Source organism: Stenotrophomonas sp. 112478_Sma (assembly GCF_056479905.1).
Genome location: NZ_CM151072.1, coordinates 4,110,141 through 4,224,110, shown reverse-complemented (window position 1 = coordinate 4,224,110; position 113,970 = coordinate 4,110,141). Strand labels below are relative to the sequence as shown.

General features: G+C 67.9%; 99 protein-coding genes, 1 tRNA gene and 1 riboswitch (2 of these 101 running past the window's edge). Of the genes, 70 read left to right on the top strand and 30 right to left on the bottom strand.

The genetic code is table 11. The features are described 5' to 3' along the window. The 8 genes from glyQ to ACZK08_RS19170 all read left to right on the top strand — a co-directional run. A protein-coding gene (glyQ, locus tag ACZK08_RS19205; RefSeq protein WP_053517689.1) for a glycine--tRNA ligase subunit alpha crosses the window boundary here: on the top strand, positions 1 to 44 show its end. 868 nt of this gene lie to the left of the window's left edge; the window shows 44 of its 912 coding nt (coding positions 869-912); its start codon lies off the left edge, out of view; the stop codon is at positions 42 to 44. An 84-nt stretch (positions 45 to 128) separates the two neighbouring features. Next, positions 129 to 2,204, top strand: a complete 2,076-nt coding sequence (gene glyS, locus ACZK08_RS19200; protein ID WP_065181403.1) for a glycine--tRNA ligase subunit beta — start codon at positions 129 to 131, stop codon at positions 2,202 to 2,204. 176 nt (positions 2,205 to 2,380) lie between these two features. After that, positions 2,381 to 4,177 (top strand): autotransporter assembly complex protein TamA, encoded by a 1,797-nt coding sequence (locus ACZK08_RS19195; protein WP_065181616.1) that lies wholly within the window; start codon positions 2,381 to 2,383, stop codon positions 4,175 to 4,177. Beyond that, positions 4,174 to 8,031 (top strand): translocation/assembly module TamB domain-containing protein, encoded by a 3,858-nt coding sequence (locus tag ACZK08_RS19190; RefSeq protein WP_065181404.1) that lies wholly within the window; start codon positions 4,174 to 4,176, stop codon positions 8,029 to 8,031. The genes ACZK08_RS19195 and ACZK08_RS19190 overlap by 4 nt, the downstream gene beginning before the upstream one ends. A gap of 131 nt (positions 8,032 to 8,162) precedes the next feature. Continuing rightward, positions 8,163 to 10,310: a S46 family peptidase gene (locus tag ACZK08_RS19185; RefSeq protein WP_065181405.1), complete on the top strand. Its 2,148-nt coding sequence runs from the start codon at positions 8,163 to 8,165 to the stop codon at positions 10,308 to 10,310. Between the two features lie 136 nt (positions 10,311 to 10,446). Next, positions 10,447 to 13,905 carry a hybrid sensor histidine kinase/response regulator gene (locus tag ACZK08_RS19180; protein WP_053517694.1) on the top strand — a complete coding sequence of 1,153 codons (3,459 nt, stop codon included), beginning with the start codon at positions 10,447 to 10,449 and terminating at the stop codon, positions 13,903 to 13,905. 138 nt (positions 13,906 to 14,043) lie between these two features. After that, positions 14,044 to 14,133, top strand: a riboswitch (yybP-ykoY riboswitch). 88 nt (positions 14,134 to 14,221) lie between these two features. Then, a complete protein-coding gene (locus tag ACZK08_RS19175) occupies positions 14,222 to 14,797 on the top strand; it encodes a manganese efflux pump MntP (RefSeq protein WP_053517695.1) in 576 nt (191 codons plus the stop codon). Positions 14,798 to 14,945: 148 nt separating this feature from the next. Then, positions 14,946 to 15,401: an REP-associated tyrosine transposase gene (locus ACZK08_RS19170; protein WP_065181407.1), complete on the top strand. Its 456-nt coding sequence runs from the start codon at positions 14,946 to 14,948 to the stop codon at positions 15,399 to 15,401. An 89-nt stretch (positions 15,402 to 15,490) separates the two neighbouring features. On the opposite strand, the gene ACZK08_RS19165 is transcribed toward ACZK08_RS19170, so the two are convergent. Continuing rightward, positions 15,491 to 16,156, bottom strand: coding sequence for a response regulator transcription factor (locus tag ACZK08_RS19165; protein ID WP_005411662.1), 666 nt, complete (start codon positions 16,154 to 16,156; stop codon positions 15,491 to 15,493). Between the two features lie 96 nt (positions 16,157 to 16,252). Beyond that, the gene (gene acs / locus ACZK08_RS19160; protein ID WP_065181408.1) at positions 16,253 to 18,196 is read right to left on the bottom strand and encodes an acetate--CoA ligase; all 1,944 of its coding nucleotides are present in this window, start codon (positions 18,194 to 18,196) and stop codon (positions 16,253 to 16,255) included. A gap of 245 nt (positions 18,197 to 18,441) precedes the next feature. Here acs and ACZK08_RS19155 point away from each other — a divergent pair, with 245 nt between their 5' ends. The 4 genes from ACZK08_RS19155 to xth all read left to right on the top strand — a co-directional run bounded on the left by ACZK08_RS19155 (position 18,442) and on the right by xth (position 24,140). Then, a complete protein-coding gene (locus tag ACZK08_RS19155; RefSeq protein ID WP_053517699.1) occupies positions 18,442 to 19,863 on the top strand; it encodes a DcaP family trimeric outer membrane transporter in 1,422 nt (473 codons plus the stop codon). Positions 19,864 to 19,957: 94 nt separating this feature from the next. After that, positions 19,958 to 21,622, top strand: coding sequence for an MFS transporter (locus ACZK08_RS19150; RefSeq protein WP_053517700.1), 1,665 nt, complete (start codon positions 19,958 to 19,960; stop codon positions 21,620 to 21,622). A 260-nt stretch (positions 21,623 to 21,882) separates the two neighbouring features. Continuing rightward, positions 21,883 to 23,292 carry a coniferyl aldehyde dehydrogenase gene (locus tag ACZK08_RS19145; protein ID WP_065181409.1) on the top strand — a complete coding sequence of 470 codons (1,410 nt, stop codon included), beginning with the start codon at positions 21,883 to 21,885 and terminating at the stop codon, positions 23,290 to 23,292. 80 nt (positions 23,293 to 23,372) lie between these two features. Next, the gene (gene xth, locus ACZK08_RS19140; protein WP_065181410.1) at positions 23,373 to 24,140 is read left to right on the top strand and encodes an exodeoxyribonuclease III; all 768 of its coding nucleotides are present in this window, start codon (positions 23,373 to 23,375) and stop codon (positions 24,138 to 24,140) included. Positions 24,141 to 24,176: 36 nt separating this feature from the next. Here the strand turns inward: xth and ACZK08_RS19135 are convergent, their stop codons facing one another. Further along, complete coding sequence (locus tag ACZK08_RS19135) at positions 24,177 to 24,428, bottom strand: GlsB/YeaQ/YmgE family stress response membrane protein (protein ID WP_005411656.1); 252 nt, start codon at positions 24,426 to 24,428, stop codon at positions 24,177 to 24,179. Positions 24,429 to 24,512: 84 nt separating this feature from the next. On the opposite strand from ACZK08_RS19135, the gene ACZK08_RS19130 reads away from it, so the two are divergent. The 8 genes from ACZK08_RS19130 to ACZK08_RS19095 all read left to right on the top strand — a co-directional run bounded on the left by ACZK08_RS19130 (position 24,513) and on the right by ACZK08_RS19095 (position 31,786). Next, on the top strand, positions 24,513 to 25,112 hold the full coding sequence (locus ACZK08_RS19130; protein WP_065174253.1) for a 4'-phosphopantetheinyl transferase family protein: 600 nt from the start codon (positions 24,513 to 24,515) through the stop codon (positions 25,110 to 25,112). A 39-nt stretch (positions 25,113 to 25,151) separates the two neighbouring features. Then, positions 25,152 to 25,790 (top strand): 16S rRNA (guanine(527)-N(7))-methyltransferase RsmG, encoded by a 639-nt coding sequence (gene rsmG / locus ACZK08_RS19125; RefSeq protein WP_053517711.1) that lies wholly within the window; start codon positions 25,152 to 25,154, stop codon positions 25,788 to 25,790. 111 nt (positions 25,791 to 25,901) lie between these two features. Next, positions 25,902 to 26,699 carry a ParA family protein gene (locus ACZK08_RS19120; protein WP_053517712.1) on the top strand — a complete coding sequence of 266 codons (798 nt, stop codon included), beginning with the start codon at positions 25,902 to 25,904 and terminating at the stop codon, positions 26,697 to 26,699. Then, positions 26,699 to 27,622 (top strand): ParB/RepB/Spo0J family partition protein, encoded by a 924-nt coding sequence (locus tag ACZK08_RS19115; protein WP_053517713.1) that lies wholly within the window; start codon positions 26,699 to 26,701, stop codon positions 27,620 to 27,622. The genes ACZK08_RS19120 and ACZK08_RS19115 overlap by 1 nt, the downstream gene beginning before the upstream one ends. A gap of 29 nt (positions 27,623 to 27,651) precedes the next feature. Then, entirely contained in the window at positions 27,652 to 28,617 is a 966-nt protein-coding gene (locus tag ACZK08_RS19110; RefSeq protein WP_065181412.1) for an NAD-dependent epimerase/dehydratase family protein, read from the top strand. Positions 28,618 to 28,706: 89 nt separating this feature from the next. Next, positions 28,707 to 29,429 (top strand): glycosyltransferase family 2 protein, encoded by a 723-nt coding sequence (locus tag ACZK08_RS19105; RefSeq protein WP_065174256.1) that lies wholly within the window; start codon positions 28,707 to 28,709, stop codon positions 29,427 to 29,429. Beyond that, a complete protein-coding gene (locus tag ACZK08_RS19100) occupies positions 29,429 to 29,770 on the top strand; it encodes a lipid-A-disaccharide synthase N-terminal domain-containing protein (RefSeq protein ID WP_053517717.1) in 342 nt (113 codons plus the stop codon). Before ACZK08_RS19105 ends, ACZK08_RS19100 begins: the two co-directional genes overlap by 1 nt. Positions 29,771 to 30,013: 243 nt before the next feature. After that, entirely contained in the window at positions 30,014 to 31,786 is a 1,773-nt protein-coding gene (locus tag ACZK08_RS19095) for a DUF885 domain-containing protein (protein ID WP_065174509.1), read from the top strand. 123 nt (positions 31,787 to 31,909) lie between these two features. Here the strand turns inward: ACZK08_RS19095 and ACZK08_RS19090 are convergent, their stop codons facing one another. The 5 genes from ACZK08_RS19090 to ACZK08_RS19070 all read right to left on the bottom strand — a co-directional run bounded on the left by ACZK08_RS19090 (position 31,910) and on the right by ACZK08_RS19070 (position 38,645). Beyond that, a complete protein-coding gene (locus ACZK08_RS19090; protein ID WP_065181413.1) occupies positions 31,910 to 35,119 on the bottom strand; it encodes an efflux RND transporter permease subunit in 3,210 nt (1,069 codons plus the stop codon). 10 nt (positions 35,120 to 35,129) lie between these two features. After that, positions 35,130 to 36,335 (bottom strand): efflux RND transporter periplasmic adaptor subunit, encoded by a 1,206-nt coding sequence (locus tag ACZK08_RS19085; protein WP_065181414.1) that lies wholly within the window; start codon positions 36,333 to 36,335, stop codon positions 35,130 to 35,132. Next, positions 36,332 to 37,585, bottom strand: coding sequence for a TolC family protein (locus tag ACZK08_RS19080; protein ID WP_053517721.1), 1,254 nt, complete (start codon positions 37,583 to 37,585; stop codon positions 36,332 to 36,334). The genes ACZK08_RS19085 and ACZK08_RS19080 overlap by 4 nt, the downstream gene beginning before the upstream one ends. Before the next feature lie 56 nt (positions 37,586 to 37,641). Further along, a complete protein-coding gene (locus ACZK08_RS19075; protein ID WP_053517722.1) occupies positions 37,642 to 37,977 on the bottom strand; it encodes a hypothetical protein in 336 nt (111 codons plus the stop codon). Between the two features lie 278 nt (positions 37,978 to 38,255). Next, entirely contained in the window at positions 38,256 to 38,645 is a 390-nt protein-coding gene (locus tag ACZK08_RS19070; RefSeq protein WP_065181415.1) for a RidA family protein, read from the bottom strand. A gap of 107 nt (positions 38,646 to 38,752) precedes the next feature. Here ACZK08_RS19070 and ACZK08_RS19065 point away from each other — a divergent pair, with 107 nt between their 5' ends. From ACZK08_RS19065 to ACZK08_RS19030, 8 genes are all read left to right on the top strand, one after another. After that, on the top strand, positions 38,753 to 39,646 hold the full coding sequence (locus tag ACZK08_RS19065; RefSeq protein WP_065181416.1) for a LysR family transcriptional regulator: 894 nt from the start codon (positions 38,753 to 38,755) through the stop codon (positions 39,644 to 39,646). A gap of 242 nt (positions 39,647 to 39,888) precedes the next feature. After that, positions 39,889 to 40,125, top strand: a complete 237-nt coding sequence (gene rpmB / locus ACZK08_RS19060; protein ID WP_005411638.1) for a 50S ribosomal protein L28 — start codon at positions 39,889 to 39,891, stop codon at positions 40,123 to 40,125. A 10-nt stretch (positions 40,126 to 40,135) separates the two neighbouring features. Continuing rightward, complete coding sequence (gene rpmG, locus ACZK08_RS19055) at positions 40,136 to 40,303, top strand: 50S ribosomal protein L33 (RefSeq protein WP_169411268.1); 168 nt, start codon at positions 40,136 to 40,138, stop codon at positions 40,301 to 40,303. 477 nt (positions 40,304 to 40,780) lie between these two features. Then, positions 40,781 to 41,029: a hypothetical protein gene (locus ACZK08_RS19050; protein WP_053519934.1), complete on the top strand. Its 249-nt coding sequence runs from the start codon at positions 40,781 to 40,783 to the stop codon at positions 41,027 to 41,029. Positions 41,030 to 41,147: 118 nt separating this feature from the next. Beyond that, on the top strand, positions 41,148 to 42,566 hold the full coding sequence (gene cls, locus ACZK08_RS19045) for a cardiolipin synthase (protein WP_053519935.1): 1,419 nt from the start codon (positions 41,148 to 41,150) through the stop codon (positions 42,564 to 42,566). Positions 42,567 to 42,635: 69 nt separating this feature from the next. After that, on the top strand, positions 42,636 to 44,057 hold the full coding sequence (locus tag ACZK08_RS19040; protein ID WP_053519933.1) for an FAD/NAD(P)-binding protein: 1,422 nt from the start codon (positions 42,636 to 42,638) through the stop codon (positions 44,055 to 44,057). 9 nt (positions 44,058 to 44,066) lie between these two features. Beyond that, positions 44,067 to 46,259, top strand: coding sequence for a DNA helicase II (gene uvrD / locus ACZK08_RS19035; protein ID WP_053519932.1), 2,193 nt, complete (start codon positions 44,067 to 44,069; stop codon positions 46,257 to 46,259). A gap of 125 nt (positions 46,260 to 46,384) precedes the next feature. Beyond that, positions 46,385 to 46,939: a hypothetical protein gene (locus ACZK08_RS19030; protein ID WP_049433087.1), complete on the top strand. Its 555-nt coding sequence runs from the start codon at positions 46,385 to 46,387 to the stop codon at positions 46,937 to 46,939. Between the two features lie 46 nt (positions 46,940 to 46,985). Here the strand turns inward: ACZK08_RS19030 and ACZK08_RS19025 are convergent, their stop codons facing one another. Next, positions 46,986 to 47,132: a hypothetical protein gene (locus tag ACZK08_RS19025; RefSeq protein WP_196768728.1), complete on the bottom strand. Its 147-nt coding sequence runs from the start codon at positions 47,130 to 47,132 to the stop codon at positions 46,986 to 46,988. A gap of 148 nt (positions 47,133 to 47,280) precedes the next feature. Here ACZK08_RS19025 and ACZK08_RS19020 point away from each other — a divergent pair, with 148 nt between their 5' ends. Continuing rightward, entirely contained in the window at positions 47,281 to 47,727 is a 447-nt protein-coding gene (locus ACZK08_RS19020) for a universal stress protein (protein ID WP_065181417.1), read from the top strand. A gap of 90 nt (positions 47,728 to 47,817) precedes the next feature. Here ACZK08_RS19020 and ACZK08_RS19015 read toward each other — a convergent pair whose 3' ends face one another. Next, positions 47,818 to 48,102, bottom strand: coding sequence for a DUF2782 domain-containing protein (locus tag ACZK08_RS19015; RefSeq protein WP_053519930.1), 285 nt, complete (start codon positions 48,100 to 48,102; stop codon positions 47,818 to 47,820). A gap of 99 nt (positions 48,103 to 48,201) precedes the next feature. Here ACZK08_RS19015 and polA point away from each other — a divergent pair, with 99 nt between their 5' ends. Next, on the top strand, positions 48,202 to 50,976 hold the full coding sequence (gene polA / locus ACZK08_RS19010; RefSeq protein WP_478452359.1) for a DNA polymerase I: 2,775 nt from the start codon (positions 48,202 to 48,204) through the stop codon (positions 50,974 to 50,976). Between the two features lie 326 nt (positions 50,977 to 51,302). After that, positions 51,303 to 51,791 (top strand): DUF421 domain-containing protein, encoded by a 489-nt coding sequence (locus ACZK08_RS19005; RefSeq protein ID WP_065174264.1) that lies wholly within the window; start codon positions 51,303 to 51,305, stop codon positions 51,789 to 51,791. A gap of 48 nt (positions 51,792 to 51,839) precedes the next feature. Here the strand turns inward: ACZK08_RS19005 and hemF are convergent, their stop codons facing one another. Genes hemF through ACZK08_RS18985 form a run of 4 tightly spaced genes read right to left on the bottom strand, consistent with a single transcriptional unit; the run spans position 51,840 to position 56,156 of the window. Beyond that, entirely contained in the window at positions 51,840 to 52,736 is an 897-nt protein-coding gene (hemF, locus tag ACZK08_RS19000) for an oxygen-dependent coproporphyrinogen oxidase (RefSeq protein ID WP_053519927.1), read from the bottom strand. A 49-nt stretch (positions 52,737 to 52,785) separates the two neighbouring features. Then, positions 52,786 to 53,346 (bottom strand): hypothetical protein, encoded by a 561-nt coding sequence (locus ACZK08_RS18995; RefSeq protein WP_065181419.1) that lies wholly within the window; start codon positions 53,344 to 53,346, stop codon positions 52,786 to 52,788. 27 nt (positions 53,347 to 53,373) lie between these two features. Beyond that, positions 53,374 to 53,793 (bottom strand): NUDIX hydrolase, encoded by a 420-nt coding sequence (locus tag ACZK08_RS18990; protein WP_065181420.1) that lies wholly within the window; start codon positions 53,791 to 53,793, stop codon positions 53,374 to 53,376. Further along, positions 53,790 to 56,156 (bottom strand): S9 family peptidase, encoded by a 2,367-nt coding sequence (locus ACZK08_RS18985; RefSeq protein ID WP_065181421.1) that lies wholly within the window; start codon positions 56,154 to 56,156, stop codon positions 53,790 to 53,792. Before ACZK08_RS18985 ends, ACZK08_RS18990 begins: the two co-directional genes overlap by 4 nt. 167 nt (positions 56,157 to 56,323) lie before the next feature. Between ACZK08_RS18985 and ACZK08_RS18980 the strand changes: the two genes are divergently transcribed. The 26 genes from ACZK08_RS18980 (at position 56,324) to ACZK08_RS18855 (ending at position 81,017) form a co-directional block, all read left to right on the top strand. Beyond that, positions 56,324 to 56,653 (top strand): hypothetical protein, encoded by a 330-nt coding sequence (locus ACZK08_RS18980; protein ID WP_053519923.1) that lies wholly within the window; start codon positions 56,324 to 56,326, stop codon positions 56,651 to 56,653. A gap of 37 nt (positions 56,654 to 56,690) precedes the next feature. After that, positions 56,691 to 57,332, top strand: a complete 642-nt coding sequence (locus tag ACZK08_RS18975) for an RNA polymerase sigma factor (protein WP_053519922.1) — start codon at positions 56,691 to 56,693, stop codon at positions 57,330 to 57,332. Beyond that, a complete protein-coding gene (locus ACZK08_RS18970) occupies positions 57,329 to 57,544 on the top strand; it encodes a hypothetical protein (RefSeq protein ID WP_053519921.1) in 216 nt (71 codons plus the stop codon). The genes ACZK08_RS18975 and ACZK08_RS18970 overlap by 4 nt, the downstream gene beginning before the upstream one ends. Before the next feature lie 216 nt (positions 57,545 to 57,760). Further along, positions 57,761 to 59,158: a cytochrome ubiquinol oxidase subunit I gene (locus ACZK08_RS18965; RefSeq protein ID WP_053518068.1), complete on the top strand. Its 1,398-nt coding sequence runs from the start codon at positions 57,761 to 57,763 to the stop codon at positions 59,156 to 59,158. A gap of 1 nt (position 59,159) precedes the next feature. Then, positions 59,160 to 60,173, top strand: coding sequence for a cytochrome d ubiquinol oxidase subunit II (gene cydB, locus ACZK08_RS18960; RefSeq protein WP_065174269.1), 1,014 nt, complete (start codon positions 59,160 to 59,162; stop codon positions 60,171 to 60,173). Between the two features lie 213 nt (positions 60,174 to 60,386). Continuing rightward, entirely contained in the window at positions 60,387 to 61,130 is a 744-nt protein-coding gene (locus ACZK08_RS18955) for a beta-ketoacyl synthase chain length factor (protein WP_065181422.1), read from the top strand. Then, a complete protein-coding gene (locus ACZK08_RS18950; RefSeq protein WP_065181617.1) occupies positions 61,123 to 61,920 on the top strand; it encodes a lysophospholipid acyltransferase family protein in 798 nt (265 codons plus the stop codon). The genes ACZK08_RS18955 and ACZK08_RS18950 overlap by 8 nt, the downstream gene beginning before the upstream one ends. Continuing rightward, a complete protein-coding gene (locus ACZK08_RS18945) occupies positions 61,907 to 62,164 on the top strand; it encodes a phosphopantetheine-binding protein (protein ID WP_053518072.1) in 258 nt (85 codons plus the stop codon). Before ACZK08_RS18950 ends, ACZK08_RS18945 begins: the two co-directional genes overlap by 14 nt. Positions 62,165 to 62,181: 17 nt before the next feature. Continuing rightward, positions 62,182 to 62,439 (top strand): acyl carrier protein, encoded by a 258-nt coding sequence (locus ACZK08_RS18940; RefSeq protein WP_053518073.1) that lies wholly within the window; start codon positions 62,182 to 62,184, stop codon positions 62,437 to 62,439. A gap of 22 nt (positions 62,440 to 62,461) precedes the next feature. Beyond that, positions 62,462 to 63,013: a COG4648 family protein gene (locus tag ACZK08_RS18935; protein ID WP_053518075.1), complete on the top strand. Its 552-nt coding sequence runs from the start codon at positions 62,462 to 62,464 to the stop codon at positions 63,011 to 63,013. Beyond that, positions 63,006 to 64,691, top strand: coding sequence for an ApeI family dehydratase (locus ACZK08_RS18930; protein WP_065181423.1), 1,686 nt, complete (start codon positions 63,006 to 63,008; stop codon positions 64,689 to 64,691). Before ACZK08_RS18935 ends, ACZK08_RS18930 begins: the two co-directional genes overlap by 8 nt. Beyond that, positions 64,681 to 65,451 carry a glycosyltransferase family 2 protein gene (locus ACZK08_RS18925; protein ID WP_053518077.1) on the top strand — a complete coding sequence of 257 codons (771 nt, stop codon included), beginning with the start codon at positions 64,681 to 64,683 and terminating at the stop codon, positions 65,449 to 65,451. Before ACZK08_RS18930 ends, ACZK08_RS18925 begins: the two co-directional genes overlap by 11 nt. Position 65,452: 1 nt before the next feature. Further along, positions 65,453 to 66,394 carry an LpxL/LpxP family acyltransferase gene (locus ACZK08_RS18920; protein WP_065181424.1) on the top strand — a complete coding sequence of 314 codons (942 nt, stop codon included), beginning with the start codon at positions 65,453 to 65,455 and terminating at the stop codon, positions 66,392 to 66,394. After that, positions 66,384 to 67,934 carry an HAL/PAL/TAL family ammonia-lyase gene (locus ACZK08_RS18915; RefSeq protein WP_065181425.1) on the top strand — a complete coding sequence of 517 codons (1,551 nt, stop codon included), beginning with the start codon at positions 66,384 to 66,386 and terminating at the stop codon, positions 67,932 to 67,934. Before ACZK08_RS18920 ends, ACZK08_RS18915 begins: the two co-directional genes overlap by 11 nt. Next, positions 67,927 to 68,343, top strand: a complete 417-nt coding sequence (locus ACZK08_RS18910; protein WP_414488004.1) for an acyl-CoA thioesterase — start codon at positions 67,927 to 67,929, stop codon at positions 68,341 to 68,343. Before ACZK08_RS18915 ends, ACZK08_RS18910 begins: the two co-directional genes overlap by 8 nt. Next, the gene (locus ACZK08_RS18905; RefSeq protein WP_065181426.1) at positions 68,340 to 68,969 is read left to right on the top strand and encodes an outer membrane lipoprotein carrier protein LolA; all 630 of its coding nucleotides are present in this window, start codon (positions 68,340 to 68,342) and stop codon (positions 68,967 to 68,969) included. Before ACZK08_RS18910 ends, ACZK08_RS18905 begins: the two co-directional genes overlap by 4 nt. Beyond that, on the top strand, positions 68,962 to 71,316 hold the full coding sequence (locus ACZK08_RS18900; protein WP_065181427.1) for an MMPL family transporter: 2,355 nt from the start codon (positions 68,962 to 68,964) through the stop codon (positions 71,314 to 71,316). Before ACZK08_RS18905 ends, ACZK08_RS18900 begins: the two co-directional genes overlap by 8 nt. Positions 71,317 to 71,368: 52 nt before the next feature. Beyond that, positions 71,369 to 72,619: an NAD(P)/FAD-dependent oxidoreductase gene (locus ACZK08_RS18895; protein ID WP_065181428.1), complete on the top strand. Its 1,251-nt coding sequence runs from the start codon at positions 71,369 to 71,371 to the stop codon at positions 72,617 to 72,619. Continuing rightward, entirely contained in the window at positions 72,619 to 73,164 is a 546-nt protein-coding gene (locus tag ACZK08_RS18890; protein ID WP_227255475.1) for a DUF3261 domain-containing protein, read from the top strand. Before ACZK08_RS18895 ends, ACZK08_RS18890 begins: the two co-directional genes overlap by 1 nt. Further along, entirely contained in the window at positions 73,161 to 74,345 is a 1,185-nt protein-coding gene (locus tag ACZK08_RS18885) for a beta-ketoacyl-[acyl-carrier-protein] synthase family protein (protein ID WP_065181429.1), read from the top strand. Before ACZK08_RS18890 ends, ACZK08_RS18885 begins: the two co-directional genes overlap by 4 nt. Then, a complete protein-coding gene (locus ACZK08_RS18880; protein ID WP_065174277.1) occupies positions 74,342 to 74,797 on the top strand; it encodes a hotdog family protein in 456 nt (151 codons plus the stop codon). Before ACZK08_RS18885 ends, ACZK08_RS18880 begins: the two co-directional genes overlap by 4 nt. Beyond that, positions 74,794 to 75,525, top strand: a complete 732-nt coding sequence (locus ACZK08_RS18875) for a 3-ketoacyl-ACP reductase FabG2 (protein WP_065181430.1) — start codon at positions 74,794 to 74,796, stop codon at positions 75,523 to 75,525. Before ACZK08_RS18880 ends, ACZK08_RS18875 begins: the two co-directional genes overlap by 4 nt. Next, complete coding sequence (locus tag ACZK08_RS18870; protein ID WP_065181431.1) at positions 75,525 to 76,763, top strand: beta-ketoacyl-ACP synthase; 1,239 nt, start codon at positions 75,525 to 75,527, stop codon at positions 76,761 to 76,763. The genes ACZK08_RS18875 and ACZK08_RS18870 overlap by 1 nt, the downstream gene beginning before the upstream one ends. A gap of 55 nt (positions 76,764 to 76,818) precedes the next feature. Then, on the top strand, positions 76,819 to 77,259 hold the full coding sequence (locus ACZK08_RS18865; protein WP_053518098.1) for a hypothetical protein: 441 nt from the start codon (positions 76,819 to 76,821) through the stop codon (positions 77,257 to 77,259). Between the two features lie 160 nt (positions 77,260 to 77,419). Next, positions 77,420 to 77,680, top strand: a complete 261-nt coding sequence (locus ACZK08_RS18860) for a YcgL domain-containing protein (protein WP_053518100.1) — start codon at positions 77,420 to 77,422, stop codon at positions 77,678 to 77,680. Next, the gene (locus tag ACZK08_RS18855; RefSeq protein ID WP_478452352.1) at positions 77,673 to 81,017 is read left to right on the top strand and encodes an ankyrin repeat domain-containing protein; all 3,345 of its coding nucleotides are present in this window, start codon (positions 77,673 to 77,675) and stop codon (positions 81,015 to 81,017) included. The genes ACZK08_RS18860 and ACZK08_RS18855 overlap by 8 nt, the downstream gene beginning before the upstream one ends. A gap of 87 nt (positions 81,018 to 81,104) precedes the next feature. On the opposite strand, the gene ACZK08_RS18850 is transcribed toward ACZK08_RS18855, so the two are convergent. After that, a complete protein-coding gene (locus ACZK08_RS18850; protein ID WP_065181433.1) occupies positions 81,105 to 82,892 on the bottom strand; it encodes a monovalent cation:proton antiporter-2 (CPA2) family protein in 1,788 nt (595 codons plus the stop codon). Positions 82,893 to 83,209: 317 nt separating this feature from the next. Here ACZK08_RS18850 and mgtE point away from each other — a divergent pair, with 317 nt between their 5' ends. The 3 genes from mgtE (at position 83,210) to ACZK08_RS18835 (ending at position 88,183) form a co-directional block, all read left to right on the top strand. Continuing rightward, entirely contained in the window at positions 83,210 to 84,580 is a 1,371-nt protein-coding gene (gene mgtE, locus ACZK08_RS18845; protein ID WP_053518107.1) for a magnesium transporter, read from the top strand. Positions 84,581 to 84,678: 98 nt separating this feature from the next. After that, entirely contained in the window at positions 84,679 to 87,405 is a 2,727-nt protein-coding gene (locus ACZK08_RS18840) for a bifunctional acetate--CoA ligase family protein/GNAT family N-acetyltransferase (RefSeq protein ID WP_053518109.1), read from the top strand. A gap of 76 nt (positions 87,406 to 87,481) precedes the next feature. Beyond that, on the top strand, positions 87,482 to 88,183 hold the full coding sequence (locus ACZK08_RS18835) for an alpha/beta fold hydrolase (protein ID WP_053518111.1): 702 nt from the start codon (positions 87,482 to 87,484) through the stop codon (positions 88,181 to 88,183). 115 nt (positions 88,184 to 88,298) lie between these two features. Here the strand turns inward: ACZK08_RS18835 and dkgB are convergent, their stop codons facing one another. Both dkgB and ACZK08_RS18825 read right to left on the bottom strand, forming a co-directional pair. Next, the gene (dkgB, locus tag ACZK08_RS18830; RefSeq protein WP_065181434.1) at positions 88,299 to 89,108 is read right to left on the bottom strand and encodes a 2,5-didehydrogluconate reductase DkgB; all 810 of its coding nucleotides are present in this window, start codon (positions 89,106 to 89,108) and stop codon (positions 88,299 to 88,301) included. A gap of 128 nt (positions 89,109 to 89,236) precedes the next feature. Next, positions 89,237 to 90,451: an MFS transporter gene (locus ACZK08_RS18825; RefSeq protein WP_053518114.1), complete on the bottom strand. Its 1,215-nt coding sequence runs from the start codon at positions 90,449 to 90,451 to the stop codon at positions 89,237 to 89,239. 104 nt (positions 90,452 to 90,555) lie between these two features. On the opposite strand from ACZK08_RS18825, the gene ACZK08_RS18820 reads away from it, so the two are divergent. Then, positions 90,556 to 91,458 carry a LysR family transcriptional regulator gene (locus tag ACZK08_RS18820; protein WP_065181435.1) on the top strand — a complete coding sequence of 301 codons (903 nt, stop codon included), beginning with the start codon at positions 90,556 to 90,558 and terminating at the stop codon, positions 91,456 to 91,458. 91 nt (positions 91,459 to 91,549) lie between these two features. Here ACZK08_RS18820 and ACZK08_RS18815 read toward each other — a convergent pair whose 3' ends face one another. Further along, positions 91,550 to 93,670: a methyl-accepting chemotaxis protein gene (locus ACZK08_RS18815; RefSeq protein WP_065181436.1), complete on the bottom strand. Its 2,121-nt coding sequence runs from the start codon at positions 93,668 to 93,670 to the stop codon at positions 91,550 to 91,552. Between the two features lie 184 nt (positions 93,671 to 93,854). Here ACZK08_RS18815 and ACZK08_RS18810 point away from each other — a divergent pair, with 184 nt between their 5' ends. After that, the gene (locus ACZK08_RS18810; RefSeq protein WP_065181437.1) at positions 93,855 to 94,310 is read left to right on the top strand and encodes an Rrf2 family transcriptional regulator; all 456 of its coding nucleotides are present in this window, start codon (positions 93,855 to 93,857) and stop codon (positions 94,308 to 94,310) included. Next, positions 94,300 to 95,202: an NAD(P)/FAD-dependent oxidoreductase gene (locus tag ACZK08_RS18805; protein ID WP_065181438.1), complete on the top strand. Its 903-nt coding sequence runs from the start codon at positions 94,300 to 94,302 to the stop codon at positions 95,200 to 95,202. The genes ACZK08_RS18810 and ACZK08_RS18805 overlap by 11 nt, the downstream gene beginning before the upstream one ends. A gap of 48 nt (positions 95,203 to 95,250) precedes the next feature. Here ACZK08_RS18805 and ACZK08_RS18800 read toward each other — a convergent pair whose 3' ends face one another. The 4 genes from ACZK08_RS18800 to ACZK08_RS18785 all read right to left on the bottom strand — a co-directional run bounded on the left by ACZK08_RS18800 (position 95,251) and on the right by ACZK08_RS18785 (position 99,685). Then, positions 95,251 to 96,471 (bottom strand): RtcB family protein, encoded by a 1,221-nt coding sequence (locus ACZK08_RS18800; protein WP_065181439.1) that lies wholly within the window; start codon positions 96,469 to 96,471, stop codon positions 95,251 to 95,253. Positions 96,472 to 96,527: 56 nt separating this feature from the next. Next, entirely contained in the window at positions 96,528 to 97,652 is a 1,125-nt protein-coding gene (locus ACZK08_RS18795; RefSeq protein ID WP_065181440.1) for a slipin family protein, read from the bottom strand. A 355-nt stretch (positions 97,653 to 98,007) separates the two neighbouring features. Then, a tRNA-Gln gene (locus tag ACZK08_RS18790) sits at positions 98,008 to 98,081 on the bottom strand. A 647-nt stretch (positions 98,082 to 98,728) separates the two neighbouring features. Further along, positions 98,729 to 99,685: an aldo/keto reductase gene (locus tag ACZK08_RS18785; protein WP_053518125.1), complete on the bottom strand. Its 957-nt coding sequence runs from the start codon at positions 99,683 to 99,685 to the stop codon at positions 98,729 to 98,731. Between the two features lie 170 nt (positions 99,686 to 99,855). Here ACZK08_RS18785 and ACZK08_RS18780 point away from each other — a divergent pair, with 170 nt between their 5' ends. The 3 genes from ACZK08_RS18780 (at position 99,856) to ACZK08_RS18770 (ending at position 101,667) form a co-directional block, all read left to right on the top strand. Then, positions 99,856 to 100,713: a class I SAM-dependent methyltransferase gene (locus ACZK08_RS18780; RefSeq protein ID WP_065181441.1), complete on the top strand. Its 858-nt coding sequence runs from the start codon at positions 99,856 to 99,858 to the stop codon at positions 100,711 to 100,713. An 85-nt stretch (positions 100,714 to 100,798) separates the two neighbouring features. Then, positions 100,799 to 101,059 carry a hypothetical protein gene (locus tag ACZK08_RS18775; protein ID WP_065181442.1) on the top strand — a complete coding sequence of 87 codons (261 nt, stop codon included), beginning with the start codon at positions 100,799 to 100,801 and terminating at the stop codon, positions 101,057 to 101,059. Positions 101,060 to 101,127: 68 nt separating this feature from the next. Next, entirely contained in the window at positions 101,128 to 101,667 is a 540-nt protein-coding gene (locus ACZK08_RS18770) for a pseudouridine synthase (protein ID WP_065174511.1), read from the top strand. Positions 101,668 to 101,726: 59 nt separating this feature from the next. On the opposite strand, the gene ACZK08_RS18765 is transcribed toward ACZK08_RS18770, so the two are convergent. Both ACZK08_RS18765 and hrpB read right to left on the bottom strand, forming a co-directional pair. Then, entirely contained in the window at positions 101,727 to 102,116 is a 390-nt protein-coding gene (locus tag ACZK08_RS18765; protein WP_065174291.1) for a hypothetical protein, read from the bottom strand. Positions 102,117 to 102,234: 118 nt separating this feature from the next. Then, positions 102,235 to 104,739 carry an ATP-dependent helicase HrpB gene (hrpB, locus tag ACZK08_RS18760; RefSeq protein ID WP_065181618.1) on the bottom strand — a complete coding sequence of 835 codons (2,505 nt, stop codon included), beginning with the start codon at positions 104,737 to 104,739 and terminating at the stop codon, positions 102,235 to 102,237. A 67-nt stretch (positions 104,740 to 104,806) separates the two neighbouring features. On the opposite strand from hrpB, the gene ACZK08_RS18755 reads away from it, so the two are divergent. Continuing rightward, positions 104,807 to 105,619: a TatD family hydrolase gene (locus ACZK08_RS18755; RefSeq protein ID WP_065174512.1), complete on the top strand. Its 813-nt coding sequence runs from the start codon at positions 104,807 to 104,809 to the stop codon at positions 105,617 to 105,619. On the opposite strand, the gene ACZK08_RS18750 is transcribed toward ACZK08_RS18755, so the two are convergent. The 4 genes from ACZK08_RS18750 to ACZK08_RS18735 all read right to left on the bottom strand — a co-directional run bounded on the left by ACZK08_RS18750 (position 105,610) and on the right by ACZK08_RS18735 (position 109,305). After that, positions 105,610 to 106,542, bottom strand: coding sequence for a Rossmann-fold NAD(P)-binding domain-containing protein (locus ACZK08_RS18750; protein WP_065181443.1), 933 nt, complete (start codon positions 106,540 to 106,542; stop codon positions 105,610 to 105,612). The genes ACZK08_RS18755 and ACZK08_RS18750 overlap by 10 nt on opposite strands. Beyond that, the gene (gene panE, locus ACZK08_RS18745) at positions 106,539 to 107,477 is read right to left on the bottom strand and encodes a 2-dehydropantoate 2-reductase (RefSeq protein ID WP_053519584.1); all 939 of its coding nucleotides are present in this window, start codon (positions 107,475 to 107,477) and stop codon (positions 106,539 to 106,541) included. The genes ACZK08_RS18750 and panE overlap by 4 nt, the downstream gene beginning before the upstream one ends. 71 nt (positions 107,478 to 107,548) lie before the next feature. After that, positions 107,549 to 108,340, bottom strand: a complete 792-nt coding sequence (locus tag ACZK08_RS18740; protein ID WP_053519566.1) for an ABC transporter permease — start codon at positions 108,338 to 108,340, stop codon at positions 107,549 to 107,551. Next, positions 108,337 to 109,305, bottom strand: coding sequence for an ABC transporter ATP-binding protein (locus tag ACZK08_RS18735; RefSeq protein WP_164150561.1), 969 nt, complete (start codon positions 109,303 to 109,305; stop codon positions 108,337 to 108,339). The genes ACZK08_RS18740 and ACZK08_RS18735 overlap by 4 nt, the downstream gene beginning before the upstream one ends. 84 nt (positions 109,306 to 109,389) lie before the next feature. Here ACZK08_RS18735 and ACZK08_RS18730 point away from each other — a divergent pair, with 84 nt between their 5' ends. Then, positions 109,390 to 110,139, top strand: a complete 750-nt coding sequence (locus ACZK08_RS18730) for a ferredoxin--NADP reductase (protein ID WP_080375334.1) — start codon at positions 109,390 to 109,392, stop codon at positions 110,137 to 110,139. A 50-nt stretch (positions 110,140 to 110,189) separates the two neighbouring features. On the opposite strand, the gene ACZK08_RS18725 is transcribed toward ACZK08_RS18730, so the two are convergent. Together ACZK08_RS18725 and ACZK08_RS18720 are read right to left on the bottom strand one after the other, a co-directional pair. Further along, complete coding sequence (locus ACZK08_RS18725; RefSeq protein WP_065181445.1) at positions 110,190 to 111,359, bottom strand: lytic polysaccharide monooxygenase; 1,170 nt, start codon at positions 111,357 to 111,359, stop codon at positions 110,190 to 110,192. A gap of 213 nt (positions 111,360 to 111,572) precedes the next feature. After that, complete coding sequence (locus tag ACZK08_RS18720; protein ID WP_065181446.1) at positions 111,573 to 112,073, bottom strand: DUF1203 domain-containing protein; 501 nt, start codon at positions 112,071 to 112,073, stop codon at positions 111,573 to 111,575. 211 nt (positions 112,074 to 112,284) lie between these two features. Between ACZK08_RS18720 and ACZK08_RS18715 the strand changes: the two genes are divergently transcribed. Beyond that, a complete protein-coding gene (locus ACZK08_RS18715; RefSeq protein WP_065181447.1) occupies positions 112,285 to 113,811 on the top strand; it encodes an alpha/beta fold hydrolase in 1,527 nt (508 codons plus the stop codon). Then, a protein-coding gene (locus ACZK08_RS18710; RefSeq protein WP_053519572.1) for an ABC transporter ATP-binding protein crosses the window boundary here: on the top strand, positions 113,808 to 113,970 show its start. Its footprint extends 584 nt past the window's final position; the window shows 163 of its 747 coding nt (coding positions 1-163); its start codon is at positions 113,808 to 113,810; the stop codon falls past the right edge of the window. Before ACZK08_RS18715 ends, ACZK08_RS18710 begins: the two co-directional genes overlap by 4 nt.

The following is a 113,970-nucleotide window of genomic DNA, read 5'->3' as shown; positions in this document are numbered from 1 at the left end:
AGCAGCGCGAGAAGCTGGGCTTCCCGGGCGCGAAGAAAGCCTGACGGCCGCTCTCCCACCCTGCTTTTCATCACCCCCGGGGCGCCGGACGCGTTGCGCGCTGCGCCCCCCACCACAGGATCGAACCGATGAGCCAATTGTCCCCCCTGCTGATCGAACTGGGCACCGAGGAGTTGCCGGTCAAGGCGCTGCCGGGCCTGGCCCAGGCGTTTTTCGACGGTGTTGTCGAAGGCCTGCGCAAGCGCGGCATTGCACTGGACACGGGCGATGCACGCCCGCTGTCCACCCCGCGCCGGTTGGCCGTGCTGCTGCCGGGCGTCGGCCTCGAACAGCCGGAGCAGCACAGCGAAGTGCTGGGCCCGTACCTGAACATCGCGCTGGATGCAGAAGGCCAGCCGACCAAGGCGTTGCAGGGCTTCGCCGCCAAGGCCGGCATCGACTGGACCGCGCTGGAGAAGACCACCGACAACAAGGGTGAGCGTTTCGTGCATCGCGCGGTGACGCCGGGCGCGAGCACCGCCGATCTGCTGCCCGAGATCCTGCGCGAGGCCATCGCCGCCATGCCGATCCCCAAGCCGATGCGCTGGGGCGACCACCCGTGGGGCTTCGCGCGGCCGGTGCATTGGCTGGTGCTGCTGCACGGCAAGGACGTGGTCGCGGCCGAGTTGTTCGGCCTCAAGGCCGACCGCATGAGCCGTGGCCATCGCTTCCACCATGACAAGACCGTGTGGCTGACCCAGCCGCAGGACTACGTCGAATCGCTGCGCGCGGCCCATGTGCTGGTCGACCCGGCCGAGCGCCGCGCGCGCATCGTCGCCGAGGTCGAAGCCGCCGCCGGCAAGGCTGGCGGCAGTGCGCGCATCACCGAGGACAATCTTGAGCAGGTGGTGAACCTGGTCGAGTGGCCCTCGGCAGTGCTGTGCAGCTTCGAGCGCGCCTTCCTGGCCGTGCCGCAGGAAGCGTTGATCGAAACGATGGAGATCAACCAGAAGTTCTTCCCGGTGCTGGATGACGCGGGCACGCTGACCGAGAAGTTCATCGGCATCGCCAACATCGAGTCGAAGGATGTGGCCGAAGTGGCCAAGGGCTACGAACGCGTGATCCGCCCGCGCTTCGCCGATGCCAAGTTCTTCTTCGATGAAGACCTGAAGCAGGGGCTGGCCGCGATGGGCGAGGGCCTGAAGACCGTGACCTACCAGGCCAAGCTGGGCAGCGTGGCGGACAAGGTCGCGCGCGTGGCGGCGCTGGCCGAAGCGGTTGCCGTGCAGGTGGGTGCCGATCCGGTGCAGGCCCGCCGCAGCGCGGAGCTGGCCAAGAACGACCTGCAGTCGCGCATGGTCAACGAGTTCCCGGAACTGCAGGGCATCGCCGGCCGCCATTACGCGGTGGCGGGCGGAGAATCGCCGGACGTGGCGCTGGCCCTCGACGAGGCGTACCAGCCGCGCTTCGGTGGCGATGACATCGCGCTGTCGCCGTTGGGCAAGGTGCTGGCCATCGCCGAGCGTGTGGACACACTGGCCGGCGGGTTCGCGGCGGGCCTGAAGCCGACCGGCAACAAGGATCCCTTTGCCCTGCGCCGCAACGCACTGGGCCTGGCCCGTACGATCATCGAGAGTGGCTTCGAGCTGGACCTGCGCGCGCTGCTGGCCAGCGCCAACCAGGGCCTGGCTGCGCGTGGCGTGCAGGCCGATGTGGGTGAGCTGTACGACTTCATCCTGGATCGCCTGAAGGGCTATTACGCCGACAAGGGCGTGCCGGCCACCCACTTCAACGCGGTTGCCGAACTGAAGCCGGCGTCGCTGTACGACTTCGATCGCCGCCTCGACGCGATCGGCACGTTTGCAGCGCTGCCCGAGGCCGAGGCCCTGGCCGCCGCGAACAAGCGCATCCGCAACATCCTCCGTAAGGCTGAAGGCGACATTCCGGGCCAGATCGACCCGTCGCTGCTGCAGGAGGAGGCCGAGCGCGCGCTGGCCGAAGCCGTCACCGCCGCCATCGACGACACGGGCGCCAGCCTGCATCAGAAGGACTACGTGGCCGTGCTGGCCCGCCTGGCCCGCCTGCGCCCGCAGGTCGATGCATTCTTCGATGGTGTGATGGTCAATGCCGAAGACCCCGCACTGCGCGGCAATCGCCTGGCGCTGCTGACCCTGCTGGGCGAGCGACTGGGCAAGGTCGCCGCGATCGAGCATCTGTCGAGCTGAGTGGTCGCGCCGGGCCACGCCCGGCGAACGCGCGGTGTGGTGCTGGAAGAAGCCGCCGGGCATGGCCCGGCGTTACCGACATCATGCGGATGATGTCGGTAACGCGTATTTTGACCGCCACTTAACAACCGATGCCTGAAGGCGTGATGCATTTCGCATCGTCACGTTGGGTCGGTATGCTGTGCCGCATGCAGCCAAAGAAATACGCCCTGCCGCTGATGGTCCTGTCGCTGGTCGCCACCCCCGTGGCCCACGCGCGCGGCACCATCGACAAGGTGGACATCAAGGGATTGGACAAGGGCGACGACGCCGCGATCATCGAGAACATCCAGGAATCGCTCACGCTGTACGACACGATCGGCAAGGAGCAGGGTGAATCGCGGCTGGAGTACCTGCTGTCACAGGCCGAGCGGCAGACCCGGCAGGCGTTGGAGCCGTTCGGGTACTACAACCCGGTGATCACGGTGGAGGCGCCGCGCCAGGACGAGCATGTGCAGGTGCTGATCCACGTCGACAAGGGCACGCCGGTGACGGTGCGGCGCGAGCACATCGACATCACCGGCCCGGCCATGTACGACCAGTACCTGCAGGATGACCTGAGCGCCTTCAAGCCACGCAAGGGCCAGCGTTTCGAACATACCCAGTACGAAGCCAGCAAGATCACCATCACCCGCCGCCTGGCCGAGCGTGGCTACTTCGATGCCGATTACACCCAGCGCCAGGTACAGATCACCCGGGCCGACAACGCCGCGGACATCGACCTGACCTGGGACAGCGGCCGCCGCTACAACATGGGCCCGGTCCGGTTCGAGCAGGATTACTTCGTCGACAAGCTGTTCGATCCGCTGGTGTACTGGGAACAGGGCAGCTACTACCACGAAGGCAAGCTGGACCGGCTGCGCGAGTCGCTGACCAAGCTCGACTACTTCAGCGTGATCGACATCCAGCCGCGGCCGGACCAGGCCGACGACAATGGTGAGGTGCCGGTCGACGTCAAGCTGACCCGTGCCAAGCGCACGATCTACACCGCGGGCCTGAGCTACGGCAGCGAGAGTGGTCCCGGTGTACGCGGCGGTGTCGAGCGGCGGTTCCTCAACAACCGCGGCCACAAGATGAACACCCAGCTGGACTATGCGCAGAAGCGCAAGAGCCTGGTGACCAGCTACCGGATTCCCGCGTTCGCCTGGCTTGATGGCTGGTATACCTTCGCCGCCAGCGCCTACGACGAGCAGACCGACTACATCGACCTGCGCAACTTCAAGCTGATCGCCAGCCGCAGCGGCGAGATCAACGAATACTGGACCGCGATCGCGTCGGTCAACGCGCTGCGCGAGCGCTGGCGCTATGCATCGGGTACCGAGTTCACCGACGCGGTCTACAACACCTCCACGCTGGTCTATCCGCAGCTGGTGGCCGACTACGTCAATGTCGATGACGAGATGTTCCCGCGCAAAGGCATCAGCGGCACGGCCACCGTGCGCGCGGGCGTTGAAGGCGCCGGCTCCGATACCAGCTTCGTGCAGGCCAATGCCGTGCTTCGCTGGTACGTTCCGGTGGGCGAAAGCAACCGCCTGATCCTGCGTGGCGAGGGGGGCACCACCTGGACCAGCGATCTGGTGGCGATGCCACCCAGCCTGCGCTACTTCGCTGGCGGTGACCGCAGCATCCGTGGCTATGCCTACCGCGAGGTGGGCCCGCGCACGCCCGCGCCGGACAAGTACGCGCTGGGTGCCAAGAACCTGGTGATCGGCTCGGCCGAGTACGAGCACTACTTCAACGGTGGCCCCTGGGGTGCGGCGGTGTTCGTCGACACCGGCAGTGCCTTCGACAACACCATCGACCTGCATACCGGTGTGGGCTTCGGCGTGCGCTGGAAGTCGCCGGTGGGCCCGGTGCGCATCGACGTGGCCCACGGCCTGAACAACCCGGATTCGCAGTTCCAGCTGTATCTGAACATCGGAGCGGACCTGTGAGCACGCCCGCACAGACCCCGGGAACACCGCCGCCGCGCGTGCGCTTCTATCGCCGCCGCCGCTTCTGGGCATGGTCTGGCGTGGGCGTGCTGGGTCTGGTCCTGCTCGGCCTGCTGCTGCTGTACTGGCTGCTGCAGACCGTGGCCGGCCGTGACGTGCTGCTGGCGCAGGTGGTCGCGCGCCTGCCGGTGGGTGCCAGCTTCACCTGGGACAAGGTGGACGGACCGGTGGCCGGCCCGCTGACGCTCTACAACGTCGACTTCCGCTATGACGACATCCACTTCCATGCCGAGCGCGCGTACCTGGAGCCGGACCTGCGCCCGCTGCTGGGCCGCAAACTGCTGCTCGACAGGCTGGAACTGACCAATGCCTCGCTGAACCTGGCCAAGAGCGAGGAGCCGTTCAAGCTGCCGTCGTGGCCGGACTCGCTGCCGCAGATCGAGATGCCGCTGGCCATCCAGGCCGACGCCATCGCCATCGACGGTTTCCGGGTGACCCAGGCCGGTGAACCGGTGATCGACATCAGCCGCGTGCGCGGCGGGGTGGAAATCGCCAACGGCGAATTCCAGGCGCGCGCGCTGGTCGTGGACAGCGATATGGGCAACTTCACCGCCCAGGGCCGCTACATCCCGGCCAAGGACTACGACACCGACGTGACCGTCACCGCGGTGCTGCCGGCGCCGCGTGGGCGCACGGCCGCCACGCTCGGCCTGGTTGCACGGGGCAATCTGGCGCACATGGAAGTGGCCGTGGCCGGGCGCGCGCCCAAACCGCTGCATGCGATGCTGGTGTTTGACGGGCGGACCGATCCGAGCTGGAGCGCGACCGTGCGCAGCGACGAACTGGACCCGGCTCTGCTGTCGCCAGCGCTCGCGGGTTCGGCCATCGCGCCACTCGCGCTGGATTTCAGCGCCACCGGCAAGGGCGGCAACGCCCAGCTGCGCGGCACGGTGAAGCAGGGCGAGCAGGCGCTGGAGCTGGCGCCCTCGGTCATCTCGCTGCAGGACCAGGTGCTGAAGGTCTCGCCGCTGGTGGTGAAGGGACTGGGGGGCGAGGCACGCCTGGAAGGTACCGCTGATTTCAGCCAGGAAGACCAGCAGAAACTCGATTTCTCGGTCATCGCCCATGATCTGACCTGGGTGCCGGCGGAGGATCCGAACACCGCCGGTGGTCCGCCCGTACCGGTGACACTGAAGGAAGCCCGCTTCGGCCTGGCAGGGACGCTGAAGGCATGGGCTGCGATCGGTCGTGCCGACGTGGAGCGTGAGCAGCAGAAGGCGCAGCTGCGTTTCGACGTGCGCGGCAACGACCAGGCGGCCTCGATCCGCGAGCTGCAGGCGCAGACGCCCGGCGGGCAGTTGCAGGTGGAGGGCCAGGTGGCATGGGCACCGCAGCTGGACTGGGATGCCAAGGCCACATTGAAGGACTTCGACCCGGGCTATTTCGTGCCTGGATGGAATGGCCGGCTGTCGGGCAATTTGGCGTCCAAGGGCCGCCAGCTGCCGCCGCCGGCAAATGCCCCGCCGGGTACTGCCGGCACGCTGGAAGCCACGGTCGATCTGCCGTCGCTGAAGGGCGTGCTGCGTCAGCGCAACCTCGATGCGCAGGGCAAGTTCGCGCTGCAGGGCGAACAGGGCCAGGGCGAGCTGAAGCTGGCCGTCGGCAGCAGCCGGGTCACCGCCTCGGGCAAGGTGGGCGACCGCCTGGACATCGACGCACGTTTCGAACCGCTGCAGCTGAGCGACCTGCTGCCTGGCGCCGATGGCGGCCTGCGCGGGCAGGTACAGGTGACCGGCCCGCGTGACGCACCGGACATCACCGCGGACCTGGTCGGCAACAACCTCAACTGGGATGGCTATGGCGCCGAGAGCCTGAGCATCAAGGGGCGACTGCCGTGGCGTGGCGACAGCGGCACGCTGGCCGTGCAGGGACAGCAGGTCAACGCCGGCATGCTGCTGGAACGGTTGAACATCGATGCGCAGGGCAGCGTGTCGAACCTGCGCCTGGCGGCACAGACCCGCAACGAACTGGGCGCGATCGACCTGCAGGGCAGCGTGCGCCAGCAGGGCCAGCAATGGCGGGGCGAACTGGCTTCGCTGCGTATCGCACCGGTGAAGGGCGATGCCTGGGCGCTGCGCGCGCCGGCCGCCTTCGCCATCAACAATGGCAGCTACACGCTGGCCGAGGCCTGCCTGGCTGCCGCCAGCAGCGGGGCGCTCTGTGCGCAGGCGAACTGGCCGCGCGAGGGCCTGGTGGTGCGCGGCGATGCGTTGCCGCTGGCACTGGTGCAGCCGTGGCTGCCGCCGCAGTCCGGACGTCGCATCTACCTGCGCGGCGAGCTCGGTCTGGATGCGCAGATCCGGCCGCGCGGCAATGCGTGGGAAGGACACGTCGAAGTGCGTTCGCTGGAGGGCGGGGTGCGCCTGGGCGAGAACCGCAACGTCGGTGGCGACAGCACCCGGGGCGAACTGGTGCGTTATGACCAGTTCTCGCTGAAGCTGGACATGACCCCGGCCAGCATCAAGGGCTATCTGGGCATGGGCTTCCAGGGCAACGGCTTCGTCGATGCCAGGATGCAGACCGGCTGGGAAGCCAGCGCGCCGTTGAACGGTGAGCTCTACCTCAACATGTCACGGCTGTACTGGCTGGAGCTGTTCTCGCCGGACATCGTGCGCCCGACCGGCCTGATCGAGGGCCACGTGAGCCTGCGCGGTACCCGTGGCCAGCCATCGCTGGGCGGCGACGCGCAGCTGAGCAATTTCAAGGGCGAATTCCCCGCGCTGGGGCTGACGTTCGACCAGGGCAAGGGCAGCTTCGTCGCCCAGCCCGACGGCTCGGCCAAGATCACCGCGCAGGCCAACTCGGGCCAGGGCACGCTGTATGTCGATGGCGGCCTGTCCTGGTTCGGTGATGCGCAGCCGCTGCAGCTGAAGATCCACGGCGAGAACGTGCTGCTGTCCAATACCAGCGAACTGCGCATCGTCGCCAACCCCAATCTGGACTTCACCCTGGCCAAGGCCGCGATGGAGCTGCGTGGCACCGTGCATGTGCCGGAGGCGGACATCGATCTTGAGCGGCTGGATCGCGGGACGTCGGTTTCCGAGGACGTGGTGGTGCTGGACCCGGCCGATCCGGAGGAATCGCGCACTTCGCCGCTGGACATGGACCTGACCGTCAGCCTGGGCGACAAGGTGAAGATGACCGGCTTCGGCCTGAAGGGCGCGCTGACCGGCAAGATGCAGGTCTGGGCCAAGCCCGGTCGCGAGATGACCGCCAATGGCGGGCTGGAGGTCAGTGGCCGCTACAAGGCCTATGGCCAGGACCTGACCATCACCCGCGGCAACCTCAACTGGAACTACAACGCCGTATCCGACCCGCGCATCAACATCCGCGCCGAGCGCCGGATCGGTGATGTCACCGCTGGCATCGACGTGACCGGCCGTGCACAGCAGCCGCGTGCGGACGTGTGGTCCGACCCGGCGATGTCGCAGTCCGAAGCGCTGGCCTATCTGGTGCTGGGCCGCAGCCTCACCGGTGCCAGCAGCGACCAGGCCCAGCAGGTCAATGCAGCCTCGGCCGCACTGTCGGCCGGCAGCGGCCTGCTGGCGTCGCAGCTGGGGGCCAAGCTGGGCCTGGACGATGCGGGCGTAAGCCAGTCGCGCGCGCTGGGCGGATCGGTGATCGGCGTGGGCAAGTACATCTCGCCCAAGCTGTATGTGGGCTATGGCGTATCGCTGGTCGGCGCCGGTTCGGTGATCACCCTGAAGTATCTGCTGCGCCGCGGTTTCGACGTGGAAGTGGAGTCGAGCACGGTGGAAAACCGCGGCTCGATCAACTGGCGGCGGGAGAAGTAACCCGCCGCCATCGACCGGTAGCGCCGGGCCGCGCCCGGCGGGAGCCGCGCCCGGCCCCCAACCATCGGCCGTTGCCCCTGCCGGCCCCAGCGGCTATGGTCCCGGGCTGTTCTGTCGTACCGGATCGCCTCATGTCGCCACGCAAAACCCTTCCTGCCGCCCTGGCCCTGGGCCTCACCCTCGCTGCGGGCGCCCATGCCGATGAAGGCATGTGGATGCCGACCCAGCTGCCGGAGCTGGCCAAGCCGCTGCGCGCAGCGGGCTTCATGGGCGATCCGGCTGACCTGGCCAACGTCACCGCACCACCGCTGAGCGCTGTGGTGCGGGCCGGCGGCGGCACCGGTTCGTTCGTTTCCGCCGACGGACTGCTGTTGACCAACCACCATGTGGCGATGGGCGTGATCCAGTACAACAGTTCGCCCGAGCACAACCTGATCGACAACGGCTTCATCGCTCAGGGGCGCGCCGACGAGCGGCCGGCCAATCCGGACTTCCGTGTGCTGGTCACCGTCGGCTTCGACAAGGTGACCGATCAGGTGCTGGCCAATGCCCGTGGCAAGACCGGCCGTGCGTACTTCGATGCGGTCGATGCGGCCAGCAAGCGGATCGTGGCGGAGTGCGAGAAGAACGGCAGCGTGCGCTGCTCGGTGGCCAACATGTACTACGGCACCGATTTCTATCGCATTGCCCAGCTGGAACTGAGCGATGTGCGCCTGGTCTACGCGCCGCCGCGTGCGATCGGCAACTATGGCGACGAGATCGACAATTTCATGTGGCCGCGCCATACCGGCGATTTCACTCTGCTGCGTGCCTATGTCGGCAAGGATGGCAAGCCGGCCGCGTACAGCAAGGACAACGTGCCGTATCAGCCACCGGCGCACCTGAAGATGTCCGTTGAAGGTCCGAAGGAGGGCGATTACGCGATGCTGGCCGGTTACCCGGGCATCACCTACCGCCACCGCACCGCGGCCGAGTTCGCCAGCCAGGTCGATGCGGTGTTGCCGCGCCGGGTATCGGTGTTCCAGCAGATGATCGACACCATCGAGGTGGCAACTGCCAAGGACGCGCAGGCGCGTACCCGTTACGCTTCGCAGCTGCAGTCGCTGAAGAACAACCGCAAGCGCGCCGCCGGTGAGCTGGAAGGCCTGCTGCGCAGCGATGCCAAGGCGCAGCGCGCTGCCGACGAGTCGGCCATGCTGGCGGCCACCGACCGCCGGTACCGGAGTGACATCCAGGCGTTGCTGGCCAATCTCTCGCAGGGTGCGGCGGTGGGTGAGCGCGACCTGCTGCTGGAGCAGATGGCCAACCAGAGCCAGCTGCTGCGCTCGGCGCTGCTGCTGGAACGCCTGCGCATCGAGTCGGCCAAGCCGGATGCACAGCGCGAAAGCGGTTACCAGCAGCGCGACCAGGCGATGATCGAGGGCGTACTCAAGCAGGTGCAGCGTCGGTATGCAGCGGAGGTCGAAAAGGCGCTGCTGACCACCCTGCTTACGCGATACCAGCAGTTGCCGGACGCGCAGCGCGTGGCCGAGTTCGATGCCGCCTTCGGCCGCACCCCGGCGCAGCTGGCGCAGGCGCTGGACACGCTTTACGCCAGCACCCGGCTGGGCGACGAGGCGCAGCGTCTCTCGCGCTTCGCCGCTGCGCGCGATGGCAAGGCCCTGGCACCCGATCCGCTGATCGCAGTGGCCGCGCCGCTGGTGGCGGCGCAGCTGCGCATCGAGAACGAGAGCAAGACCCGCGAAGGCGAGCAGCTGCGCCTGCGCCCGGCCTACATGCAGGCGCTGTTCGCCTGGCGTGCCAAGCAGGGCCGCGCGGTGTACCCGGACGCCAACCGTACCCTGCGCATCAGCTACGGCAAGGTCGAGGCACTGCACCCGCGTGACGGTGTGACCTACTCGCCGGTGACCACGGTGGCCGGTATCGTCGAGAAGAACACCAACGCCTATCCCTTCGATGCGCCGGCTCCGCTGCTGGCCGCCATCGCCAAGGGTGATTTCGGCAGCACGGCCGATCCGGCCCTGAAGACACAGACCGTCAACTTCCTGACCAACCTCGATACCACCGGCGGCAACTCGGGATCGCCCGTGCTCAATGCCAAGGGTGAACTGATTGGCCTGAACTTCGACAGCAACTGGGAATCGGTCAGTGCCAGCTGGTGGTTCGATCCGCGCTACAAGCGCGCCGTGCACGTGGACATGCGCTATCTGCGCTGGCTGTTGGCCAAGGTCTACCCGGCGCCGGAACTGTTGAAGGAAATGGGCGTTCCGGCCCAGTAAGTCGCCGGCCACGACCCCGGTCGTGGCCCGCACCGCGTAGGCCCCCCACGCCGGTGGGGGGGTGTTGCCCCCAACGAGCCCGTACGTCTGGCCGCCTCTGGCCTACACTGCGGGTTCCTCTGACGGAAACGCGCGCGTGGTCTCCAGCTGGATCCTGCTGCTGGTCTCGGTTGCCTATGCCGCACTGCTGTTCGGCGTGGCATGGTGGGGCGACCGTCGGCCGATGTACCCGGACCGGCCTTGGCTGCGGCCGGTGGTCTACAGCCTGGCGCTGGCCGTGTACTGCTCGTCCTGGACCTTCTATGGCGCGGTGGGCACCGCCGTGCGCAACGGTATCGGCTACCTGCCGATCTACATCGGGCCGCTGCTGCTGCTGCTGTTCGGCTGGCGCATCATCGAGCGCCTGGCCCTGATCGCCCGCAGCCAGAACGTGGTGTCCATCGCCGATTTCATCTCCTCGCGCTTCGGCCGCTCGCGGCGCTTGGCTGCGCTGGTGGCGATCATCGCCCTGATCGGCATCGTTCCCTACCTGGCCCTGCAGTACAAAGCGGTGGCGATGAGCCTGCAGGTGCTGACCGGCAACACCGGCCCGACCGGCTTCTTCAGCGATCCCGCACTGTATGTCGCCCTGCTGATGGCCCTGTTCGCCACGCTGTTCGGCACGCGCCAGGTGGATGCCACCGAGCATCACCACGGCATGATGCTGGCGATCGCCCTGGAATCGGTGATCAAGCTGCTGGCGATGCTCGCCGTTGGCGTATTCGCCTATGTGTGGCTGACCGACCGCACCGATGCGGTGGTCGAGTCGGTGCATACGCTGTTCACCGGATTGCCGCCGGTGGGATTCATTTCGCAGACCCTGCTCAGTTTCCTCGCCATCGTCTGCCTGCCGCGCCAGTTCCATGTCGCGGTGGTGGAATGTGGCGATGTACGCGACGTGCGCCGTGCACGCTGGATGTTCGGTGGTTACCTGGTGCTGATCTCGGCGATGGTGCTGCCCATCGCCACCGCGGGCGTGACGTTGTTCGGCACCGGCGGCAGCGTCGCCGACGATGCGATGGTGCTGGCGCTGCCGCTGGCCGAGGGCCGCAATGCGCTGGCGCTGGTCGCCTATGTGGGTGGCTTCTCTGCCGCCACCGGCATGGTCATCGTCTCATCCATCGCGCTGGCCACCATGGTCAGCAATGATCTGGTGATGCCGGTGCTGCTGCGCCGCAGTGGCGATCACCAGGAAGCAGCCGACGTGGCTTCACGCGTGCTGTGGATCCGCCGCCTGGCGATCCTGCTGCTCGCGTTGATGGCGTACAGCTACTACCGCAGCAGCAGCAACGACAGCACCCTGGCGTCCTACGGCCTGATGGCGTTCGCCGCGGTAGCGCAGTTCGCACCGGGCCTGATCGGCGGCCTGTATTGGCGTGGCGCCAGCCGCCGCGGCGTGGAAACCGGCATGCTGCTCGGCTTCGCCACCTGGCTCTATACCCTGTTGCTGCCGGCGATGACCATGGCGGGATGGGTCGACGCCGGCTGGGTCCAGCAGGGCCCGTTCGGCATCGAATGGCTGCGCCCGCAGCAGCTGTTCGGCATGACCGGCTGGGATCCGCTGACCCACGGTACCTTCTGGTCGTTGCTGGTCAATGCAGCAACGATGATGCTGGTGTCCGCACGCTGGCGGCCGGGGGTGGACGAGCGACTGCGTGCTGCGCCCTTCCTCGATCCGTACGCCGAGCGCCCCTCGGTCGCCGGCGGTTGGCCGGGCCACGTGCATGTGGGCGACCTGCTGGCGCTGGCCTCGCGCGTGGTGGGCGAGCGCCATGCGCGGCGTTCGTTCTTCGAGCAGGCGCAGTCGCTGGGCCGCGAACTGCAGTCTTCCGCGCCGGCCGACCGGCCTTGGGTGCAGTTCACCGAGCGCCTGCTGGCCGCGTCGATCGGTGCCGCCTCCGCGCGCCTGCTGCTGACCAGCCTGCTGCGCGGTTCCGGCATGGACCTGGGTGAGGTGGTGGCGGTGCTGGACGAAGCCGGGCAGGAACTGCGCTTCAACCGCGAGATCCTGTCCACCACGCTGGAGAACATCAGTGCAGGTGTCAGCGTGGTCGATCCGGACATGCGCCTGACGGCGTGGAACCGCCGCTACCAGGACATGTTCGGCTACCCCGACGGCATGCTGTACGTGGGCCGCCCGGTGGCCGACCTGATCCGCTACAACGCCGAACGGGGCGAGCTGGGCGAGGGCGACATCGAGGTGCAGATCAACCGCCGCATCGGCTACATGCGCGCCGGCTCACCGCATGTGTTCGAGCGCACGCGCAGCGATGGCAAGGTGATCGAGATGCGTGGCCAGGCTTTGCCTGGCGGCGGCTATGTGACCAGCTACAACGACATCACCGATTACAAGCACGCCGAGAAGGCGCTGCTGGAAGCCAACGAAACGCTGGAACAGCGCGTCGCCGAGCGCTCCCACGAAGCTGAAGCCGCCCAGCAGTCGAAGACCCGCTTCCTGGCCGCGATCAGCCATGACGTGCTGCAGCCGCTCAATGCCGCGCGCCTGTTCGCTTCGGCGCTGCGTGACAGCGTTCATGTGAGCGACGAGCAGAAGCATCTGGCCGAGCGCGTGGATGCCTCGCTGCGCGCGGCCGAGGAGCTGCTGGATGGCCTGCTGGACGTATCGCGGCTGGATGCAGGTGGGTTGCATCCGGTCATCGGCGAGTTCGACGTCAGCGCGCTGATGCGCGAGCTGGCCGCACAGTACACGCCGGTTGCCGCCGGCCGTGGCCTGCGCCTGGATCTGTTCGCGCGCCCGGCATGGGTGCGCAGCGACCGGCGCCTGCTGCGGCGTGTGCTGCAGAACTTCCTGGCCAACGCGCTGCGCTATACACGGCAGGGCCGCATCGTGCTGGCCGTGCGCCACCGGGGCGAGGAAGTGGAACTGCAGGTGTGGGATACCGGCCCCGGCATCCCGGAGCATCACATGCGGCAGATCTTCGATGAGTTCCATCGCTACCAGCAGCCCTTCGACTGGGGCGAGCAGGGCCTGGGCCTGGGCCTGTCGATCTGCCAGCGCATCTCGCGCCTGCTGGACCATCGGCTCAACGCACGCAGCCGCGTCGGCAGCGGGTCGATGTTCTCGATCATCCTGCCTCGCGTGGCGCCTCTGCCGGGCTACACCGAGCCTGCCACGGCGGTCCAGGTGGCCGCCACGCCGGTGCGCAGCGATTCGCTGGCCGGCCTGCGCGTGCTGTGCGTGGACAATGACGAGGAAATCCTCGACGGCATGCGTGCGCTGCTGGGTCGCTGGCAGGTGCAGGTGATCACCGCCGCCACCGTCGATCAGGCGCTGGAAAAGATTGCCGAGCGCCCGCAGGTGATGCTGGTGGATTACCACCTGCATGACCGCATGGATGGCCTGGACGCGCTGGTGGCACTGCGCGAGGCGGCGGGATATCCGCTGCCCGGTGCCCTGCTCACTGCCGATGGTCGCGATGAGCTGAAGCGGATGGCGCGCGAGCGGGGTTATCGGGTGCTGACCAAGCCGATCAAGCCGGCCTCGCTGCGCGCCTTCCTCGGCGCGCTGCGCGACGCCGGCAGCAACGAAGCCTGATGGCAACTGTAGAGCCGAGCCCATGCTCGGCTCCGCACGCAGCCCGGCGCTGATATAGCCATCGCTATACAAACCAGCCCTGCCTGCGCGTTTCACCAGAAATGTGCCAGGCGCGAATCGCGATGCTAAGCTTCGCGTCCCCTTGGGGAGTAGCCGGATTCCTACGCAGGAATCGTCCACGTCAACATACTCGGCCAGTGCGCCGTGGCGTGGACAACCATGATGGTTGGCGAGACCAGCGGCCCGCGCGCGCAACGTTAGGTTGGGCGCGAGCGCAGGCCGTGCGTCCGTCCAAGCCCGACCTCAGCAAGCACACATGTCCCCCATTTCGATCCTCCTGATCGGCTTTGCCATGTCCACCGATGCTTTCGCCGCGGCGATCGGCAAGGGCGCGGCGATGCGCAAGCCGGTGTTCCGCGATGCACTGCGTGCCGGCATCATCTTCGGCGTCATCGAGGCGATCACGCCCATCATCGGCTGGTTGCTCGGCCGCGCCGCCCTGCAGTACGTCGAAGCCTTCGATCATTGGATCGCCTTCGGCCTGCTTGGCGCTCTGGGCATCCACATGATCTACAACGGTCTGCGTCCGGATGAGGGTGAAGAAGATGAAGACCCCTCGCAGCACCACGGCTTCTGGAAGCTGGCGCTGACGGGATTCGCCACCAGCATCGATGCGATGGCGGTGGGTATCGGCCTGGCGTTCATGGATGTCCATATCGGCGTGATGGCGGCGGTCATCGGCCTGTGCACGCTGACAATGGTCACCGTCGGCATCATGCTCGGCCGCGTGCTGGGCAGCATGGTTGGCAAGCGTGCCGAGATCATTGGCGGCGCGATCCTGGTGATCATCGGCGCGACGATCCTGTACGAACACCTGCGCGGCGTGGGCTGAGCAGGGGCTACCTGTAGAGCCGAGCCCGTGCTCGGCGGGCGTATGAAGCAGCCGAGCATGGGCTCGGCTCTACGTCAGGGTCTTGGCTGACAGGCATTGCGGTGTTGCACTGATGGAGAGGCTGTCATGCGTGCCATAGCCTCTTCGCATGGCCAGTCCCGCACTTCGTTATGGTCGTTGGTCGCATACCGGCAATGTCTACGCGCTTACCACGGTAACGCATGCGCGTCGTCCCTGGTTCATAGACAAGGCCAACGTTGAGCTGCTGATCGAAGCCCTGCGCACGGTAGAGCGGACCGGTCGTACCTTCTCCCTGGGCTGGGTGATCATGCCCGACCACCTGCATTGGTTGATGGAGTTGCGTACCGGCACGCTGGCCGGCCGCATGCAGATCCTGAAGTCCAGGAGTGGAAGATCCATCGCCACGCGCGTTGATGCGAACGTGCCGATCTGGCAGCCGGGGTACTACGACCATGCGTTGCGCAGTGACGAATGCCTGCACACGCAGGCGAGATACATTGCGGCCAATCCCGTGCGTGCAGGGTTGGCGACCCGTATCGCGGAGTACCCCTATGCCTGGAGTCGATGGCCGCTTGAGGCATGATTGGCATTGAGGCGAAGAGCAGCCGAGCACGGGCTCGGCTCTACGAGGGCATCACGAGACCCCGTGCACGGCTCCGCAGCCCGGCACGGTCAGTCTTCTTCCGGCGGCAGCACGATCGCGTCGTCGTCGATGGCCAGCTTGCCGGCCATCAGCACCGCCTGGGTGCGGTTGGTCACGCCCAGCTTGCGCAGGATCGCGGTCACATGTGCCTTGATCGTCGCTTCGGAGACGTTGAGGTCGTAGGCGATCTGCTTGTTCAGGCGGCCGGCGCCCAGCATCTGCAGCACGCGGAACTGCTGCGGCGTCAGCTCGCGCAGGCGCTGGCCGACCTCGCGTTCCTCGCGCTCGGTGGGTGGCACGTTGTGTGCCTCCGGCGGGGCCCACGTCTCGCCGTCGAGGATGGTGCCCAGCGCATGACCGATGGTGTCCGAGTCGGCGGACTTGGGAATGAAGCCCAGCGCACCGTGATCGAGCGCACGGCGCATCACCGTGGCCTCCTCCCGCGCGGAGACGACCACCACCGGCAGGTGAGGATGCAGCGAGCGCATGTGCACCAGTGCGTTGAAACCCTGTGCACCCGGCATGTTGAGGTCCATCAGGACCAGGTCGGCATCGTTGTGCTGGTCGGCCAGTGCATACAGCGCTTCCACGCTGTCAGCCTCGAACAGCTGCACGCCGGGGATGACCCGCTGTACGGCCCCACGCAGGGCTTCGCGGAACAGCGGGTGGTCATCTGCAATCAGGAGGGTGGTCATGGTCGGGGGGAACCGTGGGGAAACTGTTCGGGGGCCAGGCCCCTGGGGGCAGAGAGCCCTTTCCCTGCGGAAAGGGATCCGACCCCGGGTCGTACGTCAGCGTACCTTGCGTTCGTCCACCAGCGACGCCACCACCGACGGATCGGCCAGGGTCGAGGTGTCGCCGAGCTGGTCCGGCGCGTTTTCAGCAATCTTGCGCAGGATGCGGCGCATGATCTTGCCCGAGCGGGTCTTCGGCAGGCCCGGTGCCCACTGCAGGTGGTCCGGGGTGGCGATCGGCCCGATTTCCTTGCGCACCCATGCGATCAGCTCCTTGTGCAGCTCTTCGCTCGGCGCTTCCTCGGCCACCAGGGTGACGTAGGCATAGATGCCCTGGCCCTTCACGTCGTGCGGGAAGCCGACGACGGCGGCTTCTGCCACCTTCGGGTGCGAGACCAGCGCGCTTTCGACCTCGGCGGTGCCGATGCGGTGGCCGGACACGTTGATCACATCGTCCACGCGGCCGGTGATCCAGTAGTAGCCGTCTTCGTCGCGGCGGCAACCGTCGCCGGTGAAGTAGCTGCCCGGATACGTGCGGAAATAGGTGTCGATGAAGCGCTGGTGGTCGCCGTACACCGTGCGCATCTGGCCCGGCCAGGAATCACGGATGATCAGATTGCCTTCGGTCGGGCCGTCCTGGATCTCGCCATCGGCGTTCACCAGCGCCGGCTGTACGCCGAAGAAGGGCAGGGTGGCCGACCCCGGCTTGAGGTCCATCGCACCGGCCAGCGGCGAAATCAGGATGCCGCCGGTCTCGGTCTGCCACCAGGTATCGACGATCGGGCAGCGGCTGTCGCCGACCACCTCGTAGTACCAGCGCCAGGCCTCGGGATTGATCGGCTCGCCGACGCTGCCGAGCAGGCGCAGCGAGGCGCGCGAGGTCTTCTTCACCGGCTCCTCGCCTTCGCGCATCAGTGCACGGATGGCGGTCGGCGCGGTATAGAAGATCGACACCTTGTGCTTGTCGATGACGTTCCAGAAACGCGAGGTGTCCGGGTAGTTCGGCACGCCCTCGAACATCAGCGAGGTTGCGCCGTTGGCCAGCGGGCCGTACACGATGTAGCTGTGGCCGGTGACCCAGCCGACGTCGGCGGTGCACCAGTAGATGTCGTCCTCGCGCAGGTCGAACACCGCTTCGTGGGTGTATGCCGCGTACAGCAGATAACCGCCGGTGGTGTGAAGCACGCCCTTCGGCTTGCCGGTGGAACCGGACGTGTAGAGGATGAACAGCGGATCCTCGGCGTTCATGCGCTCCGGCTCGCAGGTGGAGGGCTGGCTGTCCACGACGTCATGGAACCAGCGGTCGCGCGGGGCCTGCATGTCCACCGCGCCGCCGGTGTGGCGCACCACCAGCACGGTCTCCACGGTGTTGGTGCCCGGCAGTTTCAGGGCTGCATCGACGTTGGCCTTCAGCGGAACCTTGCGGCCACCGCGCAGGCCCTCGTCGGCGGTGATGATGAGCTTGCTCTGGCAGTCGCTGACACGATCGGCGATCGAGTTCGGCGCGAAGCCACCGAACACCACCGAGTGGATCGCACCGATGCGCGCGCAGGCCAGCATGGCCACGGCAGCATCGACGATCATCGGCAGGTAGATGGTGACCCGGTCACCCTTGCCGACGCCCAGGTTGCGCAGCGCATTGCCGAGCCGGCAGGTGCGCTCGTACAGCTCGCGATAGGTCACGTGCTGGGCCGGTGCGTCCGGGCTGTCCGGCTCGAACAGCAGGGCGGTCTTGTCGCCACGGCTGTCCAGCTGGCGGTCAAGGCAGTTGACGCTGGCGTTGAGCTCGCCGTCCTCGAACCACTTGATGTGGAAGTCGGCCAGGTCGTAGCTGACGTTCTTGATCTTCGTCGGCGTGCGCATCCATTGCAGGCGCTCGGCGGCCTTGCCCCAGAAACCCTCCGGGTCGGTCACAGAAGCCTGGTACTGCTGTTGGTAGGACGTCTTGTCGATGCGTGCCTTGGCGGCGAACTGCGGATCGACGGGGTAGATATCAGCCATGGCACCCTCACTTGCACGTTGACTTTGTATGTGCGGTCGCAGCATCGCAACGACCGATCCCCCTCAGTTTGCCCCATCCACCCCCGGCCGCGTCACCACTGTGCTTAGACCATGGTCGAAAGTGAGCGCCCTGCGGGCCCGGCTTCGACCAATGGCGAATAGCCGGTGCGCGCATGTGCCCCGCAGTCTCGGCTCGACCGTGCCCCACGCGCGGCATCACCTTGCCACTTGGGAGAGAGGGCAACATGAGCCACCGTACGTTGAAAGCCGTGCGCACACCTTTGGCGGCCTGCCTGCTGGTCGCCCTGGTCGCACCGGGCATGGCGTTCGCAGAGACCGCCAAAGAAAAAGCACTCGAATCACGCGTCGCCGAACTGGAGCGCCAGGTCCAGCTGCTGCTGTCTTCGCAGCAACAGCAGCAGACCCAGATCGCCCAGACCCAGCAGGCGGTGACCGAAGTCCGCACCGTGCAGTCCGAGCAGAAGCCGGCGGTGCCGGCCGGCAAGCAGCCGATCCAGGTCACCACCATCACTCCGGGTGCCGCACCGGGTACCACGGTCAAGATCGGTGGCTTCATCAAGGCTGACTTCCTGGCGACCCAGACCAGTGACGGCCAGCTGGCCGACGATGCCACCGGCCGTTCGCTGTATCTGCCGGGCCAGACCCCGGTGGAAGGTGCCGGCGGAAACGGCAGGCGTTCGGGCACCGACTACAACGCCCACGCAAAGTTCTCGCGCTTCAACCTGGGCATCGACAACGTGAGCGAGTCCGGCAACAAGGCCGGCGCGTTCTTCGAGATGGACTTCTTCGGCAACTCGCTCGGCAACCAGACCGCCACCAACACCTACGGTGTCACCCTGCGCCATGCCTACATGTACTGGAACAACTGGCTCGCCGGCCAGACCTGGTCCAACTTCATGGACGCGGCCGCATTGCCGGAAGCGGTCGACTTCGTCGGCCCGACCGACGGTGTGATCTTCGTACGCCAGGCACAGGTGCGTTACACCAGCGGCGGCTTCAGCGTTGCCCTGGAAAACCCGGAAACCACCACGCTTACCGGTACCCGCAATCCGGTCACCGGCGCCTGGACCAACGCCAGCGCCAACTCCGATCGCGGCAGCCTGCCGGATCTGACGATGCGTTACGGCTGGAAGGGCGACTGGGGCACCTTCGGCGTCGGCGGCATCGTCCGCCAGCTGAAGGTCGACAACCAGACCACCGGCGCCAAGGCCGACAAGGTTGCCGGCGGCCTGACCCTGGGCGGCAAATGGGTGATGGGCGACAGCGATTCGCTGCACTACCAGTTCACCGGAGGCGAAGGCATCGCGCGTTACATCGGCCTGGGCATCACCGCCGACTCGGCCTATGACATCGCCCGCGACGAGCTCAATCCGACCGGCGTTCTGGCCGGCTACGTGGGCTGGCGCCATGCGTTCTCGCCGAAGCTGCGCACCAACCTGATCTATGCGCGCAGCGACTACGACAACGACAGCGTGCTGGGCCCGCTGGTCACCAAGAGCGTGCAGAGCATCCGCGGCAACATCTTCTACTCACCGCTGCCCAAGGTCGATGTCGGCGCCGAGCTGATGTATGGCCGCCGCGAGATCGAGAACGGCAACAAGGGTGACATCACCCGGCTGCAGTTCACCACGAAGTACAGCTTCTGACGGCGCGCCGACCCAGGTCGGCCGCTACCGATACTGAGTGCCGACCCACCGTCGGCACCTACCAACAACGATTGCTTCGGAGGGGAAGCGTCTCATGTCCAGCACACCCAGCACCGCGCACAATCCCGCGGGCACCCTAACCAAGGGCCACAAGAAAGTCATCTTCGCTTCGAGCCTGGGTACGGTCTTCGAGTGGTATGACTTCTTCCTGTACGGCTCGCTCGCCGCCATCATCGCCAAGCAGTTCTTCAGCGGTGTCAATGAAACCACGGGCATGATCTTCGCCCTGCTGGCGTTCGCCGCCGGCTTCTTCGTGCGACCGTTCGGCGCGGCCTTCTTCGGCAGCCTCGGCGACCGCATCGGCCGCAAGTACACCTTCCTGGTCACCATCCTGATCATGGGCATCTCGACGTTCCTGGTCGGTGTGCTGCCCAACTACGCGTCGATCGGCTTTGCCGCGCCGGTGATCCTGATCATCCTGCGCCTGGCCCAGGGCCTGGCGATGGGTGGCGAATACGGCGGCGCGGCGACCTACGTGGCCGAGCATGCCCCGGACGACAAGCGTGGCCTGTACACCAGCTTCATCCAGTGCACCGCCACGCTGGGCCTGTTCATGTCGCTGCTGATCATCCTGGCCTGCCGCTACTTCCTGGGCAATGAAGCATTTGAAGCCTGGGGCTGGCGCATTCCGTTCCTGGTGTCCATCGTGCTGCTGGGCATCTCGGTGTGGATCCGCCTGCAGCTGAGTGAGTCGCCGCTGTTCCAGCAGATGAAGTCGGAAGGCAAGGGCTCCAAGACGCCGTTCCGTGACAGCCTGAAGGGCGGCAACCTGAAGCTGATGCTGCTGGTCCTGCTCGGCGCAGCGGCCGGCCAGGCCGTGGTCTGGTACGGCGGCCAGTTCTATGCGCTGTTCTTCCTCAGCAGCATGCTGAAGGTCGACGCCACCACCTCCTACCTGCTGATCGCAGCCGCACTGGCGCTGGGTGTGCCGTTCTTCATCTTCTTCGGCTGGCTGTCCGACCGTATCGGCCGCAAGAAGATCATCCTCGCCGGCTGCCTGCTGGCTGCCGTGACTTACATCCCGATCTTCAAGGGCCTGACCCACTTCGCCAACCCGGCCATCGAAGAGGCCCGCAGCAGCTCGCCGGCCCTGGTCGTGGCCGATCCGTCCACCTGCTCGTTCCAGTTCGATCCGGTCGGCCTGCGCAAGTTCACCAGCTCCTGTGACGTGGCCACCGCCGCGTTGACCAAGGCGGGCGTGCCGTACGACGTGCAGCCGGCAGCGGCGGGTTCGCTGGCGATCGTCAACGTCGGCAGCGCCAGCGTCACCTCGTATGAAGCGGCGGGACTGAGCAAGGACGAAGGCAAGGCCAAGGCCGACGCGTTCGGTGCCGAACTGAAGACCGCCCTGACCACCGCCGGCTACCCGGCCAAGGCGGACAGCGCGCGCATCAACATTGCGGGCACGATCTTCATGCTGTGGCTGCTGGTGCTGTACGTGACCATGGTCTACGGCCCGATCGCCGCCTACCTGGTCGAGCTGTTCCCGACCCGCATCCGCTACACCTCGATGTCGCTGCCGTATCACATCGGCAACGGCTGGTTCGGTGGCTTCCTGCCGGCGATCTCCTTCGCGCTGGTGGCCGGTACCGGCAACCTGTACTACGGCCTATGGTATCCGATCGCGATCGCGCTGATGTCGGTGGTGATCGGTGGCCTGTTCCTGCGTGAAACCAAGGACGTGGATATCACCAAGTAGGAATGATGTTCACCGGATGAAGGAGAGGCCGTGGTGCAGACCACGGCCTTTTCGTTGCCCTGTAGCGCCGAGCCATGCTCGGCGACCGCGCAGCGCGCGGCACAAAACTCCGCAGACGCGAAAAGACAGCGTTCAATGCCGTAATCGTGGTTGAAAAGCATTCGAAGCCACCCGCCATCTCGCGCCCAGGGTCAGATCTCTTTCGCGCGCGAAAGGTATCTGACTCCGTCGGACAGTGCCGCACCCCGTATAGTCGGCCCATGACGACCACCGCCCCAGCCGACCTCCCCGACCTCCTGCACACCCTGCGCAGCGCCTGGCAGTCGCAGCGCCCGTCGCTGGATCAGCGCGAAGCCGACCTGCGCCGCCTGCGCGAGGCGCTGAAGCCGCGTCTGGATGAAATGGCCCAGGCCATCGCCGAGGACTTCGGCCATCGCGCCCACGTTGAATCGAAACTGGCCGATGGCATGAGCGTGCTGTCGGCCATCGACCACCTGCGGCGCCACCTGCGGCGCTGGTCGAAGCCGCAGCGGGCATCGGCGGGATGGAAGTTGTGGCCGGCGCGCGCGCAGCTGCGGCCGACGCCGTTGGGCGTGGTCGGGGTGATCTCGCCGTGGAACTACCCGGTTACGCTGGCATTGGTGCCACTGGCCACCGCCATCGCTGCCGGCAACCATGTGTTGCTGAAGCCGTCCGAACTTACCCCGCGCACTAGCGCGTTCCTGGCCGATCTGCTGGCCAGTGTGTTCCCGCCCGATCGGGTGGCGGTGGTGCAGGGTGGTGCGGACGTGGCGGCGGCGGTGCCGTCGCTGCCATTGGACCATCTGCTGTTCACCGGCTCGACGGCCGTTGGCCGCAAGGTGATGGCGGCTGCGGCCGAACATCTGGTGCCGGTCACGCTGGAACTGGGCGGCAAGTCGCCGGCCATCGTCTGCCGTGATTTCCCGCTGGACAAAGCCGCCGCGCGGTTGGCCACCGGCAAGTGGTTCAACGCCGGCCAGACCTGCATCGCACCGGATTACGTGCTGATCGATACCGCGCGTCAGCGCGAGTTCGTGCAGGCGCTGCAGCAGCAGGTGCGCGAACGCTACGGCGATTTCAGCGAGGCCGGCGACTACACGCGCATCATCAACGAAGGCCAGTACCAGCGCCTGCAGGGCTATCTGGCGCAGGCGCGCGGACGCGGGGTGCCGGTGATTCCGCTGGCGCACGTGGATGAGGCTCGCGCCGGCCGCGAGCGCCTGCTGGTACCGACCGTGGTACTGGATCCGCCGGACGATCTGGACCTGATGCGCGAGGAGATCTTCGGGCCGATCCTGCCGGTGCGCGCCTACCCGGATCTGGATGCGGCGCTGGTCGACGTTCTCACCCGCGACCGGCCGCTGGCGCTGTATCCCTTCAGCCACGACCGCGCCACCGTGGAGCGCATTCTCGCCAACGTGGTGGCCGGGGGAGTGACGGTCAACGACACGCTGCTGCACTTCGCCGCCGATGGCCTGCCGTTCGGCGGGGTGGGCGCCAGCGGCATGGGCGCGTACCACGGCCGCGCCGGGTTCGATGCGATGAGCAAGCGGTTGCCGGTGCTGTGGCAGTCGCGCTGGGCGGCCAGCGACAGGCTGCGGCCGCCGTATTCGAAGATTGCGGGGATGTTGAAGCTGCTGCTGCGGTGAAGCCACGCATGGCGTGGCTCTACTGGTAGGTGCCAACCAAGGTTGGCGCCTACCAAAGCAGGCCCGGGTAGAATGCCCCCATGAAGATCGCCTCGTGGAATGTCAATTCGCTCAACGTCCGCCTGCCGCACCTGGAGCAGTGGCTCAAGGAGTTCGGCCCGGACATCGTCGGTATCCAGGAAACCAAGCTGGAGGACCACAAGTTCCCGGATGCGGCGCTGATCGGCGCCGGCTACCGCAGCGTATTCGCCGGCCAGAAGACCTACAACGGCGTGGCACTGCTGTCACGCGAGCCGGCGCAGGACGTGCAGATCGGCATTCCGGGTTTCGAGGACGAGCAGAAGCGCGTCATCGCCGGCACCTTTGGCGACCTGCGGGTGATCAACCTGTATGTGGTCAACGGCCAGGACGTCGGCACCGACAAGTATGCGTACAAGCTGCGCTGGCTGGAGGCCGTGCACGCCTGGATCGGCGAGGAACTGCAGCGGCACCCGAAGCTGGTCGTGCTGGGTGACTTCAACATCGCCCCGGACGCCCGCGACGTGCATGATCCGGACGTGTGGAACGAGAACCACATCCTCACCTCCACCGCCGAGCGCGGCGCGCTGAACAAGCTGCTGCAGCTGGGCCTGCACGACGGTTTCCGGCTGCACAACGAGGAAGCCGGCACGTTCAGCTGGTGGGATTACCGCGCGGCGGGCTTCCGCCGCAATCTGGGCCTGCGCATCGACCTCACCCTGGTCTCCGATGCGCTCAAGGGCGGCGCCGTGGCGTCCGGCATTGACCGCGAGCCACGTACCTGGGAGCGCCCCAGCGACCACGCGCCGGCATGGGTGCAGTTGGGGTGAGGTAGCGCCGGGCCGTGCCCGGCGCTGCCCGTCGGATCAACGTATGCTCTTGCGGGTGAACAGGTTGACGATCGCCAGCAGGATCACCGCACCGATCAGCGAGAACAGGAAGGTGCGGATGGTGATCGCTTCGTTGATGCCGCCGCCGAACAGCCAGCCGGAAATCAGCGCGCCGACAATGCCGACCACGATGTTGAGAATGATGCCCTGCTGCGCATCGCGCTTCATGATGATGCTTGCCAGCCAGCCCACGATGCCGCCGACGATCAGCCAGATGATGATGCCCATGATCGAACCTCCGGTGGAAAACCGTGACCAGTTGACGCGCATGGCTGTGAACCCGTCGTGCAATCGCGTGACGGTTGCGTGCGGATGAGCTTGCCAGCCACCCTGGATGGCCCCTGGCGCTTCGGGCCCGTGACGGTCTGGCGGCGGCCACATGTGCCGGGCCAGCGCGGTGAGCCGCAGGCCCGGCAGGTGCTGGCACAGGCGCTGGATCTCGCGCCGGAGGCACTGCCGCTGGTCCGCGACGACAAGGGCCGACCCGAGCTGACCGGTGCGCTGGCCGACCACGGCACGGGCTGGAGCCACAGTGGCGACGTGCTGCTGGTGGCGCTGGGTGAAGGTGTACGGCTCGGCGTGGACCTGGAACTGCTGCGCCCGCGCCCACGCCTGCTGGAGATCGTGCAGCGCTTCTTCCATCCGGAAGAGGTGGCCTGGCTGCAGGGCCTGGACGCCGCGGAACGCGAACACTGGTTCTTCCGTGTCTGGTGCGCCAAGGAGGCGCTGCTGAAGGCACACGGGCAGGGCATTTCGTTCGGCCTGCATCGCCTGCAGCTGGCGCCAGGTGTCGACGGCGCCCTGCACCTGCGCTGGTGCGACCCTGCGCTGGGTGATGCCCGGCAGTGGCATCTGCACGAATGGCAGGCCAGCGGCCAGTTCCGTGCCGCATTGGCCTGGTATCCGCAATGAAGCGGCGAATCAGCCCGGGAAACGGGCGATAATGGCGGCATGAGCGAACACGAACTTCCCGCCGGCGTGACCGCCACGCTGGAGCAGGGCCTGGCCGGCATGGGCCTGGACGCCGCACTGGCGCCGCCGCTGCTGCGCTACCTGGGCCTGCTGCACCGCTGGAACGGCACCTACAACCTCACCGCCATCCGCGACCCGCAGGAGATGGTCACCCGTCACCTGCTCGATTCGCTGGCCATGCAGCCGTTCGTGGCCGATGGCCGCCTGGCCGACCTGGGTACCGGTCCTGGGCTGCCCGGTATCCCGCTGGCGATCGCCTGCCCGGGTCTGCAGGTCACCCTGGTCGAGAGCAACGGCAAGAAGGCCCGCTTCATGCGCGAGGCCGTGCGCCAGCTCGGCCTGGGCAATGCCCGCGTGGCCGAGTCGCGCGCCGAAGCGCTGGACGAGGCCGGCCACTACGACCAGTTGACCGCCCGCGCGATGGACACGCTGGCCGGCATCATCCGCGTCGGTGGCCACCTGCTGCGTCCTGGCGGCGTGCTGCTGGCGATGAAGGGCGTCTACCCGCATGAAGAGATCGCCGCACTGCCGGCAGGCTGGCAGGTGCGCGACGTGGCCCCGTTGAGCGTGCCCGGCCTGGCGGGCGAGCGCCACCTGGTCACCGTTACAGGCCCCTGATCCCGCCGCCAACCCTTTGCTCGACAAGGGGTTGGCGATCCACGATTTCCGCCCGGGCCCGGTTGTACGCATAATGACCGGTCCCAGCATCCGTCGACGAGGCACACCCGCATGGCCCGCATCATCGCCATCGCCAACCAGAAGGGTGGCGTCGGCAAGACCACGACCGCCGTCAACCTGGCCGCTTCCCTGGCCAACGCACCCAAGCGCGTGCTGTTGGTCGACCTGGATTCGCAGGGCAACGCGACCATGGGCAGTGGTGTGGACAAGCGTGAGCTGGCGGCGTCCACCTGCGACCTGCTGCTGGGCGAGAACACCGCCGCCGACGTGCGTGTGCAGACCGCGGAAGGCTACGACCTGCTGCCCGGCAACATCGACCTGACCGCTGCCGAAATCCAGCTGATGGCGCAGGGCGAGCGCGAGCAGCGCCTGAAGCGCGCGCTGGCGCCGATCCGCGACGAGTACGACTACATCCTGATCGACTGCCCGCCGGCGCTTTCACTGCTGACGCTCAATGCACTGGCCGCCGCCGATTCGGTGATCGTGCCGATGCAGTGCGAGTATTACGCGCTGGAAGGCCTGAGTGCGCTGGTGGAAACCATCGAGGCGCTGCGCGCCAGCCTGAACCCGGCGCTGGAGATCGAGGGCGTGCTGCGTACCATGTTCGATGTGCGCAACAACCTGGCCAACGCCGTATCGGCCGAACTGACCGAACACTTCGGCGACCGCGTGTTCCGTACCATCGTGCCGCGCAACGTGCGCCTGGCTGAAGCACCCAGCCACGGCCAGAGCATCGTCGGCTACGACCGCGCCTCGCGCGGCGGCGTGGCTTACCTGGGCCTGGCCGGCGAGATCATCCGTCGCAACAACGAACGCAACAAGGCCACCAAGGCCGTGGAGACCGTCTGATGACCAGCAGCAAGCCGGCAGCCAAGAAGCGAGGCCTCGGCCGTGGCCTGGATGCGCTGCTCGGTCCGAAGGGAGCGGTCAGCCAGGTGCAGGCCACCACCGCGGTGATCGAACCTTTGCCGGGTGAGGTGCTGCGCAAGCTGCCGGTCGGCCAGCTGCAGCCGGGCAAGTACCAGCCGCGTCGCGAAATGGACGAGGGCAAGCTGTCCGAACTGGCGGACTCGATCCGGTCGCAGGGCGTGATCCAGCCGATCCTGGTGCGTCAGCTGCCGGCGGGCAACTTCGAGATCGTCGCCGGCGAACGCCGCTGGCGCGCCTCGCAGCTGGCCGGTCTGGACGAAGTGCCGGTGGTGGTGCGCGAACTGGAAGACCGCACCGTCATCGCGATGGCGCTGATCGAGAACATCCAGCGCGAAGACCTCAACCCGCTGGAAGAAGCCGAGGCGCTGCAGCGCCTGATCAGCGAGTTCACCCTGACCCATGCCGAGGCGGCCGAGGCCGTCGGCCGCTCGCGCGCGGCGGTGTCCAACCTGCTGCGCCTGCTGGAACTGCCGGTGGCCATCCGCCTGCTGCTGGAAACCCGCCGCCTGGAAATGGGCCACGCCCGCGCGCTGCTGACCCTGGCCCCGGAACTGGCCGGCAAGCTGGCGCAGGAAGCGGCCGATGAAGGCTGGTCGGTGCGTGAAGTGGAGCGCCGCGCGCAGGCCTTCGCCGCCGGCAAGGTGCCGAGCAACCGCCCGGCGGCCACGCCGAAGGTGCAGCAGGCCGACATCGCCTCGCTGGAAACCGAACTGTCCGAGTCGCTGGGGACCAAGGTGGCGATCAGCCACGGCCGCGGCGGCAAGGGCAAGCTGATCATCCACTACACCGATCTGGATACCCTCGACGGCGTGCTGGAAAAGCTGCGGACCCGCCAGGGCTGAGTCGCTCGGCACGTGGACAGAGACCTGCAATGACCATCCTGCTCACCGGCGCTGCCGGCTTCATCGGTGCCTACACCGCCCGCGCGCTGCTGGAGGCGGGCCAGCCGGTGGTGGGCCTGGACAACTTCAACGACTACTACGACCCGCAGATCAAGCGGGACCGCGTGGCCGCGCTGTGCCCCACGCTGGATCTGCGCACGCTTGACCTGACCGACCGTGAAGGCTTGGCCGCGCTGTTCGACGAACTGCAGCCGAGCGCGGTGATCCATCTGGCTGCGCAGGCCGGGGTGCGCTACTCGCTGGAGAATCCGCAGGCCTACGTCGACAGCAACCTGGTCGGCTTCGTCAATATCCTGGAACTGTGCCGCCACCGCGGCGTGCAGCATCTGGTCTACGCCTCCAGCAGTTCGGTGTACGGCGATTCGGCCACGCCGCCGTTCTCCGAGGACCAGCGCGTGGACCAGCCGCGCTCGCTGTACGCGGCCACCAAGGCTGCCAACGAGCTGATGGCGCACACCTACGCGCAGCTGTATGGCCTGCATGCCACCGGCCTGCGCTTCTTCACCGTGTACGGCGCGTGGGGACGGCCGGACATGGCGCCGCTGCTGTTTTCGCGTGCCGTCCTGGCCGGGCGCCCGATCGAGGTGTTCAACCAGGGGCGCATGCAGCGCGATTTCACACATGTCTCCGACATCGTGTCGGGTATCCTCGGCGCGCTCGCGCACCCGGCCGATGGTCCGGTACCGCATCGGGTATTCAACCTCGGCAACCATACGCCGGTCGAGCTGGAGCGCTTCATCAGCGTCATCGAGCAGGCCGCCGGCCGCCCTGCGCAGAAGGTCTACAAGCCGATGCAGCCGGGCGACATGGTCCGCACGATGGCCGACACCCGCCGCGCACATGACGCATTCGGCTTCGATGCGGTGACCCCGATCGAGCAGGGGCTGCCGCCCGTCGTCCAGTGGTGCCGCGAGTATTTCGGCGATCGCGCCTGAGGAGCAATCCTCACACAGCCGGATTCATCTTCGGATAACCTCGGCTTCGGAGAATGCGCGGTCTTTGTCCCCTCTTGGCCGAGTGACCCATGAGCCAACCCGAGCTTTCCGTTGTCGTCCCCGTATTCAACGAGCGCGACAATGTCGCGCCCCTGATCGCCGAAATCGTCGCGGCACTGCGGGGCCGGTTGCCGTTCGAGATCGTCTATGTCGACGATCACTCCCGCGATGACAGCCTGGCGGTGCTGCAGGGCCTGAAAGCCACCACGCCGGAGCTGCGGGTGCTGCACCACGTCGAGCAGAGCGGGCAGAGCACAGCGGTGCGCACCGGTGTCAAGCATGCCCGTGCGCCGTGGATCGCCACCCTGGATGGTGATGGCCAGAACGATCCGGCCGACATCCCCAAGCTGCTGGCGGCCCGCGATGCTGCCGACGGGCAGGTGAAGCTGTTTGCCGGCTGGCGCGTCAACCGCCAGGACAGCGGCAGCAAGCGCTGGGCCAGTCGCTGGGCCAACCGCATCCGGGCGCGCATGCTGCGCGACGATACGCCCGACACCGGCTGCGGCATCAAGCTGTTCGAGCGCGAAGCCTTCCTCGACCTGCCGTATTTCGACCACATGCACCGCTATCTGCCGGCGCTGATGCAGCGTGCCGGTTGGAAGACCACCAGCGTGCCGGTCAACCATCGTCACCGTACCGCTGGCGTCTCCAAGTACAACAACCTCGGCCGTGCGCTGGTCGGCATCCGCGACCTGCGGGGCGTTGCCTGGCTGATCACCCGCAGCAGGCGTACCGCGGTGGAAGAACGATGATGGCGCTGCACTGGCTCGACCAGCCGCTGACCTGGTTGTTCTGGACCGGCCTGCATGTGACGGGCTGGAAGCTGATCGGCTATACCGGCGCACTGATGTTCGGCGGCCGCTGGCTGGTCCAGTTCATCGCCTCCCGGCGTGCCGGCAAGCCGGTCATCCCGCGCCTGTTCTGGTACATGAGCGTGATCGGCAGCCTGATGACGCTGAGCTACTTCCTGTTCTCGGCCAAGCAGGATTCGGTGGGCGTGCTGCAGAACCTGTTCCCGGCGTTCACCGCGCTGTACAGCCTGCACCTGGACATCCGCCATCGCGGCTGGAAGCGGGACAAAGCCAGCCATTGAGGCAGCGCCGGAGAGGTGTCCGTTCTCCGCGCTGCGCGCTCGCGGGGCATGGCCCCGCGCTACCGATCCAACCGTTGAGGCGGCACCTGGGCGGGATCGAACGCCGGTAGCGCCGGGCCATGCCCGGCGGAGGTGTCCGTTCTCCGCGCTACCGGTCCTGCAGCGCAGGCAGGACTTTTGAACCATGCCCCGGCTGTCCGGCGGTGCCATGATCGGCGTCTGCCTTCCCGGGAACCTGTGCTCGTGAAAACCCGTCTTGCCGTTGCCCTGCTCATCGCCCTGTCCGCTCCGGCTGCCGTCGTGGCGGCTCCGCCCGCGCTCGCGGCGTCCGCCCCTGCGACCACCGAATCGGCGGCCGATGCCGCCTTCCGCGCGCTGTACGAAAAGGAATGGAAGTGGCGCCAGGCCGGGGGCGGTGAAGCCAGCGAGGATGGCGACGCGCCGGCCAACGCCACGCGGCTGCCCGATGTGGGCGCGGCCGCGCAGCAGGCGCGCCTGAAGGTCTGGGACCAGACCCTGGCCGAGCTGAAGAAGATCGACCCGAAGACACTCAGCGCCGACAACCAGGTGAACTACGCGATCTACCGCGACCAGGTGTTCAACCTCGCCGAGGAGGTGCGTCTGCGGGCCTACGAGATGCCGTTCAACTCCGATTCCTCGTTCTGGTCCAATCTCTCGTTCATGGCCCGGCGCGAGATGAAGACCGCACAGGACTTCCGCAACTACATCGCACGCCTGGACGATGTGCCGCGCTATTTCGGCCAGCAGACCGAGAACATGCGCGCCGGACTCAAGCGGGGTTTCAGCGTGCCCCGCGCGGTGCTTGACGGGCGCGAGGTCTCCATCGCCACCGTCGCCGAGCTGAAGGACCCCACCGAGTCGCCGCTGTACGCGCCGTTCAAGAAGCTGCCGGCCAGCATTCCGGCGGCCGAGCAGGCGCAGCTGCAGGCGCAGGCCCGTGCGGCGATCAGCGGCAAGGTGGTGCCGGCGTTCCAGCAGCTGCGTACCTTCTTCGTCAACGAGTACGTGCCGCAGGCGCGTACCACCCTGGCGGCCGAAGCGATGCCGGAGGGCAAGGCGTTCTACAGGCAGCAGATCCACGAATACACCACGCTGGACCTGTCGCCGGATGAGATCCATCGCATCGGCCTGGGCGAAGTCGCGCGCATCCAGAAGGAGATGAACGACATCATCCAGCAGGTCGGCTTCAAGGGCAGTTTCGGCGAATTCCTGACCTTCCTGCGCACCGATCCGCAGTTCTACGCCAAGACCCCGAACGAGCTGCTGTATCGGGCGGCGTGGATCTCCAAGCGCATCGATGGTGTCATCGGCAAGTACATGACACTGCCGCGCGCGCGCTTCACCATCGTGCCGGTGCCGCCGGACATCGCGCCGTTCTGGACCGCAGGCCGCGGTGGCATGGGCACCTATTGGCTCAACACCTACAACCTGCCGGCGCGGCCGCTGTACAACCTGCCAGCGCTGACCCTGCACGAGTCCGATCCCGGTCATGCCCTGCAGGGCGCGCTCGCCGCCGAACAGGGCGAACAGCCCGAGTTCCGCCGCAACGCCTACATCTCCGCCTACGGCGAAGGCTGGGGCCTGTACAGCGAGAAGCTGGGCGTGGAGATGGGCATCTATGAAACCCCCTACGAGGATTTCGGTCGCCTCACCTACGAGATGTGGCGCGCGGCACGCCTGGTGATCGATACCGGGGTGCACAGCAAGGGCTGGACCCGGGAACAGGCCATCGCCTACCTGCGTGACCATACCGCGCTGAGCGAGCACGAAGTGACCACCGAAGTGGATCGCTACATCTCCTGGCCGGGCCAGGCGTTGAGCTACAAGCTCGGCGAGATCGCCATCGTGCGCCTGCGCGCGCAGGCCGAGAAGGAGCTGGGCGACAAGTTCGACGTCAAGGGTTTCCATGACGCCGTGCTCAAGCAGGGGTCGGTGCCGCTGCCGGTACTGGAACAGCAGATCCAGGCCTATATCGCGCAGCGCAAGCAGGCCTGATCCGAAATGCCGCCGGGCATGGCCCGTCGCTACCGGAATGCGTGGTGGTAGCGCCGGGCCACGCCCGGCGAGCGCGAAGCGCGGCAGACGGGGCCGGATCGCAGGATCCTGCCCCGTCGTCTTTCAGCGCACCGGCCGCGGCTTGGCCACGCGCGCAGCGAAGGTCGGCAGCACCAGCAGGGTCAGCGCGGTCGCCGTGATCAGGCCACCGATCACCACCGTCGCCAGCGGTTTCTGCACCTCCGCACCGGAGCCACTGGCGATCGCCATCGGAATGAAGCCGACAATCGCCACCAGTGCCGTGGTCAGCACCGCGCGGATCCGGCTGGCGGCACCGTTGATTGCCGCCTGCAGGGGCAGGTCACCGGCATCGAGCCGCTCGCGGACGGCCTGCATCAACACCAGGCCGTTCAGCGTGGCCACGCCGGACACGGCGATGAAGCCGACCGCAGCCGATACCGAGAAGGGCATGCCACGCAGCAGCAGGGCGAGAATGCCGCCGACCAGCGCCAGCGGCACGCAGCTGAACACCAGCACGGCTTCCTTGCCACTGCGCAGGGCCATGAACAGCAGGCTGCCGATCAGCAGGAACACGACCGGCACCACCGTTGCCAGGCGCTTTTCCGCGCGCTGCAGGTTCTCGAACTGGCCACCCCAGGTGAGATAGGCGCCCGGCGGCAGCGCCACGTCGGCCACCGCTGCCTGCGCTTCGCCGACGAAGCCGCCCAGGTCGCGGCCGCGCACATTGGCCTGCACCACCACCCGGCGGCTGCCATTGTTGCGGCTGATCTGGTTCGGTCCCTCGCTGACCGTGATGCGGGCCACCGAGGACAGCGGAATGACCAGTCCGGCCGGTGTGGCAATCGGCAGCGATGACAGCTGGTCCGGATCGTTGCGTGCGGCATCGTCCAGCCGCACCACCACGTCGAAGCGTCGGTCGCCCTCGAAGATCTTGCCGGCCGCCGTGCCACCGATGCCGGTGGCCAGTGCATCGCTTACGTCCGCAGCGGTCAGCCCGTACTGCGCGGCGGCGACAGGGTCGATCTTCACGTTCAGGGTCGGCAGGCCGGAAATCTGCTCCACCCGCACGTCAGCCGCACCGTCCACCGCACGCAGCTTCAACGCGACCTGGTCGGCCACCTTCTGCAGCTGGCTGAAGTCATCGCCGAAGATCATCACCGCCAGGTCGGTGCGCACGCCGGAGATCAGCTCGTTGAAGCGCAGCTCGATCGGCTGGCTGAACTCGAAGCTGTTGCCCAGCTGCTGCCCGGCCAGCGCCTCGAAGCGCGCCACCAGCGCCTCCTTGTCCAGCGTCGGATCGGGCCACTCCTTGCGCGGCTTCAGCACGATCACGCTGTCGGAGATGTTGGTCGGCATCGGGTCGATCGCGGCTTCAGCGGTACCGGTGCGCGAAAACACGGTTTCCACTTCCGGTTGCCCGGCAATCGCCTTTTCCAGCGCCAGCTGCATCGCCAGCGACTGCTCCAGCGAGGTCGACGGTACGCGCAGCGCCTGCATCGCCACATTGCCCTCATCCAGCGTCGGCATGAATTCGCGGCCCAGCAGCGAGAACGAACCGATGCCCACCACCACCATCATCACCGCGCCGGCCAGCACCGAGCGTGGGTGGTCCACCGCCTTGCGGATCACCGGTTCGATGCGTGCGCGCAGCACGCGGATCAGGCGTGTTTCGTGTTCGCCGTCATCGGCGTGCGCCCCGCTTTCCTTCAGCTTCGGCTCGCGCACCAGCAGCGCAGCCATGGCCGGCACGAAGGTGAAGGAGAACAGGAAGGCACCCACCAGAGCCAGCATGAACGTGGCGGCCATCGGATGAAACGTTTTTCCTTCCACGCCTTCCAGGGTCAGGATCGGCGCAAACACCAGCAGGATGATCAACTGGCCGAACGCCGCTGGACGCGCCATCTTCCGCGCCGACTCCGCCGCCACGCGCAGACGTTCCATCGCGGTCAGCGCACGGCCCAGTTCGGCGCGGCGCTGGCCCAGCATCAGCAGCGTCGACTCGATCACGATCACTGCACCGTCCACCAGGATGCCGAAATCCAGCGCACCCAGGCTCATCAGATTGCCGCTGATGCCGAAGCGGTTCATGCCGATCACGGCGAACAGGAACGACAGCGGAATCACCAGCGCGGTGATGGTTGCCGCGCGCAGGTTGCCCAGCAGCAGGAACAGCACCACCACCACCAGCAGCGCACCTTCGGTGAGGTTCTTTGCCACGGTTCTGATGGTGGAGTTCACCAGCACGCTGCGGTCCAGCACCGGCACGGCCACGATGTCGGCCGGCAACGACCTGTTGACCTGCTCCAGGCGCGCCGCTGCCGCCTGCGCGACGGTGCGGCTGTTGCCACCGGCGATCATCAAGGCGGTACCGAGCACGGCCTCGTGACCATTGCGGCTGGCCGCGCCCAGGCGCGGTGCACGGCTGAGATCGACATCGGCCACGTCGGCCACGCGCACCACCACGCCGTTGCGGGTCGCAACGGGGGCCTGCGCCAGATCATCAGTGGTCAGTGCCAGGCCGTCCGCACGTACCACCAGGCCTTCGCCGGCACGCTGCACGAAACCGGCACCCGCCTGCACGTTGGCGCGCTGCAGTGCCGTGACCAGGTCGGCCAGGCCCAGGCCATGCGCAGCCAGCCTGGCAGTGTCCGGGTGCACGCCGTACTCCTTCACGTACCCGCCGACCGTATCGACGCCGGCCAATCCCGGGCTGGAGCGCATCTGCGGCGCGATGATCCAGTCCTGCACCGTACGCAGGTAGGTGGCGCGTTCTTCCGGCGTGCGCAGCAGGCTGCCCTCCGGCGTCCGGTAGACCTCGCCGGCCTGCCAGCCCGCATCCCCCGGTCTGGCCAGCCGGGCGGGATCGAACGGGGTGAAGTCCACCGTCCACATCAGCACCTCGCCCAGGCCGGTGGTGACCGGCGACAGCAGCGGCGATGCGCCATCGGGCAGATCTTCCGCCGCTTCACGCATGCGCTCGGCCACCTGCTGGCGGGCGAAGTAGATGTCGGTCGCGTCGGTGAAGATCGCGGTGACCTGGGAGAAGCCGTTGCGCGACAGCGAACGGGTGGTGGTCAGGCCGGGAATGCCGGCCAGCGCGGTTTCCAGCGGGTAGGTCACCTGCCGCTCGATCTGTTCCGGTGTCAGCGCAGGTGCCACCGTGTTGATCTGCACCTGGCGGTTGGTGATGTCCGGCACGGCGTCGATCGGCAGCTTGCCCAGCTGGAACAGGCCCCAGGCCGCGATCAGCGCCGCCAGGAACACCACCAGCCAGCGGAAGCGCACCGCTGATTCAATGATGAGCTTGAACATGGTCGCCTCCTCAGTGGCCGTGCTCGGCTTCGCCCTTGGCCAGTTCGGCCTTGAGCAGGAAGGCATTGGTGCCGACGATGCGCTCGTTGCCGCTCAGTCCACCCAGGATCTCGATGCGATCACCGGCACGACGGCCGGCCAGCACCGGCTGTGCCTTGAAACCGCCTTCCACGGCGACGAACACGGCGCTGCTGCCGTCGACGTTCTGCACGGCATCGGCTGGCACGCTCAGTGCACCCTCCCGGCCTTCGGTGACCACCCTGGCCGAGACCGGCGAACCGGCCGGCGGCAAGGCCGCCTCCACCGGCGTCGCGCGGATGACCGCCACGCCGCCCTGCTGGCGCACGTCGGCCGCAGAGCCGGTGACCGTGGCGGTGAAGCTGCCGCCCGGCACCGTGACGTCCAGCGTCATGCCCGGGGTGACCTGCGCGGCCAGCGCAGGCGGTGCGGTGAACACCAGTTCGTTCATCGCCGGATCGGCGACATCGGCCACCGCGCTGCCTGCGGCGACCACGCCGCCTGGAGTGACCTGGACGTTGCCGACGATGCCGGTCACCGGGCTGGTGATGCGCACGCGGCCACTGGCATCGGGCGCACCGTTGGCCGCGGCCTGCGCCTGTGCGGCAGTCGCCTGCGCCTGTGCGGCCAGCGAACGGGCGCGCGATGCTTCCAGCTCCTGGCGGGCGACCACGCCCTGTTCGACCAGCGCCTTGTCGCGGCCGTAGGCCAGGCGTGCCGCCTCGGCTTCGGCCGATGCGGCCAGAGCGTTGGCGCGGAACACGGCGGCTTCGCCGCTGACCACGATCGCCAGGGCCTGGTTCTGCTTCACCGCTGTGCCTGGTGCCACCAGCACGCGTTCGACGCGACCGCTCACGGTGGACGCCACCGAGGCACGTGCGCCCACCGATGGTTCGACACGGCCCGACAGGCGGGTGGAGCCGCCACCACCGCGTCCGACGGCCACCACTTCGATACCGGACGCCTTGATCTGTTCCGGCGTCAGCTGCACCACGCCTTCGTCGGCGTCGGCCGGTGCCTTGGTAGCCTCGGCCTTGGCGTCCGGGCTGTCGGCTGCGTGCCCGTGGCCGTCATCGCTGCCGGCTTTGGCTGCAGTGGCATCGGCTGTTTCCGGTGTCTGTGCGTTGCCGGCGCAGCCGGCGAGGAGAACGGCCAGCACGACGCCGCCAAGCAGGGGAAAGGAACGGGACAGTGTCATGGGGCCTCCATAAAGGGTGCGCGCCCCTCGAGGCGGGCAAGATCGATTTCCGCGGCGACGCGCGACAGGCGTGCATCCACCGCGGTGCCGCGGGCGGCAATGAGCGCGCTGCGCGTGCTGCGCAGTTCCAGCTGCGAGATGCGTCCGGCATCGAAGCCGACGCGGGCCAGCCGATAGGCTTCCTCGGCCGCCACCACGCTTTCATCGGCGGCGCGGGTGCGGCTGCTGGCGGCCTTCAGCCCGGCAATGGCCGACAGCCGTCCGGCCTCGCTGTCGCGGCGTTGCTGGTCCAGGCGGGCTTCGGCCGCGCGCTGGTCGGCACTGGCGGCACGGATGCCGCCCCGGTTGCGGTCGAACAACGGCACGGTCAGGCTGACGCCGAGCGTGTAAGCGCGTTCGCCGCCTTCGCGGAAGCGGGTCTGTCCGGCGGTCAGGCTCAGGTCGGGCAGCGCCCGCTTGCGCTCGACGTCCACCAGCCGGCCGGCCGCATCGGCTTCGGCTTCGGCGATACGCACCGCGAGTGCGGCATCGGTGGCGCCGCGTGGCAGCGGAGGTGCGCGGTCGAGCAGGCTGCTGTCGATCGACTGCACCGGCGAATCCAGCAGCGCGGCGCCGGCCAGGCGCGCCAGCGCGGCGTCGCGGAAGGCCTGCGCCTCGTCCAGCGCGGCGCTGGCATTGGCCACCTCGCTCTGCGCCTGCACCGCACGCAGTTGCGGTTCACGCCCTTGCCTGACCATGGCATTGACGGCCTTGGCATCGTCGCGGGTCAGGGCCAGCGCCTCTTCGGCCAGGGTGTAGCGGCGCAATGCGCTCTCTGCCTGTGCGTAGGCCGCGGCCAGCTGGCCGGCAACATCACTGCGGCTTTGCGCGCCACGCAGATTGGCGGCCTGGGCCTCGGCACGGGCGGCACGTACGCGCGCGCCGCGCTGGCCCCAGACCTCCAGCGGCTGGGACAGGCTGAGCACACTGTCGGCCTTGCCCATGCCGCCGTAGGAGCCGGTGCCCCACGCGTTCTCGGCCGACCAGGAAAGGGAAGGATTGGGCAGCGCACGGGCCTGGTCGGCGCGGGCGTCGGCAGCCTCGGCCAGCGCCGAGCCCACACGGGCGCCGGGCAGCTGGTCCAGTCGTTCAAGCAGGGTGTCGTAGGAAGGAGCAGCTTGCGCCATCACCGATGCCGCCGGGGCTAGGCCCAGCAACACGGCGACGACCAGCCCGGCCGCACGCGGCGACCGTGGTGTCAGGATCGACATAGGGGGATTCCGGTTGTGAGTGAAACGGGAGCCCGCAGCAGCGGGACGCGCTCAGCTCACGCCCGGGGGGGACGCGTCAGTTCATCCTGGGCGACGGCGTAGGCCGTCGCATCGCCGGCCGTCATCCAGCGCGCCGGCAGCGGCGCATCGAAGGCGGCGAAGGTGTTCGCCGGCAGGCTGGAGGTGGAATGGTGGCAGTGGTTATGCGTGCAGGCACCGGTGTGCTTGCTGTCACTGTCGCCTGCGGTGTCATCGGCCGCCGACTCCACATGTGCCACGCTGGCATGCGGTTCCACCGCGCACGCCAGCGCGTCGGCCACCGGCACGACCACGAATGCCGCCATCAGCAGCATCAGCAGGTACGAGCGTAGGTGGCGGGCGATCCGGCGCATGGAGGGGAGGCTAGCAAGCGGTTTTCGCCGGATACAATATCAATGGCCACTTCGGGAATTCGTCGGAATCTCCCGTTCAGCTGGGCGGGCGCGGGGTCGGATCCCTTTCCTCCGGAAAGGGCTCTGACCCAACCCGCCGTTCGGGTGCGTCGCGCACATGTGCTCTGGTAGGTGTCGACCTTGGTCGACACGCTTTTCGCCGCTGGGGTCAGATCCCTTTTCTCTGGAAAGGGCTCTGATCCCATCGCATTGCCGGCCAGCGGCCGGCACTACCCGGGTCACGGCAGTTTCGCGATCACCTTGATCTCGAACTGGAAGCCGTACAGCCAGGTCACGCCGATACCGGTCAGGGTGGGGTGGGGCGCCTCTCCCCAGTACTCGGGCACGATCGCCCAGGCCTTCTCGAAGTTTTTCTCCGGATCGACCAGGAACACGGTCACGTCGATCACGTCATCGAACGTGCAGTCTGCGGCGGCCAGCACCGCATTGAGATTGTCGAAGGCGCGACGGACCTGCGCCTCGAAGTCCGGTTCGGGCGAGCCATCCTCGCGGCTGCCGACCTGCCCGGAGACGAACAGGAAGCCATTGGACCGGATCGCCGGAGAGTAGCGGTTGCGGTCATACAGGGCCTGGCGGCCAACGGGGAAAACGACATCGCGGTGTGACATGGGAAGGGCCTGATGGGAAGAACCGCCATCCTGCTCGCGATTGTTGTCTGGATATACCGCGATGATCGGACTAGATTGATCGCACAACCCAAACAATCGGATCGCCGATGGACCGCTTCGAGGCCATGCGCGCCTTTGCCCGTGTGGTGGAGACCGGCAGCTTCACCCGTGCCGCGACGACCCTGCAGATCAGTCGCACCACGGTGACCCAGCTGGTGCAGCAGCTGGAAGCGCACCTGCGTCTGCGCCTGCTCAACCGCACCACGCGGCGGGTCAGCGTCACCGCCGATGGTGCGGCCTACTACCCCCGCATTGCCCGCCTGCTGGCCGAGCTGGAAGAGGTCGAGGGTGGCCTGGGCGATGCCGCCGTGCAGCCGCGCGGCCGCCTGCGCATCGACGTGCCCGGGCCCTATGCGCGGCTGCGGCTGGTGCCGGCACTGCCGGACTTCCAGGCGCGCTACCCCGAGATCCAGCTGGACATCGGCGTCAGCGACCGCGAGGTCGACGTCATCGCCGACAACGTCGACTGCGTGATCCGTGGCGGCACCCCGGCCGACCCGGCCCTGGTGGCACGGCCGCTGGGCGAGCTGCCGATCGGCTTCCACGCCAGCCCGGACTACGTGCAGCGCTTTGGTCTGCCGGAGCATCCGCGCGCGCTGGAGGGACCGCAGCACCACATGGTTGGGCTGCTCAGCCCACGCAGCGGGCGGGCGCGGGTCTTCGCCGCGCGGCGCGGCGATGAGACCGTCCAGGTGCAGGGCCGCCATTCGGTCGGCTTCGATGACGGCAATGCCTACCTCGCCGCCGGCCTGGCCGGGCTGGGCGTGGTCGCCCTGCCCAGCTACATGGCCGAGCCGCACGTGGCACGCGGTGAACTGCTGCCGCTGCTGCAGGCCTGGCAGCTGCCGTCGATGCCGATGCACATCATGTTTGCGCCGAACCGGCACATGAGCCAGCGCCTGCGGGTATTCATCGACTGGGTGGTGGAAGCGCTGGGGTGATGGACCCGCAGGGCCGAGCCCACGCCCGGCCGCTCCTGTGGGTAACTTGCGCAAGGCCTTGATTGCATGCATAATGCGCGGCTCGCTGTGTCCGGTTTCGTGCCGGGCGGCGCCCCCGGGAGCACGTCCCCGGCCGCCCAACGCCAGCGTAACCCTTTGATTCTCTTGACGTGTGGTGGGCAACCACCGAGGCCGCCGTCTCCCGGGCTACGGGCTGACAACAACTACTATCGAGGTGCGCAATGTCCCGCGTATGCCAGGTTTCCGGCAAGCGAGTGCAGACGGGTAACAACGTCTCGCACGCCAACAACAAGACCCGTCGTCGTTTCCTGCCGAATCTGCACGAGCGCCGTTTCTGGGTGGCCAGCGAGAACCGCTGGGTCAAGCTTCGTGTTTCCGCGCATGCACTGCGCACCATCGACAAGAACGGCATCGATTCCGTTCTGGCTGAGCTGCGTGCGCGCGGCGAAAAGGTCTGAGGAGTAAAGCATCATGGCAGGCAAGCGCGATAAGGTCCGTATGATTTCCTCGGCCGGTACCGGCCACTTCTACACCACGGACAAGAACAAGAAGAACACCCCGGGGAAGATGGAATTCCTGAAGTACGATCCGGTCGTGCGCAAGCACGTCCTGTACAAGGAAGGCAAGATCAAGTAATCCGCACGGATTGCTGGTCCCCGCGAAGAAACCCGCCCTTGTGGCGGGTTTTTTCATGCCTGTCATCTGGTCTGGTGGGTGCCGACCGTTGGTCGGCCCTGCCGTACTCCCTGCGCAGGCTGTCGCCTATGGCGCAGTGCGCGGAATCATGGGCCGAATGCGATAAGTGATTCTTCCTACCGGTTCCGGCAGTTCGCGCGATCCAAATCAATTGGAATCACTGGCTTCGCTGTGTCCATGATGGCAAGCCGCTGCATCTGCAGCGGCCGGGCTTGCAATCCCGAGGAATCGAGTAACGGTAAATTCGCCAGCCGCTGCCCCTGCTTTTGCAGCGGCTGGCGACCCGCTCTGCCTTCTGGCGGGCGGTGCGTGGGGGCCATGTGCCCGCCGGTTTGTTCCCGTTGCTTGTTCCCCGGTATTGCAACCACGCATCGTCCGCCACCTTCACCGGTGGCCAGATCCGTTGAAGGAGGGTGCATGAACACCCCATCACACCGGCAGGACCTGGAACTGGGCTGGCTGCGCCTGCAGCGCATGCTGGAAGGCATCGAAGGCATGGCGCTGCTGCTGTGCGACCACCATCTGGCGCTGAGCAAGGGTACCTCCTCGCCGCTGCCGGATGCACAGCTGGAGCGGGCGGCGCAGGCCATTGCCTGCATGGCGCTCAACGGCCGCCGCCACGCCGAATCGGTTCGCCAGCTGAGCGAGGTGCCGGTGCGGCATTGAGGCCCGCCCTCCCTTGTAGAGCCGAGCCCGTGCCCGGCTGCGCTGAGGCAGTCGAGCAAGCTCGACTCTACACACCCTGCTGGGCAGAATGGCCCATCACCTGCCGACGGACGACGCGATGCTGGTTGAGTGGTTGCTGGGATCGTATCTGCTGCTGATCGACTGGCTGATCCGGCTGGTCGCGCTGTGCTGGATTCCGACCCGCACCACGCCGGGCGCGGCCCGCAGCTGGCTGCTGCTGGTCGGTTTCGTGCCGCTGCTGGGCCTGCCGCTGTATCTGCTGTTCGGCCACCCGTGGCTGTCGCGCGAGCGCATCCGCCGCCAGGCCGAGGCCTCGCAGGTCATCCGCGAAGAGCAGGCGCTGCAGCGCCGCCTGCGCTGGAAGCCGGAACCGGATACGGCCAGTGCGGAAATCGTGCCGCTGGTGCAGCGCCAGGGCGATTTCATGCCGGTGCACGGCAACGCCGTCGATCTGCTCACCGATTACGACGAATCGCTGCACACGCTCATCGCCGACATCGACCAGGCCGAAGACCGCGTGCACCTGCTGTACTACCTGATGTTCGACGATTCGGTGGGCGAGGCCATCGTCGAGGCGCTGCAGCGTGCCGCCGCCCGCGGCGTGCAGTGCAGGGTGCTGCTGGACGCGGTGGGCGCCAAGCGCGGCCTGCGCGCCTACCGCAAGCGCCTGCAGGCGCGCGATATCGAAGTGCGGGCGATGCTGCCCGGCGGGCTGCGCTGGCGCCGCAGCGGCCGCATGGACCTGCGCAACCATCGCAAGATTGCGGTGATCGACAACGAAGTGGGTTACATCGGTTCTCAGAACCTGGCACGGCCGGAGTTCGTGCCAGGCCATCCCAACCGCGAGCTGGTGGCGCGTGTGCGCGGCCCGGCGGTGGCACACCTGGAAGCCGTGTTCGCCAGCGACTGGTACATCGAGACCGGCCAGCGCCTGGACGTCATTGCCGACGTACCCGAGTGCAGCGACGATGTTGCCACCCAGCTGCTGCCCAGCGGGCCGGCCTATCCGTACAGCAACGCGCGTGATGCCGTCGCCGCACTGATCCATCTGGCCCGCCGGCGGCTGGTGATGGTCACCCCGTACTTCGTGCCGGACGAAGCGACCCTGAGCGCGCTGCGCATCGCCGCGCTGTCCGGGGTGCAGGTGCAGCTGATCCTGTCGGCCAGCAACAACCAGCGGCTGACCGCCTGGGCGCAGGAGGCCTACTACGACGAGCTGCTGCGCTGTGGCGTGCGCATTGCCCTGTACGAGCCGCAGTTCCTGCACGCCAAGCACATGAGCGTGGATGAAGACATCGCGGTGCTCGGCTCGATCAACATGGATATCCGCTCGTTCGCGCTGAATGCCGAGATCGGTCTGGTCTGCTACGACCGCGTGCTGGTGACGCAGCTGTGTGCCATTGAAGACGATTACCTGCGCCAGTCGCGCCAGCTCGATCTGCAGCAGTGGCGCAAGCGTCCTGCCTGGCGCCGCAGCCGCGAAGGCATCGCACGCCTGGCCGACGCGTTGATGTGAACCGGTGCGCCGGAGCTCGAGCGGTCTCGATCATTGCGCACGCGGCGGCACTCCGGCCCGTCATGGCCGATGGCCTACAATCGGCACATGACTGATTCACCGTGTAATGGCGAACTGGACCTGGCGATCATCGGTGGTGGTGCGGCCGGGGTGCTGGTGGCGATCCAGGTGCTGCGCCAGGCCCGGTCGCCACTGGCGCTGGCCATCTTCGAACCCGCCTCGCAGCTGGCCCAGGGCATCGCCTATGCCACGCCGTGGCCGGAGCACCTGCTGAATGTGCCGGCGGCGAAAATGAGTGCGTTCGCCGAGCAGCCGGCTGACTTCCTCGATTACCTGATGGCCGTCAACGCCTACCCGGGCGAGACGCGCGAGGTGCTGGGCGAGCGTTATGTCGGCCGCCATCATTTCGCCGCGTACCTGCAGCAGCGTCTGCAGGAGGCGGTTGCGGCCAGCCCGGCGCAGCTGCAGGTGATCGCGCAGCCGGTGCGGGGCCTCACCCCGGATGACTCCGGTTACCGCCTGCAGCTGGGCGATGGCCACACATGGCATGCCGCGCAGGGGGTGCTCGCCACCGGCAACAGCATGCGTCCGCTGCCGGTGGCCGGTGCCGATGGACTGCCTGCCGACACCGTGGTCGAAGCCTGGGACTACGACGGCGTGCGCGCGTTGGCAGGCGCGCACGCGCTGGCCATCGTCGGTTCCGGTCTGAGCATGGCTGATACGGTGCTGGCGCTGGTCGCGGCCGGTCACACCGGCCCGCTGCATGTGATTTCCCGTCACGGCCTGCTGCCGCTGCCGCATGCGCACGCGGGCCTGCCGGATTTCGACCCCGCCCCCCTGCTGCCGATGACGCTGCGCCAGCGCCTGCGCACGCTGCGCCGGCAGGTGCGCCGGGCCGAGGCGGATGGCCTGCCCTGGCAGGGCGTGATGGACCGCCTCCGTCCGCATGGACAGGCGCTGTGGTGCAGCCTCGACGAGGCCGATCAGCGGCGGTTCCTGCGCCATGTGGTGCGCTACTGGGATGTACATCGCCATCGCATCGCCGAAGAGGTCGATGCACAGTTGCGTGCATTGCAGGCCAGCGGTCAGCTGCGCGTGCATCGCGCACGCCTGGATCGGGTCTGGCGTGAGGGCGATGCGCTGCAGCTGTCGGGCCACGATGCGGCCGGACACCCGCAGCAGTGGACGATCGGGGGTGTGATCAACGCCACCGGTGTGGAGACCCGCGCCACCGCGTTGCGCAATCCGTTGCTGCAGCAGCTTCAGGCCGATGGCCTGGCCCGTCCCGGGCCGCATGGGCTGGGCCTGGACAGCACGGTGCCCGGCGATCGCGTGCGCAGCGCCGGCGGCCAGCCGCAGGCGCGGCTGGGCGTACTTGGCAGCCTGCGCATCGGCAGCCTGTGGGAAAGCCTGGCGGTGCCTGAACTGCGCCAGCAGGCGCAGGCACTGGCCACCCAGGTGGTCGCAGGAGCCGCGACGGCGATGCCGTAAAATGGGGGCATGGATGTCTCCCACCTGCTTGATGGCCTGAACCCGGCCCAGCGCGAAGCCGTCTCCGCTCCCCCCGGCCACCACCTGGTGCTGGCCGGTGCCGGTTCCGGCAAGACCCGCGTACTTACCCACCGCATCGCTTGGCTGCATGAAGTCGAAGGCGTGCCGACCCATGGCATCTTCGCGGTGACCTTCACCAACAAGGCCGCCGGCGAGATGCGCCACCGCATCGACGCACAGCTGCCGCATGGCAGCCGTGGCATGTGGATCGGTACCTTCCACGGCCTAGCCAACCGCCTGCTGCGCCTGCACTGGCAGGACGCGAAGCTGCCCGAAGGTTTCCAGGTGATGGATTCGGACGACCAGCTGCGGCTGGTCAAGCGCGTGGTGCAGGCACTGGAGATCGACGACGGCAAGCATCCGCCCAAGCAGATCGCGTGGTGGATCAACGAACAGAAGGATGAAGGCCGCCGCCCGCAGCACATCCAGCCCGAGCCGCACGATGCGTGGCTGGAAACCATGCGCCAGGCCTACATCGAGTACCAGGCGCGCTGCGACCGTGCCGGCCTGGTCGACTTCGCCGAACTGCTGCTGCGCGCGCATGAGCTGCTGCGTGACAATCCCGGCCTGCTGGCGCACTACCGCGCCCGCTTCCGCGAGATCCTGGTGGACGAGTTCCAGGACACCAATGCCATCCAGTACGCCTTCGTGCGCGTGCTGGCCGGGGAGTCCGGTCATGTGTTCGTGGTCGGCGACGACGACCAGGCCATCTACGGCTGGCGCGGTGCCAAGGTGGAGAACGTGCAGGGCTTCCTGCGTGATTTCCCGGGCGCGCAGACCATCCGCCTGGAACAGAACTACCGCTCCACGGCCAACATCCTCGGTGCTGCCAACGCGGTGATCGCGCACAACCCCGATCGCATCGGCAAGCAGCTGTGGACCGACAGCGGTGACGGCGAGCCGATCGACCTGTACGCGGCGTACAACGAGATGGACGAGGCCCGCTACATCGTCGAACGTGCCCGCCAGTGGGTGCGCGATGGTGGCAGCTACACCGAAGTGGCCGTGCTCTACCGCAGCAATGCGCAGTCGCGTGCGCTGGAAGAAGCCCTGCTGAGCGAGCAGGTGCCGTACCGCGTGTACGGCGGCATGCGCTTCTTCGAACGCGCCGAGATCAAGGACGCGCTGGCCTACCTGCGCCTGCTCTCCAACCGCAACGACGATGCCGCCTTCGAGCGCGCGGTGAACACGCCGACCCGCGGCATCGGTGAACGCACCCTCGACGAAGTGCGGCGCGAAGCACGAGCGCAGGGCATTTCGCTGTGGGAAGCCACCATGCTGGTCACCCAGGGCAATGCGCTGGCCGCGCGTGCGCGCAACGCACTGGCAGGCTTCCTGGTGCTGGTCAACGAACTGCAGGCGCAGACCCGGGACATGACCCTGGCCGAGCGCGTGGACCACGTGCTCTCGCGCTCGCAGCTGCGTGAGCACTGGAGCAAGGAAAGCCGCAATTCGCTCGACTCCGAATCGCGCACCGACAACCTCGACGAACTGGTCTCGGTCGCCTCGCGCTTCGTGCGGCGGGCCGATGACATCGAGGAAGTGGGCGAGGACATGGACGAGCTGGTGGCGTTCCTGGCCTACGCTGCGCTGGAGGCCGGCGAGGGCCAGGCGCAGGCCGGCGAGGATGGCGTGCAGCTGATGACCCTGCATTCGGCGAAGGGCCTGGAATTCCCGCTGGTGTTCCTGGCCGGCATGGAGGATGGCCTGTTCCCGAGCGCGCGTTCGCTGGAAGAAAGCGGCCGGCTGGAGGAAGAGCGGCGCCTGGCGTATGTGGGCATCACCCGGGCGCGGCAGAAGCTGGTGCTGTGCTACGCCGAATCACGCCGCATCCATGGCCAGGACAACTACAGCCTGCCTTCGCGATTCCTGCGTGAGATTCCACGCGGTCTGCTGCATGAAGTGCGGCCGAAGGTGCAGGTCTCGCGTCCCGCGTCGCTGGGCAGCAGCCGGGTGATGGGGCATGCCGCCATCGAGCTGCCGCCGATCAAGCTCGGCGCGCTGGTCAGCCATCCCAAGTTCGGCGAAGGCATGGTGACCGATTACGAAGGCAACGGCGCCCACGCCCGCGTGCAGGTCGAGTTCGCCGACGCCGGCAGCAAGTGGCTGGTGATGGCCTACGCCAACCTGACGGTGATCTGATTCCCGTCGAGGGGTCGCTGGGATACCTGTAGAGCCGAGCCCATGCTCGGCTGCTTCTGGTGGGAAAAGCAGCCGAGCATGGGCTCGGCTCTACAATAGGCGGCATCTCTTCCAGGAATGCCCCCATGACCGAGCCCACGCTGCATGTCACCGTGACCTTGAACGCCAGGCTGCAGCCTGAGCATCGCCACGAGCTGTTCGAGGATCCGCTCGACGCGCTGCTGCAGGCCGCCGAAGTGGGCGAAATCACCGGCGGCGGGACCGCCCTCTCCGATGACGGCGAGGTCGAGTACGGCGACATCGAGGTGGCGCTTCATGACGCGGCAGGTGTGCCGAAGTTGATCGATCTGCTGGAGCAGCTGGGCGCGCCGAAGGGATCGAAGGTGCAGGGCGCCGGGGACGGCGACCGCGGTTTCGGCGTCACCGAAGGCCTGGGCATCTATCTGGATGGCCAGAACCTGCCGGACGAGGTCTACGAACAATGCGATTCCAACCATGTGTTCGAACAGCTGTCCGAACGCATCGATGGCCTGGGTGAGATCTGCAGCTGGTGGCAGGGCCCGACCGAGACCGCGCTGTACATGTACGGCCAGTCGTTCGAGGCGATGCGTGATGCGATCGCCGGGTTCGTGGCCAGCTACCCGCTGTGCCAGAACGCACGCGTGGTGCAGATCGCCTGAGGGCAGGCCATGTGGCGCCGGCATGGGCCGGCGCTGCAGCAGCGTGTTACCGGCCCGCTGCCTGGCGGGCGTTGTCACGCAGGGCCAGATCCTTGCCCAGGTGATAGCCGCCGTAGAACAGCACGAAGGCTGCAATGAGGCTCCACAGGATGATTCTGGGGGCGGTCCAGCGAGCGGGCTTGCGATCCTGCATGGGGTGTCTTCCGTCGACGCGCCGGGGTGGCAGGTGCAGCTTGCCGTCTGCCGTCGGCGGACGCAATTGATCCTGCTCAAAGCGCCACGTGCACATCGGGTGTGCAATGGTGGCGTTCCCATCCGGCGGATTGCCACGGAGCCCTACCATGTACACGCGCATCCTGATCGCCACCGACGGGTCCGAGCTGGCCGACAAGGGCCTGGCCAAGGGCCTGGAGCTGGCGAAGGACCTCAATGCAGAGGTCGACATCCTCACCGTTTCCGAGCCGTGGGCTGTCGGCATGTACGACGCCATGGGCTGGAGCGTGGGATACATGAACAGCCCCGAGTACAAGGCCGACCGCGAGGAAGGCGCGCAGAAGGTGCTGCAGCCGGCGCTGGCCAAGGCCGCCGAACAGGGCATTACCGCCAACCCGGTGCACGTACTGGACCGCTACGCGGCCGACGGCATCATCGAGACCGCTGCCGAGCGCAACAGCGACCTGATCGTGATGACCTCGCATGGCCGTCGTGGCGTGACCCGCGTACTGCTGGGCAGCCAGACCGCCGAAGTGCTGGCACGCAGCACGCTTCCGGTGCTGGTCATCCGCTGAGGCACGTGTTCCCGGGGAGGGGACACCGACGCCGGCCGCAGGATGCGCGCCGGCGTCATCTTTTGTGCAGCCGGGCTCGCTGGGGTCGGATCACCAGCTGTAGAGCTTCCAGTACACCGGCGAGACGCCGTCCTTGTCGGTGTCCATGCGGCCATCGCCGTTCTTGTCGTACATGTAGAACGGGGCACCCCGCGACGGCGTCACCTTGACCATGCGCAGCTGCCCGGCCACGCGGTACTCCTCGATGGTGTCGCCGTTGCTCATGGTGCGGCTGGAGACCTCGGCGCCCTTGACGTCGACCGGGGGCGCCCCGGCGCCACCCATGCTGGCGCAGCCGGCAAGCAGGAGCAGGGAGGCCAGCATCAGAGTCTTCATGGGCGGTGGTCCTTTGCCTGGAAAGAGATTCGATTATGCCCCATCGTCGGGCATGCGCCGTGTCGCCGCTGTGCAGGGACAGGCGCGTAGAATCGCTGCATGAGCAGATTAGTCCTGATCGACGGGTCCAGTTACCTGTACCGCGCGTTCCACGCGCTGCCGCCCCTGTCCAATGCACAGGGCGAGCCCACCGGCGCGCTGTTCGGCGTGGTCAACATGCTGCGCTCGACGCTGAAGGAGCGGCCGGCCTACGTCGCGTTCGTCGTCGATGCGCCCGGCAAGACCTTCCGTGATGACCTGTACGACCAGTACAAGGCCAACCGTCCCCCGATGCCCGACGAGCTGCGCAGCCAGGTCGAGCCGATGTGCCGCATCGTCGAAGCGCTGGGCATCAGCATCCTGCGCGTTCCGGGCGTGGAAGCCGACGATGTGATCGGCACGCTGGCCCTGCAGGGCCAGGCGCAGGACCTGAAGGTGACGATCTCCACCGGCGACAAGGACTTCGCCCAGCTGGTGCGGCCGGGCATCGAACTGGTCAACACCATGACCGGCAGCCGCATGGATTCGGACGCGGCGGTGATGGAGAAGTTCGGTGTGCGCGCCGACCAGATCGTCGACCTGCTGGCGCTGATGGGCGACAGCGTCGACAACGTGCCGGGCGTGGAGAAGTGCGGGCCGAAGACCGCCGCCAAGTGGCTGGCGGAGTACCAGCACCTGGAGGGCGTGATGGCCGCCGCGCCGTCCATGAAGGGCAAGATCGGCGAGAACCTGCGTGCGGCGCTGGAGCGCCTGCCGCTGAACCGCGAACTGGTGACGATCCGCACCGACGTCGCGCTGGAGGCCACCCCGACCACGCTGGCGCTGCGCGAACAGGACGTGCCGGCGCTGACCGAGCTGTACACGCGCTACGGGTTCACCCAGGCCCTGAAGGAACTGGGGGCGCCGCTGCCGGCACCGGCCGTGGCCAGCGAGGCGGCACCGAGCCTGCGTGGCACGGCGGCCGGCTTCGCCCGTGGCAGTGCGGAGGCACCGGCCGAGGGCACGCTGGATCCGGCACTGGCCGCGCCAGGTGAATACGAGACCGTGCTTACCAGCGAACAGCTGCAGGCCTGGGTGGAGCGGCTGCAGCAGGCCGACCTGATCAGCTTCGATACCGAAACCGACGCGCTGGATGCGATGCGCGCGCGCCTGGTCGGTGTCAGCCTGGCGGTCGAGCCGGGCAGGGCGGCCTACATCCCGGTGGGTCATGACTACCCCGGCGCACCGGCGCAGCTGCCGCTGCAGCAGGTGCTGGACGCGTTGCGCCCGGTACTGCAGGACCCGGCAAGGAAGAAGCTGGGCCAGCACGGCAAGTACGACCTGCATGTGCTGCGGCGCCACGGTGTCGAGGTGCAGGGTTACCACGACGACACCATGCTTGAGAGCTTCGTGCTCAATTCCACCGCCACCCGCCACGACATGGATTCGCTGGCCCTGCGTTACCTGGGCTACACCACCATCAAGTTCGAGGACGTGGCCGGCAAGGGCGCCAAGCAGATTCCGTTCTCGCAGGTGGGCATCGACGAGGCCAGCCGCTATGCCGCCGAGGACGCCGACATCACCCTGCGCCTGCACCGCGCGCTGCAACCGCAGCTGCTGGCCGAACCGGCCCTGGACAGCGTGTACCGCGACATCGAGATGCCACTGGTGCCGGTACTGGCCAGCATCGAGGCCAACGGTGTACGCATCGATGCCGACGAGCTGCGCCGGCAGAGCCAGGACCTGTCTTCGCGCATGCTGGCCGCGCAGCAGAAGGCCACCGAGCTGGCCGGGCGCAGTTTCAACCTGGATTCGCCGAAGCAGCTGCAGGCCGTGCTGTTCGACGAGCTGAAGCTGCCGGCGGTGGTGAAGACCCCGAAGGGCCAGCCCAGCACCAATGAAGAGGCGCTGGAGGCGATCGCCGACCAGCATGAGCTGCCGCGGGTGATCCTCGATTACCGTGGCCTGGCCAAGCTGCGCAGCACCTATACCGACAAGCTGCCGGAGATGGTCAACCCGGATACCGGCAGGGTGCACACCAGCTACCACCAGTCCGGCGCTGCCACCGGCCGCCTGTCCTCCTCGGACCCGAACCTGCAGAACATCCCGATCCGCACCGAAGATGGCCGCCGCATCCGCCGCGCCTTCGTCGCACCGGAAGGCTGCCAGCTGCTGGCCGCCGACTATTCACAGATCGAACTGCGGATCATGGCCCACCTGTCCGAAGACCCGGGCCTGGTGCGCGCCTTCGAGCAGGGCGTCGACGTGCACCGCGCCACCGCCGCAGAAGTGTTCGGCCGCACCCTGGACGAGGTGACGCCGAACGAGCGCCGCGCGGCCAAGGCGATCAATTTCGGCCTGATGTACGGCATGAGCGCCTTCGGCCTGGCCCGCAACCTGGGCATCGACCGGGGCCAGGCGCAGGATTATGTGGCGTTGTACTTCAGCCGTTACCCAGGCGTGCGTGACTTCATGGAGCGGATGCGCCAGCAGGCCCGTGACCAGGGCTATGTGGAGACGCTGTTCGGCCGCCGCCTGTATCTGAACGATATCCATGCACGCAACCAGGGCCTGCGTGCCGGTGCTGAACGCGCGGCGATCAACGCGCCGATGCAGGGCACCGCTGCCGACATCATCAAGCGCGCGATGGTGGATGTTGACCGCTGGCTGCGCGACAGCGGGGCCCCGGCGCGGATGATCCTGCAGGTGCACGATGAACTGGTGTTCGAAACCGAGACTGCGTTTGTCGAGGAGCTGCGGGAAAATGTGGTGCAGCGCATGTCGCAATCGGCACAGTTGCGCGTTCCTCTGGTGGTCGACACCGGCGTAGGTAACAACTGGGACGAGGCACACTGAGTCGCTTTCGGGCCTGAAACGACGTGAATTTGTTCATCTGGCCACAGTTTCTGACTCGGCCATGAATACTCGCCCCATTGCGGTTCATTAAATTGGCTCCCTTCACGAACCGTTAGTGTTCGGAGTGGTTCTATAGCTCTCGACAGGCGCAATGCCTGTTGTGGATCTCTCCCATCCCCTGGAGCAGATCTCGGAACGGGGACTCCTCCCCAAGTGCCCGTTCCCCGGCCCCGTTGACCTCCCCCTGGTCAGCGGGGCTTTTTATTTGCGCCGCCGGCAGGCTGCCGGCTGCTAGGCTGGGCCACCGCCCAGCAGGGGAGCCCGCAATGCACGATCTGTTCGCACTGGCGATGCCGTGGTGGGAGTTCATCCTGCGCGCGGTGGTGGTCTACACCGTCGTGCTGGGCCTGGTGCGCCTCAGCGGCAAGCGCGCGCTGGGGCAGATCACCCCGTTCGACGTGCTGCTGATCGTGCTGCTGGGCAACGCGGTGCAGAACGCGCTGCTGGGCCAGGACACGTCCCTGGGCGGTGGCCTGCTGCTCGCCGCGACCCTGATCCTGCTCAACTACGGCGTGGGCTGGGTGACCACCCGCAACCGCCGCCTGGAGCGCCTGATCGAGGGGGAACCGGTGGTGATCGCCCGTGACGGCACCCTGTTGCGGGATGTTCTGCGCCGCGAACTGATCAGCCGGGCCGATTTCGATGCCGCCATGCGCCAGCAGGGCTGCCTGCGCATCGATGATGTGCAGGTGGCGCTGCTGGAAACCACCGGCCACATCACGATCATCGCCCGGCACACGGACACGGACGCGTAGGGCCGGCGGTGGGTATGCGGGGACGGCCACGCCGCCCCGCGAGATGCCTTAGAGCCAGTCGCGCGGGACCAGGTAATCGGCCAGCCGGGCTTCCGGACTGCCCGCCTCGGGGGTGAAGCCGTATTCCCAGCGCACCCGCGGCGGCAGGCTCATCAGGATGCTTTCGCTGCGGCCGCCGCTCTGCAGGCCGAACAGCGTGCCGCGGTCGTAGACCAGGTTGAATTCCACATAGCGGCCCCGCCGGTACAGCTGGAATTCGCGCTCGCGCTCGCCATGGGCGATGTCCTTGCGCTGCTGCACGATCGGCAGATAGGCATCGAGGAAGCCGTCGCCGACCGCCCGCAGGTAATCGAAGTCGCGTTCGAAATCGCCGTGCAGATCGTCGAAGAACAGGCCGCCGATGCCGCGCGTTTCGTTGCGGTGGCGCAGGAAGAAGTACTCGTCGCACCAGCGCTTGTGCGCGCTGTAGCGCTCTTCACCGAACGGCGCGCACAGGTCGTGGGCGACCTGATGCCAATGGCGCACGTCCTCGTCGAAGGGATAGAAGGGGGTCAGATCGAAACCACCCCCGAACCAGCTGGCCACCACTTCGCCGTCGCGCTGCGCCTGGAAGAAGCGCACGTTGGCATGGGTGGTGGGCACATAGGGGTTGAGCGGGTGGAACACCAGCGATACGCCGGTGGCGCGCCAGGAGGCGCCGGCCAGCTCCGGGCGGTTGGCCGAGGCCGACGGCGGCAAGCGGCTGCCGGAGACATCCGAGAAGCCGATTCCGGCCTGTTCGAACACCGCGCCGTCGCGCAGCACGCGGGTACGGCCACCCCCGCCTTCAGCGCGCTGCCACAGGTCTTCCTGGAAGCGGGCCTGGCCGTCGGCCGCTTCGATCGCCGCACAGATGCGGTCCTGCAGGTCGGTCAGGTAGGCGCGCACGCGCTCGAATTCGTTCATGACGCGTACTTTACCGCAGGGCCTGCCGCACGCCGCGGGTGAGGGCAGGTCAGTGGAAGCAGGAGCGGATATCCGGCCGCAGCAGGCGCCAGGCCAGCCAGCCCTGCGCGACGAGCAGGGCGAAGGCGCCGCCGAACAAGGTCAGCGACATGAGGATGTGCTGGGTTCGCGCTTCGCGCAGTGTGCCTGGATCGACGATACGCCCGATGACGTCGGCGAGGACGCTGTCCAGCCACCCGGCGACGGCGAAGTTTGCCAGGGCCGAGAGCCACAGCAATGCCACGTAGCTCCACAGGCCCCAGCGACGTCGCCGGGCGAATCCCCAGCTGGAAAGCACGGCGGGGATCGCTGACAGCATCAGCCACAGGGTAGCGTCCACCGGTTTGCGCAGTATCCACAGCAGGCTTGGCGGGAACTGCTGTTCAGTGGCCGACAGCAGCATCCACCGCCAGAACGGGCCGTCGGACAGCTGCCAGACCACCAGCGCCTGAATCGCCATGGCCACCACGAACGCTGCGCAGATCAGCAGCGACGCCAGGCCGAGCGGCCGCACGAAATCCTCCGGGTTGAGCGGCATGGCAGGGCGGTGCCGGGGCGGTTGAAGCGACATCCGATGTCCTTGGCTGCAGTGGCGTCTTCAGCGGGTCGCCACCCGGGTGGCAACGGCCGGCAGGATATGGTGTTCGCTCAAGGGTGCCAAGAGCAGGCCATGGGGCGGGCGCAGCGGCACCCACGCCAGCTCGGCGATTTCCGCGCGTGCCTGCGGCGTGCCCTGTACCTGCACCCACCAGGCCTCGGCCTGTACGCGATGACCAGGCTCGTTCACCGCCCAGTCCTGGAAATGGCCCAGCGCCACGGTCGGGCCGGCGAGCAGGCGCACACCCAGCTCCTCGTCCAGTTCGCGGGCGAGCGTCTGCAGTGGCGTTTCGCCCGGTTCGGGCTTGCCTCCGGGCTGGATGAAGCGGTCGGCGCCGTGCTTGCGTACCACCAGCGCCCGGCCGTGGTCGTCGACGATGACCGCGGCCACGATGTGGATCGTGGCCGCGGCACTGCTCACTTCAGGTTCTGCTCGAACAGCTTGAGGATGCGCTTGTACTGGTCCAGCCAGGAGTCGGCGCGGACGTAGCCGTGGCGCTCCAGAGGGTACGGGGCGATCGACCAGTTGTCCTTGTGCAGCTCGATCAGGCGCTGGGTCAGGTTCACCGAGTCCTGGAAGAACACGTTGTCATCCATCATGCCGTGCGCGATCAGCAGGTTGTCCTGCAGGTTCTGCGCGTACTCGATCGGCGAGGACACACGGTACGCCTCTGGATCGATGTCCGGCGTGTTGAGGATGTTGCTGGTATAGGCGTGGTTGTAGTTGTGCCAGTCCACCACCGGGCGCAGCGCGGCACCGGCCTTGAAGGTGCCCGGTGCGCGGAACAGCGCCATGAAGGTCATGAAGCCGCCGTAGGAGCCACCGTAGATGCCGGCGTGGTCACGGTCGCCCTGCTGGGTGTCCACCAGCCAGTCCAGGCCGTCCTTGTAGTCTTCCAGTTCCGGGTGGCCCATGTTGCGGTAGACGGCCGTGCGCCAGTCGCGGCCGTAGCCCTCGCTGCCGCGGTAGTCCATGTCCAGCACGATGTAGCCCTTCTGCACCAGCAGGTTGTGGAACATCTGCTCGCGGAAGTAGGCCGGGTAGCGCTGGTGCACGTTCTGCAGGTAGCCGGCACCGTGGACGAACATCACGATCGGGTACTTCCTGCCCGGTTCCTTGTGCTCGGGTTCGTAGTACTTGGCCCAGACCACGCCGGCGCCATGCCTGGACGGCACCGCCACCAGCTTCGGCTGGATCCACTGGCGCGCCTTGAAGTCGGCGCTGCGGGTATCGGTCAGCACGCGGGCCTGGCCGCCCGCGCTGGGCAGCACCGCCAGCTGCGGTGGCAGGTAGGCACCGGAGTAGCGCACCAGCAGCTGCTGGCCATCCGGCGACAGCGAGAAGTCTTCCACGCCGTTGAGGCTGGTCAGCTCGCGGACCTGACGGCTGCCGGTGTCGACCGCGCAGACTTCGTAATCGTGCGGGGCCTGCTGGTTGCACAGGAAGTAGAAGCCCTTGCCGTCGGCCGATAGCACGGGTGCGGAGGTCTCCCACTTGCCGCTGGTCAGCGCCTGCGGCCGGGCAGTGCCGGCCTGGGTGTACAGGTGCGAGAAGCCCGATTCCTCGGACAGCAGCCACAGCGTGCGGCCATCGGCCATCCAGCCGAAATCGTTGAAGCCCCAGTTGATCCACGCGTTGTCGGTCAGCCGGTGGCGGTTCTGCACGCGGCCGTCGCTGCCGATGCTGACGATCCAGCGGTCCTTGTTGTCGTTGGCGCGCAGCATCACCGCCGCCTGCTGGCCATCGGCGCTCCAGCGCATGCCGCCGCCCATGAAGTCGCTCATCACCTGCACGCTGCGTTCGCCCTTCAGCGCCTCCTTGCCGGCCTTGCGGCGCAGGTCGGCCAGCGGGTCGGTGGCGATGCCCGGCAGGCCGGACAGCGACAGCTTCTGCGCCTTGCCGCTGCGCACGTCCACGTACCACAGGGTGTGCGGCTCGTTGCCATTGCGACCGACGCGGGTGCGGGTGTCCTCGGTTTCCTCGTAACCGGATTCGGTCACGTACAGCGGCATCTTGCTGGTGCGGCCCTCGTCGAAGTCCTTCGGCGTGGTCACCACGATCAGGTGGCCCAGGTCCGGCGACAGCACGCTGTCGGCGATCTCCACGTCGGCGCCCAGGTATACCGGGCCCGGCGCGCGGGTCGGGTCGGCCTGGCGCCAGCGCTGGTCCTGGTCCTTCAATGCCTCGCGCTGCTCGCGGTCGCGACGCAGGGTTTCCAGGGTACGCAGCTGCTGGTCGCGCAGCAGGTCGTCCTTGGGCGCGCTGTTGGGGTCCTTGTCGGCCTTCAGGCTGGCAACCTGCTGCACGCCGCCGGCAGCGGTCCAGTGGAACCAGTTCTGGCCCACCCGCCAGATCACGCCGTTGTCGGCAGCGAAGTTCACCCCGCTGGCGCGCTCGTTGCTGCGCGTGAGCTGGGTGAGCGCGCCGCTGCGCAGGTCGCGCACGAACACGTCGCCGTTGCGGACGAAGGCGCTGCGGGTGCGGGTGCGGTCGTAGACCGGATCGGCCACGTCCAGGGTGCCGCGCTGGTCGTCAGCCACCTGGGCCGCAACACCACCGGCCACGGGCTGGCGGAAGGTGTCGCGCACCGGGCTGCCGTTGCGCTTGAGCTGGTACTCGACCTGCTGGCTGTTCCACGACCACCAGGCCTTCTCGACCGGCGGACCGATCCAGTCCGGATCCGCCATGGCCTGTTCGATGGTGATCGGCGTCGGCGCGGCATGGGCGGCCGGTGCGGCCAGCACGGCCGACAGCAGGAGGGACAGGGGCAGCACTCGGGACATGGGCGGACGGCACCAGAAAAGGAAACCGGGCAAGGGTAGCAGCCGTTCGCGCCGCAGGAGGGGGCCACAGGTCATGGCAGCGGGATCGGCAAAGCGGTGCAACCGGTGCCCCCCATCGCGCATCCATTCTCCTGAACCCGCATCATTCACCGCACAGGAGCACGACCATGCAGGAACTCATCCCGATCACCCTCTTCATCTGCATCGCCTACGCCATCCACGCCATCGCCGATGCGCGCGCGCGCAGCAAGCTGGTCGCACCGCACGTGCCCGAGGAGGTGATCCGCTCCCTGGCCGTGCTGGAGGAAGAGCGCCGCCGCCAGGGCGCGCTGCGCTGGGGCATCAGCCTGGTGTGCCTGGCCCTGGCCATGGGCCTGCTGGAAGTCCTGGGCGCCCGCGACCTCACCTTTGGCGCCGCCGCCGCCCTGGTGGGCAGTGCCGGCCTGGGCCAGCTGCTGGCCTGGCACTTCACCCGCCCCGCCGTGCGCAAGAGCTGAGCGCCGGCATGCCACACGCCCCGGGGGAGCGGTGCGCATGAGCCTGCTGGGCGAAGCCCTGTCCGCCCTGCGCGGCCGCCGCCGGCAGGACGCCGCGGCGGCCGCGGTCATCGAAGATGATGCGGCGCTGGTGCGGGCCATCATCGATGGCTCGCAACCGGCGTTCGCGCAGCTGGTGCAGGCCCATCAGCGCACGTGCGCGCATGTGATCGGGCGCATGGTGGGTGACCGCGATCAGGTCGCTGACCTGCTGCAGGAGACCTTCCTGGCGGTGTTCCGGCAACTGCACCGGTTCCGCTTCGAATCCTCGCTGCGGACCTGGATCTCACGGGTGGCCTACACCACCGCATTGCAGCACCTGCGTCGCCGGCGCCTGGAAGCGCAGTGGATGGTGGCGGTGGAGGTACCGGAGGATCTGGGCATCGGTGACGAGGGACCGGGCCCGGCCGAACTCAGCCAAGCGCTGCAGGCCGGCCGCCAGCTGGGTGCGGCGCTGGAGCGGTTGAGCCCGCCGCAGCGCCTGATCGTCGGCCTGCACTACCTGGAGGATTTCGACCTGGCAGAGATCGAGCAGGTGACCGGTCTTGCGCGCGGTACCATCAAGAGCCACCTGCACCGCGCGCGTCTGCTCCTGAAGCAGGAACTGACGCGGCATGCCACCGCCGGAGAACTGCTGTGAACCCACCGACCGATCCCCGCGATGCCGACGAGCGCGCGCTGGCGCAGGCGTTGCGTGAACAGGCACGGCAGGAACAGACCCCGGACGTGAGCGAGGCGTTGCAGACGCGTATTGCCAGTGAGTCGCGCGACAGTGGCGTGGGCTATGTGGTGGTGCAGGTGCTGCTGGTGGGCGCGCTGCTGGCGGCCGGTGCCTGGTACTTCTGGCCTTGAGGCTCTCGCCGGGCATGGCCCGGCGCTACCTGGGGATCAATGGGTAGCGCCGGGCCATGCCCGGCGGATCGGCGCCGGCAGGTCATGGGGCGCGGCCATGCCCGGCGGCTTCCCCTGCGACAGAGTGAAGCAGCGCGTCACCCGGTCGCATCCCGGCGTAACGAAATATTCCTAAAGTGGTCCGGTATCCCACCGGTCGCAGGCAGGAGGCGTCCCTTGGACGCGTTGTTGTTGTCCCGGATCCAGTTCGGATTCGTCATCAGTTTCCATGTGCTGTTCCCGGCCTTCACCATTGGCACGGCCAGCTGGCTGGCCTTCGTCGAATGGCGCTGGCTGCGTACCCGTCTCCCGGTCTGGCGGGAGCTGTACTTCTTCTGGCAGAAGATCTTCGCCGTATCGTTCGGCATGGGCGTGGTCAGCGGCATCGTCATGGCCTTCCAGTTCGGCACCCACTGGCCGCGCCTGAGCGAGGTGGCCGGTACCGTCATCGGCCCGCTGCTGACCTACGAGGTGCTGACCGCGTTCTTCCTGGAAGCCAGCTTCCTGGGCGTGATGATGTTCGGCTGGGGCCGGGTTTCGCCGCGCCTGCATTTCCTGTCCACCTGCATGGTGGCGCTGGGCACGCTGTTCTCCACGTTCTGGATCCTGTCGTCCAACAGCTGGCTGCACACCCCGGCCGGCTACGAGATGGTCAATGGCATCGTGCATCCGGTGGACTGGTGGCAGGTGGTGTTCAACCCGTCGTTCCCGTACCGGCTGGCGCACATGGCGCTGGGCTCGTTCATCACCACCTGCTTCGTGATCGGCGGCGTGGGTGCGTGGTACCTGCGCAGGGGAACGCACGTGGAGGCGGGCCGGCGCATGCTGATCGCGGCCGTGGCGTTTGCGGCGCTGACCGTGCCGGTGCAGATCTTCGTCGGCGACATGCATGGCCTGAACACCCTCAAGCACCAGCCGATGAAGATCGCGGCGGTGGAAGCGCACTGGCATGAATCCGGCGAAGGCGAGGGCGTGCCGCTGGTGGTATTCGCGCTGCCCAACGAAAAGGAAGAGCGCAACGACTTCGAAGTCGCCATTCCGAAGCTGGGCAGCGTGATCCTGACCCATTCGCTGGACGGCACCTTCGATCCGCTGACTTCGGTACCGGCCAGTGAACGGCCACCGGTGACGCCGGTGTTCTTCGCCTTCCGCATCATGGTTGGACTGGGCACACTGATGCTGCTGCTGGCATGGGTGTCGGCGTTCCAGCTGTGGCGGAGGAAGCTGCTGGATTCGCCGTGGCTGCTGCGCGGCTGGAACTGGATGTTGCCGAGCGGCTTCATCGCGCTGCTCTCCGGCTGGTTCGTCACCGAGATGGGGCGGCAGCCGTGGGTGGTCTACGGCGTGCTGCGTACTGCAGATGCGGTCGGCCCGCAGAGCGCATGGATGACCGCGCTGTCGCTGGGGGTCTACGTCGTCGGCTACGCCTTCGTCTTCGGCTGGGGCATCTGGTACCTGGTGAAGATCCTGCGCCATGGACCGCAGCCCCACGACCAGGGGCCCTCGCTGGACCACGGCAGCCACACCCCGGCACGGCCGCTGTCCGCCGCCGACGAACCGCTGGAGGAGCGCTGACATGGACCTGGTGACCTGGCTGCCGGTGGCGTGGTTCGCGGTGATCGGCTTCGGCGTACTGATGTACGTGGTGCTGGACGGGTTCGTGCTGGGCATCGGCATCCTTGCGCCGTTCGCCGAGGACGAGGAGCAGCTCGACCTGATGATGAACACGGCTGCGCCCATCTGGGACGGCAACGAGACGTGGCTGGTGCTGGGCGGCGCCGGCCTGCTGGCGGCGTTCCCCAAGGCCTATGCAGTGCTGTTGTCGGCGCTGTATCTGCCGGTGCTGCTGCTGGTGGTGGCACTGGTGTTCCGCGGCGTGGCCTTCGAATTCCGCTTCAAGGCGCATCGCTCGCGGAGGCTGTGGAGCGTGGCGTTCGCGCTCGGCTCGCTGCTGGCCACGTTCGCCCAGGGCGTGATCCTGGGCGCGCTGGTGCAGGGGCTGCCCCTGGTGGACGGGGTCTACCACGGCGGTGCGTTTGCCTGGTTCAGCCCGTTTGCGATGCTCACCGGCGCGGCGCTGGTCGCCGGTTACGCATTGCTGGGCAGCACCTGGCTGATCCTGAAGACGGAAGGGCGCGTGCAGGCGCTGGCGCGGCAGCTGACACGGCCGCTGGTGGTGGCGGTGATCGCAGCGATGGGCCTGGTCAGCAGCTGGCTGCCGTTCCTGGACTCGCGGTTGATGGCGCGCTGGTTCAGTGACGGCAACTTCTGGTGGCTGTCACCGGTGCCGTTGCTGACCCTGGCGGTGGCCGCTGCGTTGTGGCGCAGCGCCACGCATCCACGCCGCGACCTGCCGCCGTTCCTGCTCAGCCTGGCGCTGTTCATTCTCGGCTTCCTGGGCCTGGTGCTGGGCATGTGGCCGTACCTGCTGCCGCCCTCGATGACGTTGTGGCAGGCAGCCGCACCGGCGTCCTCGCTCGGCTTCACCCTGGTCGGGCTGGTCATTCTGCTGCCGGTCATCCTCGGCTATACGGCGTGGTCGTACCGGGTATTCCGCGGCAAAGTGCAGGCCGGAGCCGGTTACCACTGAGCAATGGCGTGCGGGGCCACAGGTGCCGGCCCCGCGTTGTGCAATGTGAAACCTGCACACCCTGCGCAGGACGTGCTAGCGTGCGCTCCTTTCCGGCCGCCAGGGGGCAGCCGGCGACGTCCTGGACGGACGCACGGCTGCAGGGACGGGGGGCCGCCGCGCGTCGCCATAATGGCTCGTGCCATCGTTCTCCTGATGAAGCACCATCGCTAGATGATCGAATTCTCCATCGTCGACTGGGCTGCCTGGGCACCTGGCCTGAGCGAGCGCAGCCAGTGGCTGAGCTGGGCTGACGCACCCTTCCTGCCACAGGGCGAGGGCACGCCGGCGCTGTCCGAGGTGCCCGCGATGCAGCGCCGCCGCATCGAGCGGCTGGGGCGGATGGCGATCCAGGCAGCCTGCTGGTGCGAGGATGGCCAAGGGGCCGACAGCCAGATACCGCTGGTGTTCGCCAGCCGCCATGGTGATGTGGCGCGCTCGATGGACCTGCTCGGGGCGCTGGTGAACGAGCAGCCCCTGTCGCCCACCGGATTCGGCCTGTCGGTCCATAACGCGATCGCTGCGCTGTACTCGATCGCTCGTGGCCATCGCGGCAACTATCTGGCGCTGGCTGCCGGCCAGGCGACGGTGGAGGCCGCCTGCCTGGAGGCCGCCGGTCTGCTGGCCGATGGCGCCCGCGAAGTGCGGGTGGTGGTCTACGAGTCGCCGTTGCCCGAAGTTTACGCGACGTTCGCCGACGAACCCGACCCGTTCTTCGCTTGGTGCTGGCGTGTGGTGGCGCCGACACAGGCGCTGCCGACGCTGTCGCTGCAGTGGGATGGCGCGCCGGCCCCGGTTACCGCCGCGCCCGGCCTGTTGCCGCACGCGTTGGACCTGCACCGCTTCCTGCTCGCGGGCGCGCCGGCGCTGGAACACGTTGCCAATGGCCAGCGCTGGCGCTGGAGCCGCCGTGGCTGAGGCGCTGCGCCGCCTCGATCTTGCCTGGCGGGTGGTGGGCACCGGCCTGAGTTTTGCTGCGTTCGGCATCGGCGGCCTGCTGCTGGGTGCCGTGGTGATGCCGATCCTGCTGCTGATGCGTGATCCGGTGGCCCGCCGCCGTCGCGCCCGCCGCGTGGTGCAGGTGGCGTTCGCCAGCCACCTGCGGCTGATGCGCGGGCTCGGGGTGATGACCTATGAGATCGAAGGGCGCGAGCGCCTGCAGCGCGACGGCCTGCTGGTCCTGGCCAACCACCCCACCCTGATCGACGTGGTCTGCCTGGTCTCGCTGCTGCCCAATGCCGACTGCGTGGTCAAACGGGCGGTGGCCCGCAACCCGTTCATGCGGGGCCCGGTCCGGGCCGCCGGCTACATTTCCAATGACGACGGGGCCGGCCTGGTCGATGACTGCGTGGCCGCGGTACGGGCCGGCGGCAGCCTCGTCATCTTCCCGGAAGGGACCCGCAGCGTGCCCGGCCAGTCGCCGAGGCTTCAGCGTGGGGCCGCCAATATCGCCGTCCGCGGCCGGCTGGACATCACGCCGGTGCGGATCACCTGTACCCCGCCAACCCTGAGCAAAGGGCAGAAATGGTATCGTGTGCCCTCACGTCGCTTTCACGTTCGGCTGCAGATCGGCGAAGATATCCCGATCGCGCCATTCCTGGCCGAAGACGACGCGCCAAGGGGGGATGCCTTGGCAGCACGCCGCGTCACCGAGCACCTTTCTCGTTATTTCGACCTGTCTGGAGATTCGACCCGTGCAAGCACTTGAGCACGAGATCAAGGAATTGATCATTTCCTCGCTTTCACTGGAGGACATCACGCCGGAGGACATCGATCCGACCGCGCCGCTGTTCGTCGAGGGCCTGGGCCTGGATTCGATCGACGCTCTGGAACTGGGCCTGGCGCTGCAGAAGAAGTACGGTGTGAGCCTGTCGTCCGACTCGGAAGAGACCCGGCGCCATTTCTCCAGCGTGCGCGCGCTCGGCGAGTTCGTCGCCGCCCGCCAGTCGTAACGGCGCCAGGAGCTGCCATGACCAAGAATGAACTGTTCGAACGCATCGTCAACATCCTGACCGACAGCTTCGAGATCGAACCGGCCCGGATCACCCCCGAGGCACGTCTCTATGACGACCTGGACATCGACAGCATCGATGCGGTCGACCTGATCGTGCAGCTCAAGCCGCTGCTCGGCCGCAACCTGCAGCCGGAAGCGTTCAAGGCCGTGCGCACCGTGCAGGACATCGTGGATGTCGTGCACCGGCTGCTGCCGGACCAGGCAGCAGCCTGACCGCAGCGCGGGCGGCTCCGCCTTGGCACGCGCGCGTACGGTCGTGGTGGCGGCGATTTCGCTGGCCTACCCGCTGCTCGTCTACCTGGCGATGGGCCGCTTCGAGCCGCGCTGGCTGGCACTGCTGCTGTTCACCCTGGCATTGCTGCGTGCCCTGAGCACGCGCCAGCCGCTGTGGTGGGCTGCTGCAGCCGGTACCGGACTGCTGGCGGTGCTGGCCACCGTGCTCAACCAGGCGCTGCCGCTGAAGCTGTACCCGGCGCTGGTGAACGTGGTGATGCTGTGCGTGTTCGCCATCAGCCTGCGGTTCGGGCCGCCGCTGGTGGAGCGCCTGGCGCGGCTGCAGGAGCCGGACCTGCCACCGTTCGCGGTGGCCTATACCCGCCGCGTCACCCAGGTGTGGTGCGGCTTCTTCGTTCTCAACGGCAGTCTGGCCCTGCTCACCGCGCTGTACGCATCGGATCGGGTCTGGATGCTCTACAACGGATTGTTGGCGTACGTGATGATGGGCGTATTGTTCGCAGGCGAATGGCTGGTGCGGCGACGGGTGAAGGCGGCGCACGCCCATGGCTGAGTGGATTGCCCTGGACCGGCTGCTGCGGGATGCGCGGCCGCAGCGTGCTGTCGGCATCCGCGATGGCGAAGTGGTCGACCATCAGCAATTCCGTCAGCGCGTACTGGCCTGGCGTACGGCGTTTGCCGCCACTGACGGCCGTGACTGGGCGCTGTACTTCGATGATGCCGTGTCGTTCGCCGAGGCGCTGTTCGGTGCCTGGCACGCCGGCAAGCGGGTGTTCCTGGCCGCCGACAACCTGCCCGCCACGCTGCAGGCCCTGCAGCCGCAGGTGAGCGGTTTTGCCGGTGACGTTTCCCGTGATTACCGGCCACTGATGATGGCGGCCGCCGGTGCGCAGGTCGAGCTGGATGCGTTGGACGAGCATGCCTGCGAGCTGTGCGTGTTCACGTCGGGCAGCACCGGCGAACCCACTGCGATCGACAAGCGCCTGGACCAGCTGGCGCGCGAGGTCGATGCGTTGCAGGCCGCGTTCGGCGCACAGCTGGAAGGCGCGCAGGTGCATGGCACGGTGTCGCACCAGCACATCTACGGCCTGCTGTTCCGCGTGCTGTGGCCGCTGGCCGCCGGTCGCCTGATCCATCCGCGGCGGTTCTTCCATGAGGATCTGGTCGCTGCGCTGGCGGGCACGCAGACGGTGCTGGTGGCGACCCCGGCGCACCTCAAGCGCCTGCCTGCGCAGCTGGATTGGGCCAGCCTGCAGGGCCACCTGCGCGCTGTGTTCTCCTCTGGCGGCCCGCTGCCGGAAGAGGCAGCGCGGCAGGTGCGGCAATGGATGGCAGTCGCACCGACCGAGGTCTACGGCAGCAGCGAGACCGGCGGCATCGCCTGGCGTCGCTGGGATACCGATCTTCCGCCCTGGCAGCCGCTTCCGGGGGTGCAGTGGAGAATCGAGGGAGGCTGCCTGGCGGTGGCTTCACCCCATCTGCAGAGCCGCGACTGGTGGTGCACGCAGGATCGGGTGGAAGCGCTGGCCGAGGGTTGCTTCCGCCTGCTCGGCCGCGCCGACCGCATCGTCAAGATCGAAGAGCGCCGCGTTTCGCTCGATGCGCTGGAACGTGCGTTGCGCGACGACGCGGACGTCGATGACGTGCGCGTGCTGGTGCTGCCCGGCCAGCGCGAGCAGCTGGCGGCCGTGGTGGTGCCGGCCGATGCGGCACTGCTTGATGCCGATGATGCCGCGCGCCGCGCGCTGGGCCAGCGGCTGGCCGCGCGCCTGGCACAGAGCCATGACGCCGTGACCCGTCCGCGCCGCTGGCGGCTGGTACCCACGCTGCCGGTGAATGCGCAGGGCAAGGTGACCCAGGCCGCGCTGGTGGCCCTGTTCCAGCCGTCGATGCCGGTGCCGGTATGGGATCGGCGCGAGGCGGCCAGCGCTACCCTGCGCATGACACTGGACCCGGCGCTGCGCCCGTTCCAGGGACATTTCCCGCAGGCCGCGATCCTGCCCGGCGTGGCCCAGGTGGACTGGGCGGTGCGCTTTGCCCGGCAGGCCTTTGCGATGCCGGAGGGGTTCGTGCGCATGGATGCGGTGAAGTTCCAGCATGTGGCGCGTCCGGGCGACGAGCTGACGCTGCATCTGGACTGGGATACCGCACGCAACGTGCTGGTCTTCCGCTATGCCTCCGTGCATGGCGTACACGCCAGTGGCAGGATGGTCTTCGCCGATGCGCAGTGATCCGGCCGATGCCGGTGCCGCGTTCGCGCCACTGGTGGTGATTCCCGTCTACGACCACGAACATGCTGTCGCCGCGGTGGTCGATGGCGTGCAGCGCGCTGGCCTGCCCTGCCTGCTTGTGGACGATGGCTCGCATGCATCATGTGCTTCGGTGCTGCAGGCGCTGGCACAGCGTGAAGGGGTCGATCTGCTGCGTCTGCCGGTCAACCAGGGCAAGGGTGGGGCGATGCTGGCGGGCTTCGCCGAGGCCGCAAGGCGGGGCTGCAGCCACGTGCTGCAGATCGATGCCGACGGCCAGCATGACACCGGCGACCTGCCGCGCTTCATCGCGGCCGCGCGTGCGCGGCAGGACGCGGTGATCTGCGGCATTCCCGCCTACGACGCCAGTGTGCCCAAGGCCCGCCTGTACGGTCGCTACGCAACGCATGTCTGGGTCTGGATCAACACGCTGTCGCTGCATCTGCGCGACACCATGTGCGGTTTCCGTGTCTATCCACTGCCTCCGGTGCTGCGCCTGATGGGCGAAGAGACCATCGGCCGGCGCATGGATTTCGATACCGAAGTGATGGTGCGGCTGTACTGGCGGCAGGTGCCGGTGGAACATCTGGCGACGCGGGTGACCTATCCGGCAGACGGTGTCTCGCATTTCGATGTGTGGCGCGACAACGTACGCATCAGCCGCATGCATGCGCGCCTGTTCTTTGGCATGCTCCGGCGCGCACCGCGCCTGCTCTGGCGCCGCCTGCAGGGGCAGGGCTGAGATGGCCGCCCCCCAAGGTGCGCCGCACTGGGCCGACATCGGTGAATCCACATCGGTGGCCGGCGTGTTGTTCCTGTGCTGGGTGCATCGGTGGTTCGGGCGCTGGCCGTTCCGCCTGTGCGTGTGGCCGGTGGTGCTCTGCCACTGGCTGGGCAACCGCGTGGCCCGGCAGGCATCACTGCAGTATCTACAGCGCTTGCAGGCACACAGTGGCGCGCTGGGCCGCGAGCCGACGCGGCGCGACAGCCTGCGCCATTTCTTCGCGTTCGCCGACACCCTGCTGGACAAGATCCTCGGCCTGGGCGGACGCTATCCGCCCGAGCGCATCCAGCTGCGGCGCGATCTGGTGCTGGACAGGATCGCACGCCGCGAAGGCGGGCTGATCCTGACCGCCCACATCGGCTGCCTGGAGTTGTGCCAGGTGCTGGCCGAACAGGTGCCGGGGTTCCGCATCACCGTGCTGGTGCACACCGCGCACGCGCAGCGCTTCAACCGCCTGCTGCAGCGGTTGGACCCGCTGGCAACGGTGGAACTGGTGCAGGTCACCGCGATGGGGCCGGCCACGGCGATGATGCTGTCCGAGCGCGTGGCTGCCGGTGGCTTCGTGGCCATCGTCGGCGACCGCACGCCAGTGCAGGGTGGACGCAGCGTCACCGCGGATTTTCTCGGCCACCGTGCCCCGTTCCCCATCGGTGCCTACGTGCTGGCGGCGGCACTGGGCTGCCCGGTGTACACCATGGCCTGCCTGCATGAAGGCCAGGGGTACCGGGTCGCCTTCGAGCAGTTCGCCGATCGCATCATGCTGCCGCGTGGCTCGCGGGACGCGGCACTGGCAGGGCAGGCGCAGCGTTTCGCGCAGTGGCTCGAACTGCAGGTCATCCAGTCCCCGCTGGACTGGTTCAATTTCTTCCCCTTCTGGGATCAGGCTCCGCATGACGACTGACGCCGTACCCGTGTGCCGCTTTGGCGACGCACCGTTGACCATCGAAGACGTGGTGGCGCTGGCCCATCGCCAGTGCGAGGCCGCGCTGAGCGAGGCCCCGGCCTTTCGTGCCCACATCCAGCGCGGTGCCGATTTTCTCGACCGCCTGCTGCGCGAGGACGGGGTGATCTACGGCGTGACGACCGGCTACGGCGATTCGTGCACGGTGAACATCCCGCCGGCGCTGGTGGCCGAGTTGCCGCACCACCTGTACACCTACCATGGCTGCGGACTGGGCCGTTACCTGGACCCGGCCGAGACCCGCGCAGTGCTGGCTGCGCGTCTGGCGTCGCTGGTGCGTGGCATGTCCGGTGTCAGCGTAGCCCTGCTGGAAGGCCTGGCCACACTGTTGCGGCATGACGTGCTGCCGATGATCCCGGCGGAGGGATCGGTCGGCGCCAGCGGTGACCTGACGCCGCTGTCATACGTGGCGGCGGTGCTGTGCGGCGAGCGCGAGGTCCTGCACGATGGCCGCGTGCAACCGGCTGCCGGAGTACTGGCGAGCATCGGCATGGTCCCGCTGAAGCTGCGGCCGAAGGAAGGCCTTGCGATCATGAACGGCACTGCGGTGATGACCGGCCTGGCCTGCCTGGCCTGGCAGCGTGCCGACTACCTGGCGCGCCTGGCCACCCGCCTGACCGCATTCAACGTGCTGGCCAGCGACGGCAACGCGCACCATTTCGACGAGACCCTGTTCGCGGCCAAGCCGCATCCGGGCCAGGCCCGCATCGCCGCACGGCTGCGCCGCGACCTGCACAGCGAACGGCCGCCGCGCAACGAACAGCGCCTGCAGGATCGTTACTCGCTGCGGTGCGCCCCGCACGTGATCGGCGTGCTGGAAGACAGCCTGCCCTTCCTGCGGCAGCTGATCGAAACCGAGCTGAACAGCGCCAACGACAACCCGCTGATCGATGCCGACGGCGAGCGCATCCTGCACGGCGGCCACTTCTACGGCGGCCATATCGCACTGGCAATGGACACGCTGAAGAACACCGTGGCCAACCTTGCCGACCTGCTCGACCGGCAGCTGGCGCTGGTGGTGGATGCGCGATACAACCACGGCCTGCCCGCCAATCTGTCGGCGGCTACCGGCCCGCGGGCAGCAATCAACCACGGGCTGAAGGCACTGCAGATCAGCGTCTCGGCGTGGACCGCCGAAGCGTTGAAGCAGACCCTTCCGGCCAGTGTGTTCTCGCGCTCGACCGAATGCCACAACCAGGACAAGGTCAGCATGGGCACCATCGCCGCGCGCGACTGCCTGCGTGTGATCGAACTGACTGAACAGGTGGTGGCGGCGATGCTGATCGCCGCCCGCCAGGGCCTGGCACTGCGCGAGCGGGTTGGCCTGAACGCGCAGCTGCATGGCAGTCTGGCCGACATGTATGTGGACCTGGGGCAGCGCATCGCGCTGGTCGAGGAAGACCGCGCGCTGGATCGCGAACTGCGGGAACTGCTGGTGGAGATCCGCGCGCAACGTTGGGAACTGTATTCCGGTGAATGACCTGGTCTGTGAAATCGAGCTGCGCCCCGCCTTCCACGACTGCGATCCGATGAACGTGGTCTGGCATGGCAACTACTTCAAGTATCTGGAGATTGCCCGGTGTGCGCTGCTGCAGCGCCACGACTACGACTACCCGCAGATGCTCGCATCGGGCTACCTGTGGCCGGTGGTCGACGCGCGCGTGAAATACGTGCGGCCGCTGCTGTTCAACCAGCGGCTGCTGGTGCGTGCACGCATCGTCGAATGGGAGAACCGGCTGAAGATCGACTACGAGATCCTGGATGCGGAAAGCGGCCAGGTGGCCACCCGGGCCATGACCATCCAGGTCGCGGTGGATGCCGCCAGCAAGGAGATGCTGTACCAATGCCCGCCGGTACTGTGGGAACGTCTGGGAGTGCCCGCGCCATGAACATGCTCGCCCGTCTTCCAGGCGTGCTGCTGTGCGCGCTGCTGCTGGTGGCCGCACCGCGTGTACAGGCGGCCGATCCTGCCGTCGACGCGATCACCCAGGCGGTGGCGCGTCCGGAGGTGCTGCGTGGCCAGTTCAGCCAGGAAAAGCAGGTCAGTGGCTTCAGGAATCCGCTGCGCTCGCACGGCCGGTTCGTGGTCGCGCGCCAGCACGGTGTGATCTGGACCACGCTCACGCCGTTCCCCTCCGAGGTGGTGGTCACCGCCGACCGCATCCTCAGCCGCCGGCGCGATGGCAGCACCCGCGTTGAACTCGATGCACGGCAGCAGCCGGCGATGCGCTCGGTGAATGCGATCATGTTCGCGCTGATGAGTGGCGACGTGCAGGCACTCTCCGGCCAGTTCAACGTGGCGGCCAGCCGTGAAGGGCAGGGCTGGCGCCTGCGTTTGACACCGAAGTCGGCGATGCTGGCCAAGGCCTTCGAGTCGCTGACGCTGCAGGGTGACCGCTATGTGCGCCAGGTCGAGATCGTCGAGGCGAACAAGGACCGCACGCAGATCCAGTTCAGCGCGTTGAGTGAAGCCCCCGCCACGCTGAACCCCGACGAGGCGCGCCGCTTTGAGTGACGCCGTGGCGTTGAACGCACCGGACCGGTTGCGGCGTTGGTGGCATTGGCTGGGCATCGCCTGGCTGGTGTTGCTGCTGGTACTGGGCGTGCAGCAGTGGCGCCTGTGGAGCCAGGAGCCGCGGATCGATACCGACATCCTCGCGCTGTTGCCGCAGGATGCGCATGACCGCCTGTTGAGCGATGTCACCCGGCGCATCGCCGATGGCAGTTCGCGGCAGGTGGTGGTGCTGCTCGGCAGCCAGGACGGCGCCGCCGCCAAGCGGGCGCAGGCCGCGTTCGCTGCGGCCATGGCTGGAGATGCCGAGAGCGCTTTGCTGGTGCCCAGTGGGTCCATTGAAGGCTGGTTCGACGAGGCGCGTGCGTTCTACGCGCCGTATCGCGACCGCCTGCTGACCCCGGCACAGCGTGACCAGCTGCAGAGCACGGAAACCGGTGCGCTGGCCGAACAGGCACTCGCCGCGCTGTACGGGCCGATGGGTGCGCCGCGGCTCACCGAATGGCGGCAGGATCCGCTGTCGTTGTGGCCGCAGTGGTGGCAACAGCAGGCGCAGGGTTCGGGCTTGCGGCTGGGTGATGATGGCCTGCTTGAAGCCGAGGGCAAGCATTGGGCGGCGCTGCAGTTCGATACGCCGGGTTCGGCGTTCCAGCTTGATGGCGAGCGCCATCTTGATGGCCTGCTGGAGCGGGCCGGGAAGGCGGCCAGGGCCGCAGCGCCCGAGCTGGAAATCCTGCATGCCGGCGTGCCGCTGCACGCCGAAGCCGCTGCGGTGCAGGCCAATCGCGAGATCAACACCATCGGTTGGGGCTCGCTGGCCGCGGTACTGCTGCTGGTGTGGCTGGCGTTCCGTTCGCTGCGGCCGATCCTGCTGGTGGCCGCGTCGCTGCTGATCGGTTGCGGCGTGGCGCTGGCGGTGACCGTGCTGGTGTTCGGCAAAGTGCATGTGCTGACCCTGGTGTTCGGTGCATCGCTGGTGGGTGTAGCGGAGGACTACGGCATCCACTGGTTTGCGTCGCGCCAGGCCGAACCGGCCGACCGTCGCTGGAAGCTGCTGCGGCATCTGCTGCCCGGCCTGTGGCTGGCGCTGTTGACCAGTGCGCTGGCCTACCTCGCGTTGGGCCTGGCCCCGTTCCCGGGCCTTCGCCAGATGGCGCTGTTCTCGGTGGTGGGCCTGGCAGCAGCGTTCCTCACGGTGATCTTCTGGTTCCCGTGGCTCGACGGTGGCGAGATCCGCCAGACCCGCTTCTCGCACTGGCTGGGCAATACGCTGGAACGTTTCCCGCGCCTGCACGGCCGGCGCCCGGTGGCGATCTTCGTGGTGGCGGCGCTGGCGCTGTCCGCGGTGGGCATCGCGCGCCTGCAGAGCAACGACGACCTGCGCAGCCTGCAGTCGTCTCCACCGGCGCTGATGGCCCAGCAGATCCGCCTGAGCCAGCTGCTGGGCATGCCCAGCCCGGCACAGTTCTACCTGGTGCAGGGCAGCGATGCCGCCCAGCTGTTGCAGCGCGAAGAGGCGTTGACCGAACGCTTGCGTGTACTGGCCGATGACAAGCGCATTGGTGGCTACCGCGCGATCAGTGACTGGCTGCCATCACCGGCCCGGCAGCAGGCCGATGCTGCGCTGACCGCGAAGGTGGAGCCCGGCGTGCTGTCGGCTGTGTCCGAAGCCGTGGGCGAGCCGCTGCTGCGACCGCAGTTTGCCGCAGCGCCGCTCACCGCCGACGCCTTCCTGGCCTCGCCAGCCTCGCAGCCGTTCCGCCACCTGTGGGTGGGTAAGGTCGGTGGGCAGATGATCAGCGTGGTGATGGTCGATGACCTGTCGCGTGCCGATGCTCTGGCCACGCTGGAACGTGCCGCCGAAGGCCTGCCCGGCGTGCGCTGGGTAGACCGAACCTCCGATTTCTCCACGCTGCTGGGCCACTACCGCAAGCTGATGGGCGGGCTGCTGCTGGTCGGCATCGCATTGGTGTTCGGCGCGCTGTGGCTGCGCTATCGCCGCCAGGCCTGGCGCGTGTTCGCCCCGACCCTGATCGCCGGTGCGCTGACCCTGGGCCTGCTGGGCCTGTTCGGCCAGCCGCTGCAGCTGTTCAACGTGCTGGCGCTGATGCTGCTGTTGGGCATGGGCATCGACTATGGCATCTTCCTGATCGAGCATCGTGGCGACGCCAGTGCATGGCTGGCGGTGTGCGTGGGTGCGGCCAGTACCTGGCTGTCGTTCGGCCTGTTGGGCCTGTCGCAGACTCCGGCGCTGCGCGCGTTCGGCCTGACCCTGCTGTTCGGTATCGGGCTGGTCTGGCTGATCTCGCCGCTGTTCCGGCCGCCGCCGCATGATCTGCCGGCGGCCTGAGTCCGCCTTCGGCTCTTCTTCTCTCCCTCTATCGAGCAACAAGGACGCCCCGATGAGTACTGCTGTGGATGCTGTGGAACGCACCGAAATCCTGATCATCGGCGCCGGACCGGCCGGTTCCGTTGCTGCTGCGATGCTGCGCCGGCAGGGTCGCCAGGTGTTGATGATCGAACGCCAGCAGTTCCCGCGTTTCTCGATCGGTGAAAGCCTGCTGCCGCAGAGCATGGAGTACATCGAAGCGGCAGGCCTGTTGCAGGATGTGGTCGAAGCCGGCTTCCAGCACAAAAATGGCGCGGCCTTCGTGCATGGCCAGGCGCGTACCGCATTCGACTTCAGGAAGAAGTTCTCGCCCGGCTGGGGCACCACCTACCAGGTGCAGCGCGCCGACTTCGACAACGTGCTGGCGCGGGGCGCCGAGCGGATGGGTACCACGCTGCGTTTCGGCGACGAGGTGCTGTCGGTCGAGCCGGGCGAGCAGCCTGCCGTCAACGTGCGCCGTCCCGATGGCAGTGAGTACCGCATCGAGGCCGATTTCATCCTCGACGCCTCCGGCTTCGCGCGGTTGCTGCCACGCCTGCTGGATCTGGAGTCACCCTCCAACTTCCCGGTGCGTGGTGCGATCTTCTGCCACGTGCGTGACAACATTCCGGCCGAAGCGGACTTCGACCGCAACAAGATCCTCATCACGACCCACCCCGAGCACATCGACGTCTGGTACTGGACGATCCCGTTCTCCAACGGCTGCTGCTCGCTGGGGGTGGTGGCCGAACCCTCGTTCTTCGATCGCTACGAAGGCGACGACCTGCAGAAGCTGCAGGCCATCGTCGGCGAGGATCCGAACCTGACCCGCCTGCTGGCCAATGCCGAATGGGCGGTGCTGCCGGTCCGCCGCATCACGGGCTATTCGGCCAATGTCCGTTCGCTGTGGGGCCCGGGCTATGCGCTGCTTGGCAACGCTGGCGAGTTCCTCGACCCGGTGTTCTCCTCGGGCGTGACCATTGCCTTCAAATCGGCGCAGCTGGCCAGTGAGTGCCTGGCGCGCCGTTATGCCGGGCAGGCTGTGGACTGGGAGGCCGAGTTCTCCGTTCCGCTGCGTGCCGGCGTGAAAACCTTCCGTCGTTTCGTCGAAAGCTGGTACCAGGGCGGCTTCCAGAAGATCATCTACCACCCCGACCCGCAGCCGGACGTGCGCGACATGATCAGTTCCATCCTGGCCGGATACGCCTGGGACACCAACAACCCCTACGTGGCCGACCCCAGCGGCCGTCGCATGCGCGTGCTGGAGGAACTGTGCGGCGCCTGATGGCCCTTTCCGCTGCAGTGCTGCTGTGCCTGCTGCTGGTCGCCTGTGCCGGGCGCATGCCACGCCCGCAGGTGCAGCTGCCACCGCTGCGGCTGTCGCCGGCCAGCCTGCCAGCGCCGCTGGCACTGCAGCAGCAGCTGCATTTCCGGTTCGGCAGCCATGAGCGCGATCTCGATGCGCTGCTCGAAGCCGACGCACAGCAGGTGCGGCTGGCGGTGCAGGCCATGGGCCAGACCGGCGTGCGCCTGCAGTGGGATGGCCGGCAACTGACCCAGCAGCGTGCGCCGTGGCTGCCGCCGCAGGTGCGTGCCGAACGCGTACTGGATGACCTGCAGTTCGCGTTGTGGCCGACCGCGGCGATCGCTGCGGCATTGCCGGCGGGCTGGGAGGTCAGCGATGACGGCCGCCAGCGCAGCCTGTCCCGCAGCGGTACGGTCTGGCTGCAGCTGCGGCGCCTGGACGATGGCAGCGTCCAGCTGGAGAACCGTGCCGAGGGTTACGCCCTGCGCATCGAATCGATCGACATGGCCGGGCAGGCGCGATGAACACACCGATCTACCTGAACGACCTCGGCCTGGTCTGCGCGCTGGGCGAAGGCCGCGGCGCCGTGGCATCGGCGATGTTCGCCGATGCTCCGGGCGGCCTGAGCGACAACGACCGCCTGCTGCCGGGGCGTACCCTGGCGCTGGGTGAAGTGCGCACGCCACTGCCGACGCTGGAAGACCTGCCGGTGTCCCTGCGCGGGCGCAACAATGCATTGCTGGAGGTCGCACTGGCGCAGATCGCGCCTGCGGTGAGCGCGGTCATTGCACGCCATGGCGCCGATCGGGTGGCCGTGGTGCTGGGCACCAGCACCTCCGGCATCGGCGAATCGGAGCAGGCACTGCGGACCCATGCGGAGCAGGGCTGCTGTCCTGAAGGTTTCGATTACGCACAGCAGGAAATGGGCACCACCGCGCAGTTCGTGCGTCAGCGCAGCGGCGCGCAGGGCCCGGCGTGGACCCTGTCCACTGCCTGTTCGTCCAGTGCCAAGGCGCTGATGTCGGCCGCGCGGATGCTGCGTGCCGGCACCGTCGATGCGGTCATCGCCGGGGGTGCCGACTCGCTGTGCCGCTTCACCGTGGCAGGCTTCAATGCGCTCGAATCGGTCTCGGCAGTGCGCTGCAATCCGTTCTCCCAGCATCGTGCCGGGATCAACATCGGCGAGGGCGCTGCGCTGTTCCTGCTGACCCGCGAACCTGGCCCGGTATGCCTGGCCGGATGGGGCGAGTCCGCCGATGCACATCACATGTCGGCGCCGGATCCGCAGGCCCTTGGCGCCATCGACGCCCTGCAGCAGGCGCTGCATCGTGCCGGCTGGTCGCCCGCCGATGTCGACTACGTGAACCTGCACGGCACTGCCACCGGCCACAACGATGCGATGGAAAGCCTGGCGGTGGCGCAGGTACTGGGCAATGACGTTCCCTGCAGTTCCACCAAGCCACTCACCGGCCACACCCTGGGCGCGTCGGGGGCGATCGAGGCGGCGCTGTGCTGGATCGTGCTTGCCGAGAACTGCCGGCAGCAGCTGCCACCGCACTGGTGGGATGGCATCGCTGATCCGGCGCTGCCGCCGTTGCCGCTGGTGGCGCCGGCCACCTGCCTGGCGCAGCCGCCCCGGCGCGTGCTGAGCAACTCGTTCGCCTTCGGCGGCAGCAACGCCGTGCTGGCACTGGAGCGTGGATGAATACGGTGTATGCCATTGAAGACGTGGTGCCCCACCGGCAGGACATGTGCCTGCTGGAGCGCATCGTGCACTGGGACGAGGACGGCATCGAGGCCGAGTTGGTCGTGCCGGCGAGCGGGCTGTTCGTCGAGGATGGGCAGGTGCCGGCCTGGATCGGCATCGAATACATGGCGCAGGCCATCGCGGCCTGGGCCGGCTGCCGTGCACGCGCTGCCGGCAACCGGCCGCAGCTCGGATTCCTGCTGGGCAGTCGCCGTTATGGCAGCCAGCGCAGCGGTTTTCCGGTGGGCAGCCGCCTTCGCGTACAGGCGCGCTGCGAGCTGTTGGGCGACAATGGACTGGGGATGTTCGCCTGCCGGATCCTGGCAGGCGACGAAGAATGGGCGACCGCCAACGTGTCGGTGTACGAACCTGCCGACGCGATGGCCTATCTGGAGAGTGGACAGGCATGACAGGGAATCGGAGCGTGCTGGTCACCGGCGCCAGCCGGGGCATCGGCCGGGCCATCGCGCTGCGCGTCGCGCGCGATGGGTTCGACGTAGCCGTGCACTGCCGCAGCCGCGTGGACGAGGCAAAGGCAGTGGTGGACGAAATCCAGGCACTGGGCCGGCAGGCCCGCGTGCTGGCGTTCGATGTGGCCGACCGGGATGCCGCACGCGGCGCATTGGAGGCCGACGTCGAGGCGCACGGTGCGTACTACGGCGTGGTGTGCAATGCCGGCATCGCCCGCGACGGCGCATTTCCTGCGTTGTCGTCCGAAGACTGGGACCAGGTCATCCACACCAACCTGGACGGCTTCTACAACGTGCTGCATCCGCTCATCATGCCGATGGTGCGGCGGCGCCGGCCCGGTCGCATCGTCACCCTGTCGTCGGTGTCCGGGCTGGCCGGCAACCGCGGCCAGGTCAACTACAGCGCGGCCAAGGCCGGCATCATCGGTGCCACCAAGGCGCTGGCGCTGGAGCTGGCGAGCCGGCAGATCACCGTCAACTGCGTGGCCCCGGGCCTGATCGAGACCGAAATGCTCAACGATGAAGTGGTCGAACACGCCCTGAAGCTGATTCCGGCCGGCCGCGTCGGGCATCCCGATGAGGTGGCCGCAACGGTCGCGTTCCTGCTGTCCGAGCCGGCCGGCTACATCACCCGGCAGGTGATCTCGGTCAACGGGGGCATGCTCTGATGGCCGCTGATCGTCGCGTGGTGGTGACCGGTGCCGCTGCCATCAGTCCGCTTGGCCACGACTGGCCCACCATCCACGCGCACCTGCGCAGCTGCCGCAACGCAGTGCGCACCATGCCGGAATGGGACGTCTACGCGGGCCTGAACACCAAGCTGGCCGCGCCCGCGCAGGACTTCACGCTGCCGCCGAACTACAACCGCAAGACCACCCGCTCGATGGGCAAGGTCGCGATCATGTCGGTGCGCGCCACCGAGATGGCCCTGCGCGAGGCCGGCCTGCATGAGCATCCGGTGCTGCGCAGCGGCCGCACCGGCGTGGCCTACGGTTCGTCCTCCGGCAGCCACGAAGCGACCGGCGAGTTCGGCCGCATGCTCAACGAGTTCACCACCGATGGCATCAGTGCCACCACGTACCTGAAAATGATGAGCCATACCGCGCCGGTCAACATCGGCGTGTTCTTCGGCCTGTCCGGGCGTGTCTACACCACCTCCAGCGCCTGCACGTCAGGCAGCCAGGGCGTCGGAGCGGCGTATGAAGCCATCCGCAGCGGCAAGCAGACGGTGATGGTGGCCGGCGGTGCCGAGCAGCTCGACGCCACCGCTGCAGCGGTGTTCGACACCCTGTTCGCCACCAGCGTGCGCAACGATGCGCCGCAGTCGACGCCGCGGCCCTTCGATGCAGGCCGCGACGGCCTGGTACTGGGCGAGGGCGCCTGCACGCTGATCCTGGAGGACATGGAGCACGCCCTCGCACGCGGTGCGTCCATCCTTGCCGAGGTGGTCGGCTACGGAACCAACAGCGACGGCCAGCACGTCACCCAGCCCAGCGCCGACACCATGGCCCAGGCCATGCGCCTGGCCCTGGAGGACGCCGGGCTCGACGCGACGCGGATCGACTACGTCAACGCCCACGGCACCGCCACCGATCACGGCGACATCGCCGAGACACAGGCCACCGCGCAGGTGTTCGGCAGCCGCGTACCGATCAGCTCGCTGAAGAGCTACGTCGGGCACATGCTCGGCGCGTGCGGAGCGTTCGAAGCCTGGCTGAGCATCGAGATGATGCGTGCCGGCTGGTTCGCGCCGACCCTCAACCTGGCCGAGGTCGATCCGCGCTGCGGCCAGCTGGACTTCATCACCGGGCACGGCCGCGATCTGCAGGCCGAGTACGTGATGAGCAACAACTTCGCCTTCGGCGGCATCAATACCTCGCTGGTATTCCGCCGCTGGAGCGAATGACCCCCGCACCCCATCCGCACCACCCCCAACGCACCCCGGACAAGGAGATGTTTCGATGCGCCGCACCCTGATGATCGCCAGTGCCACCCTTCTGCTGGCTGTGACTGCCACGGCTTCCGCCCGTGACACCCGAGTGGAGCAGTCCCTGCAGGAACTTGTCAGCTCGCAGGCCGCCCGCGATGCCGGCATCGATGGCAGCGTGCGCTTCTATCTGGCCGGGCAGCCGGTCAGCGTGCAGCAGCGTCTGGGTGAAGACGTCACCAACCGGAAGACCAACGCCGCCAACAAGAGCGATGCCGAAGCCTGCCGCTGGGTGGCGCTGTCGGCGCTGCGCGCACTGCAGGACGGCGCCCGCTCGCGTGGCGCCAATGCGGTGGTCGACATCGTCAGCTACTACAAGAAGAACGAGTTCAGGAGCGCGAGCAACTACGAGTGCTGGGCGGGCACGTTCGTGGCCGGCGTCGCCCTGAAGGGCACCTACGCCAAGGTCAAGTAAGCATCCGTGTGGCGGCGGCCGAGGCTGAACGCCGCCGCCACATTGCTGAACCCCGCCGGGGAAACGCCGTCGATCCTGCCGGCATCGTCGGCCGACGGCTTTCCCCGGTGTCGGCTTTCCGACACAATCAGGGCTCTTCCCGGGTTATCGTCCCGTGGACATGCACGCCTACGTCTATAAAAGCCAACTCAAGCCGGACACCTTCGTCTACGTTCCCCGACGCGATGACTTCAGCGCGCTGCCTGCGCCGCTGGTGGCGTCGCTGGGCACGCTCACCTTCGTCCTGGACGTGGCCCTGGAGCCGCAGCGCCGCCTCGCCCAGGCCGATCCGGCCAAGGTGCGCAGCGAAATGAGCGAACGCGGGTTCTACCTGCAGGTGCCGCCGTCGGTGACCAGCATGATGCCGCGCCACAATGACTGAGCTTTCCCGTCCGCGCGCCCTGTCGATCGCCTTCGTCCTGGGTGCCCTGCTGGCGCTGGGTGCCGCCGTCGGCGGCCTGCCGGGGGCGGTGCTTGCTGCGCTGGCGCAGCCGGCGTATGCCCTGGGCATTTCGTGGTGGCGGCGCAGCCGTGCGGTACTGCCGCCGAAGTTGATCGCGCAGCAGGACCTGCCGGCCCTGCTGGCGCTGTGGACCGCCGCGCCGGTACTGCTGGCCCTGCTGCTGGCCTGGCCGCTGGCGGCACTGCGCGACAGCGGCAGCCTCGCGGCGGTGCTCGGGCTGAGCGTGCTGGTCAGTGCCGGTTTGCTGGCGGCCTGGCGTACGTGGCCGCTGTGGAATGATGTCGAGCGGCTGGATGGCAGCCTGGTGCAGCACTGGCAGGCGTTGGCCGGCCGTGACCTCACCGCCTGGCGTGGCCTTGTCGTGGCCGCGCTGGTGATCGCGCTGGCCGCACTGGTGGTGTTGCCGGCATGGCCAGGGCTGCTGCCGGAAAGCGCGCGCTGGCCCGCCACGTTGACCGTGCTGCTGGGGTCGCCGTTGCTGCATCTGCTGCTGCAGCGGGTCGCACCGGCGCCACTGGTGTCGCTGCGCGTGAACCCGGGCCCGCTGGCCGATGCCGGTGCGGCGCACGCGCCGCTGTTCCCCGCTGCCAGCGAGACCACGCCGCTGGAGGCGATGGCCCCGCAGGAACTGACGCCTGCGCTGCATGAAGCGGCGCGCCACGGTCGCATCGACCGGGCGCTGCAGCTGCTGCAGGCCGGCGCGGACCCGCACGCGTTGCCGGACCCGAACTGGCGTGATCAGCGCAGCCTGGCGGTGCTGGCGGCGGTGTTGCCGGACCTGCGCCTGCTGCGTGAACTGATTGCCCGCGGGGTCGATGTGAACGCGCCGCACCGGGGCATGACGCCGCTGCTGGCCGCCACCCGCGACAGCTGGCATGGTCGCCCCGAAGCCGTGATGACCCTGCTGGCCAATGGCGCCGATTCTCGCGCTACCGACAGCGAGGGCAACACGCCGTTGCACCACGCGGCTCGAAGCTCCGACCCCGGCGTTGCCGCGCTGCTGCGCGATGCCGCGGCCGAAGTGGATGCACTCAACCACGAGGGCTGGTCCCCGCTGGCCGTGGCCTGCCAGGTAGGCAACTGGCGCCTGGCCCGCTTCCTGCTCGAACGCGGTGCCCGCACCGAGCCGGCGGACGGCACGCCGGTCCTGCTCGCCGCAGCCGCCACCGAAGACGATGATCCGGCCGGCGTGCAGCTGCTGCTCAAGCACAAGGCGCGTGCGGATGCGCGCGACCGCCAGCGTCGCAGCGCACTGCACGAAGCGGCCCTGGCCGGCCACGTTGAAATCATCGGCGTGCTGCTCGCTGCCGGTGCAAACCTGGAAGCACGCGACGCGCTCGGTCGCACGCCGTGGCTGGAGGCCGCGCGTGCCGGTCGCGCCGCCGTCATCGAACACCTCCTGCCGCACAAGCCTGACCTGGTGGCTGTCGATGGCGAGGGCCGCAACGCGGTGCAGCTGGCGGCCATGGCCGATACGGTTTCGCCCTTGCTGGTCAAGCGCCTGGTCGAACTGGGCATCACCGCCGATGCGGCCGATCCGGTCGGTCGGCGTGCGGTCGACTACGCGGCCGAAGCCGGTCGCTGGGCCATCGTCGCGCTGCTTGATCCGTCCTATCCGCTGCCTGCGGCGGTCAGCGATGGCCTGGCCGAGCGCGGTGAGGCCGCCAGCGCCAGTGGCCTGCTGCCTGATCGACCGCCGCTGACCCTGCTGCGCGAAGCACTGGGCTTCGGCAACACCGATGGCATGGCCGCCCTGGCCAGGCTGTGCCAGCCGCAGGAGCTGGGCAGCCTGCTGCTGGATCCGGAGCTGGCGCTGGAGCCGCGTGCCGTGGATTGGCTGCTGGCCCATGGTGCCGACCCCTATGTGCGTGATGCCTGCGCCGACACGCCGATGTTCGCGCTGCTGTCGCGCGGCGTCGATGCGGTGCCGGCGCTGCAGGTCATGCTGCAGCATGGCCTGTCGCCGGCTGGCCGCGGCGGCCTGGCCCGTTTCCTGGCCGCCTGCGCGCAGCACGATCAGGCGGCCCGCGGACTGGAACAGCTGGCGCTGGAACTGCTGGAGCGGGGTGCTGATCCGTTCGCCGCATCGCCGGCAGGCGATCCGCCGCTGTCGTTGGCGGTGCGCCTGGGCTGGCTGCGCCTGCAGCAGGCCCTGCTCAAGACTGGTGTCGACCGTGAGGCGCGCGACAGCCATGGCATGACCGCCCTGCACCTGGCGACCGCGCTGGCCCGGGAAGGTGCGCTGAAGCTGCTGGTACAGCACGGCGCCTCGCCGGAGGCACGCGCCGCCGATGGCCAGACCCCCCTGGGTGTGGCGCTGTCGAGTGGTCGTCGTGATCTGGCCGACTGGCTGGACTGGCGGGTGTGGCCACTGCCACGCCGTACCCTGCGCGATGCCGACCTGCCCTCTGCGGCGATGGCCGGCGATGTCGATGCGGTGCGTCGCCTGATCGATCTGGGGTTCGCCGTTGATGCCGTGGATGCGCAGGGCTGCACGGCGCTGCTGCGTGCCGCCGGCGGCGGCCATCTGGCGGTGACCGACCTGCTGCTGGCACGGGGCGCCGATCCGCAGCACGCAGCGGCCAGCGGCGCAACGCCGTTGTCGGCCGCGGTCAGCATGCGCCAGGTCGAGATCGTGTCGGCCCTGCTCGATGCCGGTGCCAAGCTCGAACACCGGCTGCCGGGGGGAGTGACCGTGCTGATGCTGGCCTCCGCGCTGGGCCTGCCGGACATCGTCGCGCGCCTGCTGACCGCAGGTGCCGATGTACACGCCGGAGACGCGCAGCAACTGGGCCCGCTGCACTGCGCGGCCCTGTACGGCTTCAGCGCACGTGACCGCCCGCGGTTGCTGGCGTTGCTGGACACGCTGCTGCTGGCCGGTGCCGAACCGGACCAGGCCGCCGCCGGTTCGGTCACACCGCTGCTGCTGCTGCTGGGAGCGCGCGCCGAGCCGGGTACGGCCTGCGACGAGCAGGTGGTGATGGCCGCGGTGGAGCGTCTGCTGGAAGAGGATGTCAGCCTGGACGTGCGCGATCCGCGTGGTTTCGGCCCGCTGCACCTGGCGGCGCTGCACGGCCTGCCGCTGCTGGTACAGCGCCTGCTGCGTGCCGGCGCCGACCCAGACGTGCGGGACAGCCTGAACCGCAGTCCGCGCGAGATCGCCGTGATGCGTGGCTTCATCGACGTTGCCGGCGAGTTCGAGCCGCGCGTACCGGGCGTGTCCTCGATGGCCCGGTTCCTGCGCGACAACGGCTGAGAATCGGGGGTCAGAACCCTTTCCGTTGGAAAGGGCTCTGACCCCGATCATGCGGAATGCCGACGATGCTCGGCAGCCCTTTCGCCGTCAGCGCTGCGTGTCGCCGTCGCTTTCCGCGTCGGCCTCGAACAGATGCATCAGGTCGTTGCGGGCATCGCGCGAGGTCTGGATCACGGCCGCCTCGTCGTCGTACACCAGGTACTGGTCGCGCAGCAGCTGTTCGTCGTGTTCGCGGAAGCGCTGCACATGGCGTTGGGCAACATCGGGTGCCACCCCCAGCGCGGTCAGCACGCGACCGCTCATTTCCAGGCTGGTAGCGAACACTTCGCGGAACGGTTCGGCCGACATGTCCATCAGTCGCCATGCATGCTGGCGGTTGCGCGCACGTGCCAGCACCTTCGCCTCCGGATACAGGCGCCGCACCATCCGTACCGCACGCAGATTGGTCTCCGGGTCGTCCACGGTGATCACGAACACATCGATATGTTCACCACCGGCGGCGCGCAGCATCTCCGGGCGCGTCGGATCGCCATAGTAGAGCTGGTTGCCGAAGCGACGCAGGTCGGCCACCGTGTCCGGGTTCGCTTCCAGTGCGACGAACGGCACCTTCTGTGCGGTCAGCAGGCGCGCGATCACCTGGCCGACGCGGCCCATGCCGGCAATCAGGACTTTCGGCCGGTTGTCCGGCGCGACCTTGTCGGCGTCGGCCGCGGCGCGCGGGGCTACCTTCTCCTGCCCGAGCAGCCGCATCAGGGCGATCATCAGCAGCGGCGTGATCGCCATCGACAGGCCGACAATGGCCACCAGCCGGTCGTGGTTGGCGTTGCCCAGCAGATGCGCGCGCTGCGCCTCGTTGAAGACCACGAAGGCGAACTCGCCGCCCAGCCACAGCACGCTGCCCAGCAGCAGCGATTGCCGCGAACCCAGCCGGGCGATGCGGCCGATGGCATACAGCAGACTGAACTTGACCACCAGCAGGATGGCCACACCGGCGGCGATCAGCCACGGCTCGGCGGCGATGCGGTCGAGATCGATGCCCATGCCGACGGCGATGAAGAACAGGCCCAGCAGCAGGCCCTTGAACGGCTCGATCTGCGCTTCCAGCTCGTGCCGGAACTCGGAATCGGACAGCAGCACGCCGGCCAGGAACGCACCCAGGCTGGGGCTCAGGCCGGCCTCCTGCATGAACCACGCCGTGCCCAGCACGACCAGCAGGGCGGTGGCGGTGAATACCTCCGGGCTGCGGGTACGGGCGATGACACCGAACAGCCGGCGCAGGACCGGCCGCCCGCACAGGATCACCACGGCCAGCGCGCCCAGCGCCACTGCGGCATCCTCCCAACGCAGCGTCTGGTTCTTGACGCCGCCCAGCAGCGGGATGGCCGCCAGCAGCGGGATCGCGATCAGGTCCTGGAACAGCAGGATGGCAAAGCCGAGCCGGCCGTGGTCGCTGTTGATCGCCTTGTGCTCGGACAGCAGCTGCAGGCCCACGGCCGTGGAGGACAGCGCCAGCGCCACGCCCACCACCAGCGCGCTCTTCCACTGGAAGTGATCCAGCAGCAGCAGGCCGCCCAGTACCAGGCCGGACAGCGCCACCTGCGCGGCACCGGCGCCGAACACCGAGCGCCGCATCACCTTCAGGCGGGCCGGCGACAGTTCCAGCCCGATCACGAACAGCAGCATCACCACGCCGATCTCGGCCGCACCGAGGATGCGGTCGGCGTCCTGCACGAAGCCCAGCCCATCCGGCCCCAGCACCACCCCCGCGGCCAGGTAGCCCAGTACCGCGCCGAAGCCGAAGCGCTTGAACACCGGCACCGCGATGACGGCCGCCAGCAGCAGGACCAGGGCCAGTTCCAGACCGCCGCTATGCATGGGAATACCTGGTCATCGCAGAGGCCTGCCGTACGTGGGTGCGGGGAGGAGAGGGGCGGCGGACGCCGCTGCGACATTATGCGCGCCGCATCGTGCACGCGCGGCAATGGCCGCTGCGGGTTGACCTGCGCGGCCGGCAGGTCCAGACTGCCCGCCGCTGGCGGCCTGCCGCTGGCACACGCATCCCGGAGTTCCCAACCCATGTCCAGCGACAGTAGAAGTCGACCTCGTTCGACGCCAGCGATGGCCACCGCCTGACATCGGGACGGTTCGCCTGCGTTGGCGTTGCGCGAGGTCGCACCCCACAAGGCAAACCGATGAACCAGAAGCAATTGCTGCGTCCAGTGGCCGATGCCGCTGCATTGGCGGCACCGCTGGCGGACTACAACACCGCCGACGCGGTGGAGTTCCTCAACACGCTGGAGCTGCAGCGCGCTGCCGACACGCTGGCGGCGCTGCCGCTGCCGCGTGCAGTGAAGATGCTGGAAGCCCCCGAACTGCATCGCAGCGGCGAGCTGGTGGCCGCGCTGCCGCCGGCGCGGGCCGCTGCGCTGCTCGGGCTGATGGCCGACGACCGCGCCACCGACATCGTTCACGAACTGGATGAGGACGAGCGCGCGCGGCTGATCCCGTTGCTGGGCGCCGATGCCCGCCAGGCCATCCAGACGCTGCTCGGCTACCCGCCTAACACGGCCGGTGCGCTGATGACCACCGAGTACGTCGCCGTGCCGGCCAGCTGGACGGTGGCGCAGACGCTGCAGCACATCCGCCAGGTCGAGCGCACGCGCGAGACGGTGTACGCGATCTACGTCCTGGACCCGGCCAGCCAGCGTCTGCAGCAGGTGGTGACCATGCGCCGCCTGATCACCGGCCTGCCCGAGGAGTCGATCCTCGAGGTGGCCCAGGTCAATCCGCCAGTAACCGTGGACGCGTTGATGGACCAGGAAGAGGTGGCGCGGCTGATCCGTCGCCACGACCTGCTGGCCATTCCGGTGGTCGATGCCAGCCAGCGGATGCTGGGCATCGTCACCGTGGACGACGTGCTTGATGCGCTGATCGAGGAATCCACCGAAGACGCGCACAAGTTCGGCGGCATGGAAGCGCTGGACAAGCCGTACATGCAGATCGGCTTCCTGGAGATGCTGCGCAAGCGCGCCGGCTGGCTGAGCGTGCTGTTCCTGGGCGAGATGCTGACGGCCAGCGCCATGCAGCACTACGAGGACGAACTGGCACGCGCGGTGGTGCTGACGTTGTTCATCCCGTTGATCATGAGTTCCGGCGGCAACTCCGGCTCGCAGGCCACCTCGCTGCTGATCCGCAGCCTGGCGCTGCGCGAGCTGCGCCTGCGCGACTGGTGGAAGGTGGCCCTGCGCGAGATTCCGACCGGCATGGTGCTGGGTGCCATTCTCGGTGCCCTGGCGATCGTCCGCATCGTCATCTGGCAGCTGGGTGGCCTGCACGACTACGGCGAGCACTGGGTGCTGCTGGCGATCACGATCGGTGCGGCGCTGGTGGGCATCGTCACCTTCGGGTCATTGTCGGGTTCGATGCTGCCGTTCGTGCTCAAGCGGCTGGGATTCGACCCGGCCAGCGCATCCGCCCCGTTCGTGGCCACGCTGGTCGACGTGACCGGGCTGGTGATCTATTTCAGCATCGCCGCGATGATCCTGCGCGGCACGCTGCTGTAGGGCCCTGTCGCCCCGCATGCGGCGGGGCGCCGCATCCCCCGCCTGCTTTGTTGCGCTGGATCATGCGCCTGTTGCGCGGGTGCGTGTACCGTAGGCGCATGAGTACCTACCACCTGCAGTCAGTGTTCCGCCCGCAGTCGGTCGCAGTGATCGGCGGCAGTCCGCGCGAGCGCTCGGCCGGCCGCGCGGTGATGCGCAACCTGCGCGGTACGGGCTTCCCCGGCAAGGTGGCGTGGATCAACCCGCGCCACGCCGAAATCGATGGCATCCGCACGGTGAAGCGGCTGAAGGATCTGGACTGGGTGCCGGATCTCGTGGTGATCACCGCGCCGGCCGCCATCGTGCCGCAGGTGGTGCGTACCGCGGCCGAGCGGGGTGTGCAGGCGGCGATCATCCTCACCGCGCACCTGGGGGATGGCCCGGGTTCACTGTCGGCGCAGGTGGAGGCCGTGGCCCGCCGGCACGGTCTGCGCATCCTGGGCCCGCATTGCCTGGGTGTGATCGCGCCGCATGCACGGCTCAACGCCAGCATCGCCGCACACTTCCCGCAGGCTGGCGATCTTGCGTTGATCTCCGAGTCCTCGGCGATTGCCGCGGCGCTGGTGGAATGGGGCGTGGCGCGCTCGGTGGGTTTCTCCGCCGTGGTCTCGCTGGGCGATACGCTGGACGTCGACTTCGGCGATCTGCTGGACTATTTCGCCACCGATTACCGCACGCGCGCCATCCTGCTCTACGTCGAACAGATCAAGGACGCGCGCAAATTCATGTCGGCGGCGCGTGCGGCCGCGCGCGCCAAGCCCGTGGTGGTGGTGAAGTCCGGCCGCAGCGAGCGCGTGCAGCCTGGCAGCCGCGATACCCATGTGCAGGCGCTTGCACGAGCCGACGATGTCTACGGCGCCGCGTTCAACCGCGCCGGCCTGCTGCGCGTGGGTGCCCTGGACGAGCTGTTCACCGCCGCAGAGACCCTGGGCCGGCTGGGTACCTTCCCGGGCCGTCGGCTGGCCATCCTCAGCAATGGGGGCGGCGTCGGCCGGCTGGCCGTGGACCAGCTGGCCGCGCTGCGCGGAACCCTGGCGAACCTGTCCGACAGCACGGTCGAAAAGCTCGATGCGGTGCTGCCGCAGGGCTGGTCGCGCAGCAATCCGGTGGATATCGTGGTGGATGCCGATGGCGAGCGCTATGCCGCGGCCATCGAGGCCCTGCTGGCCGACAACGAGAACGATGCGGTGATGGTGGTCAACGTACCGACGGCGTTCACCTCGTCGGCCGACGCCGCGCAGGCGCTGACCCGCACCCTCGGCCTGCGCCCGCGCCACCATCGCGACAAGCCGGTGTTCGCCGTGTGGCTGGGCAACGATGACCAGGCCACCGCCACGCTCAATGCGGCGCGCGTGCCGACCTATCCCACCGAAGCCGAAGCGGTACGTGGCTTCCAGCATCTGGTGCGCTATCGGGAAGCGCAGAACGCACTGATGGAAACCCCGCCGAGCCTCCCGCAGGACTTCAGCGTGGATGCGGCCGCGGCGCGCACGCTGGTCGAGGCCGCGCTGGCCAACGGCCAGCAGTGGCTGGACCCGCTGGCCACGCACGAGCTGCTGAAGGCCTATGGCATTCCCTCCGCGCCGGTGATGCATGCGCGCGACGCGCACGAGGCCATGGATCTGGCGCAGCCGCTGCTGGAGCGGGGTGCGACCGTCGCCTTGAAGATCCTGTCACCGGACATCCCGCACAAGTCCGAAGTGGACGGCGTGCGCCTGAACCTGTCGACGCTGCCGGCGGTGCAGGCTGCGGCCAAGGCGATCCTGTCGCGTGCACGCCAGCTGCGCCCGGATGCACGCATCGACGGTCTGCTGGTGCAGCCGACCATCGTCCGCCCGAAAGCGCGTGAACTGATCGTGGGCATCGCCGATGACGCGACCTTCGGCCCGGTGATCGTGGTCGGTCGCGGCGGCACGGCGGTGGAGGTGATCAACGACAAGGCACTGGCCTTGCCGCCGCTGGATCTGCGCCTGGCCCACGAGCTGATCGGGCGTACCCGTGCGTCGCGGATCCTCAAGGCCTATGGCGATGTTCCCGCTGCCGATGAGCGCGCACTGGCCCTGGCGCTGGTGAAACTGGCGCAGCTGGCCGCCGACATTCCGGAAGTGCGCACGCTGGATATCAATCCGCTGCTGGTCGATGGCAAGGGCATTCTCGCTCTAGATGCACGCGTCGCCATCGCGCCTTCGCGCATCCTGCACAAGGGTCGCGGCCATCCGCGCTTCTCGGTGTTCCCGTATCCGAAGGAGTGGGAGCGCACCATCGAGCTGTCCGATGGCGGTCACGCCTTCGTGCGCCCGGTGCGCCCCGAGGACGACGCGCTGTTCCGCGCGTTCTTTGCCCGGGTCAGCGACGAGGATCTGCGCCTGCGCTTCTTCCAGTCGGTGAAGCACTTCAGCCACGAGTTCATCGCCCGTCTGACCCAGCTCGACTATGCGCGCTCGATCGCGCTGGTGGCCATCGAACCGCGCAGCGGCGAGATGCTCGGCGCCGTGCGCCTGCACGCGGATGCGGATTATCACCGCGGCGAGTACGGCATCCTGATCCGCTCCGACCTGAAGGGCCATGGCATCGGCTGGCGACTGATGGCGATCATGATCGAGTATGCGAAGTGGCTGGGGCTGCACGTGGTCGAGGGACAGGTGCTGCGCGAGAACAGCACCATGCTGGCGATGTGCCAGAGCCTGGGCTTCAAGACCCGGCTGGACCCGGACGACCCGACGGTGATGGTGGTGACCCTGCCGGTGCAGCAGGTGGACGTTCCCGAGGTACCGCCGGTGGCGTGAGCGTCACCTCATCGGCGGCGTCGTAACGCCGAAGTGATCGTGGCATACCGTCCGTGCGGTTGCGACAATGCGGGCCATGACTGACCGCATCCCCTTGCTGCTGCTCCCCGGCCTGCTCAACGATGCCGAGCTGTGGCGCGCGCAGCTGGCCGACCTGGCCGATATCGCCGAGTGCAGCGTGGGCGACCAGACCCGCGGCGCGACCCTGCAGGCGGTGGCCGAGGATGTGCTGGCGCAGGCACCTGCGCGCTTCGCGCTGGCCGGGTTCTCGCTGGGAGGCTTCGTTGCCCAGCAGATCCTGCGCGTCGCACCGGAGCGGGTGCTGCGGCTGGCGCTGATCGACACCTCGATCCACGCCGATTCGCCGGAGCGCGCCGAGCAGCGTCGCAGCCAGCGCGCCAGCGTGCGCCTGCCCGGGAAGTTCCATGGATTCGGTGACGCCCTGATGCGCAGCTACATCGATGCCTCGCGGCTGGACGACTATGTACTGGTGCAGCGCGTGCGCGACATGACGGCGCGTCTTGGCGCGGAGGTGTTCCTGCGACAGAGCGCGCTGGAACGTCGTGACGGCCACGATGTGCTGGCCGGATATCGCGATCCGCTGCTGATCGTGTGCGGTGCCAACGACCGCATCACGCCATTGGCGGTGAGCGAGGAGATGCACGCGCTGGTACCGCACTCGCAGCTGGTGGTGGTGCCCGACTGCGGGCACCTGGCGCCGATGGAGAAGCCGGATGAGGTCAGTGCGGCGATGCGCGGGTGGCTGCTGCAGGACTGAAGAGCCCGCCGGGCATGGCCCGGCGCTACCTGTGGCGATCCGGTAGCGCCGGAGCGCGCCCGGCGGCCCCATCGCCATCGTCCGGTAGCGCCGGGCCGTGCCCGGCGGCTTCGGCTCAGTCCCAGGCCGGCGCGATGCCTTCCGGATTGGCCAGCCGATGCCCGCGGTCGAGCCTGGCAATCTGTGCCATGTCCTCCTCGGTCAAACGGATGGCCGCCGCTTCCAGATTGGAGGCCAGGTTCTCGCGCCGGGTCGAGGACGGAATCACCGCAAAGCCCTGCTGCAGTGCCCATGCCAGTGCGATCTGTGCCGGCGTGGCCTGGTGGCGGCCGGCGATGGCCTGGATCACCGGGTCCTTGATGACTTCGCCATAGGCCAGGCTCATGTAGGCGGTGACAGGGATGCCGTTTTCCTGCAGGAACTTCACCAGCAGGCGATTCTGCAGGTAGGGATGGATCTCGACCTGATTGGTGGCGATGACGTCGGCGCCGAGGATGCCGATTGCCTTGCGCGTCTGCGCGATGGTGAAGTTGGAGATGCCGATCTCCCTGGTGAGGCCCTGCGCCCTGGCTTCGGCCAGCGCCGGCAGGTACTCCTCCATCGGCACGTCGACCTTGTCGTTCGGTGAGGGCCAGTGGATCAGCGCCAGGTCGACATGGTCGGTGCGCAGCTTCTTCAGGCTGTCGTGCAGGCTGGCCAGCAGCGCATCGCGCTTGAACTCGGTGATCCAGACCTTGGTGGTCAGGTAGATCTCGTCACGCGGCACGCCGGATTCGGCGATGGCCTGGCCGACCTCGGCCTCGTTGTCGTAGATCTGCGCGGTATCGATGGCGCGGTAACCGACGTCCAGTGCGTTGCGTACCGAGTCGATCACAGTCTGGCCTTTCAGGCGGAAGGTGCCGAGACCGAAAGCGGGGACAGTCATGGGGGAACTCCAGCTAATGGGGGGAAGGGCGCGGTAGATCCGCACAAGGGTAGGGCAGGGCCTGCATGCATGCCGGCAACGGTGCATTGCGCAGGCGTGGAGATGCGTCGGTAGTGAGCGGCGTCGTATCAGTGTGCGGTGATCGCGGTGCCCTCGGCGCGGTCGTCGATGCCGTCCCGACGGTCCAGGCGGCCGCTGAGCACGGTCAATGCATAGGCACCCACCACCACCAGCGCGCCCAGCCACGGCGTATGCATCAGGCCGACGTTCTCCACCACCAGGCCGCCCAGCGATGCGCCCAGGGCGATGCCGATGTTGAATGCAGCGATGTTCAGTCCGGATGCCACGTCGGTGGCCTGCGGCGCATAGCGCTGCGCCTGCTTGACCACATAGACCTGCAGTCCGGGCACGTTGCCGAAGGCCACCGCACCCAGGGCCAGCACCGTCAGCAACATCAACACCGTGTTGTAGGCGGTGAAGGTGAGCGCCAACAGGACCATGGCCAGCAGGGCGAAGATGCGCCTGAGCGCCGGAACCGGACCCATGCGGTCGGCCATGCGGCCGCCCCACAGATTGCCGATCGCCACCGACACGCCATACACCAGCAGTACCAGGCTGACCGCGTTGGCCGAGAAGCCGGTGACGTCCTGCAGGATGGGCGCCAGGTAGGTGAAGGCCAGGAACGTGCCGCCGTAGCCCAGTGCCGTCATCGCGTAGACCAGCAGCAGGCGCGGCTGGGCCAGCACGGCCAGCTGCTGGCGGAAGCGGGCGGGCGCGCTCTGCGGCACAGTGCGCGGCACGAACAGCGCCGCGCCGACCAGGGCGATCACGCCCAGGCCGGCCACGGCCAGGAAGGTCGCGCGCCAGCCCAGGTGCTGGCCGATGAAGGTGCCCAGCGGCACGCCGGTCACCAGTGCGACGGTCAGCCCGGTGAACATGATCGCGATCGCGCTGGCGGCCTTTTCTTTCGGCACCACCGCCGTGGCGATGATCGAGCCGATCGAGAAGAACACGCCATGGGCGAGGCCGGTCAGGATGCGGGCGACAATCAGCGAGGCGTAGCCCGGTGCCATCCAGGCGATGACGTTGCCCAGCGTGAACAGCGCCATCAGTGCCACCAGCAGGGTCTTGCGCGGCACGCGGCCGGTCAGCGCGGTCAGCACCGGCGCGCCGATGGCTACGCCCAGGGCGTACAGCGAGACCAGCAGGCCGGCCGAAGGCAGGCTGACCTGCAGGTCGGCGGCGATGGTCGGAATCAGGCCGACGATGACGAATTCGGTGGTGCCGATGGCGAAGGCGCCCAGGGTCAGCGCCAGCAGGGCGAGAGGAATGCCGCGGATCATGGCGGGCTCCGGAGGAAGGAAGGCGCGCAGTGTGCGCGGCCCACCTTTGCCGAAAAACCGATCTTCACGCCAATCACTCTTGCCTGGTGGTCAATAATGGCGCCATGAAGACCACCCTCGATGAAATGCAGGCCTTTCTGGCCGTGATCGACAGCGGTTCGATCAGTGCCGCCGCCGAGCAGCTGGGTCAGACCCCTTCCGGGGTGAGCCGGGCGCTGGGGCGGCTGGAGGACAAGCTGGGCACCACCCTGCTGACCCGTACCACGCGCCGGCTGCACCTGACCGCCGAAGGCGAGGCCTACCTGCGCCATGCACGGGCGATCATCGACGCGGTGGAGTCGGCAGAAGAGCAGATGGCGGCGCGCCGCGAGCGCCCGGCTGGACGCCTGCGGGTGGATGCGGCCATGCCGTTCGTGCTGCACGTGATCGTCCCCCTGGTGGCGGACTACCGCGCGCGATACCCGGAGGTGCAGCTGGAGTTGAACAGTTCCGAACGCTACATCGACCTGCTGGAACGACGCACCGACGTGGCCATCCGCATCGGCCCACTGGCCGACTCAACGCTGCACGCGCGCTCGCTGGGCCGCTGCCGGCTGCAGCTGCTGGCCAGCCCGGGCTACCTGGCCGAGCACGGTGAACCGGCCAGCGTGGCGGCGCTGGGTCAGCACACGCTGCTGGGATTCAATGAACCCGAATCGCTGAACCGCTGGCCCGTGCCGGGCGACGCCGACGGCCAGCTGCTGGTACGGCCGGACATCGCCGTATCCAGCGGCGAGACCCTGCGCCGGTTGGCGGTGGAAGGGGTGGGCATCACCTGCCTGTCGGACTTCGTCACCGAACGCGACCGTGCTGCCGGCACGCTGGTGCCGGTACTGGCTGCACAGACGCTGGATGTCTACCAGCCGATCCACGCCGTGTACTACCGCAACACGGCGGTCTCGGCGCGAATCAGCTCGTTCCTGGACCATCTCGGTGACGCGATGGTGCAGTCGGATTACCTGCGCTAGGCATGCCACGCTCGCCGGGCATGGCCCGGCGTTACCTGCGCGTTCCGCAGAGCCGGACCCATGCTCGGCTGCACAGGGTCCATGCAGTCCTTCAGGCCGCGCGCGCCAGCGCATCGCCGCTCGCCGCGGGGGGCGACAGATCGAACACATCCACCGCGTCCATCAACCGGTCCGCCTGCTGCTCCAGGCTGCGCGCGGCGGCGCTGGCCTCTTCCACCAGCGCGGCATTCTGCTGGGTCGCGCCGTCCATCTGCACCACGGTCTGGTTGACCTGTTCGATGCCTGCACTCTGTTCCTGCGACGCGGCGGAGATCTCGGCCATGATGTCGGTCACGCGCTGCACCGAGGCGACGATCTCGGCCATGGTCATGCCCGCCTGGCGCACGCGTTGTGCGCCATCGGCCACCTGGTCCACCGAGGTATCGATCAGCGTCTTGATCTCCTTGGCCGCATTGGCTGAACGCTGCGCCAGCGTACGCACCTCACTGGCCACCACGGCGAAGCCCCGGCCCTGCTCACCGGCACGCGCAGCCTCCACCGCTGCGTTCAACGCCAGGATGTTGGTCTGGAAGGCGATGCCATCGATCACGCTGATGATGTCGGCGATCTGCCGCGAAGAGGCCTCGATCGCCCCCATCGTCGCCACCACCTGCGTGACCACCTCGCCCCCCTGCGAGGCAACCTCGTGCGAGCCGATCGCAAGCTGGTTGGCCTGGCGTGCGTGCTCGGCGTTCTGGCGCACGGTGGAGGTCAGTTCCTCCATCGATGCTGCCGTCTCCTCCAGGTTGGCAGCCTGCTGCTCGGTGCGGCGCGACAGGTCGTTGTTGCCGGCGGCGATCTCGGCGGCCGCGGCATGGATGCTGCCCGAAGTGTGCTTGATGTCGGTGACGATGGTGGCCAGCTGCGCCGCAGTCGTGTTGGCATCGCCAGCGATGCGGGCGAACACGCCCTGGAAGCTGCCGTGCATGCGCGCGCCAAGCCGGCCATCGGCAATCGCGCGCAGCATCGTTGAGACCTCGCCGAGATTCTGCTCGGTGGTCTGCATGAGCTGGTTCAGGCCCTCCACCATCGCGCGGAAGTCATGCTCGAAGCGCGCGCTGTCACCGCGCTGGCTGAAATCGCCGGCCGCAGCGGCGGCGGCAAGGCGGCGGATCTCGCCGTTGATGGTGCCAAGGTTGGCCTTGGCAGTATCCAGCGCTTCGGTGATGACGGCCTTCTCGCCTGGCAGGCGCTCCATGTCCTCGCTGAGATCGCCCACCGCATAGCGGCCCATGATCGTGATCGCGCGCATCTTCACCCGGATGTGCGCGTCGACCAGCGCGTTGCTGTCGGCCACCATGGTTCCGAATGCGCCAGGGAAGGCGCTGGCATCCATGCGATAGCTGATCGAGCCGGCGTCATGCGCCTTCGCCATTGCCGCCTGCGCCTCGAGCACGCCGCCCACCGTGGCCTGCACGGCCTGCATGGCCTGCGCCAGCCGGCCCACTTCATCGCGGCTGCGAACCTGCACGACGTGCTGCAGGTCGCCAGCGGCCACGGCGCGCGCAGCCGCCTCCACCGCCAGCACCGGTTGCACCACCGCGCGGCGCAGCCACCAGGCCAGGCCCATCAGCAGCAGCGCAGCGGCGACCACGGTCAGCACCGCGCACAGCAGCAGCATCTGCCTTGCCTGCTGCGCGCGCGTGGCCACCGCGGCCTCGGCCACCCGGGCGGCCTGCGTGCTCAGCGCGTCCAGCGATGCGGCCACCGCGCGGTCCTTGCCCCGCACCAGGGTATCGCCGGCAGTGGCATCGTAGCCGGCCGCAGCAAACGCCTGCAGGGCAGCGTGATAGTCCTTCTGCAGCTGCGCATGCAGGCCAGCGAAGGCGAGGGCGAGCTCGCGCGTACGCGAATCGGGGCTGCTGGCCAGCCCGCGTGCCAGTCCATCGACGATTCTGCCTTCGCTGTCGAATGCATCCAGATGACGCTGGCGCAGGACCGGATCGTGGCCCCGCAGCAGCACGTTCTTCCATTCCTGCACCTGGCCACGGAACTCGCGCTGCAGGCGTTCGGCATCGCGGCCATGGGCGACTTCGGCAGGCACCTCGGCAGACAGCTTCAGCCAGGCCGACGCCAGGCCGGCCAAGGCACACAGCAGGATGACGGCGAGGCCAAGGGATACGGCGCCGAGCAGCTTCGTCTGCAGTCGCGGCGCATGGGGAGAGGCATTCATGGGGCGAGATCTCGGAAGGGGGGCGATGCGGTATCGACCTGATCTCGCGTGCTCTGAAGTGCGATAAGGATCACATTATCGTTTCGTTCAACGAGGTGAAGGAAATGTTTCACAGGACAGATGTGTCCATATGGAACGAAACAGGACGCTCGACAGGGGATATAAATGTAACTATGGTTGTTACATGAAATCCTCGAACCCGCTTTCCGACGCGCTGCACGTGATGGCCCATCTGGTGGGCCAGCAGGGGCCGCGCACCTCCGAACAGCTGGCCATGTGCCTGCCGACCCATCCGGTGGTGATCCGCCGGCTGCTGGCACAGATGCACAAGGCCGGGTTGGTGCGCAGCACACGCGGGCACGGCGGTGGCAGCCAGCTGGCGCGCGATGCGACCCGCATCACGCTGCACGACATCTACCTGGCGGTCGGCGCACCGCCGCTGGTGCAGATCGGCACACGCGGCGCAGGTCGTGGCTGCCCGATCCAGCAACTGGTCGATTCGGCGCTGCTCGATGGCGCCCGCGAAGCGCAGCGATTGCTGGAACACCGCCTGCAGTCCACCACGCTCGACCAGCTCGGCGCGGAGTTCGCGCGCCACCTCGCCCATCACCGCACCCTGGAAGGACACCATGAATCCTGAAGTGATCATCGTCGGCGGCAGTTACGCCGGCATCGCCGCGGGCCTGATCCTGGCCCGCGCACGCCGCGCGGTCACCGTCATCGACGCCGGCCTGCCGCGCAACCGTGCGGCCAGCCATTCGCATGGCGTCCTCGGCCTGGACGGCATCAGTGGTGCCGAGCTGTTGAAGACGGCGCGCCAGCAGCTGCTGGACTATCCCAGCGTGCGCTGGATCCATGCCGAGGTCGCGCACGCCACCGCCAGCCCCGACGGTGTCGAGGTCCGCACCGCGGATGGCCAGGTGCTGGCCGCACGCAAGCTGCTGCTGGCCAGTGGCATCAGTGACCAGCTGCCGGACCTGCCCGGCCTGGCCGAGCGCTGGGGCAGCACCGTGCTGCATTGTCCCTACTGCCATGGCTACGAAGTCGGCGGCGGAGCGATCGGCGTGCTCGGCGGCCATCCGATGTCGGCCGGCAAGGCACCGCTGTTCGCCGACTGGGGCAATGTCACCTTCTTCAGCCAGGCGGGGGAGATCAGTGAGGAGGAACGCGTGGCCATGCAGCAGCGTGGCGTGCAGATCGAGATCTCGCCGGTGATTGCCGTGCAGGGCGACCAGCCGACCTGGCTGGAAGTGGAACTGGCCGATGGCCGCCGCATCGCCCAGCGCGCGCTGTTCGTTCCAGCCACCCAGGCGATGGCCACGCCGCTGGTGCAGCAGCTGGGCTGCGCGCTGGTCGAAAGCCCGCTCGGCGTGCTGATCGAGGTGGACGCGATGAAGCAGACCTCGGTGCCGAACGTGTACGCCGCAGGCGACGCGACCACGGTTGGCAATATCACCCTGGCCGCCGCCGAAGGGGTGCGTGCCGGGATCGGCGTGCATCAGGCGCTGGTCAGCGAAGACAGCATCGGGTGACGGAAAGGGCCGGATTCCGCTCTCTTGAACGACATGCGGCCCGCCCCATCAGCCTTTGACGCACAGCACCTGGCGCAGTGTGTGGACCACGTCCACCAGGTCGAGCTGGGCGGCCATCACATCGTCGATCGACTTGTACGCCGCCGGCGATTCATCCAGCACGCCGCTGTCCTTGCGGCATTCCACATGCGCGGTCGCCTCGCGGTGCTGGGCCAGGGTGATCCGCTCGCGTGCCGTGCCGCGGCTCATCACCCGGCCTGCGCCGTGGCTGCAGCTGTGGAAACTGTCTGCATTGCCCTTGCCACGCACGATGTAGCTGCGCGTGCCCATGCTGCCGGGGATGATGCCCAGCTCGCCCTGGCGTGCACTGACCGCACCCTTGCGGGTGACCAGCAGTTCCTGCCCGGCGTGCGTTTCCTTCTGCACGTAGTTGTGGTGGCAGTTGACGGCCATCGCCGCCAGCCGGAACGGCGGCAGCCGATGCCGCATCTCGGCCAGCACGCGCGCCATCATCGCCTCGCGATTGTGCCGCGCATAGTCCTGCGCCCAGGACACCGCTTCCACGTAGTCGTCGAACAGCGGCTCGCCTTCCATGAAGAAGGCCAGGTCCTTGTCAGGCAGATGGAAACCGAGCACGCGGCGCTCCAGCTCGCGACGCGCCTGCTCGATGAAGTACGTGCCGATCAGGTTGCCGGTGCCACGCGAGCCGCTGTGCAGCATTACCCACACGGCATCCGTTTCATCCAGGCACAGCTCGATGAAGTGGTTGCCACCTCCCAGCGTGCCCAGCTGGCGATCGAGCTTGTCGGTGCGGATCCGGCGATGCCTGTCCTTGATCTTCTCCAGGCCAGCGGCCAGGCCGGACTGCACCAGCCGCGTGTGGATGCTGTCGGGCATGCGCTGATGCTCGCCACCGCGACCGTTGCCGACCGGGATGCTGCGCTCGATGCTGTTGCGCAGCTGCCGCAGGTCATCGGGCAGGTCGTTGGCCTGCAGCGTCGTGCGCACCGCGGCCATGCCACAGCCGATGTCCACGCCCACCGCCGCCGGAATGATCGCCCCGCGGGTCGGGATCACCGAGCCGACGGTCGCGCCCTTTCCCAGGTGCACGTCCGGCATCACGGCCACCCAGGGCCCGACGAATGGAATGGCGGCGATGTTGCGCAGCTGCTCATGGGCCTGCGCTTCCAGCGGCACGCCGTTCACCCAGCCCTTGATCGGCGTGGTGCCCTCGGCATGCAGCCATTGATAGGTGTGTTGTGTATCCATGTTGCAATCCATCTCCATGATGGGCCGGCGGCGCGTCCCTGCGCCGCCCCAGCCCCCTACTTCATCGTCACCAGCTGCTTCAGCACGCCATCCAGGCCGCCGAACACGGTGAGCTTGTCGATCTTCTCGGTGACCTTCTCCAGCGCCTCCAGCTCCTTCAACCGCATCAGCACCGGGTTGTCCTCGATCAGCCTGGCGGTATTGAGCTGCGAGCGGGTGGCGTTGGCCTCCTCGCGGCGGCGGATCACGCTGGCCTGTGCCTGCTTCTCGGCCAGCACCACGCCGTTGAGGATCTCCTTCATCTCGCCCGGCAGGATCACGTCCTTGATGCCGACACCCAGCAGCTGCACACCGTGGCCCTCGATCGCGGCCCGCACGTGCGCGGCGATCTCACCGTCCAGCGCCACCTTCTCGCCCAGCAGCTCATCCAGGCTGCGCGTGGCGATCGCCTGGCGCAGGCCGAACTGCAGCTGCCGGTAGATGAACTCGTCGGCGTTGCTGAGCGTGCGGTGTGCACGCACCGGGTCGACCACCTGCACGGTCGCGGCCAGGTTCACCCGCAGGGTCACCTTGTCGCGGCTGAGCAGCTCCTGGCCGGACACGTCGAGCGAACGCGCGCGCAGTTCGACGCGCTCCACCGACACGTTGCCGTTGAAATTCCAGAACGCGTGCAGTCCGGCATCCAGGGTCTGTCGCAGCGTACCGTCGACGAACAGCAGGCCGACCGATTCGCTCGGCACGGTGCTGATCACCGCCACGCGCGGCAGTACGCCCAGCTGGCCCAGGCGCTGCTGCACGTCGGCCGGCACGCGCGGTTCGTCACCCAGGGCCATCACGCGCACCTCGGTGTCGACCGAACCCCGCCAGTAAAGATGGCGGCTGCCAGGCGGCAGGACATCGTCGATACGGCCATTGCGCAGCAGCAGACCCACCTGTGCAGCGCCGATATCGGCCAGCACGAAGTGTTCGTGCAGCTGTGCTCCCAGCGCGTCGATCAGGCTGTCCTGGTCGCTGCCGTTGTAGGCGCTGCCCTTCGATGCGTTGTGCACGGTCACCTGCGGCGAGCCGCCGAACCGCGACAGGCGGTGCACGCCCGGCAGCAGCACCTGCTGGAAACGACGGTTGCGATACACCAGGCCGCGCTCGCCGTCGCCGATCACGACCTTGATGGTCCAGAACATGGGAGTCTCTCCTTGTATGGCTCTGGTGGTTCGACCCGATGGAAATCCGTCGCCGTGACCCGGGCCGATCAGGTCGTGGCGAGGCGGCCTGCACACCCGTGCAGGCCGCGGAAGAGGGCGGCCACCGGTGGACGGTCCGCGCGCGGAGCCTTCGGTGCGCCGGCAGTACCGCCATGGGCGCCGCCGGCAGGCAGCACCGGGGTGGACCAGGGCGGGCAGTGACGGCGGACCGGGGCCCGGCGTGCGGTCCGTTGCTTCCACTTCTCCGCCCGAAGGCGATGTCCGTGGATGGCGACGATGGCCGCTGGGACGTGCGTCCCGGGTGTTGCTTCAAGTCATGACGTGACAGGTCATGTGGTTTGGAGTGGGAATTGAACCCACGACAGACGGACTCAGGATCCGTTGCTCTGACCAGGCTGAGCTATCCAGTTGGGAACCGCGCGGAATCGAACCGCGTGCCGGCGAACCGGCGCCTGCGACCAGCAGGCGATCCAGGCGAGGGCATGTCCGCGACCTCCGGCATACGCTACGGCAGCGCCGCGCGCACCAGCCCGCCATTGAAGCGGGACCGTTGGAAAATCGAGGGTGCAGGCCATCGACATTATCGGCGGGCGATAATGTTGTGAGGCGATGCAGATAAGGTCCGGGCACGGCCGCCCGCGCGAAGATAAACTCCGGCGTGCGGGTAATGGCCGATCAGTGGGCGGCGGAATGCCGCGCGGGGTGCAGTTCTGGCATCGCGGGTCCTTGTGCCGACGCAAACGAAAACGCCCCCGGGACATGCGTTCCGAGGGCGTCGTCAAGCCTCGGAGATCGGGGTGGCCGATCTCCGCAGGGCGGGTATCAGGCCGTTGTGGGCAGTGCTTCCTTGCCGGACGCGCGCGCCAGCACATCCATGCGCAGGCATGGCAGCAGTGTGGCGATGGCGGAGAAATGCGCGTTCAAGGGAAACATCCAGGCGGGTGTTGAAACGAGGTGCGCACGATAAACCACGATTTAGTCGTGCGCAACCATTTTGTTGAATTATTTTCTTCTGCCCGATGCCGGAGCCGGCCGGCGACCGGCCCCGGCCAATCTCAGCCTTCCGCGCTTGCCGCGTCCAGCTGCGCGACATCCTGCACGCTCAGCGATACATTCGCCGCGGCCAGCAGGTCGTGCAGCTGTTCGACGCTGGTGGCGCTGACGATCGGCGCGGTGATCGACGGCCGTGCGATCTGCCATGCCAGTGCGATCTGTGCCGGGCTGGCAGTGTGCTTGCTGGCCACGTCATCCAGCGCTTCCAGGATGCGCAGGCCGCGCGGGTTGAGGTAACGCTTCACCACGTTCTCGCCCCGCGCCGGGCTTTTGCCCGCATCGGCTGCCGTGCGGTACTTGCCGCTCAGGAAGCCGCTGGCCAGCGCGTAATAGCCGATCACGCCGATCTGTTCGCGCTGCACCAGCGGTTCCAGCGCGGTCTCGTAGCCGGCGCGGTCGTAGAGGTTGTACTCCGGCTGCAGGGTTTCGTAACGCGGCAGCTTGTAATCGGTGGATACCTTCAGCGCATCGGCCAGGCGGGTGGCGCTGTAGTTGGAGGCACCGATGGCGCGCACCTTGCCGGCTTCGATCAGGCGACCGAACGCGGCCAGCGTGGCTTCCAGCGGTGTCGACTCGTCATCCTCGTGGGCCTGGTACAGATCGATCACATCGGTCTGCAGGCGACGCAGCGAGTCTTCCACCGCCGCATTGATGTTGTCCGGGGTCAGCCCAGGGCGTTCGGCCCATTTGCCGACCTTGGTCGCCAGCACCACCTTCTCGCGCTTGCCGCTGCGGGCGAACCACCTGCCGATCAGCGTCTCCGATTCGCCGCCCACATTGCCGGGCACCCAGGCCGAGTACACGTCGGCGGTGTCGACCAGGTTGAAGCCGGCGTCGACGAAGGCATCAAGCAGGGCGAAGCTGGCCTTCTCGTCGGCGCTCCAGCCGAACACGTTGCCTCCGAAGGCGAGCGGACGTACATGCAGGCCGGAACGGCCCAGTTCACGGGTTGCCGTCATGGGCACGGTCTCCTTGGGGGAAGTGCTCCAGAATAGAACGCGTTGTGTTACCGCGCTGCGGCGCTGACCACAAAACAGTGTTCCGCGACGGGCACGCGGCTAACGATTTGTGAACACCTGGCGCGCGGTGACTGCTAGTCTCGCCGCATCATTCCGCTGGAGTCGCCCCGATGATGCCTGCTTCGTCCCTGCGTGGTTGCCGCCTGTTGCTTGCTTCCGCCCTGCTTGCCGCCATGCCCGCGTACGCTGCGCCGACCTTGGTGGCGCCGGCGCAGATCCAGGTATCGCCCGCCATCGACGCTGCGGTGAAGGCGTCGACCCGCGATCCGGCCAACGTCAAGCGTGATGGCTACCGTAATCCGGCACAGTCGCTGGCCTTCTTCTCGGTGGCACCGGAGAAGACCGTCATCGAAATCACTCCGGGCAACGGTTGGTATTCGGAAATCCTCGCGCCGCTGCTGCATGACAAGGGCCGGTACGTGGCAGCCGTGGTCGACCCGATGGCGGTGGCAGAAGGTCGTGGCCGCGACTACCAGCAGCGCAGCCGCGATGGCCTGGAAAAGAAGTTCGCCGGTGCGCCGGCACAGTTCGGCAAAGCAGTCGTGGTCGCCTACGATCCGGCCAAGCCGGTGTTCGGACCGGCCAACTCGGCCGATGTGGTGCTGACCTTCCGCAACGTGCACAACTGGCGCAAGGCCGGCCAGGCGCAGGGCATGTTCCAGGGCTTCTTCAACGTGCTCACGCCGGGCGGCGTGCTGGGCGTGGTGGAGCACCGCGCCAAGGCCGATGTGGCCGACGATGATGACACTGGTTATGTCGGCCAGCAGCAGGTGATCGCCTTGGCCGAGGCCGCCGGCTTCAGGTTGGATGCGCGCAGCGAGATCAATGCCAACCCGCGCGACACCAAGGATCATCCCAACGGCGTGTGGACCCTGCCGCCGACCAACCAGCATGACAAGGCCGACGCCGCGAAGTACCAGGCCATCGGCGAAAGCGATCGCATGACTCTGCGCTTCATCAAGCCCTGAGGCGAAGCCTCGCAGCCGCAAGCGGCAATGGACACACGTGTATCCGCCGGGCCTGGCCCGGCGCGACAGTCAAAGGAGTGAGCGGTTGAAGAAGATCCTGTACATCGTGATCGCAGTACTGGTGCTGGTACGCCTGTTCGACTTCGCCTTCCATGGCGGCAATACCTATGACCTGCTGGGCGCGGTGGGGTTCGCGGTGCTGTTGATCGGCATCCTGCAGGATGAACGCGCGCGCCGTGCGAGCCCGCCATTGGCGTCCCAGCGGCGGCGGGCGGCGATCGCATCGGCCTGTGGCATTGCGCTGGTGCTTGTTTCGTTCCTGCTGAAGTGGAAGGTCTTCGGCTGAGGCGCCCGTGATCGCGATGGCAGCGCCGGGATGGGACAATGCCGCATCCACCGCCTGCCGTGCCTGCGATGCTGATTGCCTTCAACAAGCCGTTCAATGTGCTGTGCCAGTTCACCGATCGCAGCGTCCCGCCGCGCCCGACCCTGGCGGGGTTCGGCCTGCCGCCGCGTGTCTATGCGGCCGGCCGGCTGGATCATGACAGCGAAGGCCTGCTGCTGCTGACCGACAACGGTCCCTTGGCGCACAGGTTGACCGACCCGAAGCACAAGGCCGACAAGACCTACTGGGTGCAGGTGGAAGGCACGCCTGGCGAGGAACAGCTGCAGCGCCTGCGCAGCGGCGTGATCCTCAATGATGGGCCGACCCTGCCGGCGAAGGTCGAACGGCTCGATCCCGCGCCGGAGCTGTGGACGCGCGATCCGCCCGTGCGTTTCCGCAAGACCGTTGCCGATACCTGGCTGGCGATCACGATCCGCGAAGGGCGCAACCGCCAGGTACGGCGGATGACCGCCGCCGTGAACCTGCCCACCCTGCGCCTGGTGCGGGTGGCAATGGGTCCTTACCGGCTGGATGATCTGCGCCCCGGACAGTGGCGGCAGATCGGCTGAAACGAAATGGGCCGGAGATCACCCACAAGCGATCTCCGGCCCGGATGCAGCCGCCTGCCTCAGGCGTCGCTGCCGATATCGCTGTGCTCGTCGACCACGGTGTCGTTGCGGCGGTCGCGGGCACTGATGCGCTGCGCCTGGCCATCAACGACCTGACCATTGGCCGCCTTCTTCTTCTGCTGCTTGCGATACAGGGCATAGCCGAGCAGACCCACACCCACTGCCGCGGCGGCGATGGTCACTGCCGGATTGCGGCGGGCGAACTTGGTGGCAACCTTGCCACCGGTCTTCACTGCGCCCAGTGCCGCTCCCGTCTTGATCCAGTCGCTGGCCTGCGGGCCCAGATGGCGCAGGCTGCCGCCGGCACTCTTCAGGCCGTCGCCCGCGGTGTGGGCCAGGTCCAGGGCGCGCTCCAGGGCGCGGTCGGTAATCACGGTCAGTCTGCTCATGCGGGGGTCCTTTGCCTCGGGTCGAAGTCCAGTGTGGCGCGTTGCCCGTAAACGGTATGTCAGTCGGGCAGTCACACGGCGTGACTCTACGCGCTCCATTCAGGATCAGGCAGGATTGCTATGTTCCCCGTGGTTTGGCCCGGTGGGTGGCGGTGGCCGTCCACGGGTCGTCCGGCCAGGGATGGCGGGGATAGCGGCCCTTCATCTCTTTCTTCACCTCGGCATAGGTGTTTTCCCAGAAGTTGCGCAGGTCCTGGGTGACCTGCAGCGGACGACCGCCGGGTGACAGCAGGTGCAGGGTCAATGGCACGCGCCCATCGGCGATGCGGGGGGTGTCTGCCAGTCCGAACAACTCCTGCAGCTTCACGGCCAGCACCGGTGGCAGCGGTTCGCCGGACTCGCTGTCCAGTGCATAGGTGATGGGCCGCTCCAGCCCGGAGGGCACAGTGATGCGGGTTGGCACATGCCGCTCCACGAGCTGCCGCTGTGACCATGCCAGGGGCGACTTCAGCGCTTCTGCGAAGCTGGCTTCGTCCAGCGCATCGAGGCGGCTCTTGCCGGCAAACGCAGGCTGCAGCCACTGCGCGCGGGTGGCGAGCAGCGCGGCATTGCTGCAGTCGGGCAGCTCCAGCTCGGGCATCCAGCGACGCAGCGACTCCACCCGTGCCTGCCATTGGCGCAGGGCCTCGGTCCACGGCAGTGCCTGCAGGCCGAGCTCGGCAACAGCCTCGGTCAAGGCGCCGGCCGCGTGTTCCGGGTCGACCCGGCCCGCCGAGCGACTGTCCAGCACGATGCGATCGAAGCGGGTTTCGCGCAGTGCGACCAGCGCACGCCGTTCGCCGTCCCAGCGCACCGTGTCGGTGGTGACGAAGCGCTGCGGGTAGATCCTGCGCAGATGGTCCTCATCGACCGGCGCGGCGCGCAGCAGAAGCGCATCGCGGGCCTCGAAACGCAGTTCGCTGGCGACCAGCCACGGTTCGCCACGCAGATCGCTCAGTTCATGCAGGCGCGCGCTGCGCCCGTTGGCGAGCAGGTAGCGCAGCGGATCGCCCGGATGCTGGAAGCCGATGCGATCGGGAAAAGCGTGCGCCAGCAGATCGCCCAGCGCGTGCGCTTCGATGCTGGCAGGGGGCGCGGCATCGCAGCGCAGCCGACGCCGCCACTGGCGCGCGGCGGCATCAATGGCAGCCAGTCCACCACGACTGGCATCGGCCGGCGCGCGGCCAGCACGGAACGCGGCCAGCGCGCGCCAGCGTGCCGCCAGTGCATCGCCGCCCTGGCGCAGGGGGTCGCGTGCTTCCAGCAGCGCCGCCAGATCGGCCGCCAGCGCCTGTGCGTGCGGGTCAGGGGCGGCGAGCAGCATCGCGGCCATGCGTGGATGGGTACCCAGCGCCAGCACGCGTCGGCCCAAGGCGGTGATCGCGCCCGACTCCGACAACGCGCCCAGGCGGTGCAGCAGCTCGCGCGCCGCACCCATCGGTCCGCTTGGGGGCGGATCGAGAAAGCGCAGGTCGCTGCTGCCCCACGCCGCCAGCTCCAGCGCCAGTCCTGCCAGTTCGACCTGGTCGATCTCGGCACGCCGCTGAGGCTCCAGCCGCTGCGACTGCGGCCACAGGCGCCAGGCCACGCCCTCGGCCACGCGGCCGGCACGACCGGCACGCTGGTCGGCCGAGGCCTGCGCAATGGCCAGCACGTCCAGGCGGGTGAAGCCGCTGTTCGGGTCATAGCGGGGCTCGCGTGCCAGGCCGCTGTCGATCACCACGCGCACGCCGGGCAGGGTCACCGAGGATTCGGCCACGTTGGTGGCCAGCACCACGCGGCGGCGGCCCTCATCTGCGGGTTGCAGCACGCGCGCCTGCTGTTCCACCGGCAGTTCGCCATGCAGTGCCAGGACCTCGGTGTTGCCGCCGATCGATTCCTGCAGACCGGCCTGCACGCGGGCGATCTCCCGCTGGCCAGGCAGGAACACCAGCACGTCGCCCGGGTGCTCGACCAGCGCCTGCTGCACTGCGCGGCGGACCTGCAGTTCCAGCGATTCTTCGCGACGCGCCGGGAAGTGGCTGACGGTCACGGGGTAGCTGCGGCCCTCGCTGCTCAAGCGGGGTGCGTCGAGGAAGCGTGCCAGCCGCTCGCCATCCAGGGTCGCCGACATGACCACCAGCCGCAGGTCGTGGCGCAGCTGTGCCTGTACGTCCAGCGCCAGTGCCAATCCCAGGTCGCCGCTGAGGTGGCGCTCATGGAACTCGTCGAACAGGATCGCGCCCACCTGTTCCAGCAACGGGTCGTCCTGCAGCATGCGGGTCAGGATGCCTTCGGTCACCACCTCGATGCGGGTGCGCGCGGACACCCGGTTCTCGAAGCGGATGCGGTAGCCGACGGTATCGCCGACCTCCTCGCCGAGCTGCCTTGCCATGAACATCGCTGCGCTGCGCGCGGCCACCCGGCGCGGCTCCAGCAGGATGATCCTGCGGCCCTGCAGCCACGGTGCATCGAGCAGCGCCAGCGGTACCTGGGTGGTCTTGCCGGCGCCCGGTGGTGCCTCCAGCACGAGCCGTGGCTGTGCGGCCAGATGCTGCTGGATCTGCGGCAGCAGCGGAGAAATGGGGAAGTGCGGGGCGTTCATGCGCAAAGGATAAGGGGCCACGCTGGGCGCGGGTACAATGCGCAGGCACATTTCCTCCGCGATGACCATGCACCTGATCGATATCGGCGCCAATCTGACCCACGACTCCTTCGACCGCGACCGCGACGCCGTGCTGCAGCGTGCCCGCCAGGCCGGGGTGGTGCAGATGGTGGTCACGGGGGCCAGCCGCGAGCACTCTCCGCTGGCGCTGCAGCTGGCCCAGCAGCATCCGGGATTCCTGTATGCGACGGCCGGCGTACACCCGCATCATGCGGTGGAGTACACCGAAGAATGCGATGCAGAGATGCGCGCCCTGCATGCCCACCCGGAAGTGGTGGCGGTCGGCGAGTGCGGACTGGACTACTTCCGTGACTTCTCGCCGCGACCTGCCCAGCACCGTGCGTTCGAGCGCCAGCTGCAGCTGGCGGCGGAGAACGGCAAGCCGCTGTTCCTGCACCAGCGCGACGCGCACGCCGACTTCATGGCGCAGATGAAGAACTTCGAGGGTCGCCTCGGGCCGGCGGTGGTGCACTGCTTCACCGGTGAACGGGAGGAGTTGTTTGATTACCTCGACCAGGACTGGTACATCGGCATCACCGGCTGGCTCTGCGACGAGCGTCGCGGGGCGCACCTGCGCGAGCTGGTGAAGAGCATCCCGGCCGATCGCCTGATGATCGAGACCGATGCGCCGTACCTGCTGCCGCGCACGCTCAAGCCGATGCCGAAGGATCGCCGCAACGAACCGATGTTCCTTTCGCACATCGTCGAGGAGTTGGCCCGTGATCGTGGCGAGGACGTCGTGCTGACCGCAGCCCATGCAACGGCGGCGGCCCGTGCCTTCTTCCGGCTGCCCGACGCCGACACTACACGTCAGCCGTGAATGCCCGGATCCGGTAACGCTCGGCCATGCCCGGCGAGCGAAGCGGCAAGATCCGTCAGCCCTTCCCGATACGTCGGAAACTGCGGCGCCCACCCCAGCGCTTCGCGCGTACCGCGGCTGTCGATGCGCTTGCTGCCTTCGTAGAAGCGGCGCAGGGCCGGGCTCAGCGCCGGGTCGTCCCACGCCATTGCCGGTGGCATCGCAAAGCCTCCCAGCTGCGCGGCGAAGGCCAGCACGTCCTGTGGCGGTGCCGGCTCATCGTCGCTGGGCAAGTACAGCGCCTGCAGGGCGGGTCGCCGCATCGCCGCGATGATCACCGCCACCAGGTCCTGCACATGCAGGCGGTTGAACAACAGGCCCGGCTTCAGCGCATGGCGGGCACGTCCCTGCGCGAGCTGCACCAGTGCGTTGCGGCCGGGACCATACAGCCCGGGCAGCCGGAACACTGCCGAGGCGATGCCGCGCCGGCTGGCCAGTGCGCGCCATTGCGACTCCGCGCGCAGGCGCTGCAGGCCCGCAGGCCCGGTGGCGTCGGCCACGCTGTCCGCATCGATCCAGCCGCCCTGGCGGTCGCCGTACACCGACGTCGACGACAGATAGCCCACCCACTGCAATGCGGGACTGTCTTCCAGTGCCGTGCGCAGCATGCGCACTGCCGGGTCGCCGTCGGCATCGGGCGGTATGCTGCCCAGCACCGCATCGGCGCGCGCGATGTCATCCAGAAGCGCGGGTGCAGGTGCTGTTCCAGCGCAGAGTCGATGGCAGCGCAGGCCATCCACGGCTGCCGTGGCCGGATCGCGTACGGTGCCGGCGACCTGCACGCCCAGCGCTTCCAGGCGAGCCGCCAGTACGCGCCCGCTCCAGCCCATGCCCAGGATCAGCACCCGTCCGGGCAACGGACCGGCCGGCAGCGTCAGGCTCACGCCCGGCGCTGCGCCTGGTAGGCCTGCAGGCTGCTGTAGGCGACCTGCAGCAGCACGCCCTGCTGGCCGGCGCTGCGTGCACGCGCCAGCATGTCACCGACGATGTGGCCGGCCTCCACCTGCTGCCCGGCCTCCAGGTCACGCAACATCGAGGCCTTCAATGCCGAGCCGGCCTGGGTCAACGTGCCGCGCGCAGTGTCCTGCGCTGCCGCCGGGACTGCCTCACCGGCCGCCTCCGCCACGGCCAGGCACTCGTCGTACAGGCCCTGCACGATGGCCGTGCCATCATCGGTCGCGACAATCGTGCCGATGTCCGCGCGCAACAGGCAGGTCGCCGCGGCAAGCGCGGTGAGGAAGGTGTACTTGATCCACTGCTCCTGGCCGATGCGTTCGCTGGCCAGGTGATCGAGGTTGGCCTGCGTGCAGGCGGCTGCGAAGGCACGCACGCGCGCCGAGAGCGCGCCACCGTCGCGTTCCCCGAAGGTGAGCTTGGCGGGTTTTCCCAGATGCACCACCGCACCGTCCGGTGCCTTGGTCGCACTGATGAAGCACAGCCCACCCAGCACCGCCTCGCGGCCGAAGCGTGCATCCAGATCGTTGTAGTGATGCAGCCCGTTGAGGATCGGCAGCACGGTGGTGCGGGGGCCCACCGCCGGCGCGATGGCCTCGATCGAGCTGTCCAGGTCGTAGGCCTTGCAGCTGAGGATGACCAGGTCGAAGGGCCTCTCCCGGGCCAGCGCGGGCAGCGCATCGGCTGTCACGTGCTGCACCGGGAAGGCGGCATCGCCGACTGGACTGCGGATCACCAGTCCATCGCGTGCAAGCTGCCCGGCGCGGGCAGGGCGGACCAGGAAGGTCACGTCCACACCGGCCTGGGCCAGGCGGCCGCCGAAGTAACCGCCGGTACCGCCGGCGCCGAGAATCAGGATGCGCATTGCACGTTCACCGTTGTCTGCGGAACCAATGTTGCGAGTGTGCCGGGGATCGCGACCCCGGCGATCGGCGCTCAGCTGCGCATGCCCACGCCGCGGCGCAGCAGCCACAGCGCCACCGCCGTCAGCACCACCACGAAGCCGATCATCAGCGCGTACGCGACCCACAGCGGCACGTCACTGCTGCCCAGCAGGCCGTAGCGGAACGCGTTGACCATGTAGAAGATCGGGTTCGCATGGGTCGCTGCTTCAGCCCAGGCCGGCAGCAGCTTCACCGAATAGAACACGCCGCCCAGATAGGTCAGCGGGGTCAGGATGAAGGTCGGAACGATCGCCACGTCGTCGAACTTCTTCGCGTACACGGCATTGATGAAGCCGGCCAGCGAGAAGATGGTGGCGCCCAGCAGCACCGTGGTCAGTGTCACCAGCGGGTGCGGGATGCGCACGGGGGTGAAGAACATCGCGATGATCAGCACGATCACGCCGACCATCAGGCCGCGCAGTACCGCACCGGCCACGTAACCCCACAGGATCACCCAGTTCGGCATCGGGCTCACCAGCAGCTCTTCCACGTGGCGGCCGAACTTGGCGCCGAAGAAGGACGAGCTGATGTTGCCGTAGCTGTTCTGGATCACGCTCATCATGACCAGCCCGGGCACGATGAACTGCATGTAGCTGTACCCGCCCATCTCGCCCACGCGCGAGCCGATCAGGCCGCCGAAGATGAGGAAGTACAGGGTCATGGTGATCGCCGGCGGCACCAGCGTCTGGCCCCAGATGCGCATGATCCGGGTCACTTCGCGGCGCACGATGGTCAGCAGCGCGACGCGGTTGCGCTGGCCGTCGGTCAGCTCGGTGGTGCTCATGCGGATTTCTCCTGGTTGCCGGTGAGGCGCACGAACAGCTCCTCCAGGCGGTTGCTCTTGGTACGCATCGAGCGCACGCGGATGCCGGCTTCATTCAGCGCGGCGAACACGCGGTTCAGATCCATCGCCCGTGGCATGTCGATGTCCAGCGTGTGCGCGTCGGGCGCGCTGAGGGTTGCGCCCTCGATCGCCGGCAGTTGCACCGGCAGATCGCCATCGATGTCCAGCAGGAAGCCTTCCACGTCCAGCTTGGCCAGCAGCGCACGCATCGGCCCCTGCTCGACGATCCGGCCGTGGTTGATGATCGCCAGATGCCGGCACAGGTACTCGGCCTCCTCCAGGTAGTGGGTGGTGAGGATGATCGTCGTGCCAGCGGCATTGATCTCCTTCAGCACCCGCCACATGTCGCGGCGGATCTCGATGTCCACGCCCGCGGTCGGCTCATCCAGGATCAGCAGGCGGGGACGCGTCATCATCGCGCGGGCGATCATCAGCCGGCGCTTCATGCCGCCTGACAGGGTGCGGCTCATCACCTGCGCCTTCTCCCACAGATGAGCACGCTTGAGTTCCTCTTCCGCGCGCTGCTCCGCTTCCTCGCGCGGTACGCCATAGAAGCCGGCGTAGTTCACAAGAATGTCGAAGGGTTTTTCGAACAGGTTGAAGTTGATTTCCTGCGGCACCAGGCCGATCAGGCGCATGGTCGCGCTGCGGTTGCGCACCAGGTCGCTGCCGAACACCTCCACCTGGCCCTCGCTGAGGTTGACCAGGGAGCTGATGATGCCGATCAGGGTGGACTTGCCAGCCCCGTTGGGGCCCAGCAGGGCGAAGAAGTCGCCCGGGGCGACCTCCAGCGAGACGCCCTTCAGGGCCTGGGTTCCGTTGTCGTAGGTTTTGCGCAGGTCGCGCACGCGCAGGGCGGGCGCCGTATCGTTCAGGGATGCCAAGCTCGAAGCCTTCGCGCCTATGGGCTGGCGCTGGAGAGGGGCGGGGAAGGGCTATTATAGAAGACCCCGAGGGCTTGCCCCGGCTACACACTGTCCCGAAAAGTCGTGCCTGTTCAATTCCCCCTCAAGCTGGTCGGCCGCCGCATGCTGGCCCCGACCGTCGGCCACTACCAGTTCGTGCGCGACGATGGCCAGCCGCTGGATTTCCAGCCCGGCCAGTTCATCCAGGTCCATTTCAGCTACGCCGATGGCACCGAGACCAAGCGCAGCTATTCCCTGGCCACCCTGCATGATCACGCACTGGGGCCCGGCGAAGCCGTGGATATCGCGGTCAGTTTCGTGCCCGGCGGCGCCGCTACAGCGCTGTTCGAGGCGCTGGAAACCGGCGGCCAGATCAGCGCGTCCGGCCCGTACGGGCGGTTCTGCCTGAACCCCGGCGATCACAACGCGCGCTATCTGCTGATCGCCACCGGTACCGGCGTGACCCCCTATCGCTCGATGCTGCCACTGCTGGAAAGGGCCATGACCGAACGCGGCGTGCAGGTCGTCCTGCTGCAAGGTGCACGCAGCCCGGGCGAACTGCTGTACAGCGAAGATTTCTACAGTTTCGCCGAAAAACACGCGAACTTCCGCTATGTTCCGTGCCTGTCGCGGGAGTTGCCGGAACAGGCCCACGCCGACGTCCATCATGGCTACGTGCAGCAGGCCCTGGCTGGTTTCACGCCGGACCCGGCCACCGATATCGCCTACCTGTGCGGCAACCCGGACATGGTCGATGCCTGCGCCGAGCTGCTCAAGGCGGCCGGGCTGGGCAACCCGCAGATCCGCCGCGAGAAGTACGTCAGCAGCAAGTGAGTGCGCTGCGGAGAGGCGGCGCCAGCCGCCTCCCGCAGGCCGCGCCGGTCTCAGTACGGCACCCAGGCATCACGCCAGGCTGCGCCCACGCCCGGCCGGTACGCGTCGGCGTTGACGTTGCACCACGCGCCTTCAGGGAACGGGCGGCAGGCATACAGCCGGCCATCGCTGCCCTTCACCACGGTCTGCCCGGGCACATAGCTGCCGATGCCTGCCGGGTACACGTAGTCGAAGTCGCCGCCCGGCGAAGGCGTGCCCGGATCGGGTACCCGGGTGTCCAGCTGGAAGCGGTTGCCTTCTTTCAGATAGACCCGGTTGCCGGTCGCCGACGCCATCGGCGTGATCGTGCCGTTGGACAGTACGCCCACCCGAGCGTGCTGGCTGGCGCCATTGACCTTGCGGGCCAGCACCAGCGGCCACTGCGCGGCCGCCGTCTCGCCGCTGCCCAGTGTGGCCTCCACCCGCTCCACATCGTTGCCGCTGGCGTTGAACACGCGCAGCGCCAGGACGGTGCCGACCGGCAGATCGCCACGCGCGGTGAGCGGGCCGGCATCCTGCCACTGCGATGCCGGGGGAGTGCTGCCGCCCTCGAAACGCACATCCATGCAGGTGTAGAACGCTTCGGTCGAATCCGCGCGCTGCCACGTGTTGTAGATCACGTGCTGGCCCGTGCGCTGTGGCAGCGGGCACTGCAGCCTGTACGTGCCATCGGCGGACAGCGGGGTGTTGCCCAGTGTGCAGAACTCCTGCAGGTCCGCCCAGCGCAGAGGACTGCCCGGTGTCCAGCCTTCGCGGGTAACGAAGAATCGCCAGTCACGCGTGGCATGCGGTGCGGTGGCCTTGAACACGAAGGTGAACCTGCCGTTCGCATCGGGTTGGATCGGCGTGGTCTGCCAATCACTGCGGTTCAGATCCAGGCCGCGGAAGGTCGGGTTGTTGCCGCTGCACAGCGTGCCGTCGGGTACGACGGCCTGATGGTTGCCATTGGCGTTGGCCTGGTTGATGCCGTTCCAGTCGTAGAACGCCTGCGAGCCGGCGAGTGCTTTCGCGGCGGCGCAGGCCGGGTTGGTTGGATTCTCCGGATTGCCCTGGAAACAGGCGTAGACGCGACTGGCCGGCGTGGTCATGGTGCCGTGCGCGAATGCGCTGCTGGCCAGGCAGATCAGGCCGGCGGCTGCGAATGAGCTGGTCAGCACAACACGTGTGGATCGGAATGACATGGCGCATCCTTGTGGTCGTCGATGGGAACGGTGACCGCAGGCGTTGCGCTGCGCAGCGGACGGTCGGCGGCACCTCGGCGAGTATCGAGGTGCGTTGCATCGCGCGGTACCTTGGAAGTGCCGTTCCGTGACTGCCTGCGTGAAGCCTTTCCCACAGGCTTCACGCAGGCCTGAACGGATGCGCAGAAGGTCACGCGTCGTGCGTGGTGCCGATCACGCGACGCCGTGTGTCAGCGCGTCCTGATCCACCCGGTCCGCCTGGCACGAAAAACACCCGTAGCCTGCGTTGTGCAACTGCACGAAGGCCACCGCGGGATCGGCGAACAGCACATCGAGCTGCACCCCGACCTCGTTGCCGGGGCAGACCTGCCCGCTGATCATCAGTGCATCCGCGTCGTAGGCGCGCAGTGAGATAAGCCGTCGCTCGACGTAGGGCGGAACGACCCCGGCGGGCAGGACGCAGCGCGTAGCGCCGCGCTGCACGAAGATCGGACCGGACGCGCGATAGGGCGAGTGCGTGGCCAGGTGGGTATGGGGCAGCAGAAGCAGTTCGGCGCCACTTGGGGGGTCGGACAGGCTGACCCGGCACGGATGGCCGCCGCGATCCCCGGCCCAGCGTCGCAGGATGCCCTGCGCAGCCAGCGCGCGGTCGCTCTGTTCGAACAGGTGCTGGAAGGGGCGGTGATCGAGGCCGCTGAGGTACCACGCGTTCATGGGAATCTCCTGGGTTCGCCATGAGTCTGCGTGGCCGACGGCTGCGCTGCTCGCCATGATGCGACGCCGCATTCGATCCGGCCGACATGGGCCTGGCTTTCCAGTGACGATTGCCCATCGCCGCCAGCCTCCTGCCCGTGTAAGTTGGGTCACATCTTCCGCGGCAGCCCGTCGTGGTCGACAGGAACGTCTTCCAGGGGAAACGAGCACGATGCAAAGACACCACCTCGCACTGGCCGGCGCGCTGGCCAGCCTGCTGCTTGCCGGTTGCGGCGCAGCGCCTTCCGGCAGCGCCGATGCGGCGGCGGAAACGCCCGGCCGCCGCTACGGACAGATCGACTTCCAGCCCTGCACATTGACCACGATGGGCGCCAGCGCCAACGTCGAGGCACAGTGCGCCACCCTGCAGGTGGCCGAGGACAGGGCGCAGCCGCAAGGGCGGAAGATCAACCTCCGTATCGCCTGGCTGGAATCGGGCAACAGTGGCTCCGGCCAACCGGATCCGGTGTTCTTCCTCGCCGGCGGACCCGGGCAGGCAGCCAGCGAGGTGGCGGTCATCGTCGATACCGCCCTGCGCCAGGTCCGCAAGCAACGCGACATCTTCCTGATCGACCAGCGCGGGACCGGTGGTTCCAACCCGCTCACCTGCCTGGGCGCAGATGGCAAGGAACTGGCGTTCGACGAGGAGGCGCCCCCCAGCGAGGCGCTGCTGCGCGACTACGCCCAGCGCTGCGCGAGCTCGTTGCAGGGACGCGCCGATGCGCGGTTCTACACCACCCGCGACGCCGTTGCCGATCTGGATGCCGTGCGCCAGGCGCTGGGCGTGGATGCGCTGAACCTGGTGGGTGGTTCCTACGGAACCCGCGTGGCCCAGCGTTATGCCGCGGCCTATCCGCAGCACACCCGCAGCATCGTCATCGACGGCGTCGTTCCGAACGAGCTGGTGGTCGGGGGTGACTTCGCCAATACCTTCGAAGACGCGATCAATCTGCAGTCGGCCCAGTGCCGCAAGGACCCGGCGTGCAGCAAGCGCTTTCCGAGCGACACCAGCAAGCAGCTGCGCGGCGTGCTCGATACGCTGCGCGCCGCGCCGGTGACCGTTGACTACCGCGACCCCGGCACGAACGCGCCGCGGCGCGACGTGCTGACGCCGGACAGCGTGATGGGGCTGGCGTTCGCCTTCTCCTATGTTCCGCAGTACGCCTCGCTGTTGCCGCTGGTGCTGGACGAGGCTGCGCAGGGCCGCTACGCGCCGCTCGCCTCGCTGGCACGGGGTGCCAACCGCAGCATGGGTTTCCAGATCAACCGCGGCATGCAGTGGTCGGTGATCTGCAGCGAGGACGCTCCGCGCTACCACGCGCCAGCCGCCAATGCCGAGCGCCTGTTCGGCAACGAGGTGGCCAGCGCCTTCTTCGCGCCGTGTGCTGTCTGGCCGCACACCGCGGCCCCCGCCGCGGATGCCGCACCGCTGCGCAGTGAGGTGCCGGCGCTGCTGCTGTCCGGTGAACTGGACCCGGTCACGCCACCGCGCTACGCCGCACAGGTGCTCAAGGGGCTGCCGCAGGGGCGCGCACTGGTCGCGCGCGGCCAGGGCCACGGCACGCTCTCCGCCGGCTGCATGCCCCGCCTGCTGGGCCAGTTCATCGACAGCACCGATGCCAAGGCGCTGGATGCCAGCTGCCTGGATACGCTGAGCTACGTGCCGGCGTTCACCTCGTTCAACGGATGGGAACCATGATCGTCGCCGACAACCTGCACAAGGCCTTCGATACCCGCACCGGCCGCATCCAGGCAGTGGCCGATGTCGGCTTCCGCGCCGAGGACGGTCGCATCACCGGTCTGCTTGGCCCGAACGGTGCCGGCAAGACCACCACCATGCGCATGCTGTACACCCTGA

Excerpts from the sequence above, each read along its gene's own strand:
- ACZK08_RS19175 (WP_053517695.1), top strand. The coding sequence starts at position 14,222 with ATGTCCCCCATTTCGATCCTCCTGATCGGCTTTGCCATGTCCACCGAT.
- ACZK08_RS19115 (WP_053517713.1), top strand. The coding sequence starts at position 26,699 with ATGACCAGCAGCAAGCCGGCAGCCAAGAAGCGAGGCCTCGGCCGTGGC.
- polA (WP_478452359.1), top strand. The coding sequence starts at position 48,202 with ATGAGCAGATTAGTCCTGATCGACGGGTCCAGTTACCTGTACCGCGCG.
- ACZK08_RS18995 (WP_065181419.1), bottom strand. The coding sequence starts at position 53,346 with ATGTCGCTTCAACCGCCCCGGCACCGCCCTGCCATGCCGCTCAACCCG.
- panE (WP_053519584.1), bottom strand. The coding sequence starts at position 107,477 with ATGCGCATCCTGATTCTCGGCGCCGGCGGTACCGGCGGTTACTTCGGC.
- ACZK08_RS18725 (WP_065181445.1), bottom strand. The coding sequence starts at position 111,359 with ATGTCATTCCGATCCACACGTGTTGTGCTGACCAGCTCATTCGCAGCC.
- ACZK08_RS18880 (WP_065174277.1), top strand. The coding sequence starts at position 74,342 with ATGAATACGGTGTATGCCATTGAAGACGTGGTGCCCCACCGGCAGGAC.
- mgtE (WP_053518107.1), top strand. The coding sequence starts at position 83,210 with ATGAACCAGAAGCAATTGCTGCGTCCAGTGGCCGATGCCGCTGCATTG.
- cydB (WP_065174269.1), top strand. The coding sequence starts at position 59,160 with ATGGACCTGGTGACCTGGCTGCCGGTGGCGTGGTTCGCGGTGATCGGC.
- ACZK08_RS18895 (WP_065181428.1), top strand. The coding sequence starts at position 71,369 with ATGAGTACTGCTGTGGATGCTGTGGAACGCACCGAAATCCTGATCATC.
- ACZK08_RS19025 (WP_196768728.1), bottom strand. The coding sequence starts at position 47,132 with ATGCAGGATCGCAAGCCCGCTCGCTGGACCGCCCCCAGAATCATCCTG.
- ACZK08_RS18720 (WP_065181446.1), bottom strand. The coding sequence starts at position 112,073 with ATGAACGCGTGGTACCTCAGCGGCCTCGATCACCGCCCCTTCCAGCAC.
- ACZK08_RS19015 (WP_053519930.1), bottom strand. The coding sequence starts at position 48,102 with ATGAAGACTCTGATGCTGGCCTCCCTGCTCCTGCTTGCCGGCTGCGCC.
- ACZK08_RS19020 (WP_065181417.1), top strand. The coding sequence starts at position 47,281 with ATGTACACGCGCATCCTGATCGCCACCGACGGGTCCGAGCTGGCCGAC.
- ACZK08_RS18865 (WP_053518098.1), top strand. The coding sequence starts at position 76,819 with ATGCGCCGCACCCTGATGATCGCCAGTGCCACCCTTCTGCTGGCTGTG.
- ACZK08_RS18795 (WP_065181440.1), bottom strand. The coding sequence starts at position 97,652 with ATGTTCTGGACCATCAAGGTCGTGATCGGCGACGGCGAGCGCGGCCTG.
- ACZK08_RS19185 (WP_065181405.1), top strand. The coding sequence starts at position 8,163 with ATGTCGCCACGCAAAACCCTTCCTGCCGCCCTGGCCCTGGGCCTCACC.
- hrpB (WP_065181618.1), bottom strand. The coding sequence starts at position 104,739 with ATGAACGCCCCGCACTTCCCCATTTCTCCGCTGCTGCCGCAGATCCAG.
- ACZK08_RS18985 (WP_065181421.1), bottom strand. The coding sequence starts at position 56,156 with ATGTCCCGAGTGCTGCCCCTGTCCCTCCTGCTGTCGGCCGTGCTGGCC.
- acs (WP_065181408.1), bottom strand. The coding sequence starts at position 18,196 with ATGGCTGATATCTACCCCGTCGATCCGCAGTTCGCCGCCAAGGCACGC.
- ACZK08_RS18715 (WP_065181447.1), top strand. The coding sequence starts at position 112,285 with ATGCAAAGACACCACCTCGCACTGGCCGGCGCGCTGGCCAGCCTGCTG.
- ACZK08_RS19195 (WP_065181616.1), top strand. The coding sequence starts at position 2,381 with ATGCTGTGCCGCATGCAGCCAAAGAAATACGCCCTGCCGCTGATGGTC.
- ACZK08_RS18740 (WP_053519566.1), bottom strand. The coding sequence starts at position 108,340 with ATGAGCACCACCGAGCTGACCGACGGCCAGCGCAACCGCGTCGCGCTG.
- glyS (WP_065181403.1), top strand. The coding sequence starts at position 129 with ATGAGCCAATTGTCCCCCCTGCTGATCGAACTGGGCACCGAGGAGTTG.
- ACZK08_RS19105 (WP_065174256.1), top strand. The coding sequence starts at position 28,707 with ATGAGCCAACCCGAGCTTTCCGTTGTCGTCCCCGTATTCAACGAGCGC.
- uvrD (WP_053519932.1), top strand. The coding sequence starts at position 44,067 with ATGGATGTCTCCCACCTGCTTGATGGCCTGAACCCGGCCCAGCGCGAA.
- ACZK08_RS18955 (WP_065181422.1), top strand. The coding sequence starts at position 60,387 with ATGATCGAATTCTCCATCGTCGACTGGGCTGCCTGGGCACCTGGCCTG.
- xth (WP_065181410.1), top strand. The coding sequence starts at position 23,373 with ATGAAGATCGCCTCGTGGAATGTCAATTCGCTCAACGTCCGCCTGCCG.
- ACZK08_RS19080 (WP_053517721.1), bottom strand. The coding sequence starts at position 37,585 with ATGTCGATCCTGACACCACGGTCGCCGCGTGCGGCCGGGCTGGTCGTC.
- ACZK08_RS19090 (WP_065181413.1), bottom strand. The coding sequence starts at position 35,119 with ATGTTCAAGCTCATCATTGAATCAGCGGTGCGCTTCCGCTGGCTGGTG.
- ACZK08_RS18810 (WP_065181437.1), top strand. The coding sequence starts at position 93,855 with ATGAAATCCTCGAACCCGCTTTCCGACGCGCTGCACGTGATGGCCCAT.
- ACZK08_RS19070 (WP_065181415.1), bottom strand. The coding sequence starts at position 38,645 with ATGTCACACCGCGATGTCGTTTTCCCCGTTGGCCGCCAGGCCCTGTAT.
- ACZK08_RS18885 (WP_065181429.1), top strand. The coding sequence starts at position 73,161 with ATGAACACACCGATCTACCTGAACGACCTCGGCCTGGTCTGCGCGCTG.
- ACZK08_RS19110 (WP_065181412.1), top strand. The coding sequence starts at position 27,652 with ATGACCATCCTGCTCACCGGCGCTGCCGGCTTCATCGGTGCCTACACC.
- ACZK08_RS19120 (WP_053517712.1), top strand. The coding sequence starts at position 25,902 with ATGGCCCGCATCATCGCCATCGCCAACCAGAAGGGTGGCGTCGGCAAG.
- ACZK08_RS18825 (WP_053518114.1), bottom strand. The coding sequence starts at position 90,451 with ATGATCCGCGGCATTCCTCTCGCCCTGCTGGCGCTGACCCTGGGCGCC.
- ACZK08_RS19145 (WP_065181409.1), top strand. The coding sequence starts at position 21,883 with ATGACGACCACCGCCCCAGCCGACCTCCCCGACCTCCTGCACACCCTG.
- ACZK08_RS18860 (WP_053518100.1), top strand. The coding sequence starts at position 77,420 with ATGCACGCCTACGTCTATAAAAGCCAACTCAAGCCGGACACCTTCGTC.
- ACZK08_RS18820 (WP_065181435.1), top strand. The coding sequence starts at position 90,556 with ATGAAGACCACCCTCGATGAAATGCAGGCCTTTCTGGCCGTGATCGAC.
- ACZK08_RS18785 (WP_053518125.1), bottom strand. The coding sequence starts at position 99,685 with ATGACGGCAACCCGTGAACTGGGCCGTTCCGGCCTGCATGTACGTCCG.
- ACZK08_RS19050 (WP_053519934.1), top strand. The coding sequence starts at position 40,781 with ATGAACACCCCATCACACCGGCAGGACCTGGAACTGGGCTGGCTGCGC.
- ACZK08_RS19135 (WP_005411656.1), bottom strand. The coding sequence starts at position 24,428 with ATGGGCATCATCATCTGGCTGATCGTCGGCGGCATCGTGGGCTGGCTG.
- ACZK08_RS18980 (WP_053519923.1), top strand. The coding sequence starts at position 56,324 with ATGCAGGAACTCATCCCGATCACCCTCTTCATCTGCATCGCCTACGCC.
- ACZK08_RS19030 (WP_049433087.1), top strand. The coding sequence starts at position 46,385 with ATGACCGAGCCCACGCTGCATGTCACCGTGACCTTGAACGCCAGGCTG.
- ACZK08_RS18870 (WP_065181431.1), top strand. The coding sequence starts at position 75,525 with ATGGCCGCTGATCGTCGCGTGGTGGTGACCGGTGCCGCTGCCATCAGT.
- ACZK08_RS18940 (WP_053518073.1), top strand. The coding sequence starts at position 62,182 with ATGACCAAGAATGAACTGTTCGAACGCATCGTCAACATCCTGACCGAC.
- dkgB (WP_065181434.1), bottom strand. The coding sequence starts at position 89,108 with ATGACTGTCCCCGCTTTCGGTCTCGGCACCTTCCGCCTGAAAGGCCAG.
- ACZK08_RS19170 (WP_065181407.1), top strand. The coding sequence starts at position 14,946 with ATGGCCAGTCCCGCACTTCGTTATGGTCGTTGGTCGCATACCGGCAAT.
- ACZK08_RS18890 (WP_227255475.1), top strand. The coding sequence starts at position 72,619 with ATGGCCCTTTCCGCTGCAGTGCTGCTGTGCCTGCTGCTGGTCGCCTGT.
- ACZK08_RS18815 (WP_065181436.1), bottom strand. The coding sequence starts at position 93,670 with ATGAATGCCTCTCCCCATGCGCCGCGACTGCAGACGAAGCTGCTCGGC.
- ACZK08_RS19165 (WP_005411662.1), bottom strand. The coding sequence starts at position 16,156 with ATGACCACCCTCCTGATTGCAGATGACCACCCGCTGTTCCGCGAAGCC.
- rpmB (WP_005411638.1), top strand. The coding sequence starts at position 39,889 with ATGTCCCGCGTATGCCAGGTTTCCGGCAAGCGAGTGCAGACGGGTAAC.
- cls (WP_053519935.1), top strand. The coding sequence starts at position 41,148 with ATGCTGGTTGAGTGGTTGCTGGGATCGTATCTGCTGCTGATCGACTGG.
- ACZK08_RS19100 (WP_053517717.1), top strand. The coding sequence starts at position 29,429 with ATGGCGCTGCACTGGCTCGACCAGCCGCTGACCTGGTTGTTCTGGACC.
- ACZK08_RS19085 (WP_065181414.1), bottom strand. The coding sequence starts at position 36,335 with ATGACACTGTCCCGTTCCTTTCCCCTGCTTGGCGGCGTCGTGCTGGCC.
- ACZK08_RS19040 (WP_053519933.1), top strand. The coding sequence starts at position 42,636 with ATGGCCTACAATCGGCACATGACTGATTCACCGTGTAATGGCGAACTG.
- ACZK08_RS18800 (WP_065181439.1), bottom strand. The coding sequence starts at position 96,471 with ATGGATACACAACACACCTATCAATGGCTGCATGCCGAGGGCACCACG.
- ACZK08_RS18915 (WP_065181425.1), top strand. The coding sequence starts at position 66,384 with ATGACGACTGACGCCGTACCCGTGTGCCGCTTTGGCGACGCACCGTTG.
- ACZK08_RS18780 (WP_065181441.1), top strand. The coding sequence starts at position 99,856 with ATGATGCCTGCTTCGTCCCTGCGTGGTTGCCGCCTGTTGCTTGCTTCC.
- ACZK08_RS18835 (WP_053518111.1), top strand. The coding sequence starts at position 87,482 with ATGACTGACCGCATCCCCTTGCTGCTGCTCCCCGGCCTGCTCAACGAT.
- ACZK08_RS19065 (WP_065181416.1), top strand. The coding sequence starts at position 38,753 with ATGGACCGCTTCGAGGCCATGCGCGCCTTTGCCCGTGTGGTGGAGACC.
- ACZK08_RS18875 (WP_065181430.1), top strand. The coding sequence starts at position 74,794 with ATGACAGGGAATCGGAGCGTGCTGGTCACCGGCGCCAGCCGGGGCATC.
- ACZK08_RS19005 (WP_065174264.1), top strand. The coding sequence starts at position 51,303 with ATGCACGATCTGTTCGCACTGGCGATGCCGTGGTGGGAGTTCATCCTG.
- ACZK08_RS19075 (WP_053517722.1), bottom strand. The coding sequence starts at position 37,977 with ATGCGCCGGATCGCCCGCCACCTACGCTCGTACCTGCTGATGCTGCTG.
- ACZK08_RS18840 (WP_053518109.1), top strand. The coding sequence starts at position 84,679 with ATGAGTACCTACCACCTGCAGTCAGTGTTCCGCCCGCAGTCGGTCGCA.
- ACZK08_RS18755 (WP_065174512.1), top strand. The coding sequence starts at position 104,807 with ATGCACCTGATCGATATCGGCGCCAATCTGACCCACGACTCCTTCGAC.
- rsmG (WP_053517711.1), top strand. The coding sequence starts at position 25,152 with ATGAGCGAACACGAACTTCCCGCCGGCGTGACCGCCACGCTGGAGCAG.
- ACZK08_RS18765 (WP_065174291.1), bottom strand. The coding sequence starts at position 102,116 with ATGAGCAGACTGACCGTGATTACCGACCGCGCCCTGGAGCGCGCCCTG.
- hemF (WP_053519927.1), bottom strand. The coding sequence starts at position 52,736 with ATGAACGAATTCGAGCGCGTGCGCGCCTACCTGACCGACCTGCAGGAC.
- ACZK08_RS18850 (WP_065181433.1), bottom strand. The coding sequence starts at position 82,892 with ATGCATAGCGGCGGTCTGGAACTGGCCCTGGTCCTGCTGCTGGCGGCC.
- ACZK08_RS18925 (WP_053518077.1), top strand. The coding sequence starts at position 64,681 with ATGCGCAGTGATCCGGCCGATGCCGGTGCCGCGTTCGCGCCACTGGTG.
- ACZK08_RS18975 (WP_053519922.1), top strand. The coding sequence starts at position 56,691 with ATGAGCCTGCTGGGCGAAGCCCTGTCCGCCCTGCGCGGCCGCCGCCGG.
- ACZK08_RS18930 (WP_065181423.1), top strand. The coding sequence starts at position 63,006 with ATGGCTGAGTGGATTGCCCTGGACCGGCTGCTGCGGGATGCGCGGCCG.
- ACZK08_RS18805 (WP_065181438.1), top strand. The coding sequence starts at position 94,300 with ATGAATCCTGAAGTGATCATCGTCGGCGGCAGTTACGCCGGCATCGCC.
- ACZK08_RS19155 (WP_053517699.1), top strand. The coding sequence starts at position 18,442 with ATGAGCCACCGTACGTTGAAAGCCGTGCGCACACCTTTGGCGGCCTGC.
- ACZK08_RS19150 (WP_053517700.1), top strand. The coding sequence starts at position 19,958 with ATGTCCAGCACACCCAGCACCGCGCACAATCCCGCGGGCACCCTAACC.
- ACZK08_RS18855 (WP_478452352.1), top strand. The coding sequence starts at position 77,673 with ATGACTGAGCTTTCCCGTCCGCGCGCCCTGTCGATCGCCTTCGTCCTG.
- ACZK08_RS18905 (WP_065181426.1), top strand. The coding sequence starts at position 68,340 with ATGAACATGCTCGCCCGTCTTCCAGGCGTGCTGCTGTGCGCGCTGCTG.
- ACZK08_RS18920 (WP_065181424.1), top strand. The coding sequence starts at position 65,453 with ATGGCCGCCCCCCAAGGTGCGCCGCACTGGGCCGACATCGGTGAATCC.
- ACZK08_RS18770 (WP_065174511.1), top strand. The coding sequence starts at position 101,128 with ATGCTGATTGCCTTCAACAAGCCGTTCAATGTGCTGTGCCAGTTCACC.
- ACZK08_RS19130 (WP_065174253.1), top strand. The coding sequence starts at position 24,513 with ATGAGCTTGCCAGCCACCCTGGATGGCCCCTGGCGCTTCGGGCCCGTG.